At 52.2% G+C, this 113,642-nt stretch carries 107 protein-coding genes, 1 tRNA gene, 2 pseudogenes and 1 riboswitch (1 of these 111 only partly in view); of the genes and pseudogenes, 54 read left to right on the forward strand and 56 right to left on the reverse strand.

Annotated elements, in window-relative coordinates:
- Together ABD937_RS13950 and ABD937_RS13955 are read left to right on the forward strand one after the other, a co-directional pair.
- Window positions 1-123, forward strand: the final stretch of a protein-coding gene (locus ABD937_RS13950) for a hypothetical protein (protein ID WP_345256367.1). It extends 333 nt beyond the left edge of the window; only the last 123 of its 456 coding nucleotides appear in the window; its start codon lies off the left edge, out of view; it ends in the stop codon at window positions 121-123.
- Window position 124: 1 nt separating this feature from the next.
- Window positions 125-1,579 (forward strand): hybrid sensor histidine kinase/response regulator, encoded by a 1,455-nt coding sequence (locus ABD937_RS13955; RefSeq protein WP_345256368.1) that lies wholly within the window; start codon window positions 125-127, stop codon window positions 1,577-1,579.
- Window positions 1,580-1,718: 139 nt separating this feature from the next.
- On the opposite strand, the gene ABD937_RS13960 is transcribed toward ABD937_RS13955, so the two are convergent.
- The 7 genes from ABD937_RS13960 to ABD937_RS13990 form a co-directional block, all read right to left on the reverse strand.
- A complete protein-coding gene (locus tag ABD937_RS13960) occupies window positions 1,719-2,018 on the reverse strand; it encodes a hypothetical protein (protein ID WP_345256369.1) in 300 nt (99 codons plus the stop codon).
- Window positions 2,019-2,091: 73 nt separating this feature from the next.
- On the reverse strand, window positions 2,092-3,288 hold the full coding sequence (locus ABD937_RS13965; protein WP_345256370.1) for an NAD(P)/FAD-dependent oxidoreductase: 1,197 nt from the start codon (window positions 3,286-3,288) through the stop codon (window positions 2,092-2,094).
- Window positions 3,289-3,466: 178 nt separating this feature from the next.
- Window positions 3,467-4,375: a YihY/virulence factor BrkB family protein gene (locus tag ABD937_RS13970; RefSeq protein WP_345256371.1), complete on the reverse strand. Its 909-nt coding sequence runs from the start codon at window positions 4,373-4,375 to the stop codon at window positions 3,467-3,469.
- A 324-nt stretch (window positions 4,376-4,699) separates the two neighbouring features.
- On the reverse strand, window positions 4,700-5,044 hold the full coding sequence (locus ABD937_RS13975) for a four-helix bundle copper-binding protein (RefSeq protein WP_345256372.1): 345 nt from the start codon (window positions 5,042-5,044) through the stop codon (window positions 4,700-4,702).
- Window positions 5,045-5,047: 3 nt separating this feature from the next.
- Window positions 5,048-5,395, reverse strand: a complete 348-nt coding sequence (locus ABD937_RS13980; protein ID WP_345256373.1) for a hypothetical protein — start codon at window positions 5,393-5,395, stop codon at window positions 5,048-5,050.
- 143 nt (window positions 5,396-5,538) lie between these two features.
- Window positions 5,539-5,796: a hypothetical protein gene (locus ABD937_RS13985; RefSeq protein WP_345256374.1), complete on the reverse strand. Its 258-nt coding sequence runs from the start codon at window positions 5,794-5,796 to the stop codon at window positions 5,539-5,541.
- 67 nt (window positions 5,797-5,863) lie between these two features.
- On the reverse strand, window positions 5,864-6,331 hold the full coding sequence (locus tag ABD937_RS13990; RefSeq protein WP_345256375.1) for a ferritin-like domain-containing protein: 468 nt from the start codon (window positions 6,329-6,331) through the stop codon (window positions 5,864-5,866).
- A gap of 133 nt (window positions 6,332-6,464) precedes the next feature.
- Between ABD937_RS13990 and ABD937_RS13995 the strand changes: the two genes are divergently transcribed.
- Complete coding sequence (locus ABD937_RS13995; RefSeq protein ID WP_345256376.1) at window positions 6,465-7,151, forward strand: DUF6496 domain-containing protein; 687 nt, start codon at window positions 6,465-6,467, stop codon at window positions 7,149-7,151.
- A 141-nt stretch (window positions 7,152-7,292) separates the two neighbouring features.
- Here ABD937_RS13995 and ABD937_RS14000 read toward each other — a convergent pair whose 3' ends face one another.
- The 3 genes from ABD937_RS14000 to ABD937_RS14010 form a co-directional block, all read right to left on the reverse strand.
- Entirely contained in the window at window positions 7,293-8,375 is a 1,083-nt protein-coding gene (locus ABD937_RS14000) for a DNA topoisomerase IB (protein ID WP_345256377.1), read from the reverse strand.
- Entirely contained in the window at window positions 8,335-8,913 is a 579-nt protein-coding gene (locus ABD937_RS14005; protein WP_345256378.1) for a low affinity iron permease family protein, read from the reverse strand. Before ABD937_RS14005 ends, ABD937_RS14000 begins: the two co-directional genes overlap by 41 nt.
- A 280-nt stretch (window positions 8,914-9,193) precedes the next feature.
- Window positions 9,194-9,859 (reverse strand): YciE/YciF ferroxidase family protein, encoded by a 666-nt coding sequence (locus ABD937_RS14010; RefSeq protein WP_345256379.1) that lies wholly within the window; start codon window positions 9,857-9,859, stop codon window positions 9,194-9,196.
- 204 nt (window positions 9,860-10,063) lie between these two features.
- Here ABD937_RS14010 and ABD937_RS14015 point away from each other — a divergent pair, with 204 nt between their 5' ends.
- The 5 genes from ABD937_RS14015 (at window position 10,064) to ABD937_RS14035 (ending at window position 16,593) form a co-directional block, all read left to right on the forward strand.
- On the forward strand, window positions 10,064-10,564 hold the full coding sequence (locus ABD937_RS14015; RefSeq protein ID WP_345256380.1) for a pyridoxamine 5'-phosphate oxidase family protein: 501 nt from the start codon (window positions 10,064-10,066) through the stop codon (window positions 10,562-10,564).
- A 21-nt stretch (window positions 10,565-10,585) separates the two neighbouring features.
- Entirely contained in the window at window positions 10,586-11,371 is a 786-nt protein-coding gene (ku, locus tag ABD937_RS14020; protein WP_345256381.1) for a non-homologous end joining protein Ku, read from the forward strand.
- Window positions 11,372-12,125: 754 nt separating this feature from the next.
- Entirely contained in the window at window positions 12,126-14,888 is a 2,763-nt protein-coding gene (gene ligD / locus ABD937_RS14025; protein WP_345256382.1) for a DNA ligase D, read from the forward strand.
- Window positions 14,889-14,918: 30 nt separating this feature from the next.
- The gene (locus tag ABD937_RS14030) at window positions 14,919-15,698 is read left to right on the forward strand and encodes a hypothetical protein (protein ID WP_345256383.1); all 780 of its coding nucleotides are present in this window, start codon (window positions 14,919-14,921) and stop codon (window positions 15,696-15,698) included.
- A 19-nt stretch (window positions 15,699-15,717) separates the two neighbouring features.
- Window positions 15,718-16,593 carry an SMP-30/gluconolactonase/LRE family protein gene (locus ABD937_RS14035; protein WP_345256384.1) on the forward strand — a complete coding sequence of 292 codons (876 nt, stop codon included), beginning with the start codon at window positions 15,718-15,720 and terminating at the stop codon, window positions 16,591-16,593.
- 40 nt (window positions 16,594-16,633) lie between these two features.
- Window positions 16,634-16,733: riboswitch (TPP riboswitch) on the reverse strand.
- Between the two features lie 282 nt (window positions 16,734-17,015).
- On the opposite strand, the gene ABD937_RS14040 is transcribed toward ABD937_RS14035, so the two are convergent.
- Entirely contained in the window at window positions 17,016-17,882 is an 867-nt protein-coding gene (locus ABD937_RS14040; protein ID WP_345256385.1) for an SDR family oxidoreductase, read from the reverse strand.
- A gap of 112 nt (window positions 17,883-17,994) precedes the next feature.
- Between ABD937_RS14040 and ABD937_RS14045 the strand changes: the two genes are divergently transcribed.
- A tRNA-Ala gene (locus ABD937_RS14045) sits at window positions 17,995-18,068 on the forward strand.
- 613 nt (window positions 18,069-18,681) lie between these two features.
- Here the strand turns inward: ABD937_RS14045 and ABD937_RS23895 are convergent.
- Window positions 18,682-19,575: pseudogene (locus ABD937_RS23895) on the reverse strand (recombinase family protein); the annotation flags it as partial.
- A gap of 241 nt (window positions 19,576-19,816) precedes the next feature.
- Complete coding sequence (locus tag ABD937_RS14055; protein WP_345256387.1) at window positions 19,817-20,746, reverse strand: MerR family transcriptional regulator; 930 nt, start codon at window positions 20,744-20,746, stop codon at window positions 19,817-19,819.
- 137 nt (window positions 20,747-20,883) lie between these two features.
- Here ABD937_RS14055 and ABD937_RS14060 point away from each other — a divergent pair, with 137 nt between their 5' ends.
- Window positions 20,884-21,459 carry a hypothetical protein gene (locus tag ABD937_RS14060; protein WP_345256388.1) on the forward strand — a complete coding sequence of 192 codons (576 nt, stop codon included), beginning with the start codon at window positions 20,884-20,886 and terminating at the stop codon, window positions 21,457-21,459.
- 323 nt (window positions 21,460-21,782) lie between these two features.
- Here ABD937_RS14060 and ABD937_RS14065 read toward each other — a convergent pair whose 3' ends face one another.
- The gene (locus tag ABD937_RS14065) at window positions 21,783-22,481 is read right to left on the reverse strand and encodes a PKD domain-containing protein (RefSeq protein WP_345256389.1); all 699 of its coding nucleotides are present in this window, start codon (window positions 22,479-22,481) and stop codon (window positions 21,783-21,785) included.
- Between the two features lie 445 nt (window positions 22,482-22,926).
- Between ABD937_RS14065 and ABD937_RS14070 the strand changes: the two genes are divergently transcribed.
- From ABD937_RS14070 to ABD937_RS14095, 6 genes are all read left to right on the forward strand, one after another.
- The gene (locus ABD937_RS14070; protein WP_345256390.1) at window positions 22,927-24,102 is read left to right on the forward strand and encodes a tyrosine-type recombinase/integrase; all 1,176 of its coding nucleotides are present in this window, start codon (window positions 22,927-22,929) and stop codon (window positions 24,100-24,102) included.
- 2,350 nt (window positions 24,103-26,452) lie between these two features.
- A complete protein-coding gene (locus ABD937_RS14075; protein WP_345256391.1) occupies window positions 26,453-26,716 on the forward strand; it encodes a hypothetical protein in 264 nt (87 codons plus the stop codon).
- A gap of 485 nt (window positions 26,717-27,201) precedes the next feature.
- Window positions 27,202-27,732 (forward strand): hypothetical protein, encoded by a 531-nt coding sequence (locus ABD937_RS14080; protein WP_345256392.1) that lies wholly within the window; start codon window positions 27,202-27,204, stop codon window positions 27,730-27,732.
- Between the two features lie 644 nt (window positions 27,733-28,376).
- Complete coding sequence (locus ABD937_RS14085; RefSeq protein WP_345256393.1) at window positions 28,377-28,769, forward strand: hypothetical protein; 393 nt, start codon at window positions 28,377-28,379, stop codon at window positions 28,767-28,769.
- Between the two features lie 1,473 nt (window positions 28,770-30,242).
- Window positions 30,243-30,449, forward strand: coding sequence for a hypothetical protein (locus tag ABD937_RS14090; RefSeq protein ID WP_345256394.1), 207 nt, complete (start codon window positions 30,243-30,245; stop codon window positions 30,447-30,449).
- A gap of 465 nt (window positions 30,450-30,914) precedes the next feature.
- Window positions 30,915-31,310, forward strand: coding sequence for a response regulator (locus tag ABD937_RS14095; protein WP_345256395.1), 396 nt, complete (start codon window positions 30,915-30,917; stop codon window positions 31,308-31,310).
- A 152-nt stretch (window positions 31,311-31,462) separates the two neighbouring features.
- On the opposite strand, the gene ABD937_RS14100 is transcribed toward ABD937_RS14095, so the two are convergent.
- The 4 genes from ABD937_RS14100 to ABD937_RS14115 form a co-directional block, all read right to left on the reverse strand.
- The gene (locus ABD937_RS14100) at window positions 31,463-31,603 is read right to left on the reverse strand and encodes a hypothetical protein (RefSeq protein WP_345256396.1); all 141 of its coding nucleotides are present in this window, start codon (window positions 31,601-31,603) and stop codon (window positions 31,463-31,465) included.
- Between the two features lie 511 nt (window positions 31,604-32,114).
- The gene (locus ABD937_RS14105) at window positions 32,115-32,510 is read right to left on the reverse strand and encodes a response regulator (protein ID WP_345256397.1); all 396 of its coding nucleotides are present in this window, start codon (window positions 32,508-32,510) and stop codon (window positions 32,115-32,117) included.
- A 401-nt stretch (window positions 32,511-32,911) separates the two neighbouring features.
- Window positions 32,912-33,184 (reverse strand): hypothetical protein, encoded by a 273-nt coding sequence (locus tag ABD937_RS14110; protein WP_345256398.1) that lies wholly within the window; start codon window positions 33,182-33,184, stop codon window positions 32,912-32,914.
- 428 nt (window positions 33,185-33,612) lie between these two features.
- Window positions 33,613-34,548, reverse strand: coding sequence for an alpha/beta hydrolase (locus ABD937_RS14115; RefSeq protein ID WP_345256399.1), 936 nt, complete (start codon window positions 34,546-34,548; stop codon window positions 33,613-33,615).
- Between the two features lie 620 nt (window positions 34,549-35,168).
- Between ABD937_RS14115 and ABD937_RS14120 the strand changes: the two genes are divergently transcribed.
- Window positions 35,169-35,699: a GAF domain-containing protein gene (locus ABD937_RS14120; RefSeq protein WP_345256400.1), complete on the forward strand. Its 531-nt coding sequence runs from the start codon at window positions 35,169-35,171 to the stop codon at window positions 35,697-35,699.
- Window positions 35,700-35,916: 217 nt separating this feature from the next.
- Here ABD937_RS14120 and ABD937_RS14125 read toward each other — a convergent pair whose 3' ends face one another.
- The 3 genes from ABD937_RS14125 to ABD937_RS14135 all read right to left on the reverse strand — a co-directional run bounded on the left by ABD937_RS14125 (window position 35,917) and on the right by ABD937_RS14135 (window position 37,366).
- Window positions 35,917-36,237 carry a hypothetical protein gene (locus tag ABD937_RS14125; RefSeq protein WP_345256401.1) on the reverse strand — a complete coding sequence of 107 codons (321 nt, stop codon included), beginning with the start codon at window positions 36,235-36,237 and terminating at the stop codon, window positions 35,917-35,919.
- A 43-nt stretch (window positions 36,238-36,280) separates the two neighbouring features.
- The gene (locus tag ABD937_RS14130; protein ID WP_345256402.1) at window positions 36,281-36,730 is read right to left on the reverse strand and encodes a response regulator; all 450 of its coding nucleotides are present in this window, start codon (window positions 36,728-36,730) and stop codon (window positions 36,281-36,283) included.
- A gap of 351 nt (window positions 36,731-37,081) precedes the next feature.
- A complete protein-coding gene (locus ABD937_RS14135; protein WP_345256403.1) occupies window positions 37,082-37,366 on the reverse strand; it encodes a hypothetical protein in 285 nt (94 codons plus the stop codon).
- 220 nt (window positions 37,367-37,586) lie between these two features.
- Here ABD937_RS14135 and ABD937_RS14140 point away from each other — a divergent pair, with 220 nt between their 5' ends.
- Window positions 37,587-37,994, forward strand: coding sequence for a response regulator (locus ABD937_RS14140; RefSeq protein WP_345256404.1), 408 nt, complete (start codon window positions 37,587-37,589; stop codon window positions 37,992-37,994).
- A gap of 120 nt (window positions 37,995-38,114) precedes the next feature.
- The gene (locus ABD937_RS14145; protein WP_345256405.1) at window positions 38,115-38,510 is read left to right on the forward strand and encodes a response regulator; all 396 of its coding nucleotides are present in this window, start codon (window positions 38,115-38,117) and stop codon (window positions 38,508-38,510) included.
- A 14-nt stretch (window positions 38,511-38,524) separates the two neighbouring features.
- Here ABD937_RS14145 and ABD937_RS14150 read toward each other — a convergent pair whose 3' ends face one another.
- From ABD937_RS14150 to ABD937_RS14165, 4 genes are all read right to left on the reverse strand, one after another.
- Complete coding sequence (locus tag ABD937_RS14150) at window positions 38,525-38,692, reverse strand: hypothetical protein (RefSeq protein WP_345256406.1); 168 nt, start codon at window positions 38,690-38,692, stop codon at window positions 38,525-38,527.
- A gap of 546 nt (window positions 38,693-39,238) precedes the next feature.
- Window positions 39,239-39,649, reverse strand: coding sequence for a sensor histidine kinase (locus ABD937_RS14155; protein ID WP_345256407.1), 411 nt, complete (start codon window positions 39,647-39,649; stop codon window positions 39,239-39,241).
- A gap of 31 nt (window positions 39,650-39,680) precedes the next feature.
- Window positions 39,681-40,427, reverse strand: a complete 747-nt coding sequence (locus ABD937_RS14160; protein WP_345256408.1) for an IS5 family transposase — start codon at window positions 40,425-40,427, stop codon at window positions 39,681-39,683.
- A 69-nt stretch (window positions 40,428-40,496) separates the two neighbouring features.
- On the reverse strand, window positions 40,497-42,455 hold the full coding sequence (locus ABD937_RS14165; RefSeq protein ID WP_345256409.1) for a PAS domain S-box protein: 1,959 nt from the start codon (window positions 42,453-42,455) through the stop codon (window positions 40,497-40,499).
- 326 nt (window positions 42,456-42,781) lie between these two features.
- Between ABD937_RS14165 and ABD937_RS14170 the strand changes: the two genes are divergently transcribed.
- Both ABD937_RS14170 and ABD937_RS14175 read left to right on the forward strand, forming a co-directional pair.
- Complete coding sequence (locus tag ABD937_RS14170) at window positions 42,782-43,009, forward strand: hypothetical protein (RefSeq protein WP_345256410.1); 228 nt, start codon at window positions 42,782-42,784, stop codon at window positions 43,007-43,009.
- Window positions 43,010-43,373: 364 nt separating this feature from the next.
- Window positions 43,374-43,715, forward strand: a complete 342-nt coding sequence (locus tag ABD937_RS14175; RefSeq protein WP_345256411.1) for a hypothetical protein — start codon at window positions 43,374-43,376, stop codon at window positions 43,713-43,715.
- Window positions 43,716-43,731: 16 nt separating this feature from the next.
- Here ABD937_RS14175 and ABD937_RS14180 read toward each other — a convergent pair whose 3' ends face one another.
- A complete protein-coding gene (locus ABD937_RS14180; RefSeq protein ID WP_345256412.1) occupies window positions 43,732-43,986 on the reverse strand; it encodes a helix-turn-helix domain-containing protein in 255 nt (84 codons plus the stop codon).
- A 224-nt stretch (window positions 43,987-44,210) separates the two neighbouring features.
- On the opposite strand from ABD937_RS14180, the gene ABD937_RS14185 reads away from it, so the two are divergent.
- Window positions 44,211-44,402, forward strand: coding sequence for a hypothetical protein (locus ABD937_RS14185; protein ID WP_345256413.1), 192 nt, complete (start codon window positions 44,211-44,213; stop codon window positions 44,400-44,402).
- A gap of 21 nt (window positions 44,403-44,423) precedes the next feature.
- Entirely contained in the window at window positions 44,424-44,966 is a 543-nt protein-coding gene (locus ABD937_RS14190; RefSeq protein ID WP_345256649.1) for a potassium channel family protein, read from the forward strand.
- A gap of 85 nt (window positions 44,967-45,051) precedes the next feature.
- On the opposite strand, the gene ABD937_RS14195 is transcribed toward ABD937_RS14190, so the two are convergent.
- Complete coding sequence (locus tag ABD937_RS14195; RefSeq protein ID WP_345256414.1) at window positions 45,052-45,840, reverse strand: hypothetical protein; 789 nt, start codon at window positions 45,838-45,840, stop codon at window positions 45,052-45,054.
- 117 nt (window positions 45,841-45,957) lie between these two features.
- Here ABD937_RS14195 and ABD937_RS14200 point away from each other — a divergent pair, with 117 nt between their 5' ends.
- The 5 genes from ABD937_RS14200 to ABD937_RS14220 all read left to right on the forward strand — a co-directional run bounded on the left by ABD937_RS14200 (window position 45,958) and on the right by ABD937_RS14220 (window position 52,577).
- Window positions 45,958-46,341: a helix-turn-helix domain-containing protein gene (locus ABD937_RS14200; protein ID WP_345256650.1), complete on the forward strand. Its 384-nt coding sequence runs from the start codon at window positions 45,958-45,960 to the stop codon at window positions 46,339-46,341.
- A 268-nt stretch (window positions 46,342-46,609) separates the two neighbouring features.
- The gene (locus ABD937_RS14205; RefSeq protein ID WP_345256415.1) at window positions 46,610-47,254 is read left to right on the forward strand and encodes a type IV toxin-antitoxin system AbiEi family antitoxin domain-containing protein; all 645 of its coding nucleotides are present in this window, start codon (window positions 46,610-46,612) and stop codon (window positions 47,252-47,254) included.
- Complete coding sequence (locus tag ABD937_RS14210; protein ID WP_345256416.1) at window positions 47,251-48,102, forward strand: nucleotidyl transferase AbiEii/AbiGii toxin family protein; 852 nt, start codon at window positions 47,251-47,253, stop codon at window positions 48,100-48,102. Before ABD937_RS14205 ends, ABD937_RS14210 begins: the two co-directional genes overlap by 4 nt.
- 1,230 nt (window positions 48,103-49,332) lie before the next feature.
- Window positions 49,333-52,059, forward strand: coding sequence for an SNF2-related protein (locus ABD937_RS14215; RefSeq protein ID WP_345256417.1), 2,727 nt, complete (start codon window positions 49,333-49,335; stop codon window positions 52,057-52,059).
- A 29-nt stretch (window positions 52,060-52,088) separates the two neighbouring features.
- Complete coding sequence (locus ABD937_RS14220; protein ID WP_345256418.1) at window positions 52,089-52,577, forward strand: hypothetical protein; 489 nt, start codon at window positions 52,089-52,091, stop codon at window positions 52,575-52,577.
- Between the two features lie 98 nt (window positions 52,578-52,675).
- Here ABD937_RS14220 and ABD937_RS14225 read toward each other — a convergent pair whose 3' ends face one another.
- On the reverse strand, window positions 52,676-53,686 hold the full coding sequence (locus ABD937_RS14225; protein WP_345256419.1) for a hypothetical protein: 1,011 nt from the start codon (window positions 53,684-53,686) through the stop codon (window positions 52,676-52,678).
- 187 nt (window positions 53,687-53,873) lie between these two features.
- Between ABD937_RS14225 and ABD937_RS14230 the strand changes: the two genes are divergently transcribed.
- Window positions 53,874-54,554: a hypothetical protein gene (locus tag ABD937_RS14230; protein WP_345256420.1), complete on the forward strand. Its 681-nt coding sequence runs from the start codon at window positions 53,874-53,876 to the stop codon at window positions 54,552-54,554.
- A 992-nt stretch (window positions 54,555-55,546) separates the two neighbouring features.
- The gene (locus ABD937_RS14235) at window positions 55,547-59,725 is read left to right on the forward strand and encodes an NACHT domain-containing protein (RefSeq protein WP_345256421.1); all 4,179 of its coding nucleotides are present in this window, start codon (window positions 55,547-55,549) and stop codon (window positions 59,723-59,725) included.
- A 756-nt stretch (window positions 59,726-60,481) separates the two neighbouring features.
- Here ABD937_RS14235 and ABD937_RS23900 read toward each other — a convergent pair.
- Window positions 60,482-60,682: pseudogene (locus tag ABD937_RS23900) on the reverse strand (integrase core domain-containing protein); the annotation flags it as partial.
- 506 nt (window positions 60,683-61,188) lie between these two features.
- Between ABD937_RS23900 and ABD937_RS14240 the strand changes: the two are divergent.
- Window positions 61,189-61,524: a response regulator gene (locus ABD937_RS14240; RefSeq protein WP_345256651.1), complete on the forward strand. Its 336-nt coding sequence runs from the start codon at window positions 61,189-61,191 to the stop codon at window positions 61,522-61,524.
- A 384-nt stretch (window positions 61,525-61,908) separates the two neighbouring features.
- On the opposite strand, the gene ABD937_RS14245 is transcribed toward ABD937_RS14240, so the two are convergent.
- The 7 genes from ABD937_RS14245 to ABD937_RS14275 all read right to left on the reverse strand — a co-directional run bounded on the left by ABD937_RS14245 (window position 61,909) and on the right by ABD937_RS14275 (window position 69,960).
- Window positions 61,909-62,328, reverse strand: coding sequence for a response regulator (locus ABD937_RS14245; RefSeq protein WP_345256422.1), 420 nt, complete (start codon window positions 62,326-62,328; stop codon window positions 61,909-61,911).
- A 356-nt stretch (window positions 62,329-62,684) separates the two neighbouring features.
- The gene (locus ABD937_RS14250; RefSeq protein WP_345256423.1) at window positions 62,685-62,909 is read right to left on the reverse strand and encodes a hypothetical protein; all 225 of its coding nucleotides are present in this window, start codon (window positions 62,907-62,909) and stop codon (window positions 62,685-62,687) included.
- 100 nt (window positions 62,910-63,009) lie between these two features.
- Window positions 63,010-64,848, reverse strand: coding sequence for a PAS domain S-box protein (locus ABD937_RS14255; protein WP_345256424.1), 1,839 nt, complete (start codon window positions 64,846-64,848; stop codon window positions 63,010-63,012).
- A gap of 169 nt (window positions 64,849-65,017) precedes the next feature.
- Window positions 65,018-65,452 carry a hypothetical protein gene (locus ABD937_RS14260; RefSeq protein ID WP_345256425.1) on the reverse strand — a complete coding sequence of 145 codons (435 nt, stop codon included), beginning with the start codon at window positions 65,450-65,452 and terminating at the stop codon, window positions 65,018-65,020.
- A 52-nt stretch (window positions 65,453-65,504) separates the two neighbouring features.
- Entirely contained in the window at window positions 65,505-65,912 is a 408-nt protein-coding gene (locus tag ABD937_RS14265) for a hypothetical protein (protein ID WP_345256426.1), read from the reverse strand.
- Between the two features lie 403 nt (window positions 65,913-66,315).
- Window positions 66,316-69,330: a sensor histidine kinase gene (locus tag ABD937_RS14270; protein WP_345256427.1), complete on the reverse strand. Its 3,015-nt coding sequence runs from the start codon at window positions 69,328-69,330 to the stop codon at window positions 66,316-66,318.
- Window positions 69,331-69,333: 3 nt separating this feature from the next.
- A complete protein-coding gene (locus ABD937_RS14275; RefSeq protein ID WP_345256428.1) occupies window positions 69,334-69,960 on the reverse strand; it encodes a LuxR C-terminal-related transcriptional regulator in 627 nt (208 codons plus the stop codon).
- A 193-nt stretch (window positions 69,961-70,153) separates the two neighbouring features.
- Between ABD937_RS14275 and ABD937_RS14280 the strand changes: the two genes are divergently transcribed.
- Window positions 70,154-75,643: a beta strand repeat-containing protein gene (locus ABD937_RS14280; RefSeq protein WP_345256429.1), complete on the forward strand. Its 5,490-nt coding sequence runs from the start codon at window positions 70,154-70,156 to the stop codon at window positions 75,641-75,643.
- Between the two features lie 119 nt (window positions 75,644-75,762).
- Here ABD937_RS14280 and ABD937_RS14285 read toward each other — a convergent pair whose 3' ends face one another.
- The 5 genes from ABD937_RS14285 to ABD937_RS14305 form a co-directional block, all read right to left on the reverse strand.
- Complete coding sequence (locus ABD937_RS14285) at window positions 75,763-76,212, reverse strand: response regulator (protein ID WP_345256430.1); 450 nt, start codon at window positions 76,210-76,212, stop codon at window positions 75,763-75,765.
- Window positions 76,213-76,285: 73 nt separating this feature from the next.
- Window positions 76,286-76,588: a hypothetical protein gene (locus ABD937_RS14290; RefSeq protein ID WP_345256431.1), complete on the reverse strand. Its 303-nt coding sequence runs from the start codon at window positions 76,586-76,588 to the stop codon at window positions 76,286-76,288.
- 1,080 nt (window positions 76,589-77,668) lie between these two features.
- Window positions 77,669-79,252: a recombinase family protein gene (locus ABD937_RS14295; protein WP_345256432.1), complete on the reverse strand. Its 1,584-nt coding sequence runs from the start codon at window positions 79,250-79,252 to the stop codon at window positions 77,669-77,671.
- A gap of 241 nt (window positions 79,253-79,493) precedes the next feature.
- Complete coding sequence (locus ABD937_RS14300; RefSeq protein ID WP_345256433.1) at window positions 79,494-80,429, reverse strand: hypothetical protein; 936 nt, start codon at window positions 80,427-80,429, stop codon at window positions 79,494-79,496.
- Between the two features lie 255 nt (window positions 80,430-80,684).
- A complete protein-coding gene (locus tag ABD937_RS14305; protein WP_345256434.1) occupies window positions 80,685-80,966 on the reverse strand; it encodes a hypothetical protein in 282 nt (93 codons plus the stop codon).
- Between the two features lie 431 nt (window positions 80,967-81,397).
- Between ABD937_RS14305 and ABD937_RS14310 the strand changes: the two genes are divergently transcribed.
- Together ABD937_RS14310 and ABD937_RS14315 are read left to right on the forward strand one after the other, a co-directional pair.
- Complete coding sequence (locus ABD937_RS14310; protein WP_345256435.1) at window positions 81,398-82,135, forward strand: PKD domain-containing protein; 738 nt, start codon at window positions 81,398-81,400, stop codon at window positions 82,133-82,135.
- 786 nt (window positions 82,136-82,921) lie between these two features.
- Window positions 82,922-83,245, forward strand: a complete 324-nt coding sequence (locus ABD937_RS14315) for a hypothetical protein (RefSeq protein ID WP_345256436.1) — start codon at window positions 82,922-82,924, stop codon at window positions 83,243-83,245.
- A 363-nt stretch (window positions 83,246-83,608) separates the two neighbouring features.
- On the opposite strand, the gene ABD937_RS14320 is transcribed toward ABD937_RS14315, so the two are convergent.
- The gene (locus ABD937_RS14320; RefSeq protein WP_345256437.1) at window positions 83,609-84,073 is read right to left on the reverse strand and encodes an RrF2 family transcriptional regulator; all 465 of its coding nucleotides are present in this window, start codon (window positions 84,071-84,073) and stop codon (window positions 83,609-83,611) included.
- A 250-nt stretch (window positions 84,074-84,323) separates the two neighbouring features.
- Here ABD937_RS14320 and ABD937_RS14325 point away from each other — a divergent pair, with 250 nt between their 5' ends.
- The 13 genes from ABD937_RS14325 to ABD937_RS14385 all read left to right on the forward strand — a co-directional run bounded on the left by ABD937_RS14325 (window position 84,324) and on the right by ABD937_RS14385 (window position 96,799).
- A complete protein-coding gene (locus tag ABD937_RS14325; RefSeq protein ID WP_345256438.1) occupies window positions 84,324-84,800 on the forward strand; it encodes a c-type cytochrome in 477 nt (158 codons plus the stop codon).
- Window positions 84,801-84,829: 29 nt separating this feature from the next.
- Window positions 84,830-86,839 carry a Sec-dependent nitrous-oxide reductase gene (nosZ, locus tag ABD937_RS14330; protein WP_345256439.1) on the forward strand — a complete coding sequence of 670 codons (2,010 nt, stop codon included), beginning with the start codon at window positions 84,830-84,832 and terminating at the stop codon, window positions 86,837-86,839.
- Window positions 86,840-86,886: 47 nt separating this feature from the next.
- Window positions 86,887-87,456, forward strand: a complete 570-nt coding sequence (locus ABD937_RS14335; RefSeq protein WP_345256440.1) for a fasciclin domain-containing protein — start codon at window positions 86,887-86,889, stop codon at window positions 87,454-87,456.
- Window positions 87,457-87,593: 137 nt separating this feature from the next.
- Window positions 87,594-88,613, forward strand: coding sequence for a nitrous oxide reductase accessory protein NosL (locus ABD937_RS14340; protein ID WP_345256441.1), 1,020 nt, complete (start codon window positions 87,594-87,596; stop codon window positions 88,611-88,613).
- A 3-nt stretch (window positions 88,614-88,616) separates the two neighbouring features.
- Window positions 88,617-89,849: a nitrous oxide reductase family maturation protein NosD gene (gene nosD / locus ABD937_RS14345; protein ID WP_345256442.1), complete on the forward strand. Its 1,233-nt coding sequence runs from the start codon at window positions 88,617-88,619 to the stop codon at window positions 89,847-89,849.
- Window positions 89,846-90,589 (forward strand): ABC transporter ATP-binding protein, encoded by a 744-nt coding sequence (locus tag ABD937_RS14350; protein WP_345256443.1) that lies wholly within the window; start codon window positions 89,846-89,848, stop codon window positions 90,587-90,589. Before nosD ends, ABD937_RS14350 begins: the two co-directional genes overlap by 4 nt.
- Window positions 90,590-90,591: 2 nt before the next feature.
- Window positions 90,592-91,359 (forward strand): ABC transporter permease subunit, encoded by a 768-nt coding sequence (locus ABD937_RS14355; RefSeq protein ID WP_345256444.1) that lies wholly within the window; start codon window positions 90,592-90,594, stop codon window positions 91,357-91,359.
- Between the two features lie 26 nt (window positions 91,360-91,385).
- On the forward strand, window positions 91,386-91,757 hold the full coding sequence (locus tag ABD937_RS14360; protein ID WP_345256445.1) for a c-type cytochrome: 372 nt from the start codon (window positions 91,386-91,388) through the stop codon (window positions 91,755-91,757).
- Complete coding sequence (locus tag ABD937_RS14365) at window positions 91,744-93,192, forward strand: cbb3-type cytochrome c oxidase subunit I (protein ID WP_345256446.1); 1,449 nt, start codon at window positions 91,744-91,746, stop codon at window positions 93,190-93,192. The genes ABD937_RS14360 and ABD937_RS14365 overlap by 14 nt, the downstream gene beginning before the upstream one ends.
- Window positions 93,193-94,427: 1,235 nt before the next feature.
- A complete protein-coding gene (locus ABD937_RS14370; RefSeq protein WP_345256447.1) occupies window positions 94,428-94,772 on the forward strand; it encodes a hypothetical protein in 345 nt (114 codons plus the stop codon).
- Between the two features lie 33 nt (window positions 94,773-94,805).
- Window positions 94,806-95,696, forward strand: a complete 891-nt coding sequence (locus ABD937_RS14375) for a hypothetical protein (protein WP_345256448.1) — start codon at window positions 94,806-94,808, stop codon at window positions 95,694-95,696.
- Between the two features lie 69 nt (window positions 95,697-95,765).
- Complete coding sequence (locus tag ABD937_RS14380; RefSeq protein WP_345256449.1) at window positions 95,766-96,179, forward strand: hypothetical protein; 414 nt, start codon at window positions 95,766-95,768, stop codon at window positions 96,177-96,179.
- A 116-nt stretch (window positions 96,180-96,295) separates the two neighbouring features.
- Window positions 96,296-96,799: a c-type cytochrome gene (locus ABD937_RS14385; RefSeq protein WP_345256450.1), complete on the forward strand. Its 504-nt coding sequence runs from the start codon at window positions 96,296-96,298 to the stop codon at window positions 96,797-96,799.
- Between the two features lie 47 nt (window positions 96,800-96,846).
- On the opposite strand, the gene ABD937_RS14390 is transcribed toward ABD937_RS14385, so the two are convergent.
- Entirely contained in the window at window positions 96,847-98,055 is a 1,209-nt protein-coding gene (locus tag ABD937_RS14390) for a hypothetical protein (RefSeq protein ID WP_345256451.1), read from the reverse strand.
- 63 nt (window positions 98,056-98,118) lie between these two features.
- On the opposite strand from ABD937_RS14390, the gene ABD937_RS14395 reads away from it, so the two are divergent.
- Both ABD937_RS14395 and ABD937_RS14400 read left to right on the forward strand, forming a co-directional pair.
- Window positions 98,119-98,346, forward strand: a complete 228-nt coding sequence (locus ABD937_RS14395; protein ID WP_345256452.1) for a hypothetical protein — start codon at window positions 98,119-98,121, stop codon at window positions 98,344-98,346.
- 83 nt (window positions 98,347-98,429) lie between these two features.
- Entirely contained in the window at window positions 98,430-98,726 is a 297-nt protein-coding gene (locus ABD937_RS14400) for a metal-sulfur cluster assembly factor (RefSeq protein WP_345256453.1), read from the forward strand.
- Here the strand turns inward: ABD937_RS14400 and ABD937_RS14405 are convergent.
- From ABD937_RS14405 to ric, 3 genes are read right to left on the reverse strand one after another with little or no spacing between them, the layout of a single operon-like run.
- The gene (locus ABD937_RS14405) at window positions 98,712-99,761 is read right to left on the reverse strand and encodes a hypothetical protein (RefSeq protein ID WP_345256454.1); all 1,050 of its coding nucleotides are present in this window, start codon (window positions 99,759-99,761) and stop codon (window positions 98,712-98,714) included. The genes ABD937_RS14400 and ABD937_RS14405 overlap by 15 nt on opposite strands.
- Window positions 99,758-100,195, reverse strand: coding sequence for an RrF2 family transcriptional regulator (locus tag ABD937_RS14410; protein WP_345256455.1), 438 nt, complete (start codon window positions 100,193-100,195; stop codon window positions 99,758-99,760). Before ABD937_RS14410 ends, ABD937_RS14405 begins: the two co-directional genes overlap by 4 nt.
- Window positions 100,196-100,226: 31 nt before the next feature.
- Window positions 100,227-101,204 carry an iron-sulfur cluster repair di-iron protein gene (ric, locus tag ABD937_RS14415; RefSeq protein WP_345256456.1) on the reverse strand — a complete coding sequence of 326 codons (978 nt, stop codon included), beginning with the start codon at window positions 101,202-101,204 and terminating at the stop codon, window positions 100,227-100,229.
- A gap of 199 nt (window positions 101,205-101,403) precedes the next feature.
- Here ric and ABD937_RS14420 point away from each other — a divergent pair, with 199 nt between their 5' ends.
- Window positions 101,404-102,237: a universal stress protein gene (locus tag ABD937_RS14420; protein ID WP_345256457.1), complete on the forward strand. Its 834-nt coding sequence runs from the start codon at window positions 101,404-101,406 to the stop codon at window positions 102,235-102,237.
- Window positions 102,238-102,599: 362 nt separating this feature from the next.
- Here the strand turns inward: ABD937_RS14420 and ABD937_RS14425 are convergent, their stop codons facing one another.
- Genes ABD937_RS14425 through ABD937_RS14440 form a run of 4 tightly spaced genes read right to left on the reverse strand, consistent with a single transcriptional unit; the run spans window position 102,600 to window position 106,708 of the window.
- Window positions 102,600-102,824, reverse strand: coding sequence for a Rossmann-fold NAD(P)-binding domain-containing protein (locus ABD937_RS14425; protein ID WP_345256458.1), 225 nt, complete (start codon window positions 102,822-102,824; stop codon window positions 102,600-102,602).
- Window positions 102,825-102,845: 21 nt separating this feature from the next.
- Window positions 102,846-103,619, reverse strand: coding sequence for an NAD(P)-dependent oxidoreductase (locus tag ABD937_RS14430; RefSeq protein ID WP_345256459.1), 774 nt, complete (start codon window positions 103,617-103,619; stop codon window positions 102,846-102,848).
- Window positions 103,606-104,016 carry a hypothetical protein gene (locus ABD937_RS14435; RefSeq protein ID WP_345256460.1) on the reverse strand — a complete coding sequence of 137 codons (411 nt, stop codon included), beginning with the start codon at window positions 104,014-104,016 and terminating at the stop codon, window positions 103,606-103,608. The genes ABD937_RS14430 and ABD937_RS14435 overlap by 14 nt, the downstream gene beginning before the upstream one ends.
- Window positions 104,017-104,068: 52 nt before the next feature.
- A complete protein-coding gene (locus ABD937_RS14440) occupies window positions 104,069-106,708 on the reverse strand; it encodes a cation-translocating P-type ATPase (RefSeq protein ID WP_345256461.1) in 2,640 nt (879 codons plus the stop codon).
- A gap of 195 nt (window positions 106,709-106,903) precedes the next feature.
- Here ABD937_RS14440 and ABD937_RS14445 point away from each other — a divergent pair, with 195 nt between their 5' ends.
- Window positions 106,904-107,287 (forward strand): hypothetical protein, encoded by a 384-nt coding sequence (locus ABD937_RS14445; RefSeq protein ID WP_345256462.1) that lies wholly within the window; start codon window positions 106,904-106,906, stop codon window positions 107,285-107,287.
- Window positions 107,284-107,742 carry a hypothetical protein gene (locus tag ABD937_RS14450; protein ID WP_345256463.1) on the forward strand — a complete coding sequence of 153 codons (459 nt, stop codon included), beginning with the start codon at window positions 107,284-107,286 and terminating at the stop codon, window positions 107,740-107,742. Before ABD937_RS14445 ends, ABD937_RS14450 begins: the two co-directional genes overlap by 4 nt.
- A gap of 60 nt (window positions 107,743-107,802) precedes the next feature.
- Here the strand turns inward: ABD937_RS14450 and ABD937_RS14455 are convergent, their stop codons facing one another.
- Genes ABD937_RS14455 through ABD937_RS14465 form a run of 3 tightly spaced genes read right to left on the reverse strand, consistent with a single transcriptional unit; the run spans window position 107,803 to window position 109,849 of the window.
- On the reverse strand, window positions 107,803-108,639 hold the full coding sequence (locus tag ABD937_RS14455) for a CPBP family intramembrane glutamic endopeptidase (protein WP_345256464.1): 837 nt from the start codon (window positions 108,637-108,639) through the stop codon (window positions 107,803-107,805).
- Between the two features lie 2 nt (window positions 108,640-108,641).
- Window positions 108,642-109,556: a hypothetical protein gene (locus tag ABD937_RS14460; protein ID WP_345256465.1), complete on the reverse strand. Its 915-nt coding sequence runs from the start codon at window positions 109,554-109,556 to the stop codon at window positions 108,642-108,644.
- Complete coding sequence (locus tag ABD937_RS14465) at window positions 109,547-109,849, reverse strand: hypothetical protein (protein ID WP_345256466.1); 303 nt, start codon at window positions 109,847-109,849, stop codon at window positions 109,547-109,549. Before ABD937_RS14465 ends, ABD937_RS14460 begins: the two co-directional genes overlap by 10 nt.
- 304 nt (window positions 109,850-110,153) lie before the next feature.
- Between ABD937_RS14465 and ABD937_RS14470 the strand changes: the two genes are divergently transcribed.
- Window positions 110,154-110,990 (forward strand): universal stress protein, encoded by an 837-nt coding sequence (locus tag ABD937_RS14470; RefSeq protein WP_345256467.1) that lies wholly within the window; start codon window positions 110,154-110,156, stop codon window positions 110,988-110,990.
- 656 nt (window positions 110,991-111,646) lie between these two features.
- Here the strand turns inward: ABD937_RS14470 and ABD937_RS23905 are convergent.
- From ABD937_RS23905 to ABD937_RS23945, 3 genes are all read right to left on the reverse strand, one after another.
- Window positions 111,647-112,057, reverse strand: coding sequence for an ATP-binding protein (locus ABD937_RS23905; protein ID WP_425185810.1), 411 nt, complete (start codon window positions 112,055-112,057; stop codon window positions 111,647-111,649).
- Between the two features lie 21 nt (window positions 112,058-112,078).
- Entirely contained in the window at window positions 112,079-112,336 is a 258-nt protein-coding gene (locus ABD937_RS14475; RefSeq protein ID WP_345256468.1) for a hypothetical protein, read from the reverse strand.
- 255 nt (window positions 112,337-112,591) lie between these two features.
- The gene (locus ABD937_RS23945) at window positions 112,592-112,849 is read right to left on the reverse strand and encodes a hypothetical protein (protein WP_484489538.1); all 258 of its coding nucleotides are present in this window, start codon (window positions 112,847-112,849) and stop codon (window positions 112,592-112,594) included.
- Between ABD937_RS23945 and ABD937_RS14480 the strand changes: the two genes are divergently transcribed.
- On the forward strand, window positions 112,829-113,095 hold the full coding sequence (locus ABD937_RS14480) for a hypothetical protein (RefSeq protein ID WP_345256469.1): 267 nt from the start codon (window positions 112,829-112,831) through the stop codon (window positions 113,093-113,095). The genes ABD937_RS23945 and ABD937_RS14480 overlap by 21 nt on opposite strands.
- Window positions 113,096-113,642 lie beyond the last annotated feature (547 nt).

The following is a 113,642-nucleotide window of genomic DNA, read 5'->3' on the forward strand; positions in this document are numbered from 1 at the left end:
GCCGATGCGCTGCTGAACGACCTTGCACACCATTGCGGGGGGCTCAGCGCCCGCCTCAGCGTTCAGGCCCATTCACCCACTCATTCCTTGTTCCAGATCCATTTCGCTGGAAAGAATCATTAAGATGCCCCATTTCGAAAAGCCAACGATCCGCATCCTCATCATCGACGACGATGAGGACGATTATTTCATCACCTCCGAGTACCTCCGCCAGATCGAGGAGTACCAGCTGGTCATCAACTGGGCCTACAAGTTTACCGATGCCATCGAGCACGTGAAGCAGCGGAAGTTCGATCTCTACTTTGTAGACTACCGCCTCGGCGCCAAGACCGGCCTCGATTTCCTGAAGGAGGCCATCCGCCTCGGCTGCGAGGAGCCCATCGTGCTGCTCACGGGCAAGGGCAACAAGGAGATCGACATCGAAGCGATGCAGGTAGGCGCCACCGACTACCTCGTGAAAACCGACCTCAATGCCGACAAGCTGGAGCGCTGCATCCGCTATGCCCTGGAGCGCACGTCCTACCTCAAGGCCCTGCGCGCCAACGAGCGCAAGTACCGCAGCATCTTCGAGCTGTCGAAGGACGCGGTGTTCATTGCCGACGATGCGCTCTATTTCAAAGACGTGAACGCCGCCACCTCCGAGCTGCTTGGCTTTGGTCCGGAGGAGCTGCAGCAACGCAGTGTGTACGACCTTATCGCCGATGAAGAAGACAAGATGCGCCTGCGGCGCGTGCTGGACGAAGAGGGCGAGGTGAACGACCTCGAGCTCGAGATGACCACGCATTCGGGCGAGCGCCGCATCTTCATCTTCACCCTCACGGCTCCCGTTGATCCGGCGGAGGCCAGCGGCTATTACCAGGGCCTCATGCACGACATCACCAACCTGCGGCGCGCGGAGAAGGCCAACCTGATGGTGGAAAAGCTCGGTGCCACCGGCCGCCTGGTGCGCACGCTCGCTCACGAGGTACGCAACCCGCTCAACAACATCAACATGTCGGTGGAGCAGCTCGTGGGCGACCAGCTCAGCGACGAGGCTTCGCTCTTCCTCGATATCATCCAGCGCAACTCCAAGCGTATCGGCGACCTCATTACCGAGTTGCTGGATACGAGCCGTCCCACGGACCTCGTTTTCGAGCGCTCGACGCTGCAGTCGGTGATGGATGAAAGCATCCAGGAGGCCCTCGACCGCATCACCCTGCAGCATATCTCGCTGAAGGTCCGCTATGCCGAAGAGGCCTGCTACTTCAACGCCAACAAGGAAAAGCTCAAGATCGCCTTCCTAAATATCATCATCAACGCGGTGGAGGCGATGCCGAACGATGGCAGCGGTGCGCTCGAGATCGTGGTGGCATCGGACGACGACGGGCGTCATGTGGCGACGATCCGCGACAATGGCTGCGGCATTTCCGAAGAGAATATCTCACGGCTGTTTGAGCCTTACTATACGTCGAAGCGCAACGGCATGGGCCTTGGCCTCGCCGCCACGCTCAACATCCTGCAGGCGCACAAGGCCCAGATCGACGTCACGTCGGTGGTGGGCACGGGCACTACCTTCGTCATCTCTTTCCCGGCAGCTTAAGCAATGTGCTGATGTGCTAATGAGTTAATGTGCTAAACAATTCCGGTTACGGGTAATAAGAAAAGAAGAGCGCAGGTAAGACCTGCGCTCTTCTTTTTTGTCCATATCGACTATACGTTCCGTGCATCGCATTAGCACATTACATACGCACCGTTTTACTGTTCATATAGTACAACATGCTCCCTACGGCCGGGATGGCCACGACGAGGATCTGCCAGAACACCCGGCTTTGGGAGGCGAGGTTTTGCTGGCGGAACACATCGGTGATGCCCCAGATCCAGTGTATGGCGCCGAGGCCGACGGCAATATACCAGATGATGTTGCCGCTCTCGGATCCGTTCCGGTAAAGCCCGATACCGATGAAGAGGAGCAGGATGCTGACCAAGCCCAGGATAAAGTTCGGGTGGGTCATTTGTTTTGCTTGTGAGGTCTCTTTCATAATCGTCTGTTTTAAAGCCGGCCCTGAGAGCGGCACCTTACTCCGGTTACCGGCCGAAATTCTGTGCCATTTATCATCTCGAGAACGAAAAAAGTGCACCGTCGGGGTGCTTCCCGCGGGCAATAAGCCCGGCGATGATGCGGGCCCCGAGTACACTGAAGAGGATGCCGTTGCCACCGAAACCCAGGGAGTAATAGGTGTTCGGTTGCTCCGGAACCGACCCGATATACGGCAGCCCGTCGGCAGTACCGGCGAAGAGGCCTGCCCAGCTTTGCTCTGCCGTCACGGGCACACCGGGCGCAATTTTGCCAAAGGCGGCCAGGATGGCCCGGGTCTTGGCCGGCAGCCCGCTCGCATAACGCCGCCCGTCGTAGCGGACGTCTTTACCCCCGATGAGCAGGCGCCCGCCCGCCGCGCTCCGGCTGTATAAATACGGACGGGCGGTTTCCCACAGCAGGTGGTCCTGCCAGGGAGGAGGCTCCGGCAGCGGGTGGGTAACGAGGGCATAGGTGACGAACAGTTCCTCCACGGCCTTCGGCAGATAGCGCTGCGACTCGTAGCCGCAGGCGATCACGAGCTTGCGGGCGCGCACGCGGTGGCCTCCGGAGGTCCGTACTTCGATGCCGGACCGGTGATGTTCGATCGATACTGCTTCCGTATCCTCGTGTACCGCGCTGCCCCGCTCGGTAACGCAGTGCAGCAGCCGGTGTGCGAGCGCGTACGCATCGATCTGCCCGGCGCGCCGGCTCCACAGGGCGGCGGGCTTTTCGAGGCCGAAGCGGTGGGCCAGTTCGTCACCGTCGAGCCACTCCACGTCGAAGCCGAGGGCGCGCCGAAGACGAAATTCTTCGCGGAGCGGCTGCACGTGCGTCTGGTAGCTCGCCAGCTGCAGGCTGTGTTTCGGTTCGAAGAGCTTCGCGGCGCCGGCATCGGCGCAGACGGTGCGCAGGAGGTCGATCGCTTCGTAGCAAAGGCGGTAGCTGCGTTCGGCATCGGCTGTTCCCACCCGATGTGCGAGTTCGTGGAGCGGTGTGTCGATCTCGTATTGCAACAGCGACGTGGAGGCCGCGGTGCTGCCCGTGGCGGCCCGGCGCTTGTCGAGCAACAGGCAGGGAATGCCCGCGCCGGTGAGCTCCCAGGCCGTGAGCGCGGCGGAGATACCTGTGCCGAGGATCAGTACTTCTACGGAGCGATCGCCGTCCAGCGCCGGGTAGGCCGCCGGCCGGCCATATTGCGCGAGCGAGAAGGTATAGGGGCTGTGGAGTTGCAAGGGGGTCGTTAAGGGTTAAGGGCGGGCATCCGGCTGCGGACGTCCCATGGGTGTTTCCGGAGTGTAACGAACGATCCGCTCAAAGGTTGCCCGCAACCCTCGTGAGCCCTCCTTAACCTTCGTATTACCCCATCACCCCATTATCCCATTCCCCCATTATCCCATTCCCCCATTCAACTCAGGTATCCAGGTGCGACTGCGGGACCTCGCGGGATTCTTTCTTGATGATGAACACGGCGGTGTCTTTGGGGCGGATGCCGGAGCCGGCCTGTAGTGCGTACATCTTGGTGAACTCGGCGCCGAAGTAGAGGATCAGCGCGCTGTAGTAGACCCAGGTAAGCAGGATGATGATGGAGGCCGCGGCGCCGTAGGTAATGTCGAAGTTGGAGCGCGCGAGGTAGTAGCCGATGCCGAACTTCCCGAGCAGGAAGAGCAGCGCGGTGATGAGCGCGCCGATCAGCGCATCCTTCCAAGAGATGATCGCATCGGGCAGCACCTTGAAGATGACGGCAAAGAGCCCGGTGATGACCACGAGGATAATGCCCTGGTTGATCCAGGCGATGACGTGTACGCTGAATTCGGGCATGAAGCGCGGCAGGCGGTCGGAGAGCAGGTTGAGCAGCGCATTCACGATCAGCGACACGAGCAGCAGGAAGCCGAGGCCCACCACGAGCGAGAAAGAAAGGAGCCGGTTGGTGAGGAACTTGAGCCAGCTCTTTTTGGGCTTTGCCCGCACCGACCAGATATAGTTGATCGAATCCTGCATCTCGGTAAAGACGCCGGTGGCGCCCACGATGAGGATGACGCCGCCGATGATGGCGCCCGTGGTGGAAGCCTGCGTTTGCTGGATGTTCTTGATGATCTCCTGGATCTGCAGGGCGGCCTCGTTGCCCACGAGCCCGTTGATCTGGCCGTAAATGCGGCCCTGGGCGGCCTCGCGCCCAAAGAAGATGCCGGCAAGCGAGATAACGATGATGAGCAGCGGACCAAGGGCAAAAATGGTGTAATAGCTCAGCGACGCACTCAGCTTGAAAGCATTGTCGTTCACGAAGCCAAGCCCTGCCCGTTGGAACAGGATCAGGAACAATCGGATCTTTTTTATCACGGCACTCCAGATACGCATATGGGCTTCTTCTACAACTGCTGCCCGGCGGATACCGGTGCTTGGGGAAAATCGTACCCATACTGATGGGCTGTCGGCCTTAAAAATAGGAAAATCCGCTTCGGGCAGGCATCACCGGGGGTGGCAAAAATTTTTTATCAGTAGCGGAGTGACGGGGGCGTTTCTTTTCTGCACCTTGTTGCTTCAATCCGATCCAAGATTCTCACATATACACGGTCCATTCTATCAGCAAGGCTGCAGTCTCCACTGTGGCCATTTTTTTTGCGTGCTGGTGCCGGGCGGAGGTGATCATCCGGGAAGCTGCGCGGCGCCTTCGGCCGCGAGGTCGCTGAGGGCGGCTGCACAGCGCGTGCAGGCATCGGCGCAGGCGGCAAAGGCGGCTTCGCCGTAGCGGGCGCAGCATTCGGCGCATTCAGCGCAAACACCCACGCAAAGGAGGGCCAGCGCCGGCACCTGGGCAAAGCCGCATTGTAAGGCCTGCAGCGTACCAAGGCAGAGCGTCGCGCACTCGTCGAGTACCTGCAGCGTGCGCGTAGAGTAGGTCACCGGCGCGCCGTCGAGGAGGCGGCGGAGTTGCATGCATTCGCTCCAGGCGGAGACGCAGGGGCCGAGGTAGGTGCTGAAGTGGAGCATGGCTTAGGAATGACTGCCTTTTTTCGGGAGGGTACCGAACTGCTGGATGAAGTCCGACACATAGGGATCCGCGTTGGGGCCGTAGGCATCGGTCAGTGTTCCTTTGACGCCGTCGGAGGTTTCGAGCACGTAGATCACGGCTTCGTCTTCCGGCGAGGAGGGACCTTCGAAGCGGTAGAAGTTGACCACCTTCACGTCGGCGGGCGCCCAGGATTTCTCGTCGTTGCCGGGAGCCTGCAGGCCCTGCGCGGTCACGCGGAAGTCCTCGGTATAGCCATCGTGCTGCAGCTTGTTGAGCAGGCTCGAAAGGCTTTGCATGTAGGGCTGGCTGTTCTCTTCGTTCACGTTCATAGATGGGTGGGCTTTAGTGGATCCCTGAAAAAGTTTTGCCACCGGCAGTGCAGCAAGGTCATCCGCGTTGCTGAGGCGGCGCTTCCCCAAAAGCGGCAGCCGGCCAGGGGCCGGCTGCCGGGGTCTTCGTTTCGAAAATCAGCTTACTGGCCCTTCGGCTTCAGGGGCAGCGGACCCTCTCCCGTTTGCGGACCGCGGTTGTCGGTCTTGTTGCCCGTGTCCGTCGTCACGTCGTAGGAGCCGGGAGCGTTGCGGCGGGAATCCGTCGTGATCGCCGTGTCAAGCTTGTCTGTTTTTGCGCTGTCGTTGCGCGCGTTGTCGCTCGCGCTGTTGCCATCGTTGTTGCAGGCGGTCATCGAGAGCGATGCGGCTAGTAGGGTTGCCAAAAAGATGCGCTTCATCCGTTCTGTTTTTGGTGAACGAAAGCCACCTGGCGGGGAGGCGCAGGTGCTGCTTCCGGGTGATTGCTTACTGAGCGGCGCGGGCCGTGTCGCGGAGGCGCTTTACCTCGTCGTGGGCCACACGCAGCTGTGTCTTCTGACGCACCACGAGGTCGCGGAGCGAAGGCTCGAGCTGCTCGTCGGTGTTGAGGGCCAGGTCGTATGCCTTTTGCGCGGCGTCTTCGCCGAACTCGCAGTTCTCCAGCACCGCCTTGCGGTCGTGGCCGGTAACGGCGGCCTTGAGGTCCATCCATACCCGGTAGATCTTGCCCGAGTTGGTGGTGCCGTCGGTGGCCTCGCCGCCGAGGCGGTTCACTTCGGTGGTGAGTTCCTGGGCGTACTGGCGGCTTTCCTGGGCATAGCGCACGAAGAGCGGGCGCAGGTCCTCGGTCTCGTCCTTCAACTCGTCGATGGCCTTTTCATAGCCGACGATCCGGTCATGATTGATCCGGATCAGGTCGTTGAGGATGCCGGTGATTTTTTCGTTATTAGGCATATGGTTCATTTTACGGAACCGGTTAAAAAATCGTACCTGACGAACGCACGCGCAGGGCTCATCTGCCGAAAAGCACGACGATGGTATGAAAATTTTGTCGGGCAGAAGATACACTAACCCTAAACCAGATTACATGGCTAAGTATTCCAAAGGTGCCGGCGCAAAGGTCAAGGAGGCCATGCACGAGCGCAAGGAGGGCACCCTCAAGAGCGGCCGCAGCGGCAAGAAGGTGACCTCCCGCAAGCAGGCGATCGCCATCGGTCTTTCCGAGGCCCGCGAAAGCGGCGCAAAGGTGCCTGCCAAGAAAAGCAGCGGCGGCGGTCGTACCGCGTCGAAGGGCGCTTCCAAAGGTGCATCGAAGAGTGCTTCGAAGAGCGGCTCTGGAACAGCCTCCAAGGGAGCTTCCGGGACCGCTTCGAAGGCGGCTCCCAGGAAGGCGGCGGCAAAGTCAGCATCGGGCTCACGCGGCGCTTCAAAAGGGCGCACGAAAGAGGAGCCGCGCAAGCAAAGCCGCAGCGGCGCCAAGGGTGCATCCAAGGGAGCTTCCAAGGGTGCATCAAAGAGTAGCGGCGGTGCTTCCAAGTCCGCCCCCAGAAAGGCCGCTTCGAAGGGTGCTTCGAAATCCTCCGGCGGCTCCACCTCCCGCTCCTCCGGCGGCGCTTCCAAAGGCGCCGCGCGCAAGTCTGCTGCCGGCGGTACTTCCGTGAGCCGTGCCCGTGGCTCCAACGCCAAAGGCGCCTCCAAGCGCGGACTCGCCTCCGCCTCCGAGCGCACCCGCACTGAGGTGGCCCGCAAGGGTGGAAAAGCCAGTAAGAAGTAATGTGCTAATGAGTTAATGTGCTGATGTGCTGATCGCTGGCACAACGCGCGTTTTTTCCAGGATACAATCAGACAATAAAGCCGCAGGTATTCACCAGCGGCTTTATTTATTAGCAAATTACCTCATTAGCACATTAGCACATTAAACGAGCTCTTTCAGGATCTTCATGAGCACGCGCTCCTCACTGGTGAGGCCGGTGAGCTGGTCGGGCGTTTCGATGTCCTCGAGCTGCTTCAGGTAGCGGTCGAGGCTTTGCTCCTCGTAGAGGCGGATGATGCCGGGATGCACGTAGTATTTCTTGCACACGGCGCGGGTGTTGCCCAGCTTGTGGCTCACATCGTCGAGCGCCGACAGCACGTTCTTCTTCAGGTCGGCCTCGGTAGCCGCGGCCTCCATGGCTTTGAACGCGCGCAGCACGTTGAGGGTGCCGGCCCAGGTGCGGAAGTCCTTTGCCGTGAAATCGCCGCCGGTGGCGTCTTTGATGTATTGATTGACGGCGCCCGAGTCGATGCTCCTGCGCGAGCCGTCGGCGCAATAGTATTGAAACAGCTCCTTGCCCGGGATGTCGCGGCAGGCCTTCACGGCCCGTGCGAGGCGCCGGCTCCGGAGCGAGATGTCGTGGTCGATGCCTTTCTTCCCGGTAAAGGAAAAGCGCAGCTTGTCGCCTTCGATGGTGACGTGCTTGTCTTTGAGCGTCGTGAGTCCGTAGGAGCCGTTCTGCTTTTCGTAGTCGGCATTGCCCACGCGGATATAGGTGCGCTCCATCAGCGAGATCACCGTGGCGAGCACCTTCGCCTCACAGAGCTCCTTGCGCGCCAGGTCTTCCTCGAGCTGCAGGCGGAGCGAGGGGAGGAGCTTGCCGAATTCGTAGAGGCGGTGAAACTTCGTTTCGTTGCGGAGCTCCTGCCAGTGCGTGTGGTAGCGGTACTGCTTGCGCCCGCGCAGGTCGTAGCCCGTAGCCTGGATGTGGCCGTTGGGCTTCGCGCAGATCCAGACCTCGGTCCAGGCGGGCGGGATGGCGAGCTTGCGGATCCGCTCGAGGTGCCTGGCGTCGGTCACCGCTTTGCCGTCGAGCTCGTAGGCGAACCCCTTTCCTTTCTTCACGCGGCGCATGCCTTTCATCGTGTCGTTCACATACACGAGGTCGGCGGCGCGCGCCGCCCCCTCCGGGTCGCGGTCGAGTTCAAGAAAATCTTTGTGTGTTAGCGGGCTTACCAGTTCCATAGGATGCTTTTTCGTTTCGTTTGATCCGCTCTTCTCTCCGTTTGCGGTAATAGTCCGACTTGGCATCGTGCACGTCGTCGGCATCGTCCACCGAATGCGAGGTATGCAGGTCATCGCTGCTCTTGGCGAGCCGGGCGAGCTTTACGTAGAATTTCTTCAGTACGTCGAGCTCCTGCTGGCTGAGGTCCTCCACATCGATGAGGCGGTTGGAGGCACGCTCCTCGCAGGCAATGAGCTCGTTGAGCTTCAGCTGCAGCGCCAGCGAGTCCTTGTTCTGCGACTGCTGGATCAGGAACACCATCAGGAAGGTAACGATGGTGGTGCCCGTGTTGATCACGAGCTGCCAGGTATCGGAGAATCCGAACAGCGGACCGGTAACGGCCCAGGCGAAGATGGTGGCGAGCGCAAGGAGAAAGGCCATAGGAGTGCCGCTGGCGCGCGTCACGCCGGAGGCGAAGTGCTCGAAGCGCCGTCGCACGCCGCGCTTGTTGTTCCGGAGGATGTCCACCTCCTTCTGCAATTCTGAATTCGTGGGCATAGATGACTCTTTTCACTTTACTAACGAAAAGGCAGGCCAGAAATGTGGATAACTCATTCCGGGGCGTTAAAGCGGGTAATTACGATCCCGAACGGGCCTGGGTAACGGCGCGTCAGGATGCGCCTCCGGTTAAGCAACGAACAGGGAATAAGGAACAGGGAACAGGGAACAAGGAAATAGAGCGGACTCCTGCAAAAGCAAAGTCCCGGCATTGCCGGGACCTTGTTGGTAGGTACAGGTTCTGTCTTGCCTGTTCCTTATTCCTTGTTCACTTGTTCGCTCAGTCTTCCGACTCCTGGCTGGCGCTGATGTTGATGCCGGAAACAGCCAGCTCGGTGAGGAGCTCGTCGGTCTGTTTTTCCTCTTCGAGGGTTTCGGCGAGCAGCGTGGCCACTTCGTTCTCACCGAGGGTCTTGGCAAGCTGCACGAGCGAGCCGTAGGCGGCGATCTCGTAGTGCTCCACCTTCTGGGCGCAGATGATGAGGGCGGCGTCGCGCACGTTGGAGCCTTTGGGCGTATCCTCGATGCCTTGCTGCGCTTCCTGCACGAGGCCTTCCATGGCTTCGCACTTCTTGGCGCGGGCGGCCTCGCCCATCATTTCAAATACTTCTTCTACACGGCCGATCTGCTCCTCGGTTTGGGCGAGGTGCGTCTCGAAGGCGTTGGCGAGCTCGGGGTTCGTAGCTGCTTTGCGCAGCTTGGGGAGCGCCTTGGTGAGGTGCTTCTCGGCCCAGTAGATGTCGCGCAGCTCCTCGATGAACAGCTCACGGAGCAGGGATGCCTCGTCGAAGGAGGCCGCTCCGCCGCGGTTGGCGGAACGCGAGTTGGAGGCGGCTGCCGCCTTCTTGGGAGCAGCTTTGGCCGGCGCCGCTTTCTTGGCGGCAGCTTTTGCCGGAGCGGATTTCTTGGTGGCCGTCTTGGAGGCGGACCTTGTATTCTTTGCCATAATCAAAAGGGGATTTTGCCGGCAAGGGCTCAAAAAATCAGGCCACCGGGAGGGCAGGCGGCGGGCGGTTGGCGAAGCGCTGCTGTGGCCGATTTTCCCCAATGGATGAGGTGCCCTGCGGCCGCGTCAGGCGAAATTTTTATGGTATCCTATTTGGAGCGCTATCCGGGAGTCGGTACCGATTCTGAAAACAAAACACTGTGTATGCCACTAAATCAACACAATCCTCAACAGCTTCAATTCCTCCAGGAAAAGATCCGGACCATCGGTAGCGCGATCTTCTTTAACCAGAGCGACGCGGTGCTGAAGCTGCCTACCTCGGTGGTGACCAACTTCAAGGTCGATGATTACGGGTATGTATGGTTCTTCATGAAGAAGCCGAACCAGGACATCCGCCAGTTCGAGCAGGATTTCCCTGTGCGCCTCGACTACTTCCGCAAGGGCGTCGACTGCTTCCTGCAGGTTCAGGGCAAGGGCTGGGTCGTAACGGATCCCGAAGAAATGTATGCCTTCCTCGAGATGAACGAGGACATCAACCCGCAGGTCTTCCAGGATATGGTGCTGGTGAAGGTAAAGATGCAGAAGGCCGAGTTCTACGAGACCGCTGCCCGCACGCAAAGCTGGTGGCAGCATGCCTGGAACACGATGACGACGCTGTTCCGCCCCAACAACGTGGGCTCCAACACGTTCTTCCCGGCCTCCTAACCTCATTCAAATCCATTGCCTATGGCTGCAGCGGCCGCACGACCTATCTGGTCGGGTACCATCTCTTTCGGGCTGGTCAACATCCCTGTTAAGTTACTCTCCGCCGTACAGTCGGAGGAGTTGCCCCTGCACATGCTCTCCCGCAAAGACATGGCGCCCATCAAGTACGCGCGCATCGACAGTAAAACGGGCGAGGAGGTGGACTGGAAAGACATCGTCAAGGCATACGAATACGCCAAGGGCAAATACGTGCCGGTGGAAGAGGAGGACTTCGAGAAGGCCTCGCCGCAAAAGTCGAAGTCCATCGACATCGTGCAATTCGTGAAGGCCGAGGAGATCGACCCTATTTATTTTGAAAAACCCTATTATATCCTGCCGGCAAAGGGCGGTGAGAAAACGTACCGCCTGCTGGTGAAAGCCCTCGAGGAAGCCGGCACCGTCGGCATCGCCGAGTTCATGCTCCGCAACCGCGAGCACGTATGCGCGATCAAGCCGTATAAAGGCGTGCTGATGCTCGACCAGATGCGCTACCAGGACGAGATCCGCGAGGTGCCCGCCGTAGACGCCGGACGCGTGGCGGAGAAGGAATTGCAGCTCGCACTGAAGCTCATTGAGCACCTCACCGAGACCTTCGACCCCGCGGCATTCAAAGACGATTACATCGCGTCGCTCAAGAAAGTGATCAAGGCCAAAGCGGCCGGTAAGCACATACGCATCGCCGAGCCCGAGGAGCGCAGCGCCACCGTGAAGGACCTCATGGAAGTGCTCAGGCAAAGCCTCGAAGGCAAAAAGAAGAAGCGCGCGTAGGGAGGTTTATTGGTCTATTGGTTTATTTGTAATGGGTCGCCTGAAGGCGGCCTTTTTTATTTCTGTGTAGTGACGTTTCACTTCGTCTACTATTAGCTCGTGGGTTAAACGCATGATTCGGGTTTCAGCCGTCGAATTGGAGCTGGGTTAGTGACCGGCATCATAAGTAACGCAAAGGCGCGGAGGCATTTTCGGAACGCAAAGGGGGCAAAGGCCGCTACGTAGCGCGTCTCCGTGCGGTCACTTCCTTTTCTATCCATGCTCCTGCTTTCCGTAGGCAAAGCGTCCCGCTGATGCGGGACATGCGCGGAGGCAGTCTCAACCGTTTTTATATTTCTTTGATGCGGAGTTGTATGCAAACTCTGATGTGGAGGAATGGTCACTACATGGTCGGAGTGCCTCCGCGCATGTTCCGGCCTGCCGGGACGCTCCGCCTACGACCGGCAGGCGCGCCGGAGGAGCACGGAGGGAATGCACTTTATTAGGCTACGTGGCGGCCTTTGCACCCTTCACGTTCCCATACCTCTTGGCGCCTTCGCGTTTCGACCTGATCCAAAGGCTGCCGAATTCAATCCCCCGTACCCCCGGTGCCCAATCATTGCTGCGTCCCTTCTTTCTTGATTGATCCACTTTCCCAGGCTGACCGGCTAACCAGCCATCGCTCGAAACAGCTTTTCGGTGCAGGCGGAATGGCGAAGGTCAAGTTCCCTCTTCGGGGAGAGGGGGCCGGCACGACTCTTTTGTTGAAGTAGGCATGGGTCTGAAAGAGTATAACAACAAGCGACACTTCAACGAAACGCCGGAGCCGGCGGGAAAGTCCAAGGCCTCGAAGGGCGCGCTGCGCTTCGTGGTGCAGAAGCACGACGCGTCGAGCCTGCACTACGATTTCCGCCTTGAGCTGGACGGCGTGCTGCTTAGCTGGGCCGTCCCGAAAGGGCCCTCGCTCAACCCCGCCGACCGGCGCCTCGCCATGCACGTGGAAGATCATCCGTTTGACTACCGCAACTTCGAGGGCGTGATCCCGGAAGGCAATTATGGTGCGGGCACGGTGATCGTGTGGGACGAAGGCACCTATGCCCCCGCTGGCGGTACCGATGCAAGCCGCAAGGAGCAGGATGCGGAACTGCGCCGCCAGTACGAGGCCGGTAGCATGAAGTTCATACTGCAGGGGGAGAAGCTCAAAGGCACCTACTCGCTGCGGCGCATGAAAGATGAGCGCGCCTGGCTGCTGCTGAAGGGCAAGGACGCCGATGCATCCACCGACGACGTTACGCTGCAGGACCGCTCGGTGAAGACGGGCCGTAGTATTACGGAAGTGGCGCTTGCCCACGGGGCGAAGCCTAATCACCCGGAAGCAACCGGAAAGAAGTCTGCAAGGAAGCCGGCGCCTGCGAAAGCGGCGGCGCCAGCAAAAGCGCCCGCAAAGAAAGCGGCGCCGAAGGCAGCCCGCAGGCAGGCCGCCATTCCGTTTAAAAAGATCGTGGGCGATGCCTGGACGCTGGCCCGCGAAACGGCCATGCCGCAGCTGGTGACACCGATGCTGGCCACGCTCGTGGACGCACCCTTCAGCGACCCCGGCTGGATCTACGAGATCAAGTGGGACGGCTACCGCGCCGTAGGCTACGTGCAGGGAGGCGAAGCGGAGCTCATTTCGCGCAACCTGAAGCCATTCACCGAAAAGTATACACCGGTGGCGAAAGCACTCGGGCAACTTCCGTTCGACGCGGTGTTCGACGGCGAGATCGTGGCCGTGGACGAGCGGGGGCTGGGCAATTTTCAATTGCTGCAGAACTGGCAGAATTCGCCCGTATCGCTCCGCTACTACATCTTCGACCTGCTCTGGATCAACGGCCATGATGTGACGGCGCTCCCGCTCCTCCAGCGCAAGGCGCTCCTGAAGGCCCTGCTGCCGGCAAACGACGACGTGCTTTTCTACAGCGATCATGTGGAAGGCAAGGGCGACGCCTTCTTCAAAGCGGCGCTGAAGCAGGGCCTCGAGGGCATCATGGGCAAGAAGGGTGACAGCATTTATACGGTAGGGCAGCGCACGCCCGACTGGCTCAAGATCAAGGTGAACCAGCGGCAGGAAGTAGTGATTGCGGGCTTCACCCAGCCGCGTAACAGCCGTAAGTTCTTCGGCGCCATCCTGCTCGGGGCCCACGTCGACGGCAAGCTCGTGTACGTGGGGCATTCGGGATCCGGCTTCAACCGGAAAAGCCTCGAGGACCTCCATAGCAAGATGCTGCCGCTGGCTACGGACGACTGTCCCTTCGAGAAATGCCCGAAAGCGAACATGCCCGTAACCTGGGTGCAGCCGAAGCTTGTATGCGAGATCAAGTTCACCGAGTGGACCCGTGAGGGCATCGCCCGGCATCCCATCTTCATGGGCCTGCGTACCGACAAGAAAGCGAAAGACGTCATCATCGAAAAAAGCAAAACCGTACAGAGCATGATTAAGAAAGCCGCGCCCGGGAAGGCTGCCTCGAAAGCGGCGAAGAAGGCCGCGCCGAAAAAGGCCGCTGCCCCGAAAGCATCCTCCGGCACTAAAAAAACAGCTGCCGCTAAGGAGCCCAAAAGCACTGGAAAGCAACTCTCTGAAAGTGATGGAGGGGGGCCTTCGCTCACGCTCAACAAGCACCTCATCACCTTCACGAACCTGGACAAACCCTACTGGAAGGCCGAGGGCCTGGTGAAGCGCGACCTGGTGAATTATTACCTCCGCATGGCACCCTATATCCTGCCCTACCTCAAGGGCCGCCCGCAATCGCTGCACCGGCACCCCAACGGCGTGGGCGGCGCGCACTTCTTCCAGAAAGACATGGAGGGCAAGATCCCGGACTGGATCCCGCTGCACACCGACTTCAGCGAGTCCACGGCAAAGGAAGTGCACTACATGATCTGCAACGACGAAGCAACGCTGACCTATATGGCGAACCTCGGGTGCATCGAGCTGCATCCTTGGCACTCGCGCGCCGAAAGCTGGCAGCAGCCCGACTGGTGCCTCATCGACCTCGATCCCGAGGGCATCTCCTTCGAGCAGGTGATCGACTGCGCGCAGGTGGTGCGGCAGGTGGTGGAAAGCATCGGCGCCACCTGCTGCGTGAAGACTTCGGGCTCCACGGGGATCCATATTTACATCCCGCTCGGCGGCAAGTATTCCTTCGAGCAGAGCCGGCAGCTGGCCGAGCTGATCGTGGCGATGGTGCACGCCGAGCTGCCCGGTACCACGAGCCTCGAGCGGAGCCCTTCGAAGCGCAAGAACCGCATCTACCTCGACTTCCTGCAAAACAGCGAAACACAGACGGCCGCCGCGCCCTATTCACTGCGCCCGAAGCCCGGCGCGCCGGTGAGTACGCCGCTGCATTGGGACGAGGTAAAGAGGGGGCTTACCCCACAGACCTGGCACATGAACAATATCCTGGAGCGGGTGCAGTCGGAGGGCGATCTCTTCAAGCCGGTGCTCGGCAAGGGCATCGACCTGGCGAAGGTGCTGAAGAAGCTGGATGCCATACGCTAGCACGCAAAGGGCACTGCGTATCTTCGTACCATGACGTTTCGCCGCTGCGGCTGGCTCCTTGTGGGTTGCCTCGCCTGCATCCTTGCTTCCTGTAATTCCGGCCGGCCCGGAGAGAAAAAGAAGGGCCTTGCTTCCTACCTCTATTCGATTTCCGACAACGAGGACAAGGGGATCAAGGAGATCATCAGCGTGTACGGCGGCGAGTGCGAATACGGCTTTGCAAAGTCATCTTCCGGCGCCCCTGCGGAGCGCAATACGTTCTGGATCGAGGTGCGTAAGAGCGCGGCCATCGAAAGCTCACGGGCCGGAGCAGACCTCATCTCCTCGAACATCGCCTTTCTTTTTTACCGCAACCTGAAGGAGGAGCGCGACAAGTACACCGGCATCAAGGTAAAGATCGTTGGCACGGGTGATAAGGTCCTGGAAGCGGTCTATCCCGTGCCGGACCTGAAGCTGGCCCTTGCGCGTTTCGGCGTGGTGAACGAGGTCGTGGCGCTGCTCGATAAGCAGGACTACAAAGCGTTCGGGGAGCGGGTGGATCTGGATACCAGCTTTTTCAATGTTCCGGCCGGTGAGGGCAAGGCCACGTTCCTGGAGAAGGTCACCGGGCAGGAGCGCCAACTGGGTGCGGTGAAGGAGTTGCTTCCTTATGGTTTCCGTCTCTTCGAATCTCCCGGTCCGGGTGGCGGCAGCGTGCTGTATTTCGCGGCGCTGGTGTTCCGCGAGAACGGGAAGAAGCACCCGTTGAGCACCGTCGTCAGTACCGATCCTTCCGATAACAGGATCCATTTTTTCAACTACAATTTTTAACCCGCGGAACCCCACGACCATGGCCCTTACCCTCCTTCATCCCAGTGCAGCCTCCATCGTCAACCCGGATTTCCGGATCGAAACCTGGGCCGACGATTGCCAGTTCACCGAAGGGCCGGTGTGGAACCCGAAAGGCTACTACCTGTTCAGCGATATCCCGGCAAACGTGATCTACCGCATTGAGACGGCGGGTGCGAAGTCCGTATTTATGCGGGAGAGCGGCTGTACGCTTGCCGACCGCAGCGCGCTTTCCGCGCAACCCGGGTCCAACGGGCTTGCGTACGGTCCGGACGGACGGCTCTACATCTGCCAGCACGGCAACGGGGCCGTTGCCACCTGGGACGGGCGGGTGCTGGAACCGTTTATCAGCACTCCCAACGACAAGCCCTTCAACAGTCCGAACGACATCGTGGTGGACCGCGGCGGCACCGTCTTCTTCAGCGATCCGCCCTATGGGTTGAAGGACCAGCAGCTCCGTCCCGACCTGCGGCAGGCGGAGGCGGCATTCTACTGCTGGCGCGACGGGCTGCTCAATGCCTTTTGCCTCGAGTTCCGCTATCCCAACGGCCTTTGTCTTTCCCCGGACCAAAAGACGCTGTATTGCGGCTCCAGTAAATCTACGGAGCGCCGGTTGCTGGAGTACGATGCATCTACCTTGCAGCTGCGCCGGGTGCTGGCCGAAGAGAACTGCGACGGCCTCAAGTGCGATCCTTCCGGGAACCTGTGGCTCTGTACGAAGCAGGGAATTCTTTTGCTGAGCGCGGAAGGGGAGCGGCTGGCGCAGATCGCGCTGGATACGGTGCCCGCCAATTGCTGCTGGGGCGGCCCGGAGGGGCGCGACCTGTTTATCACGGCGGAGACGAAGGTGTATCATATCAAGGGGCTGCTGCTCTGAGCTCGCGCCGGCTATAAAAAAGACGTCCCGGCCGTAAGCCAGGACGCCTGTGCACTTCGTTTCCTGCGCCGGCATTACCCGGGTCAGGTTCAATGGGTATGTTCTCAGGTTGATTGAAGCAACCACCCCAAAGTGCATCATGAATAGAGCATAGAAAATGCCAGAATGAAGGCATTCAAAAGGACTAAGTATTTTTACCGCTAAGGAAAGAAGGGGCTAAGGTATTCGCTAAGAATATTGAAAGCATCGCTTGCGGTAATGTGCGATCGTTTAGGATCGTGGCTAACAAAGCGTATGCTTTAGCTAGGCAGATCACCGTCATAATATAAAAAGGCCGCGCGTCAGCGCGGCCTTACACTTGGCGAATACCTTAGCCGCTTATTTTCTTAGCGGTAGGCATCTCTTCTTTCCTTCCAACTGCCTTATCCGTTTACAATCTCGCCGCCGTTGGGATGCAACACCTGCCCGGTGAAGTAGGCGCCGTCTTCCGATGCGAGGAAGAGGTAGGCAGGGGCAACGTCGGCGGGCTCACCGGCGCGGCCCAGGGGCACGTCGGAGCCGAACTCGGCTACTTTCTTGCCTTTGAAGGAGCCGGCGATGAGCGGCGTCCAGATGGGGCCGGGTGCCACCGCGTTGACGCGGATGCCCTTGGAGGCGAGGTTCTGCGACAGGGCCCGGGTGAAGCTCAGGATGGCGCCCTTCGTGCTCGAATAGTCGATGAGCGAGCCGGAGCCGCGGTAGGCCGTTACCGAGGTGGTGTTGATGATGCTGGCGCCCTTTTTCATCACGCCAAGGGCCGCCTTGCTGATCCAGAACATGGAGAAAATATTGGTCTCGAAGGTCTCCTTCAACTGCGCGGTGGTGATGTCGGTGAGCGATTTCTGCTCGGTTTGCGTGGCCGCATTGTTGACGAGGATGTCGAGGCGCCCGAGCTTTTTGACGGTGTCGGTCACGATCTTTTCGCAGTAGCGCTCCTTGCGGATATCGCCGGGGAGCAGCAGGCACCGGCGGCCGAATTCTTCTTCAACGGCGCGGCGCACCACTTCGGCATCGGGTTGCTCCTCGGGCAGGTAGGAGATGGCGATATCGGCACCGTGGTGGGCGAAGAGCAGGGCCACGGCGCGGCCGATACCGGAGTCGCCGCCGGTGATGAGGGCCACCTTGCCCATCAGCTTTTGTACGGGCTGTGCCTTGATGTCCTTCGGGTGCGGCTTCATTTTCTCTTCGAGTCCGGGCATGGGCTGTGTCTGGCGCGGGCGGACCTTTTTGGCGTCTCCTCCTTTTTGCATAGAAAAAAATTTCCGGGAGCGACAAAATTTTTGTGCCGTGAAATATTTGGTTCCCTATATTTGCACCCCGGCCGGGGCTAACACCCTGACCGACAGTTCTTAAAACAATCCTGGGGGACTAGCTCAGCTGGCTAGAGCGCTTGCATGGCATGCAAGAGGTCATCGGTTCGACTCCGTTGTCCTCCACATTACCGGACAGACTCAAGTTTTTGAAGATCTGTCCGGTTTTTTTATGTCCAGAACCCGCGTCCATGGCGAGTATCAGCCGAAGGACCTCGTTCACGCGTGCGGTTCGACATTCATTTTTGTCAAAATGAAGCTTTTCCGGAAAAATCGAACCGAGGATGTCCTTTTTCTGTCCCATATCCGCCTTCCTGTATAGCGCCGGCAGGTTCTCTACAAGGGTCAATCCCTTTTTTAAGAGTTCTTGATACGGACTCCGCTCGGAGGCTTGGGCCGATAGTTCCGCTTGAAGCTTTTCCCGGTCGGCCTTGAAGCGCAACTGCATCCGGTTAAACGTTTCGGCATTTACTTTTCGATCCACATAGTCGTCTTCGAGGTTCCGGAACCGCTCATCGTTTTTCCGGAGGTCCTCCTCGATCTTTTCTTTCGGACGCACCTTCTCGGAGCCCTTTGTTTTGAGCAGTTGTGCGAGCATCATCTTAAAGAGTGTAGCTGCATTTTTGTTGAGCTTGATTTCTCCTAAAATGGTTTCTACCTGCTCATGCACGCTGGATGTTCTAAGGCGCACCGCGTGGCAATGATTGCAGTGGTAGTAGGCATGATGGCCATTTCTACCCTTCGAAGCGCTGCCGGTAAGCGGGTTGCCGCAGTTGCCGCACAGAATCGCACCGCGGAGCGGAAACTCGGGCCGGGCGGACTTGGCCTTTACAAACCCCCTTTCCTGCAGCCGTCCCTCAAGAGAGGCCTGCACCTTGGAAAAAAGCTCTGTGCTGATCAGACCCTCATGGAGTCCGTTGATCCAATAGCTGGAATGGTCCTCTGCTTTGACGCGCACCTCGCCTATGTAAACACGGTTGCGGAGCAGGTCGGAGAACGTAGACCGGGAGAAGTATTTGCCCTTCTTTTTGATCAGCTCACGAACTTCCGCCTGTGTCTTTCCCCGTGCGATCAAGCCAAAAGCTTCCCGTACAAGTTCCGCAGATGGCCCGGGCTCGATCCGCGGCTTCCCCTTCTCGTCCCAACACCGTTGGTAGCCGAAAGGCGGTACGCCCAGCCAGCGTCCTTCTTTTTTGGCGGCGCGTACCCCCGTGGTAATCTTGATGGAGCGTCTGCGATTATCAATATCCGGCAGCGACAAATACACCGCAAGGATCATTTGGTTTTCCGGAATCGAGAGGTCCAAGGGTTGCTCAATGGCCTGCACTTCGACGCCATAGCCCCTCAACTTTTCGATCATGGCAAAGGACTCTGTCAGGTTCCGGGAGAACCGGCACCAGGTGGTGACCAGCAGCAGGTCGACCTTGCCTTTGTTTGTCTTTATGAAGTGCAGCAGCTTTTTGAACTCAGGACGGTTGAAGTTCTTGGCAGAGTGATCTTCCCGGTAGGTCTGTACAATGACGTGCCCTTCTTTGTCGCAAAAAGCCCGAAGCGCCTCCTCCTGATTTTGAAGGCTATAGCCTTTGGCCTGTTCATCGGAGCTTACCCGGGTTGCCAGAATCACTCGTTTCATGTTTTTGTTCGTTTTTCTCGTTCAAGAAAATATCACAATTGATTTCGGCCAGTTGCCACAGTATGGTGGCAATCCGCGCTACCTCGCCCTCGCTAAAAGGAAGTTCTGCGCTTTTGTTCAAGACACGCATGCAGGTTGTTAGGTCCAACATCGGTATCGGTGTTGCGGCCCTGCGTCCTGTAGCTCAGGTACGTGGGCGGTGTGACCATGGACCCTGGGATGTCCGGTATCCTTATTCTGTTCATAGCTTATGTTTTTGCGTCTTTTTAGCCGAGACAGGCTTGCCGTTCTCTGTTACAATCTCAATGTTCTCATAGCCGCCGGCGAGGATGAATTCTTTTAATCGGGCTTCGCCGTTTATTTTAAGTTCCTGGGTGATGTCCATTCTATCCATCTTGCCGTTGCTTTTGAAGTAAACAGTTACCGATCTCGGTGTTCCCTTTCGAAGCAACCCGATAAGCTTCCGTTCCTCTTTAGAGTATACTGTGTCGGTGAGTTTCTCCTGGATGTAACTTTTTGAAAGAAATTTCCCCACTATAGTGTTGACACAGAGCGAAATATGCGCAGATCGCTTTACCTCCTTGATTAAGAGGTTGCCAGGGATGGTTAGGTCCGTATCCTCTTCGCAGGGAACGTGATTGCCATCTTTGTTTATGAGCACATGAAGGGGGCGTCTGCGAATCAGAACGAACATGATGTATTGCAGGAGGTAGCTTGTCTTAAACTGAGCTAGCTCGTCCTTCTTTTCTTCAATAAGGTCCAACATGGTTTTTGCCTGCAAGGCAGTAATGCCCAATTGGGACTGGAGGGCATATAGGATTTGATCCGGATTTCGGTCTATCTGCTCATGTAGCATATCCAGACCGGAGGTGTCAAAGAGGGCTTGCTTTAAGTTGCTTATAGCTTTTTTTCCCATACCTAAGTCTCGGAGTTCCTTCACCATACCAAGCCATACAAGATCTATGAACGAAAATTTGCGCCGTCCCTTTTCATCGTCTTGATCAGGGAGCAAACTGTGTTCACCTTCTTTCCAGTAATTCAAGATCCTCGCATGGTTGTCGATAAAATTCAATGCCTCCGAAGAATAATCCTTTTGATAGAGCAGTGAACAGAATGTCAAGTGGTCCTCTTCGGCCACATCAAAAATTGGATCTTTCTTTCCTTGTTGCATAAATAAAAAGTCCGTTTCTAAATTACGTCTTTGTAAAAATAGCACTTAAATTTACAAATACGTAAAATAATACTTTATAGCCGTATCTACCCGTATATACGGGTAGATACGGCTATAAAGTACAAAACTAGCCTACCATGAAAACCGCAAAGAACTATAAGAAGACTTGTCTTTTTTGTGACCGCTCTTTCGAATCAAATAGAAGAACAGCAAGATATTGCTGCGACCGGCATGGCTCTCTTTACCGACAATCGCGCCGGGAGCAAAATATGATCTCTGTAACACAGGACCGAAAAGTTGTATTTGAAAGCAACTCGATAGATAAGCTCAGATTACAACTTGATCTTTGGGATAAGTGGATCATGAGTTTTCAGGAAAAAGTAGTTCTGGAAGTACGCGAACGTTTTGAGAGGCACAATACGGCGCTTACGACAGCTTTTGATTCAGCCGATTGGCGAGGCGGCTTTAGAAGGAGGTGTATGGTTGATGCATCGACGCTGAACTTACAATTTGGATACAATGGCGAGTTTCCAATTGCGAACGGGTTGCTTTTTGTGGGTGAATTTGTGTTGGAGTGTGCGCCCATTGAGGGCTTTTACTGGATTACGCCGCTTTATTACTTTATAATGAACGAGGCGACCTTAAAATCCATTCGATTTGTCCCGCGGCAAAATTTAGTTCATTCGATCCAAATTCCGGATAAGCCTGTTTAGCTCCAGATGATTGGCTCTTGTCTGGTATAGAATTTCAAGGGTCGATTTTAGAATTGAGGTGATCTCTCGCTGTTCCGGTCGCGTGGCGGTTAGTCCGCGGAGCACTTTTTCAATTTTTTGGTCTAGTTCTTCAATGAATTTCTCAGGGTACATCAAATTTGCATTTTGTAGTAAATATTCCTTGAGCTTGAAGTGGGGCCATTTTTCTACTTCTGGCACCTTGCCAGCGAAGTCTCGAACATGGCCTTACTTCTAATTTGATGCCGCATAGTTTGGAAAAGAAGAGGCGATTCATATTTGAATCGCCTCTGTTGCTCAATTTTTTATTGCCATTGTACAGTGAATCTAAGTCCGTTCGACCCACTGAAAGTCGTGGGGTAGGAGTCGGATTCTTCGGTGCCATTATTATACAGGGACGGAATAAAGGAGGTGAAGTATAGTTTGCTGTCTGAAAACGTTCCCGTCTTCCAAAGTTCTATATTATAGGTAGCAGACAAATTGTTTAGTGCCGGACCAGCAATATTGTAAGACAGTGGCACTGAAGCCGGGTTGATTGAGGTGTTTGCCGACTGCCAAAGTGTTGTGCCTGCCGCGCTGGTGATCTTGAAATACCCGGTAAAGGTGCTGGTCTGACTTTGAACGGAAGTCACCTTTAACCCGATGATCTTGACTGCAGTATGGGCCGGCAGTATCGTAATGCTTTGGATGGCGCTATGAGATTTTGAACCGGATCCGGCAGCGAGCCGTACCGTATAGGTTCCTGCAGCGGCATAACGGTGCTGCGGCTCCCGCGTTCCAGAGGTGCCACCGTCTCCGAATGTCCAGTAATAGTCGTTGGCGTTAGTACTCGAATTTGAGAACTTGAGTGTCGCAGGGGCATGCAGGTTACTTGCGATAGCGGAATAAGTAAAAGAAGCGATAGGATCAGGGGAGTTGTCACTGCCTTTTTTCGAGCAAGCGAAGAGGAAAAGGAGTGCGGCAAAAGAGGCGGGGGCTGCCAGATGGCTTTTTTGAAAGAACATAGTTTGGTCGTTTGGGATTCTTCCTGCCCCCGGGGAAGAGTGTTTAAATGAACAGCGTGGAGACATACACTTACCCGCTCCCAGGCCGACCAAGGCCTATACACAGAATAAGGACGCTCCACGCCTTTCGGGTGGCCAACGCTGCCGGTATTCTGTGTAGTTCTGCCTTTGATTTGGTCGTTCGGGAGCAGATAGCGTAACGCGGCTAATATGTTACTAAGCCAAAAGTAAATGTTTCTTTCAATGAAAAGGATCAGTTGATAGTGTATTTCCAGGCATTGGTATGTTTAATTCGCGAACTCAGTTTTGCAATATGATGTGCGGAGAGAACCCGTTTTTTTGGAAAGTTTGATGGGAATCCCACAGTGCTTTGGCAGAAAAAAGCAGTTAAGCAGGTGGTGCAACACCATGGCCATGGCCAAGTGGAGGTGGAACTTTGAGGTGTATGGAAAAGATACACATCACCCTGACCGCCTTTTTTCACCGGGGCAAGGAGCGGATCGGCGTGCCGGTGCCGCGGGAGCGCAGAGACCTGGAGGCGCTAATCCGGGGGCTGAGGGATGCCGCCTGGAGCCGGACACGGGGTTGCTGGTACCTGCCCCTGAGTCAACTGCACTACGATATCATCAGGCGGGCGCTGGCGCCCTATGTGCACCTCGATATCACCGTGCTGCGCAGCTACCTTGAGGAGCGTAAAGCGGTTCTAGCGGTATCCGGCGTAGTAGAGCGCCCTAAACGGCAGGCCGGGGAGTTGCAGTCCCGGCCGCTTTCCGAGGAAAACCTCGAAGCGTTCAACCGCTTCCGGAACCTGCTTCAGCTCCGGGGCTACAGTCCGAGCACGCAGCGTACGTATTGCAGCGAGTTCCACTACCTGCTCCGTATTCTGGGGGCAACACCCGTAGCGGGCATGACCCGGGAGCTGGTACATAGCTACCTGTTGCTGCTCTTGCAGGAAAAGCAGTATTCCGAGGCGCACCTGCACACGGCGATCAACACGCTTAAGTTCTTTTTTGAGCAGGTGGAGGGCCGGGAGCGGGAATTTTATGACCTGCCACGGCCAAAAAAGCCGATGACGCTGCCCGCCGTGCTGGCCAAGTCGGAGGTGCAGTCTATTATCCAGGGAGTGAAGAACCTGAACCACCGCACGCTGCTCATGACTGCCTATAGTGCCGGGTTGCGGGTCAGCGAGCTCGTAAACCTGAAGATCGTAGATATCGATTCCAAGCGGATGATGATTCATATCCATCATGGCAAGGGAAAGAAGGACCGGATGGTGGCGCTGAGCGATAAGCTCCTGGAAGTCCTGCGGCAGTATTTCCGTGAGTACCGCCCGAAGGTCTATCTTTTTGAGGGCGAGAACGGCGGTCCTTATAGCGCAAGGAGTGCGCAGGAAGTGCTGAAGGCGGCGAAGCAAGCGGCGGGCATCACTAAAAAAGGGAGCATTCACCTCTTCCGGCACAGCTTTGCGACGCACTTACTCGAGAGCGGCACCGACATCCGCTATATCCAGGACCTGCTGGGGCACTATGACCTAAAGACAACCGTGCGGTATACCCATGTGGCCAAAAAAGGCCCGAACATGGTCCGAAGCCCGCTCGACGACTTGGATCTGAATCTATAATAACGTGGCAACAAAAGAAACGCAATGCCTTGCATCCGCGTTTCTCAAATAGTCGGAATCGGTTTTATTATGCGCAATCATGTTGCCCTATAAGAAAAACGCAAAGGGTTTTTGTTGAAACCGAGGTAGTTAGGAAAGTAGTGCTGATTTTGCCAGACGGGCGGAATTGCGGATATTTAAGTGTTACACGCCAGCCTACAGTCCGAAAGTAAAGTGCGATGGGGCTTCTTCCTACTTTGATACGAATAGGTTACATATTACTTCTTACGTTGTCGCTGATTGGCTGCGGTCAATCCGACTCATCCGACGGCAGCAAGCACGTTGTTTCCGATACCGTCACAAGGAGTAATAAAGAGCGCCGTATCTACAGCGACTCTTTGCTTTCATTCGACGACGCCTCTTTTTTTGGCATTCCGATAAAGGGTGCTATCAGCGAAAATGATTTTCAAAGGTATAAGGCAAACTATCGCTCTAAATGTGCTTTCAATAGTGCTCAGATGGACGTCGGATCTAACTTGTACATTATCAGTAACTGCAATGAAATTTGCGAAACATATCTAGCCGAGCCTGCGACAAATAAAAAATTGTTCTTGCCCTCAAATTTCGATCAAGGTATTATAAATCTTTTACCTTCTCCGGATTGTAAAAGACTGATAGTATTTTCCTCGTATGACATGCCCAGTTATGGAGATTTCTATGACCATAGGTCAGAACTATATTCGTTCACGATAAAGATTGAGCAAGGACTCGACGGAGTAAAGCCAGCTTCAAAAGTTTTCTCTAGAAAGTGGTCAATGGCAGATGTGACATGGGTTGACGACAGTACGGTTGCCGTAAAAGTTTACTCAAACACACAGCCCGCCGATAAAGATTACAAATACTATCTAGTCGAACTTTGAAACAGTCTTCGATGGAGACTCGCTCTTTAAGTGACCGGCCGGCGTGTAACATGGGCTGTTGCGCTATGGCCTCCGATCAGTCCAAAAGGTTGTAAATTCATTCTCGGCCACAGCGCAAAGCCCTGGTCGTTGGGCGCAAGCCTGCAGTCCTCAGGCCGGATATTTTGCGTTCGCTTCGCGCTTTTTGTGTTTTTCATCTTTCCCTACAGTTCAACGATCGTAGCGGCGACTCCAATTGAGCTCGTTACTTTAAAGGCCGGCCGCCTTTGGTGTCCTAAAGAGCTGGTCTCTGCTGCTTCAAGTTTTGGGTCAGCGAGAAAGTGCTACGGCTTAAGGCGGCCTTGCGTACCTGTTCTATTAGCTGGGTTTCAGCATCATTTCCTAAAGCGGGACGTCGGGGATAGTCTGCGTCCGATAAACGGCCAGCGCCCAACAGGGGCTGTGCCGCTATGGCCTGCGAGCTTGCGTTATAGTTCGTAGATTCGTTTTGGCCACAGCGTCAAGCCCTGTCCGTTATAGCGCTATTGCCGGCCGGTCTGTGGCTGTCCTATAGTTCCGCCGCATCAGGAGTTCGGCTGGGAGACCGTTTTCCCCGCTTGCTGCTACCCTCCGAAAGCGGGTAGATCCACCAGGAACCATCGAATCGTAAAAGGAGCTAACCGCGGGCGGCGGCGAGCGTCGAAGCTTTGCTTCAGTAGCGGAGCCGCGCCCGCGGTAGCGAAGTTCGGGACTCTTCGTCACATGGGCCGGGGTGGGGGACTGGGATTATTCCCGGAAATCCTGCTTTTTTCACCGCAGCTGCACGGTGCAAACTACAGTCCTGAAAGATCAACGGGTCCGCTTCCCAGCCGACCGCGAAGAGCCACTGCGTAAAGCCTTGTCTTGACGCAATGGCTCTTCGCTACTCCTGATGCTGGTGGCTGCTTCCGGCCGGACAACAGCGCATAACACGGGCTATTGCGCTAGCCTCGGTCGTTTATAATAAATATCTTCACGAAAGCAGACCGGCCAGCGCAAAGCCCTGGTATGTTGGGCGCAAGCCTGCAGTCCTCTAGTCTGGATATTTTTCGTTCGCTTCGCGCTTTTGTGTTTTTCATCTTTTCCTACAGTTCGACGATCGTAGCGACGACTCCAATTGAGCTCGTTACTTTAAGGGCCGGCCGCTTTTGGTGTCCTAAAGAACCAAGTCTACTCCGCTTTAGGATTTCGGTCAGCCTGTAGGTGCACGGGCCTAAGGTGGCCTGGCGTACACCATCGATCGAGTTCTGGCTCAGCGATATTTCCTAAAGCACGAAGTCGGGGACAGGCTGCGTCCGATAAACGGCCGTGCGCCCAACAGGGGCTGTGCCGCTATGGCCTGCGATCATTCGTTATAGTTCGTAGATTCGTTCTTGGCCACAGCGTCAAGCCCTGGTCGTTGGGCGCAAGCTGCATTCATCTAATTCGAAGCTATGGGTAGCCATTTGTTTTTACGTGACAGGAACGGGCGTGCGGTGAAGGACGTTGCAAAAGAATTGGCGCAGACTAATGGGCCCTTGGAAGTCATCTATTTGCTTCGTCAGCACTTTCCAGAGCTTTCCTTAATTGAAGCGAAGGAACTAATGATCATCGCAACAACGGAATTTGGATCGCTCGAAGAGTATCAAGCTAATCTATTCGGGTCGCTAGATGATGAAGCTTCCAACGATGGGCCCACTATGGAAGGGGACAAATAAGTTCACATATGCTTAATCCCACAAATAGCTTCGCCTGCGCATAACATTTGCTTTTCCATACCACCATATCTTATGTCAAGAAGTATACATATTGCCAAACGAAATTTCCAAGGGCTCTCTAAGAAAGAGCTCGACGAACAAGCGACAGACCCATATTCAGAGTTGTCTCAGTGGGCAAGAAAGTCGGAGACTAAGAAAACTGCCCGCGCATTTCGGCGAATCCAGAGATCTGATTTCGCAACTGGTAACAATAGCGATTGAATGGTAGGAGCTAATTTTGTTCTCAACCATGAAATTCACGGAAGGCACTTTTGTTTCTAGGAGGACGCGACTCTTCCAACTAGCCCGCCTGCGCCCAACATGGGCTGTTGCGCTATGGCCTCTCGACATTCGTTATAGTTCGTAATTTTATTCCCGGCCACAGCGCAAAGCCCTGGTCGTTAGCGGCTATTTGTTTTGTTCCAGACGTCGTTTAAAGTGTAAAAATGGGAGGTTTGTTTCTTCTTTTAATATTATTCCCGCTGGCTGCAGTCGTAGTAATATCATTAGGAGTTTCAAGAGGCCGGCCATATAGGAAGGTGGTGGTTGGCTTTTGGCTCAGTGTTTTAGCGGTTTTATTTATTAGTATTATTTTTCGGATAGTTTCAGCAAAAAAGGAGCTTGAGAAGGAAGATTTTTACGGAGAATACGTCATAGATCGCAATTATTTTCCAGGCAAACAAGCAGACTGGCAGTATGAAAAGTTTAAGCTAGAAATCAAGGAGAATGATTCTCTTTACTTCTATGTGTTGGAAGGAGGGAGCGTAGTAAAAACCTTTCGTGGTACCATTACGACAGTAAGACCTTATAACTCGGATCGATTGAAAATACAGATGGAAGCGCCAACGCATCATGTTTTGGCAAGGAACCCGACAATCTATCGTACTGCTTGGAGCTTCTATTTGGTGTTTTACTCTCCTAGATTTCAAAATGTTTATTTTAGAAAAGGGCGTTGGAAACCGCTCGGTGGGACTTGACAAAGTTGGCGGTTTGGATATAATATAATACATACATGCATCAGGGCCAGACTCCGGGGACAAAACAAACAGCCGCTAACATGGGCTATTGCGCTATGGCCGGTCGTTCGAACTAAAATCATTTCCTAACTTTAGGCCACAGCGCAAAGCCCTGGTCGTTGGCCGCAACCTCCAGTCTGAAGTGGCCGAGAGTTCATGCTCCGCGATCATAACGCTGCTTTTCGCACCATTCCTAAAGTTCTACTTTTCGGCCGCCAGCTTCGTAGACAAGTTCGACGAACCGAGACGCCACCACCCGACTTCTTCGATTGTTTCTGCGAAAGACTTTGCTGCCAACTTCTACGACGGCTGCGCGGCCTTGTTCGCATTTAGTTCGCGGCACCAATGCGGGGACGGCTTCCGGATTTGCTTCGCGACGCCGGCGCAGCTGCGGGTCAGGAAATGGCGGCTTGGCTAAATCTTCGTAGCTCGGAGCGTGAAAGCACGAGCCACTCTGATCGATCTGGTGGTTTCTGTGTCTTAAAGGCCGGCTGCGGCCAACATGGGCTATTGCGCTAGGCTCGGTCGTTTATAGTTAATATCTTTCCTAAAGCACTTCGCCCAGCGCAAAGCCCTGGTCGTTAGCGGCAAGCCTGCAGTCCTCTATGGAAGAACTTGAGAGAATAGAACTAATGTTCGACAGCTTGCTCTTTCAGATTTCGAAAGGGCTAACCCACGAGAAATTGGAACAGGGTTATCGTTGGGATTCCTTCCAGCAGGTAGGCCAATGGAAACTTCGGTTCGGGTTCAAGTTTAACGTTTATTCAAATGACCATCTCATTGACGGTAAGCCTCATTTCCATTTCGATCATCCAGGTGACGGTATTTTTTGCAAGGTCGACTTTGATGGGAATGTGCTCGAGTCAAAGGGTGGGAAGAGCGTCCCAGATAAAGTGCTAAAAGAACTCGACTACTTTCTTTACAAGCAGGGAGGCAAAGTGCTACTAAATGACCTGTGGGTACGACTCAATCCTACACTTGGGCCGGCCTGCCGCTAACATGGGCTGTTGCGCTAGCCCCGGTCGCTTCAGTTCAAATCTTTTCCTAAATTCATGGGGCCAGCGCAAAGCCCTGGTCGTTATGCGCCACCTGCCTTCCTTGAGAGGAAGTTTGGCCAGCCTCACTAAAGTAGCTTCGGTTTTTCGGATCATTTCCTCAGTTCGACTATCGCGCCGACTGCTTCGTAGGCAGCTTCGACGTAAGTTTGGCGCCGCCCGCTTTCCGCTTCGCATTGAGCGTTTAGCTGAATACTTTGTCGATAGCTTCCATAACGGCTTCGCGCGGCCTCATCGCAAGAGTAGTTTGTCGTGACCGGGACGCGATAGCTTGCGAAAGGGCTTCGTCGCAGCCGGACGAGGCCGCGCTAACAGAGCGGGCGGCTGGGGCACAGCTCCATAGCGGCAGTCGTGACGGGACCATTCCTTTTGACCGATTAGCTGGTTCTTCCATCCTAAAGTCCGGCGGCGCATAACATGGGCTATTGCGCTACTCGCCGCTGCACCGCTTCCTAAAGTGCTATAAATGTCCGAAAGCACTAACTTCATTACTGCGGCGGCAGCGCAAAGCCCTGTCCGTTATGCGCTATTACAGTCGTTTAAATTTAGGGAGTTATATACAAGACTACAGTAAATCCTAAAAGTGATCAGAACCGTGTCTTAAGTTTACAGTGTAGCCAGAGTTTGCAAATCAACAATCTCTCGCCAACTGCGATAAGTTGTAGAATAGTCGCATCCGTCGACAAGCAGTTTCAATAAATTGTCTTGGCCGACGTACATTGCACTTGTACCATCGACGCAGGTCGATTGGTTCATACGAATAATACGCCCTGCCATTACTGGTGGGGCTTTTTTGACAGTCCTTTTCCGATTTGCACTTTTGTATCGGTTCTCCTAAATTAGAGCCACAACTTATGGCTCTGAAGAATGAGATCGTCATAGTACGGGGGGTTCAGTGGATTGATAGACCCGCAAGGACTAAGGGACGTTGTAGACCTGAGCTTGCCCATTGAAAAAGCAAAAGTCTTTCTTTTAAGTTTGACAAAAAAGGAAGAGGCCAATGGATGGCGGTTATGCCTAAATATTCGGGTGGATGGTCACGAGATGATGCTGACCTGCCTGCACCCTGACAGGTATATGGGCGCGTTGTGGGATAGCGCCGACGCCAACAAGCATTTTGAGGGAGTAGCCGATGCGGTATCCTATATATTAGTGCATTGTGCGGAGTCGATTGTTTCACACCCGGGCTTTCGCGCACACTTAAAACATTAGCAACCTGGATTCTTTTGTAACGGTAGAACATAACCGTGCTCTATTTTTCATACTTTTAGAGGCCTTAGAAAAACATACCGTATTCCCAAGCTTACCCCTATATGAAAGCCGAATCCGGGCAACCGGGCGGCTTTCTTTGCTTTTTGACCGGGGTGCGTTGGGAGATGAACCGAATGACTCGTTTTAAATGCAATCAAATAGAGTATGAAGTTGATGCCGGAGTGGATTGAGATGAATGCGGAACTCGCGGACCTTTCGCGCCAGTTTGCTGACGGGGTGCGCAGCAAGCGTTCATTGTCTCAACTGAAAGAACTTAACTCAAGGATAGTCGCACTATTGCAAAAAATGAAGAAATACCGGGAGCAGTTTGGTGAGATTCTTGGCACGCAGGACCCAGGCTCCAAACTATAGCTTAAATGGCAACCGACGCCCGCAGATCCACGATCTCTTGCCACAGGTCGCTCAGTAGCCGCACGTTTGCGTTATCAGTAAGCAGTTCGGCGTATGCCGTCTCTAAAGTGCTCAATCGCGCTATCAACTCCACTTTCTCCACAAGTTTTTTGTTTAGATCCTAAATTTAATACTTCTACAAATTATTGTGTCCTAAATACACCATCTTTGCGCTATGCCTAAGGATAAGTACCGACGGTCGCCTAACCAGCCAGTGTACGTGTTTGCACTTATTTTAATTGTTCTAACATTATTGGTGTGCTTTTATTTTCTTTTCGCACACCGGTTCGGGCTATAGGGCTACTAAGTTCTATTTGATTATACGGGCTGAGATTAAATGCGGCTAACTCACAGACGGACTTTGAGACTTGCGGCTGCAATTGGTTTCATCGAAATGCAACAGAAGACCTACATTGTAGCGGAAAGATGACCCCGCCAAAACTGATACTATGTGCCGATCACAGTGCAGAAGCAAGATACTTGCTGGCGGTTATTTTCGAATCCATCAATGACTATGAGCTGATCACTTTTCGAAGCGGTCAGGAACTTCTCTTCTACCTCGGCCATAACATGCCAGGACAAATTTGCGGTGTGATACTGGACAAGGATATGCCGATGATGGACGGAGTGGAGACCCTGCTTGAGATCCGCAAGAGACCTTCGTATAAAATCACTCCCGCCATTATCTATTCAACAAATGAGAATTTAGGAGGCCGGCGCATGCCATTGAATCTGCACGGGTGGTTTTTTCAAAAGCCAAATAATCACACAGAAGCACGATTGTTCATAGAGAAAATCACCGAACTGTTCAGTTGCCCTTAAAGAAGCGAGATAAAAAGCTTTTGAGTAAAAAGGCCTTGGCGGCGGGATCTTAACCAGAATTGAATCAAACTTGATGGAAAAACTGGACAGAGGTGCAATAGATGAAAAAGAGTTTGCTTCACCGAATCGACTCTAAAAATGTGCCTTAGCGCTCATTGCTCTACAAAAGCGCGAAGGCGGGCGATTTCATTCCACAGGTCATTGAGCTCCCGCATTGAGGCTTCGTTGATTAGTAAATCGGCATACTGGTTTTCCAGAATACTTAATTGCTCCCAAGCCTCAGCAACACTCATAGAGCTGATTTAGACTACCAAGATAGTATTTTCAAAATGGGGCTTTTAGAAAAACAAGACATTTAGCTCAATTGACGGCACTATCTCCATGATAATGTTGATGAAAGTTTCTAAGCAGCTATACCAATTTTGATGTAGCTCAATCGCTTATGTGTAGTTTCTAAACATTAAGGAACTAAAATTAAACAGTCAAAGAAGGAAATATTCTTGCTTCTATTTTCCTATTTTATGGAATGTTTGCACTAAGAACGAGACAGAGTGCCGTTCCTTGTTTTATTTGTAGCGTGGAAACGAATACTTTTTGATGAGGGATACTTACCCGATCCTATTACAGCGCGCCTTTAGAAAGAGGCATGATCAAACCTAAATACTGTAAAAGAAAGAACGCCGGCTGCAGTTTGCCAATTGCTGGTCATGTAACTCAAGTTTCTACAAAATATAGTAGCGGGGGCTCTCATCGCGCTACGTCTCTTGCAGTCTTTTCAACGCCAAGCATATTCATAAACCCGAGTTATGAGCCACAAAGCTTAATGATCCTATCAGCAACAGCATTTATTTCTGCCATTGAATTGGGCTTTTGCACTAAATGGACTTTGAGGGTGGATTGTGCCTGCGTAAAGTTCCCGGCTTGGACGTTTGTGGAGTAAAGGACAACGGGAGTATGCTCGAACGCTTTCATCTGACGAATCCGCTCCAGAGACTCGATGCCCGTGAACTGAGGCATGTTTTGGTCCAAAATAATGAAACAGACGTCTGGCGATGGGTTCGTCCCCAAGAAAGTAATAAGTTCCACTCCCGATTCGAACAGCCTGAGCTCGTAGCCGGTATGCGAGAGCCAGGCTTCTTGAAGGCAGAAACGGTCGTCCTCATCGTCATCTGCGTAAAGAACAAGTTTAGCTTGCGACATAATTGAATTAGAAAGGTAAAGCTTGTTCTATTTGGATGCAACTATTTTGGGTCAGAAAAGCCGGGTGCGCACCTTTTTTCTGGTAGGCGTGTCTGAAATGGGTTACTTCTCCAGAGAGTATTCAGAAAAAGAGGAGGCAAAGATATGTGCTTCAAACTCTATGGTAGTAACCTCACGTCCTGCTTGCCGAGTTTTACTGTTAAGGTATGTGTACGCGAATCTACCTCGATATGCTGAAGTATAATCAAATCCGCGATAATCTGAGTGCTTGGAAAGTGTAGGGTCTGCCTCTCCCAGTCTAACCCGCAAAGGCCGTAAAAGGCCTGTATGCGCCTCAGACATACTTTTTCCAAGTATTTAGCACATCAGGAACAGACGTGAAATTGATTGGATTGTGGAAATCACCAAGCGGCCTGTCCGGCCTGACCTTCGTGGTGTGCGATGGCGATAGTCAATTGGGCTTCCACGTCGTGAATCCAGAGCGGTACGACAGGCGCATCGACAATCTTCCAGGCTCCTCCCGATGAGCTCCGCTCCATGTGGAAAAGATATGTTTGCTCTTTTTGATCGTTCACAGAAACATAATAGCGTTGCATTCTTCCTGCGAGGAATGGACGAAACTGGAAGTTAAGCGGAATACCAGCTACAGGTATTTTCGCGGAGAAAGGGGTCATGGTCAAGCGTTTAAGGGTACTATAGTTCGGGAAGGTATGGAAGACAGGCGACTTTCGCGTTCCAGATTGGAAGACGTCTGCGTGAGAGTGCAAAAACCTGCCCATTGATTCCGATCCAACAGCATAACCCCTGTTAAAACAGGGGTTGTAGCATTTAGTCAACTGTATTTGGCAAGGAATAAGTACGGCAGCAATACTCAAAAGTAGGGATATAGTTCGATCAACAGGTATTCCCGTTGACTCTTGATTTGGCAAAGTATTCTTTCTGAGAGCTGGGGTTATTCGGATAAATACATCATATACAACTACCGATATACTGCAAATTCGACAAGCAATGGTTACTAAGCGGACCTGTCGCCTCGCCCCTTGCACAAAAAAGCCCCCGTCGAAACGGAGGCCTCTTAACCAAAAGTGAAGACCCACCATCACTATTTTAAACGCTTATTAAGAAACTCTGCTGCTTCGCGCTGTGCCTCAGCCGCCTGCGGCAGCAATGTAGCCATACCAAAGAACTCATGGGTGACTCCTTTGAAGTCCTCATAGTCGGTTGTTACACCAGCTTGCTTAAGGCGCTCCATCAACATTTTTCCCTCATCGTGCAGCGGGTCGATCTGTGCCGTAATAACGATTGTTGGCGGAAGACCTTTCAGGTTGGCATTTACAAGCGATATGCGCGGGTCAGCCGCTTCCTGCATGTTATTTAAGTAATGCTTGGCAAACCACTCCATCATGGGTTTGTTGAGTGGCTTTGCATTGGAATAGCGCGTATAGGAGCCATTATTCATGTCGTTGTTAGCGACTGGGTACACAAGCAATTGTGCTACCGGCAACTTGATTCCATTGTCGCGGGCCATGATACTGACATTACAAGCAAGGTTGCCCCCTGCGCTTTCGCCGGCAACCGCAATCCGGTCAGGATTGCCTTTCAAAGATGCTGCGTTCTGATGCACCCACTGGTACGCGGCAAAAGCATCGTTATGTGCTGTCGGGAACTTATGCTCAGGTCCTTGCCGGTACTGCACGGAAACGACCACTGAACCGGTCTTCTCCGCCAGGGCCTGTGCTGACGGATCATATGTGTCCAGATTGGCAATCACCCAGCCACCACCGTGATAATAGACGATCATGGGGTTAGCGGCATTGCCGTTGCGGGGAGTGTATAAACGGATCGGCAGATCAGCGCCGTTGACGCTTATAGTACGGTCAGATTTATCTACCATCGGCGCTGGCATCATGATTCCGTTCTCTTTCATAACATCCATCACCGCGTTGGTAGGCGTGGGTTGCTTGCGTGCATCCTGAGGGGTGAGCGTCTCGATCGGTGGCGCACCGTAGCTCTGAAGCTTTTCAACCACTACCTGCATATTACTTGTAATATCCGGTGCCCAGGAAGGCTTTGGGCCTGCTGGGCTAAGCCGTGCTTCATTTGCCGATTATTATATTAGGAATCGAAAGTCTTCCTGGTCCCGGCGCCGATGCAAAATCTGCGCTTCTGTTCTTACAGAAAGGTGAGCATTACGACTTAATGTTACTATACACTTGCTACCGCTTCAAGCAGAAGGGAATCAGGAACTACTACTTGGGTACGAATGTTTCTCCGAAATCGTTGCACAACGCAGTGAGGCAGAAAATGCCCGACCTAATTATTACCTACCTGTGTCCGAATCAAAAATTGAACAGAGAATACTTTTTCCGTGAGAATATTGGGTCAGTCGGTGGTGATGCGGTAATCGTCTGCGCCAAAGGTTCGCAAAACAATCCTGACATTCACGTGATTCATTACTCGGAATTGACAACAGCTGAATTCGTCTAAGTTGTCAATTGCAACGTTGTCGAAACTCATTTGATGGGAAGGGCTCTTTTTGGCGAGGGTGTTGCGTGACGCCCTTGCACCCAATATCGGAATGGATTTCGCTCCCTTCTTGACAAAGCAGTGCAGGAATTGTATCGGGCGTAAAGTATTTTCGCAGGTCAACTATTGCGCATGGATAACAGCTTTGGCAAAAATATCATTCCCGAAAATGAGAGAGCACGTATTGATGTTCTTAGCAACCACAACCTTTTGGAAAAAGTACCGCAAGGTTATTTCAATAATCTGGCTCAGATTGTAGCTAAGACCTTTGATATGCCTATTGCCTTGGTGTCACTTGTCAAATCCGAAGAGGTAGAATTTATAGGCAATAAGGGGATGGAGGGTACCAAATCGGCGCCGCGTGGCGTCAGCCTATGTTCCCTCGCCGTTTTAGGTGATCAGCCGATTGTGTTCCCCGATGCTCTTGAGGGGCCTTGCTTGCTCGCGAACCCGCTCGTTCGGGGGGAGTTCGGACTAAGGTTTTATGCAGGGGCGCCTATTATATCACCCACCGGCGAGTCGATTGGAACCGTTTGCGTAGTCGACAAAGGAACCCGGGACTTTTCGGAGGAAGACATAAGGATGCTGCAATATTTTGCAAACGTGGCCATGAACGAGATCATCGCCCGAGTGCAAACGTTGAAGGGAACCCCAGGTGGCTAATACCTTAGGCCCCTTATCGTACTTTGGAATTACGACCTATGTTCACGCCTTCAAATCGCTCTTTTATGGTGGCAGGTAGTGACAATTAGCAATAGGTGTCTCAATTCATTCCTACAGCCACATTCACAACGCAGTCGTTCTATTCAGAAGAAACGCTGTTATCAATCAATAAGTTAGCTATATTCAAATGGGGTAATTTGGTATATAAATCCCTAATTTAATACAGTTGTTTTTCTTCGCGTTGCGCGGCTTCCAAGCAATATGCGATGAGCAAACAAAGACCGTTTTTCTTCACGCCAAATTTGCGCTCGGCATCCACGGCATTCGCCATGCTTTCAAAGTAGCGTTCTGCCCTGTCTAATTCGTCAGGAGAAAAGAGACTGAGATCGAGTTCGCCTGGAAACTTTTCATGCAACCACGGAATGACCCTTCGATTATCGATGAACAATGTGGTTTCACCATAATCTAAATGCTCGCCTTGGTCAACAAGCGCATTCAAATGAAATCCCATAAACGTGTATAAGAGAGGATGTCGCATATCGAGATTTATACTTTTTAAGCGAGTTGCGGAAATAGGTGGGTTAACCCCGTTTCCGGTTCTGATCGAGGCGGTTTTTTAATTCGTCCGCGCAGTGCTCCAGCATTTTTTCGATTAGGGGATCGATTTGGCCCGTGTGAATCGGCTTAGTCTGAAAGGTTGCATGATAGCGTCTGGCGTATTCCGCGTCTTTAGGCATGGTGGAGGTCGAAAACAGCACGACTGGCAGATCTTCATAGTCGGCCATGTTGCGTATTGCCCGTAGCGTTTGCTTGCCGTCAAGTTTGGGCATATTGATGTCGATGATCACCAGACAGGGTTTTCTTTCCCTGTCAAGATCTTGAAGGAAGTCGAGTAGCTGCTGTCCGTCCCGAAAGGAGACCAATTCTATCACATGCTCGTAACGGCTGAAAGCGTCCCGGATCAATTCATGATCGTCCAGGTCGTCATCCGCATATAGAACGAGGCTTTTGGTTGGAAGAGGCTTGGTCATAAGCTGTTGAGTGTACGCAATAAAAATATGCACAAGTCCCGTTCAAACACTGTCTTATCCTTGAATAAGTTAAGACGACAACAAAAACCATAAAATGATGATTGCCACTACAACCAGCGAAATAGCCCCGTAGAGAATTGTACGCCTGTCATCGCGCCGGTATTTGTCTTTAGCCATCGGCAGGGACTAAGAAGAAAGGCGATCAAGGCAATGATTAAGAACGTCCGCACAACCTGGCCATCAGTGACCGTCATTTTCTTCTTCGGCATTTAATGCAATGTTTGGAAACCGTGTATTGATACGTCACAAACATAAGTAAAAACGCTTAATGCTTCGCAGGGGTAACAAAGGTTATTCCCCTTCCTCCGCTTTATCATGATCGAGACCTCGTACGAAGATTTGACCAATATATGGCTGCAGAAAATCCGCGCTGTCGGACGCTGTCAGTGACGCAATCTCTCTGCGATAGGATTGATAAACGACTTCGACGTAGAAGCCGTAGAGTTGAAAGAGAATAGCATTTTGCCCTGAAACAATCCGTTTGCCCACGAAAACAGCGTCTTGATGAAGCAGCTGGAGTTTCTCTTGTTCGGAGAGTTCTAAATATTGAGCGAGGGTCGTCACCTTTTTCGTCATTCGAGCGCAATTGTTGTAAATATCAGTACGATACCCCGGACTTCCATCGTTGGGCTAGAAAGATCACCTCTTGGTCCAAGCCCTTCTATAACGTTATAACCATAAAGCGTAGACGTGAAATCAAAATAAATATTTTTTTAATCTGTACAACCGAAATAAATTGCTCCTTGTCTTAAGACTTAAAGCTTATACTCAATTAAGGCTTCACCTCAACCAAACTATGACTGAGCAACGTTATATCCTGTATGCGGATGATGATTTTGACGACCGAGAGCTTTTGCAGGATATGTTTCGGGCATACCCGGCTTTTACATTCGTTTCTTTTGCCGATGGGATGGAACTCCTTGAATTTCTTCAGAAGCGGATCGATGCTCATATCTGCCTGGTCATCCTTGACATCAATATGCCCCGGATGAGTGGCTTACAGGCGTTGGGTGCAATCCGGGAACACGACAATCTGAAAGAATTACCCGTTGTTGTGTTCACGACATCGAGCAGCCCACACGACGAAGCGGCGGTTCGTGAAAGGGGAGCGGTCATGTTCACTAAGCCACCGAATTTAGAGCGTTTGCAACAGGTCACGCAAAAAATGCTCGCCCATTCTCCTTGTGAGAAAGCGGATACGTAGAACGGTAGCGTCCTTTTTGTTGTAATAATAAACCTGTTAGACTGAAGAAGTCTCTACAGATATTTTTGCCGACAATTTCCATACACCACTAACTTATATTCGCCGACGCAGCGTGCGGCTATGCCTAACCGAACCCATATCGTTTATCTTGACGACGATCGCGATGATCTGGAGGTGATGTCTATGACATTCGCGGAGTATGCTGAGTATGAGTTAACGACCTTTACCCTTCCTTCGCTTTTCTGGAGTTTCATCAAGGCGAATGTCGATCAGATTTGCCTTGTCATTCTCGATTTCAATATGCCATTGAAGACCGGCCTTGAAGTTTTCCAGGATATGCAGGCCGATCTCGCGCTTTCGGCTATCCCGGTCGTTGTCTATACGACAACGGTCTCGCCAGTTCATGCCGATGCCATCAGCTCACTTGGAGGCGTCGCCATGCAAAAGCCGACAAGCCTTGACGAAGTCCGGCGAGCGTCGAGAGTTATTATCCGTTTCTGCCGGGGCAATGATTGACATCCCTCATTCCATCATGCAGCCATTGAGGCGCCTACCGGGTCCTTTGCCAGTTCAAGGCGCATGTCTTTTATGAGCTGCCATAACCGATTTAAAATTTGTGCATCAGGATCTTCGATGAGATGGGCGGCGTATTGCGTTTCTAATTCGCTAAGCGCGTCTGTGAGCAGCAATTGGTCCATAAGCAGGGTTGTCAGACCAATATACAGTATTCGAACGTGTATAAAGGAAACATAAAGGGCTATGGTCCCTTTTCATCGGCGAAAGCATGACTCCACGCGATCGCTGCCATAGAAAGCAGCTCGAAAGGATGGTCTCGTTACATTTCAAGAGTAAGAGACGTTAGTTTCAAGCGTTCTTGTACAATGGGAAAAAACGTTGCGGTGCCATCCCGTTACCAAACTTACTTCGCCATAGAAGGGGAATATGCTGTAGTAGGCCAGGCCAGATATCGAGCAAATCATCGCGAATTGGCATTCATCGCGACAATGAATTGAGAGCAGTACGCTTGTTTTTGCAGTAGAAAGAAGCCCCCTGACAACAGGGGGCGTCACTTGAACAATCTGCATATTTAGCAGTGTATGACTGTGCAGATTGTGAAATTAGGGAAAAGTTCCAATAGGTTTTTTCTTGATTTGAAGCATAAGCCACAACGATCAGCGAATTGTTGCACGGCAAATAACTTACTAATGCAATTTCTTGCTATCGATGGGTTACAAAATTGTCCATTAACTCGGGAGCAATACAGTAAACGTCGATCCCTGACCCGGTGCACTTTCTACCTTGATCAGACCCTTATGATTTTCTACGACCTTTTTCACGATGGTAAGCCCGACGCCCGTTCCGGCATAGCCTTCATCGCGGTGCAGCCGGGTGAACATTTTGAATATATTCTCGGACTGACTCGGTTCAAACCCAATACCGTTATCATGAACCGATAGCGCCCAGTAGCTTTGTCCATTCTCTGACACTGGGCTTGCTGTAATGTCTATTTCGGGGCAAATCCCGGGCTTGTTGTACTTGATCGCATTACCGATCAGGTTTTGAAGGAGCTGCTGAAGCTGGCGTTTGTAGCCTTGCACCGTTGGAAGTGCCGCAACTTTGATCACCGCGTTTTTTTCTGCAATACTGATCTCCAAGTCTTCTAAGAAGCTGTTTAGAAACGGTTAATCAGAATTGTTTAAGCATGGTTTTGATCATGGAGAGATGGATGATTGTTTCTGAGGACTGTGTGAGGCGCTCATAGTCTTTTGAGTTTCTTCTGTCGTTAGAGATCCAGGCGAAGGTTCTTTCCACGATCCAGCGCTTGGGCTGGTTGAAGGCGCCTTTGATCTTGGAGACGATGATGAGCAGCCATCCGTAAGTGGCCTGAGCAAAACCGATCAGCACGCCCATATAGCCTTCGTCTGCAAAGATGACCTTCAGGAGCCGGTCGCGCGCCCGCTCCAACACAAGCGGTGCGGCCAGGCGGTCCTGCAGGCCTGCAGAGTGCACCACCACACAGATCAAGAGCCCTAAGGTGTCGGTGAGGATATGCCGCTTCCGGCCTTTGACCCGCTTGCCGGCGTCAAAGCCACGGGCCTCTCCGGCGACCGATGTGGTCTTTACGCTCTGCGCGTCGATGATGGCTGCGCTGGGCTCCGCCCGCTTGCCTTTTTTTATGCGCACCCATTCTGCGAGCTTGTCATGCAAGAGGAGCAGCGTCTCATCGCGCTTCCACTTGCGGAAGTAATAGTAAACCAACTGCCAGGGAGGAAAACAGGGCGGTAGCATCCGCCACTGGCAGCCCGTCTTCACCAGGAAAAACAGGGCCTCTAAAACAAGCCGAAGGCTATACTTGCGCCGGCGTTCATCTGGCACAATTTTGCGGACCATCTCCCACTGGGAATCGGTCAGCTGACACACGCTGTTGAGCATAACTGGACATTATTTCAACAACTAAAACAGCAAACCCGATTCCCTAATTTTACTGCACAACTGCCATTTCTAAACAGCTTCTAAGACATTTCGGACTTTTTGATTCAGGTCCACGCTGTCGAAATCAGGTGGTCGTTCGGTGACGTGGGAGTAGAGCAGCAAATCGTCAATCAAATTGCGCATGCGCAAGGTTGCGTTTTCGATTCTCGCAAAGGACTGCACCTCGCGATCCTGCAATTGATCTTTCAGTTGATCTTTCAACAGGTTCGTATAAAAGATGATCTTTCGCACCGGTTCCTTCAGATCATGGGAGGCGGCATGAGCGAATTCCTCCAGGCTTTGATTGGATCGTTGGAGTTCCTTATTGGTGCTTTGCAACTTCTGATAGGCTTCAGCCAGCTCCTGTGTACGGGCCTCGACGAGACGCTCGATCTCCTGAATAGCCATCATTTTTTCGGTGATATCAAGCACGGAGCCGATAAAGCGCACCGCCTCACCCTGCTCATTGAAATACACTTTCCCCTTCGCCCGAACCCAGCGTTGAATGCCATCCTCAGCACCAATTGTCCGGTACTCTACATCATAATCGCCTCCAGGTGTCGTCCCACTGAGCAAATCGTTAATCACCGTCGTTATCCGCTCCCGATCATCCGGATGGAGGCCGTTCACAAAATCGGTCTCATACTGTACGGGGTTATTGTGACTGATCCCAAATAAGATACGACAACGCTCATCCCATATCAAACCGCCCACCTTAAGATCCATATCAAACGTTCCAAGAGCAGCCGCCTCTTTAGAAAGCCGAACCTGCTCCAGCGCTGTCGTCAATTGCTGCTGAAAAAGCTTTTGGTCGGTAATATCTGTGCCGGCACTGATATGCCCGCGAAACGCACCTTGCTCGTCGAAACGCGGCGTGCCGTAGGCCAGCAGCCATCGATATCCGCCCTCCTTGCACTGCATGCGAAATTCCTCTCTGAATGGGCCTTTTTCCGCCAGGGATTTTAGGTACCCATTTACGAAACGGCTGCGGTCCTCTGAATGAATCAGGTCAGCCCAGCCCCGTTGCAGGAAATCCTGCATCGCGCGGCCCGTCAGTTCAGTCCAGGCTTTGTTGAAATAGGTTGCGTTCCCCGTCTCGTCCGCTACGGCAATAAGCACCGGGGTGCCCTCCGCCATCGTGCGGAACATGGATTCGCTATCCGAGATCGCCTTTCGTGCCTGTGCCTGCGTGCTGTTGTCCACAACCCATACAGCGACCTTTGTGACCTTTCCGACGGCATTTTTGAGCGGCTCATAGACAAAAGTCACCGGTACCATTTCCAAAACCCCGTTACGCCGCAGCGGCACCTCCACCTCCGTAGCCCGAAAGGTGACGCCGTTTTCAATGACCCGATTCAATGCCTCTTCATAAAAAGGCCGGGCGTCAGAAAAAGTGTCCCAGTACCAATTTCCGACGATCTCATCCAAGCTCCGGCCGGCAATCTCCAAAAAGCTGTCATTGGCGATCAACCCGATTTGCGTGGCCGCATCCAGCACACAAATTCCAATCGGCGCACGGGCCACCATGTCGCGAATATCCTGCTCGCTTTCACTGAGCTGGGTCGTGATATCTTCTGCTGTATGAATGATGTAAGCCACCTGGCCCTCCACGGACAGGACAGGACGATTACTCGCACGCCAAATCTTTTTAGTGAAACTTCCATCCGACTGCATCAGGTCATATCGCTGCAAGGGCATAATGTCCACTTCGTTGGTTTCAACAACTTGCATAAACGATTGAAAAAGGTGCAGGTCTCCTTTGTGTTTGGGATCGGAGCTATTGGCCGGAAAAGCCTCAAAAACACCCATGCCGACTAAGGGCCTGCCGGCATATCCCGAATTTTTTAGATAGTCGGGGGTAGCAGCAATAATTGTAAATAGGGGCGGATCATTGCGCACGAGAATGCTATTGCCTGGCATCGCTTGAAACAAGGCTGTGTAGACATCCGCAAGATTTACAGCAGAGCTTGATAGATCGTTGGTCAACATGGGGTATGAAGATAGCAATTGACCTAGAACTAGCGGCGAAACGGACCAGTAATAGAGCCAAAATCTTATCATTGGTTTCTAAACAAAACGAACCAATGCTTGTGGCTGTTAGGTCACGACTTTACCAGACGGCAGTAGCTTCAAACGACTCGGCTTCACTTTCTCGCTAAACCTACCAAAGACATCATTCAGGGATGGGAATCGAATCTTTGCTTCAAAACAACTTTCGGCGGTTGGATCGCTGAAGATTGTCAAGGACTGAATTTTAAGCCATTCGTAGGATGGTTTTCAATCTTGCCCTACTTTCATGCGGCCCACCTACCAATATGAAGAACAACCGCAGCCTTTCTCAAGAGCGACCTGAGCATTATCGTTTTCAGCACAAGCAGAACGGAAATTTTACAGGCTATTTGCTTAACGAAAGCCAAGACTTTTATACGATCCAATTAACCTGTGCAGTCGCCGGCCTCAATGCGATCTGGCGGGATGGTGAGGTCGTCAGGTGGTCGCGCGAATGGACATCGATTATCAAGAAGGTGAACAGGCCAAAGTAGTCTAATCGTATAGGAAAATGTTTATTCGGTACCAATCGACCTAATATTCATTGTGCAAATTCCGTGAGACATCCTTTGTGCACAACTTCTTAAATAAGTTCAAAGAGGACTTTAAGACCTTTGCCTTAAGAAAATTAGCGATGGCAGAAAACTATCCTCCCGAGATCGATACGTCGCTCAATGTCTTTGACTTTAAAGGCTTTGGCCAGGCGCTTTATATTCACGCTCGACAAAGAAAATAACGCGTAGAGAATATTCGAGCCGTTTTCATCTTTCAGAAGAAGATCTTGCAAACTTCGAATATGGGGTTAAAGTCATCCCGATCACACTAGCTGAGCAGATAGCCCATAATATTGAACCATTTATGAGCCTCTTCGAATTCATCGGGACATATGGCAGTCTCGGATATCAGAGGCTTCCTTTCTACGAAGATGAACTGACCGACATCAAAATGAGCGACTTTGACTTTACGAGAAAGATTGTCACCCTCGAAGGACAATTGAAAGAAGCGGTCACCAAATGCCGCCAATTGCAAGGATTGCTCAATAACGCCAATGAGCTCATGCAGCGCGTTACCCACGAACTCCTGGAACGCGATGACCGTATTAAAGTCCTGGAAGAAGAACGCGCAAGTAGAGGTCCCCGTATGTTTATCCAAACCGGTAGTACTGCTGCTTGTAAAGCGCCCACAGCACCTGCCGGGTAGCACCTTTTTTCTTCAGTTATTTGTCGATTACGGGAAAAAGGGCGAGTAGCTGGTCGAGCTTCTGGTTGGTGGGTTTTTGCTGCGGGGCTACGATGAGGGCTTCGAGCTCGTGATCGCTGAGTCCCTCCAGGGCCTGGGGCGAGAGGCCGGTGGCGGCATAGGTAGCGAGGTGCTTCTTCAGCGTGTTGCGTGCCACACCGCACTGCTGGGCGATGCGTTGCTTGCCCCATCCCTGTTGGTAGAGGCGTAAAATCTGCCGGATCTTCGACATGGGTATTGCGTGGTTGGCCATCAGTGCTGCCCTTTTTTTGACTAAAGGTGACAGCTGCCGGTGGTTGCCGCAGATGCCCGGCTCAGAGATTAGTCACGCCCAGTAAAGGGTGGTCAGTTTGCTCCGGCGAAGGTGGTCAATTTGGTCCGGCGCGAAGTGGTCAGCTTGCTCCGGCCAAGGGTGGTCAACTTCGACCGGCGCGAGGTGGTCAATATTACTGGCGTTTGCAATTTGCTCTGCTGGATCCCGGCAAAACCGAGCATCCGGCCGAAAAGTGGGTTGATGGGGCTGTTATTGCTTTGATTCTTGCCAATACGGTGGCGGTCATACTGGAGACCGTTGAGCCGCTTTATCAAAGGAATCGGGCCTTATTTGATGGCTTTGAGCGGTTCTCGGTCGCGTTTTTCACATTGTAGTACCTGCTCCGGTTATGGACCATTACGGCAAATCCCAACTATCGGCACCCTCTATTCGGACGGTTGAAGTGGATGGCAAGTTCCGGGGCGATCGTAGACGTATTGGCGATTTTGCCCTTTTACCTGCCTTATTTGATTGGCTATGACCTTCGGTTCATCCGGTTGCTCCGGCTTACCCGGCTGCTCCGGTTTTTTAAGTTGGGACGCTATGTAGGGGCGTTCCGGATGATCCGGCAAGTATTCCGGGCGAAGAAAGAGGAGTTGATTCTGAGTCTTTCCATCACGTTGCTCCTGATTGTTGTGGCCTCCTGCATCATGTATTTTGTGGAGCATGACGCCCAGCCAACTAAATTCTCAAGTATCCCGGAAACTATGTGGTGGAGCGTGGCCACATTAACGACTGCGGGTTATGGCGATGTATACCCGGTTACCATGCTTGGAAAAACGCTGACAGCGATTATTTCGATTCTCGGAGTAGGTATGTTTGCCCTTCATGCGGGTATATTGGCTTCTGGCTTTTCGGAAAGCTGGAAGGTCAACGGGGACTTGCCCACATTGCGGTAAAGAGGTTTAGTTAATGTCGTTCCGACTGCGGGTATAGCAAATCGCTCTTCATAGGACAGATTTTTTAATCCTGCCGGAATTAAGATTACTCAGGAACCGATGCCATTAGCCAAAGGCGTTGAAAACCTCTCTTTGATACTCCGAGAGCAGCCTCGGCTGCGACTTTGGTAAGTTTCGGATTCTCAGTCCTCATCCTTCTGAGTTCTGTGATTTTTTCAATTTCCTCAATTGCTTGTATCTCTTTTTTGTGATACCTGTTTGCCTTTATGGCTATTTTAAAAGCTAAAGTTCGAGTGTCCTGAGTGACATTTGGAAAGAGGTCTAACGCAAGCTTATGACGTTCCGCATTGGTTTTTGTTCCTTTAAACTCCGGCAACGAAATGAGTTTGGTGAAGTATTCTTCAACTTCTTGCTCGTCATCTTTTTGAGTCTCTTGACTTGCCGCCTCCTCATCGTCGTCCTCGTGCTCGTCGTATGGTTGCTTGAGGAGCCGCGCCCAATCGGTTTCAAGGTAGTACACATATTGTACATTGTTCAGGATAAACGAGATTTCAAGAGACGCTGGCTCTCCATGCCGGGATTTAGCCTCTTCGATGAGTTCTAAAGTAAGATCTTCGTCTTCACAGCTTTCGGCCATTTCGTCGATCTCTTCATCGTCAAACTCCCAAATAGATTTGCTGAGATGTAGTACTTGAACATTGAAGGCATTTGCAAAGTCGATAAACTGCCGCCATTCACCGGGAGTTTCCCAATCCCATTGGGAGTAGGAAAAGTCAGAAGAAAGCAGTTCTCCATTAAAAACGTGCATGTTCTTTTCTCTGCAGTAAGCCTGAATTGCTTCCAATTCGGGCTTAAGAGCTACGATTGCAGCCATATAATAGAAATTTAGCCAGTGCTAAAGTTCCTTTTGTTCCGCTGCTCACGCGTCACTTCCGGCTTGTATAATACTCGCGATATGTTGTAATTTACACTCCGAAAAGGCATGGACACAATGGAGACCTCGAGAACACTTAATCATATTGGACGAAAAATCGTTCGTATCAGGGAACTGAGAGGAATGAAGCAGGATGCTCTCGCTAGGCTTCTAGGAGTGTCCCAACAAGCTGTTTCTCGTTTGGAGCAGAGCGAGATGGTTGATGAGGAGCGGTTGAAAGCTATCGCAGATGCATTGGGTGTCACACCTGAGGCGATCCGGCAGTTCAATGAAGAGGCACTTTTCAACAACATCCAGAACAATTCTGATACTTCCTCAAACAACTCAATTGTAAACTACCAATTTAATCCGATCGATAAGATCGTTGAACTTTACGAACGCCTTTTGCAAAGTGAGCGAGAGAAAGTAGAGATGTTACAGCAAATTATCGATAAGAAGTAATACAGTTCAAAGTGCTTCCAATATTGTGGCATTGTTGGTAATTAGCGCATATTTGGTGGCAGGTGCCCGCTGATCACATATTGGAGTTTTCCCCATTTCCAGCGATAGGTTAGGACAGTTTTTCCCGTTGATGTACTCCAGCGCTTTATGTTACATAATCCTTAGATAATCGGATTAATTACGATTATCTATTCAAATTCTGGCAGAATGTTGCTAAATTTATGTATCGAAATCGGACATTTTCCGTTTTCATGCATAGAATATGGCAATGGATTTCCAGTTTATAGAATCAATGCGACACTATGCAGAGGAGCCACTGACGCGACAAGTCGTGCTGCAACTGCTAAAAGATTACCGGCGCCCAAACGACAAAATCCACGAATTGCTAAGAGGAGGAGAATTGCTCCAAGTAAAGCGTGGCATTTATGTGCCTGGGCCCCAAGTGCCCCTCCCGCAGCCAAGGGGTGTTCTATTAGCTAACCACCTGTGGGGACCTTCCTACGTCTCACAGGAAACGGCGCTTTCACATTTGGGCTTGATTCCGGAGCGCGTTTACGAAATCAGCTCCGTGACGCTGAAAGGCGCCAAAAGCTATAAGACGCCTGTAGGCCGGTTTAGCTATGCGCATGCAGCGCTTCCGTACTACGCTTTCGGAATCCGGCGCGTTCAGCTGACACCCCGGCAAGCTGTACTCATGGCATCTCCGGAGAAAGCCGTCTGCGACAAAATCATCCTGACCAGTGGCGTCAATCTGCGTAGTGTCCGGCAAACCCTTGACTTTCTAATCGAAGACCTCCGGATCGATGTAGACCAATTGCGCGCATTGCAGCACTCCGAGATCCGGTCCTGGATCCCGGACGCGCCCAAGAGTTCAAGTCTGACGATGCTTCTTAAAACCCTCGAGCAATTATGATCAATGAATGGATTAACGAATATAACCCGAAAGGGAAGGACGAGGCTGAAGCTGCGCTCCGCGAGATCATGCAGGAAGTGGCCTTGGCCGGTTTGCAGCGCAGTGGCTTTTTCGAGGTGGCCGCCTTCTACGGCGGAACGGCCCTCCGGATCTTCCATGGGTTGGATCGTTTTTCGGAGGACCTGGATTTTTCCTTGTTGCAGCGGAATGAAGCGTTTTCACTCGAGCCCTACCTATCAGGTATCGTAACCGAGTTCGAAGGCTTGGGCATGCAGGTGAGCGTCCGGGAGAAAAAGAAGAAGGTGGCCACTGGTGTCGACTCGGCTTTTCTGAAGTCGGAAACGGTGTGGAAAGAGCTCACCTTGGATGGGGCGATTCCACAATTGGGACTGACCCTGCCGCCTGCTTTGAAGATAAAACTGGAAGTTGACCGGGAGCCGCCACTTGGCTTTTCCACCGAAGAACTTCTCCTGATCCGGCCTTTTTCTTTTTACGTGAAGTGCTTCACCCTCCCCGACTTATTCGCCGGGAAGATGCATGCGCTGCTCTTTCGCAAATGGGGTACGCGAGTCAAAGGCCGCGACTGGTACGATTTGGAATGGTATGTCAAAAAGGGCATCCCGTTGCACTTGGAGCATTTTCGACTGCGGGCCGTAGATAGCAAAGACTGGACCGAAGACATAATTTCCGAGGAACAGTTCCGGGAACTATTGACAAAGCGCATTGAATCGGTCTCATTTGCGTCCATCCGCGAGGACGTCGTTAGGTTTATTCCGGATGCAACAAAATTGGAGATATGGTCGCCGCAGTATTTCAAGGACCTTGCTAAGCGACTGAAAATTCAATAATCAAGGGTAGACTAAGCAAGAAATAGCTGTCAGAAAGTCCCTTGCGATTGTATTGGCGTGATCGGGAAGATTAACCGGACGGCTGTTTTTTGCCCGATCAGATCAGTCTAATCTACCGGGAAAAGCTCCATTTGCAATTTTATGCTCGGCCCGGTCCCCCAATGCCGGACTCCCGGTCCCCATCGGGAAAGACGCTGCGGCAATTTTTTAAATTATTGATGTTGTTTGTTTTGCAGGCGTAGGCTGCAGGACACCGGGATTCATGCCCAGAAAGACCGAAATACTGTCGGATATACGGTCGCAGCGATCGAAGTCAATGCCCGTAGCATGTCGTCGAAATGAGCTTCATTCTTATTGGAACCGTGTACCAGTACTGGACAGTCGATCATTCGGCAGGACCGGCATCATTGGATAATGAACCAACCACCAAATGAGTTCACGCACAACGCCTGGAAAAGCCGATCATTTCCCGGAATTGTTAAAGACGCTTGACACATCCCCGATCGGGTTCATTTCACCAACCGAAATCACCGGGAAGCTAATGGTCAGATATCGGGATTGTCGGATCAAACACCCACTAATTGCGGAATGAAACACCGAATCAAACGGATTCAGTCGGGAGGGTGAGTGATCTGACGTCCGATGTCAGACACTCATTTCCCGATGCTATGTGATTTCCACCGGGCGTTTATTTGCAAGGCAATAGGTGGATTCAACATCGTCCAAATGCCTACTGCCCCCATCCGGGCAAACGTGCGAAGAAGTTATTGTTAGATGTCTTGGTCGTTCGGGATTGCCCTTCGTTTTTCCCGAAAGAAATTGATGTCTTCCCGATAACTGTTTAGGATTTCCCGAAAATTGGCGGTGACTCAAAATGCAAATTGGTACAGTTGAGAATGTGCAAATTTCCAATTGTTATTGAAAGTTCAGTCCAAAGTTGACGATTTTATTAAGGCTTGGTGGAAAAAAACGTTTTTGACGTGTAAACTCTAAATTTTCATTTTTGACATCACCCGTCGCGTTGCATTTGGAGTAAACTTTTAAAGCGAGGCACTACCTAATCATCCCCCTCACGAATTATGAGTTTGTCGGAACGTCCTTGTGCATTGGGCGGGCCTTGCAAGTGCGATCATCAAGCGTAACCGGTAATTTTTGATTAACTTTTGAGTTCGGGAGCGTCGAACCGGGCGGACCTGCCTTGGCCGACCTCTCGTACCAAAACCAGCTGCCATGGCCAGAAGTTCGGCAAAGACATTGATCAACCAAGGCGAGTTTGACTTCAACTCTGCCGAGAATCAGCTTCCTCGCCAGGAACAATTCCCCTTAAATATCAAGCGGCTGGATCGCTCAGTTTCAACGGTCATTCTTCAGGATATCCAATTTTCAACCGGGTGCCTGATTGTAACCGGTTTCACCTCTCTATCCCAGATCATTGATGTTTTCGGTGGCGAATTGGGCCGCGGGAAGCACATTCGCATCATTCTGGGCTTTGAACCCCTGGTCGTAGCTCGCAAGCGTTGGAAAGCGGTACCACTCGAACAGGAAATGAAGGATTATTGGCTTGAGCAAGGATTTTCTCCCACAAAATGTGGGGCGGTAATCGAAACGATTAACCGGATTCGAGATGGTCAAATCTTGTTTAAGACAAAAGACCGGCTTCATGCAAAGCTCTACGTGACCGATACGCACGCGACCCTCGGTTCGTCGAATTTTTCAAAAAGCGGACTACAAGTTCAGAGTGAAGCAAATGTCCGTTTCGCGAAAATTGCTAAAGGGGATGTTTCCAAGGAATACCAATCAATAAATGCCATCGCCGAATATTACTTCCGCATTGGCATCGATTATTCAGAAAAAATCGTCGCTCTATTGGGTGAACTTCTTCGCGTGGTGGATTGGAAAGAGGCGCTCGCTCGCGCTGTATCGGAACTGCTCGAAAGCGATTATGTACGTGAGTACCTTAAAGTTTTCGAGAGCCCGGGCCAGCAGCGGCTTTGGCCTTCTCAAAAGCATGGAATCCACCAAGGCTTGCAGATCTTGCAGGAGCAAGGCAGCTTATTGGTGGCCGATCCGACCGGAGCCGGGAAAACACGCATGCTCAGCACATTGCAACTGGCGGTTGTAAACTGGCTCTGGACAATTGGGCGTGGAAATCGGTCTAATTCATTGGTTGTAGCGCCTCCACTGGTTTTGAACTCCAGGCGCTCAGAACAGCTACAGCTCCAAAAGCTACTCAGCGATCCGATTTCACAGGGCGTGCTCAGCATGCCCAATTCCTATCATTATAAGATTGCCAATGAAAAATTGCGCATTGCAAATGTCCTCGTGATTGACGAGGCGCACAATTATCTGAATACGTTTTCGATTCGCAGCAACGCAATCGCCCAACACGTCGCCGATTTTGTCATTCTTTCTACGGCCACCCCGATCAACAAGCGAGCTGAAGACCTGTTACGCCTGGTGGAGTTATTGGATCCGGACAACTTGGGCGATGACGAGCTGGCCGATTTTAAGCAGCTTTACACCAGTCCGAAAAAAGCACTTGAAGACGATCCGGATGTGCTCAGGAAATTGCGCTCATATATCTGGAAGTTTACCTTGCGCAGGACAAAGTCAGATTTGAACGAACTCGTGGACAGTGATCGGGCAGCCTATACAAATGTGCTTGGAGAATGTTGCCGTTACCCGGACCAGAAACATGAGGTCTATCAAACCGGCGAAACAGATGAGGACAAGCGTCTTGCGGATGAGGTTGACCGACTTGCACAAAAGCTTCAGGGTGTAATCTACCTAAGAACACTTCGCCTGCCCTTTGGCGTTTCCTGGGATGTAGATCAAAAACGCAAGTATGTTCAGCAACGTCTACGCATTGCTCAGGCGCTATCGGTCCATAGAGTTCGGGCTACGTTGCGATCTTCCAGAGCCGCTTTGATTGAGCTGATTTATGGGACGAAGCATGCTGTTTCCGAATTTCGGTTGGACATGATACCCAAGCAAACGGGCGATGTATTAAGCACAATTGATTCCCTTGAACGCACGACACCGGAGTTCCCGGAGCTCAAGGATTTTATGCCGGAGTGGTTAAAAGATCCGGAGCAATACAAGGTTGCCTGTGAAACTGAAAGGGAGATATATCGGCGTATTGCATCGTTGGCAGTTAAGATCAGTGATTCCCGGGAGCAGGGGAAAGCCGGGGTGCTGACTGGGTATATGAAGCGACACTCCTTGGTGGTTGCGTTCGACCACACCATCATCACACTTTATGTGATTGAGAAGATGCTTCAGGAACAAAAGGTGGATTGCCAGATTGCCTCAGGAGGTGGCTCGGGGCATCGCCAATCAGTGATCGACCAGCTGAAGCTGGGCTCGACGGTTCGAAACAAGATTTTCTTATGCTCGGATTCGATGTCAGAAGGGGTTAATCTGCAGGCATCAAGGGCCATGGTTATATTAGATATGCCCAGTCTGCTCCGGTTGGCAGAGCAACGAATCGGTCGCATCGATCAGATGGATAGCGATCATTCCAGGATCTTTATTTACTGGCCTAATGACAGCGAATCGTTTGCGTTAAAGGCAGACGCTCAATTAATCCGGACAACAGAGCTGACTCAAAAACTATTGGGTGCGAATATCCGGTTGCCCGATGCGTTGTATGAGCGTTTGGACCAGGTACGGTCCTTTACTGCAGCGGAAGTGATCGATGAGTTGAAAAAACTTCAAGCAGAAACAGACCAAGAATGGGACGGGGTCAACGATGCCTTTTCCGATGTGCGGCGACTGGTAAGTGGTCCAAATTCCTTAATCGACGGCGGGCAATACGATGAATTGAAAAACTCGCAGGCTTCTGTCCGGTGCAAGGTCAGCTTCGTCGGAGCACGAAGCTCCTGGTGCTTTATTGCTCTCAGGGGCCGGAAAGAACGGGTCAACCGTTGGCTTTTATCAACGACAATGAAGTGGTAATAACCTCCTTCCCGAGAATCTGCGCACTCTTGCGCAGCGAACTACGAGATGCTCAGGAGGGAAGGTTTTCACAAGAGGAACTCAACAGGTTTATTAAAGTTGTCCGGAAAAAGGAACGGGAAACGCTACCTATCCGGAGGCGCCGGGCCCTAGAAGTATCTGAATATATACTGAACTTCCAATTGAAAGAGGAGCAGTCTCCAAAAGAATCGGAAATGGAGACGGCGGTCAAGGAAACCTTCAAGTTCTTTCGGCCACTAGGAGATGAGGTTTCTGTTGATCACGAGTCCTTTTCTCGTTATTGGCTTGACCTGCTCATGCCCTATGTGCGGAAATTGCGGGAGCGCAACGGCCGAAAAAAGAAGAGGTATTTATCGCTCAACGATTTGAAGGCAAAGAAATATCAACCTCGGTTTCACCTGTCGGATTTGGAGTTTATTAAAACGCATCTGCCGCTCATTGATCCGATTGATACGCAGATTGCGGCTTGTATTGTCAGTGTTCCAAGAAATAAATAACTTAAGAGTACGCAAATGCTTGCGAATAGCGAGTTCCTATCATCCTTTTAGTGGTTAGCTGGTTCAACCCGTTGTTAATCATTTTTGTAAAGACTAATTCAAGCATTTTTATCTAATATGTATCGATAGGTCAGTTGTTTGCTATTCTTTGATGTTTTTAAACTGTCCCACACAAACAAGCGCCACAAAACATAGTCATCAGTGGAATAGCGATATGGTGATATGTTGCCTTCACCGTCGTCGAACAATGCATAAATGCGTGCTTTACTGTTTTGATCCGGATCGATCGCGATTATTGGGATAGTAAAAATTGGAGCATCAACTATGAATATCACAATATATTTCTCATCATTTAGCTTCAGTAAGAGGTTGTCAACAACTTCGTTCTTGACTTCATCACCATCGGCATCGCCAGTTAGCCTGCTCACTAGATCTTGAGAAAGGCCAAACCTTTTGATAAGTACATTATGAAACTGCTCTGTTTGTGAGTGCCTTTCTACATAAAAACGAACAAACCGCCTTAAGCCATTCCAAAAAATCTCCCCAAAGCGTTGCATTGGGAAATTGAAACGGTACGATTTTAGCCTAGAAGATTTCGCTGAAAAAGTAGCTACAATATCCTCCAGCAAAAATGGTTGAAATGAAAATGATGATGATTTATTTTGATACTCTCGGGTAATTTCTAGTGGCCTCGAGGTGATCACTGAAATATACTTTGCGCTGTCAATGTCAGTTTCGATCTGCTGCCTATTGTGATCATTAAGTTCCTGTTTAGAGAGATTGGAATTACGCTTTTGAAGTTCATCGAAGACCTCTTTAATAATGGGCTTGGGGTCACTGCCAACTAAGGTGATTTTCTCACTGATTAAGAATGAAAGGCTTTTTCGGAACTCCTCTGTAATTGTTCGATTAACCGTATGAGATAAAAGTTGTGACACATATGCTTTCAAGTTGGTTTGTCGTTTAGTGAACGCATCGGGATCATCATCCGGTTTGAATAATTCCGACTGGGGATGTTTAAGCAATTGGGAAACCAGATCGACCTGGTTTTTGAACAGTGGTCCGGATCCAAACCGTTTTTCAAATAGTAAAGCAAGAATATCAGTCACGAGTGGGCTTTTTGTAAAAAGAAATAATTTTATTAAAATTTCACTTTTTCTATAAAAAATAGTAATTTTACGATAGTAATTGTCCGTTTCACGCTGTAAAAGTAATCGAAGGAGGCCGGAGTGGCGAAATCGTTTAGAATCCTTGGAAATATTGTAAGTGTTTCAGATAGCATTAAACTATAAGCTGATGAGAAAGTTGGCCGCGCGGGATTTAATTGAGTTTCGCCGTAAAGCAAGTGACCGGAGTCGAAAAGCCTTTGTCGATAAACTCAAATCACCTGTGATCAAGCCTCCGGATGAAGGTGGGGGTGACTATTGGATCTCAGGATTAAGCGCTATTCGTAAATCTTATGCGTCTGATGAGATTGCATTCGCGGACGAAAAAATAGATGATCTGCGCGATAAAATTGCTGGAACAAGGCATTCGACAACCCGCAGTATGTATAACCAGAATATTAGTATTCTGGAGAGCTTTAAAGGAATTGCGAAGGAGCTCCCAAGGCCGGCGCTTAACTTAACTTTCCTAAAAAAAGCATCTAGTAAATCACTCTTGTCATTGAGCGGGTTCCAATTGGAGTCCAAACCTTGCCATGTCTTTACATTCGGCAAGAAGGGTGAGGAGGCTATTGGTGCAGTGTGTTTTGTTGCCAAGATGCGGGGATACACGCAGGCTGAAATAGTACTTATTTGTGAGCTTACACACCGATTCTTGACGCACAACTACTCGTCACGATATCCGATCGACCCCAAATACTGCTTCGTTGTTGATACAATCAACAAAACCTCGGTTCATTACGGGATGATCGGAGCTTCTGGCTGCCGTAGGGAGTTGCAGCAAACGCTACGCGAACTTAAGCGGTTCCTATGATCTACAGCGTTTGAGTTCTAGCAATTTTATTCGAGTTGTCTTCGAATGTTTTAGGGGCAATGGACATCGAGGTTTACGGCATGCAACGCTCGGGAGTTGTGGACATACCAAAAGTATTTGGATCGGCTTTCCCCTTTCTCCACTCAGCAGGGGATCGAAGGCACTAAATTCAAGCGTGTGCAAGTTATGCTCGATGATGAAGAGGGGAAAGCTTACCGCCATTTTTCCTACAATAGGTATCTCGGTTTGAATCAACCTGGCAAAGCTGCGTAGGATGCGCATGGGTGCCGATAATACAAAGGCGCGGAGCCGACGTCTGTTCTACGTTTTGTTGTTCAAGGGCTAAGAAAGATCTAGCGGCTGTCCTTTTTGCGTCGGATTTCATAGCTGCAAGGAAAGCAATTTCAGCGTAGAACATTTTTGCTTCCCAAGATATCCATAGTGTTTGCGGCATTATTTCACGATATAGCTTTATTTAACCACAGTATCGAGATTCAGTTATTGACCTTCTAAGAATTTCGTCCTTATACGATGTACCTCAACTCTTCCTACAAATTCCCTGTACTAGATTTTGTTGTAGTAGACAATTATTAGTGGAAAACTAAAAAGATAAGCTTTCAGTGGCTAAAATAATTAGTAATTTGCGCATATTGAATTGATTTAAAATTTTGTCTATTAGTCGGAGATTATTCTAACAGAACAATTTGATGGTTGGAGAAGAGAGCGTTAATAGACTAACCCGATGGCTGATTTTATCTGACAAGGCGGTAGAGTATTCATACAGTCATCCATAATAGGATCATTTGAATGGCGCTAACGCTTTTTTGTGTTCTATGCTAAAACTATTGCTAAAGAGACGCACCTTTCTGCGATAATTTGACCCAAATCAGAACGCTGGCCAAATCGATAGGTGCTTTTCCCGTCTTCGGTTAATATATTGGTTTGGCATGGACCAATTGCAGAAGACCGTGAAGTGAAACAATATCAAAGGCATGAATACTAACGATAATTTCAAAGAGTTTGCAGAGGAAAACCTCAAATCAATTCCACACCCTACTCGTAATTCAGGATTTGATCTGCCGCAGGTTTCGAGCTTATGCGACCTTCTTTATTGTTTCTTGAATTTCGAATGCGATGAGCCTTCCCTGCTAAGGTTGAAGCAAAATTTTGAAAGCAACTTCTGCAAAGTTTACCTTTTGGATCGTTTGGAGCTTCCAAGTGCAATCGAGGGTCTAGCTACTACATTTGAGTCTTTCTTAAGAAAGTTAGCTTACATAAAGTATCCTTTTGAGCTTTGGCAAGGAAACGAAGATTATAAAGGAATTGCAAAATGCACTCTATACGATCTTATTGTCGGAAAGCTTCCGCCGAAAGATCCCAAAAGCAATCTGCCAGATTTAGATTTCCCTGCCCCATTGGTTAGCGGATCAGGAGTATCAAAAGCTATTCTAGATTTTGTTAGAGGTGAGTTGCGAAATGCTGTCCATAGTGCACGCAATTATAATCGAACACAACTCATTCAGTATTCTAATCTTGTACTTGGAGCTTACCTTATAGCTGTTTACGACAACAAGAAGTTCCTGCAACTAAAGTTTTTTCCTGAATTCAATTATTTAGAAGGTATTGTACGGAGTAAAGAATATAATAAGGTTCACAAAAACTACATTGACTTACTTGGAAAGGAAGAGATACTAGATTATGATGCGATAGCTATCGAGCAAATGGATGGGCAAAGGCTCTTAGCAAGTTTAGAATTCACGATTGATCATAATGAAGAAGACGAGTTATTTCAGCACAGACAAAGATCAGAAATTGCGAGGGTTGATTCAGTAGTCAACATCGCAAAGGATACCGATAGATTCTTTGTAATTGGCGAGCCTGGTTCTGGGAAGACTACAACTCTACAAAAGATCCTTTTTGATAGCGCTAGAAATTTTTTGGCATCACAGCCAAACTCACATCTTCCAATCTATATAAAAGCAAGTTCATATTCTGAAAACAAATCATTCAAGCAGCTAATTGAAGATGAAGTTCAATTCGCATTATTTGATGAATTGGAAAAAAAATATCCGTTATTAATCTTAATAGATGGACTAAACGAAATAGAGGACGCCTATAAGCGACGTGCGTTCACAGAGTTAAAATGGATGTTAGAAAAGCATTCAAAAGCTCATTTCATACTTTCTTCAAGAACTTTTGGATTCAATAATGATTGGGGCTTACAAATATTTGAATTAAAGCGCTTTAACGAGAGCCAGATAAAGCAACTTATTATCAAAGTGAGCGGAGATGAAAAAGGGGATGAATTATGGCTTCAAGTGGAAGGGAACCGCCAAATATTGGAACTTGCGCATAACCCTCTTATGCTGATGATGATAATTGCCGTTTCATCAAAAAGTGGTAACAAGATTCCTCCAAATAAAGGCATACTCTATCAACTATTCAACGACACCATATTAGCACGAGAGAAGCGTTTTTACAAAACGGATGTAAATACAAAGAAGGATGTGCTCTCATATCTAGCTTTCTGGATGCGAAGCAATGGGATATTCAAAAGTGTTCATAAAGCCAAAGCAAAAATCCTTATCCAGGAGAAGCTCTTGGCGATTAACCACTCGGTTGGCGCCAATGAACTCCTTTATGAGCTGTCTGATAACAATTTTTTTATTGATAAAGGGGATGATCTTGAGTTCTACCATGAAACGCATCAGGAGTACTTCGTAGCCTTGGAAATAAAAAACCAATTCTTTTCTACAAACAACTTTCACTTTGATTACAGTGATCCTCGGTGGTTCGAGCCTCTTTTAATTTGCAGTGATCTGTTCAGCCAAGAATCTGACCTATTACGATTTTTCGAGATTATCTATGTCGGTGACAAAAACGCTTCATGCAAACCATTCGCAGCGTTAACAGCCGATGATGTCAATCCGCGGTTTTATGTCGCCTGTAAGGTTGCTTATAATTTGAAAGAGCTACATCCTTCAATTTACAAGACCGCTGAAAGATACCTTTTAAACTATTTTGCATTCTGGTCTTTGAAAGGTGGGAAAAACAAAGAAGTGATTCCCTTCAACGATTTACTAAAAGCCACAGCTGCTTTATCAAGCGCGATGGTTTTCGATAAGCTCTTCTTGAAGCTAGAGTATCTCTTTTCGTGGCTTCAAAACTCCAAGATTGATAGTCGTGAGGTTGAAAGTCTTCCCGAGGCGGATAAATCTCTACTTCATTCACAATGTCAGGTTTTTGTCAACCACCTCAATGACTTTCCACTTTTGTATGGAGTGTTAACACGACATGAAGCATATTTTATGGAAATGCATGCTTTGTCTCGTTCGGTTTATTATAACATACAATTATTCACACGATATCTTATCAAGAATGTTCCAATAAATCAATTAGTTCAGACTTTTCGGGAAACCTATAATAGAGAAATTTTATTTCAAATTGGAAAAAGCGATTTAGATTTTTTTCTTGAGAACTACGTATTTGTAAGTGAATTTGAAAAGGAAGAGGTTTTTGAATTCATCATTCAATATCATTTAAGCAATAAAGTAGGGCTAGAATACCTCTTCTCATACCTTGTTGATAGCGCTGGTTCACTAAGCACTCGAGCTTATGTTCTAAAAAATTTACTTCAAGAAATGATGGATCAAGATGTTCTTTTCCAAACGTTGAAAAAGCTTTATCAAAAGAGTGACCCAGTGCTTTCAGAAAAAGAGATTTTAGCTCTATTAAACCGATATCCAACATCTTTTCTTGAGCGCTTCAATTTAGAATCTTTGTTCAAAGCCCCAGCAATCCAGGTTCAAGGCATAAAAGCATTCGTACGGCATAAAGACGAGCAAAATCTATTTTTGGAAGTGCCAGGTAAGAGCTCAAATGATTTTAGCTCTCACCTAGGCAATATTTCATTCGATGGCCGTGCAATAAAGTTTGGTATAGCTTTGGAAGGAAAATTTTTTTTTGCGGAGAAAAAGGTAATGGTCCTTCAAGGTCCTGCGTTCCAGATTAAAGCCTGCTATAACCGATTCGGCAGAAACGGAAAAGTAAACTTATTAAGTTGGAGAAATTCGAATCAAATTAAACGGTTCAATTATCAGTATCAACAATTATTCCTTTCGAAAAATGGTGATAAGCTTCTGGTGCACTTGGATGAGGATCGAATCAAAGCAATCATTAGTATCCTCGATCGTTTCCCTGAAACACAAATTAAAATTGGATGTTACGATTTTCGCGTCAAAGGCTTTGGTACACACCACACAAGTACATTGATCAAATGTAGTCTCGACGAACTACCAGATGAGTCCGAGTTCGTTCTTCAATTCAATAAGGTCTATTTCGACTTAGAAAATCCTTTTCTATATCATAGAGATCTACTGAAAGATAGCCAGATTCTTATGCAAGCTTTAAATAGCTTGTTGAAATCGAAAACTGAAAAAACAATCGATTTTATTACACAATTGGGGATGTCTTACCTATTCCCTGAGTTGGATAATAAGCACTTTGGTGTTGTCATAAACAGCGGTTTAGAGTCGACTAAGGCTTTTAAAATTTACGATATAAATGAGAGGAAGATCCTTGATTTGCCTTTTATAGAGGAAGATCCATCTGAGAATCTTCTTAACAACGATTTAGTCGTAATAGAAAAAAACTATATTATACATCGCGTTAAAAAGGAAGACGTACCTCCAAGTCTATTTATTGAAAGCGAGATAGTTGACTTGAGTGAAGATGGGGCAGTAGGTTTCATAAGAGCAGGCGATGGATGCAAAGACTACTATTTTAGTACAGGTTTTTGTGACTTCACACCAAAGTTGGGTGACCTTGTAAAATTTATTCCTGGCATCAATTCTTCAAAAAAATATTCCGACAAACCGGCAGCTTATTGTATATCGTTTGTCTCCTTCGTAGGACGACATGCCGCAGCTATCCGATTTCACCGAAAATTTAATTATTTTGATGTTTGGCTTAAAGATTTGCAAACGGATTTGCGTTTATTTTCTAGGGTGTACGATTCGCAAGTAGTGGAGGGCTTTGATGGGCATTTACAAGAAGGAATGATCTTTTCGTATTCTATACCTGAAAAGTTTGCTAGCGTTGGTGGTACTCCGCGTGTGTATTTGCGGTCACTAGAGACTAGAAACCTTGTTTTGAATTCTGTTAAGCCATAGAAGATTCTTTAAGAACTTAACAGCTGTATTGGTCTCGTTTTGTCTTTGTCTTTTTAGATAGACCTCAAAGTCCACCAAAAGCCATTTGTTAGGTCATGTAAGTGAAGATCATCTCTTAATACTTATAGGGATGGAAGCTGCAAATTTATGCCCCAGGCTGCTTTCCCCTTAAAATGTTGTTTAAGAATGGACTATCCGGACCCGGCGCTCAAAGTAGGTATTGTGATCTTGTGACAGTTCCAAAAGCGTTGTCATTCAAGCAAAGGGCACTTGAGAGAGACTACTTGTCGCCTTTTCAAATATCGAAGGAGTTTTACAAGACTATGATCCAAGTACTCAGAAGCGCTGTAGGAGAACTCGCAAAAATATAAGGGCTGCAACTTAATTTGTTCGTCGATTGATGAATTGGCTGTACAAGCACGAAGTGAAAACTACAGAAACTCACATGATATGACTTTGTGACAACAAACACCAGCGATCCATTCAAAGCTCGATTCGGGGTGATGGTTCGCCGTCACCCGGAGTTTCAATCTTGTTGCTGATCGAATCATTCACCAAGTTCGAATAATCTGTTTTGTAGTATCAAAAAATAGAAAAGATCATCTCCAAGGTGGAGGCCGGCGAAAAGCTGTCACGAGAAAAGAGTCGGATTCATGCTTTACAAGTTTTTAGGATGCGCGATTGTAAGCTCCCCTTTTTTAGTACGTTTTATAAGTAGAATATTCTCTATGTTGTAAAGAATTGTTTGGTTGTTGATCAGCGGGCGCAGAGGAGCGGAGGCGTAACCGAAGCGGAACTGCGCCCGCTGACGGCCTCTCGGTAGCTACGCGGCGGCAGTCCTCCTAAAGAATCATGCGGCTGTTTTTCACTGTAGTCCTCGACCCAAGCATCAGGTAACTTACGTACTTCCTCCAGGCTGTCGAAGAGGTGTGCGTCCACCACGCCTTTGCGGTAGGTGCGGTTGAAGCGCTAGTTCCGGACGGGGCGGTGCGAGAGGATGGACGTGGTCGTCCCTGGAAGGACATGTGTGCTGTTAATGGTTGTTAAGTGAGTAAGTCGTTGATTAACAATAAGTCTTCTTCTAAAAGATTCGAGTTTTGTTCCCTGTTCTCCAGCTTTCGAGAAACCCTTGATTTTCAGGAGCTTGGGCTGTCATAGAGTACCGACATTTTTGTGGTTTTCGCACCAGCAGCCACATCTTCAGGAGTAGCTTATGCGCCGGAACACCAATCGGACTGTTAGTTTCATTATGAACCTTTAAAAAATAGGCCATCAAAGATTGCCTTTCGTGTGTAGTAGGTAATGTTCTCCTTTCCAACAATATTGTTATTTACGCTCACTTGAACGATACACTTAGCTGGACTAAAGCTTGAATAAAGTCTATTCCTAACCGTTACATACTCTAGCGCAATATGATAATTATTTATATTCGTTTTCATTTCCATAACCAAACTAAAACTTTGATGATTGATAAGTGCCGCATCCTGTATGATGATGATGATCCGGATGACCGGGAAATGATGCAAAGTGTTTTTCAGCCCCACCCCGCCTTCCGATTGGCGACGTTTGAGAATGGCCAGGAGCTTTTGGACTATCTGGCGAAAGTTGACGTTGCGGAAATTTGTCTGATTCAATTGGATGTCAATATGCCTAAACTTGGAGGCGTTGAGACATTAAAAGCGATCCGTCGCGATGAACGTCTTAAGAGCCTCGATGTCCTGATGCTCTCTACTTCGACCAGTCCGATAGATAAGGAGCGCGCCGCTTCCTTGCAGGCAGAACTACTTATAAACCGTTAACCTACGCTCAATTTGAAAACGTGGGCTCCCAGATCATCACCCGGTGCGAGCCTTGTCTCAAGCACTGAAAAACATACGCCCCAAATATTATCGCATTGTAGCTACGTGGTATGGTAAAGCTCAAACGACTAAAGCTAGGGCGAGTTCACGAGTAACTTTTTGGTCGTGATAGCTGCAGGAGTTGACGTTTCAACCATGGATCGAAACACTATGGCAAATCCCTAAAGAGCGCCTTGGCCGGTCACAGCTCAATCGGCTGACCAATAACGCAAAACAGTTCCACTCTCGTTATTTATTTCAATGAGTGCGCGCAGTATTCTCTTGATTCGAAGAGCTCAATCCGAAGTAACCGGGTTTAGAAATATGCACAATCCACAGCCGGAATCATGTGTTATTGATGTGACGGCAAAGATCCCAATAGGAAAATATGGCGCGAAACATAGTCGTTATTTCCGCCATCGTTTTCGGCTTTTCGAAGTATCCCTGAACACTTAATGCGTGTGCATGACGAACGGCGACTTTGCTCGCGTTCGTTGAGATGAACACAAAGGGTACCCCTTTTGAGGCGAGATAAGGATCTTCCATCACTTTACGACGCAGCTCAAAGCCACTCATGCCGGGCATATTGACGTCGGAGATAACCACATACGGCTGGTCTTCAGTTTCAGAAAGGTATTCAAGCGCTTCACTGCCATTATTGAAAAAGCGGATTTCGTTGCGCATGCCAACTACATGGATGGCATCCGTGTAAATCTCCTGATCGTCGCGATCATCTTCTATAATAACAATAGGACCTTTATTCATAGCTGTGTTTATCCACTGAAAAAATGGGGCCATTTTTATTTAATTAAATAGTAGCGACATGCTACCCCAATGCCGCCTAAATAATAACCCGCAGCCATCGCTTTGTATCTTAAAATTGATGCGTGACGCGCATATTGCCTTTGTGTGCCTTAAAGCCCTGGCCTGATAGTCGTTCGATGTCAGAATTTGGCCCCCATTGCCAGTAGTGCCGCATGACAGTTCTACCATCACTTTTTTGAGGACATTCAGCCCAAAATGATTATTCGCCGGATTTATATTCTGCTCCGCAAGTGATAACCCTATCAAAAAGCTTAAAGGACGTTTTCGCAACAGAATGCCAGGCTTGTTATAGAGCGTTATTCTTCTTTGCCTTCCTCCTTCGTTATTTTCCCTTTCCAGCCTTGCATAAGCAAATTCTCCTCTTCTCGGAGCACTCTCATGTGCTCAAGCGTTTCGCGGATGCGGCTATTTAAGTGTTGCAATTGCCTAGCAGGAACCTTCTGCCGGACGCCTTCTGCAAACTGGCGGGTCAGGTCCACCAGTTCTGCGTTCAATTCAAACCATTGCGCAATTCGGGTCATTTTATTCTGGCTTGTAATAAAATACTTTATGCTGTGTCGCTGTTCAATAATATTTCCGAGGTGCCTTTTTCGCTGCACTGGGGACGCTGCATGCCGCAGTCTAAATTTTCTCGCCTTTTTCCGGATGCGGTATCACTACCTGCAGCACCGTTCCTCCATCGTTTCCAGGGCTTAGCTCCATCCTTCCCAGATAATAGTCTACCCGGTTTTGAATATTCTTGAGCCCCAGCCCTTTCTTTACCTTCCTCTTATCGAAGCCTTTTCCATTGTCTGATAGCCGTATCTGTATGCGTGTTTTCGTCAGCTCAAGGAAGATCTCCGCTTTTGTTCCTTTCGAGTGCTTTAGAATGTTATTCATTCCTTCCTGGATGATCCGGTAGATAGCGATCTGGTCTTCCTTGAGCAGTTTGTCTGCTCTTTCAATTCCAAGCACTGAAACCGACACCTGAAGACGGTGCGTGGCATTCAGTTCATCCGCCATTTCCTGGATGCCGGCCAGCAGGCCGAGATCGGCTACTTCCGAGGGGTTAAGGGCATGGCTAATGGACCGGAGTTCTTTGATAATCTGCCCCACGGCTTTGTAACTCTTTTGAACAAGTTCCATTGAATTGGTACCTCCATCACAAGCTACCTCCAGCATCAGCTTGCACGAGGCAAGCATCTGGTTTACATTATCGTGAAGCTCTAGGGAGAGCTCTCGCCGCTCCTTCTCCTGTGTTTCGATGACCGACCGGACTAATTCGCGTTTCTGTGACTTTTCCACTTCCAGTAGCCGCTGCTGAAGGCGAACCCGTTCACTCATATCCTGAATTGCACCCAAAACTCGCGTGACACCGGTACCCTCCCTTCTGATGACCGCGCGGTCCAGGACATACTTGTAGGTGCCATCAGAGCATATATATCGGAATTCAAGTTCCCAGCCGTTTGCCTCTTCGTCGCGCAAGGCTTCGAAGTAGCTTGAGCGAATGCGATTGCGATCCGCGGGGTGAATCATCTTCAAGCGCTGCCGGATGGTTGTGGCCGGCTGCATATGGCCAAAAAGCGTTTGAAACCCTTGGCCGTTATAAATTCTTCCCTCTTTCAGGTTCCAATCGTAGACGGCGTCGGAAGTAGCCTCTTTAATAGCTCGGTATCGTTCTACCCATTCCTTAAGCTCCAGTTGAAGCGATACTTCAGAGGTAATGTCGACGCCCCAGCCGGCAATCATTCGTTGTCCATTGAGTAGAATCGGGAATTTGAACGTTTTTAAGTATTGATGACTGCCGTCTCTCAAAATGGCTTCTTCTGTTGCTGCAATCGTCTTATTCTCTTTCAATACACGCAGGTTATTGAACAGGTAATCGATTGCCATTTGATCAGGGAACAGCTCATGAATCGATCTGCCAATAGCTTCTTTCCCTAATCCATAGCTTTCCATGTATTTCGGATTCATGTAACGCATGATGCCTTCGGGATCCGTTATCCATCCCACAAGCGGTGATTGTTCCATGAATTGCTCAAAGAGGTGCTGTCGCTCTGCCGATAGCCCCTCCAATTCCTGTTGGGTTACTTTGGCGGCAGCCAGCGCTTTGGCAGCGCTGATGTCCTTGAGCAAAACCGCAATCCCAACGGTTGCGCCTTCCCTATCCTGAAGGGGAATATCCCGGCAGTGCAGCCATATGGTTGATCTATTTTGGGTGGCTACTTCGACTTCGTATTCCACTAGTTCGCCCTGTAATACTTTAGCCATAATCCGGTGCAGGGCATCGTGGCGATGATCCGGGAGGCTGTTTATCATATGATCGCCGGGCTTATAGGAGATTCCATATGCATTGTAGGCAAGGCGATGCCCGTACTCATTGAGATAACGAACCCTTAGCTCGGTATCCAACAAAAAGAAGCCGTCTCCAAGAGCTTCAAATACATTCTGGTATATCGAGATGTGGTCTAGTGAATACATAGTTAATCGATCTCCCGAACTATTCGCCTAGCATTTTATCCTTCCTTTAACTGTTCAAACACATTCGTGCTGATCTTGCTTTTCTGGCCTCAACAAGCCCGTGGGGCGTAGGGATCTGGGCGCTTTGTTGCAGGCAATTAGGTCACCTAGAATGAAAACCTATTTCTTCTCAACACTTAGAATGTCGGGTTTCCTTCAGCGCCGTGTCCCTTATCTGGAGCGCTAGGCGCCGTCCGTCTTCCAAATCCACCGGGCGCTTTAAAAGGGTGATCCCGGTACTTTGAATCCACAGCTCATCACCTTCCCGCAGCCCCGAGTCATAAATGCCGAACTTCGTTTGGCGACAATGGGGATGCTCCAAAAGACGAAACAGGAATTCTTTCCCTGTCATCATCTGGATATCATTGTTGAAAATTATCAATGCAGGGCCGAATGCCGGACCCGATAGTCCGTCAAGGTGTTGTAAAAGATCCAATGACCAACTGAAAATGCGGACCTGCGACACCCATTCGATTGCCTCGAAGTCAAGGTGCGTTAAATGTCGATTGTCAGGATCTTCGTCCAGAATGAATACTGCTATTGGCTTTTCCACCTTGTTCAACATATATCTGGCTGTATGATTTGCTCTATAGGAATGTCTCTAGCCGGTTTCCAGATCAAAACATCGAGAACAGGAAATCTTCGGTTGATGTTGGATTGTTCCTGCTCCTTTGATTGGCATTTGGATCTGGTATCCAGTGATTTATTTGTTGCATTTCTGCGATCGGTGCTTCTTCTAAGCCGTATCCTTTCTGTGAACGTGATGATATCGCATACGGCTGTCCCTTTCTGCCGAGTTTGAATGTGAGTGTCACCTTATCGTTTTCTGCAGGAATCCGACCCTCAATATCGGCATGCACTATGGCATTTAGGACAACCGAAAAGGTTGCCACACGATATTTTCCTTCGTTGCAGGCAGCATTTAGTTGCTGCTTTGTCCGGTGAGTGCTATCATCTCCCCACAACACCAGAGGGGTTGAGCAAGCGAATGCGAGCTCAAGAAGAATCAGGATCCTGCGATGCATTTTTGTGGGATTTTGCCGGTGCAAATTAGTAGGGTTACTCAGTTTATTATTTGTATTTCGACGAATTTAACGGATGAGACGCCGGCCAGGTAAGTCGTTGAAAATAAATATTTTTTTGTAGTAATAGTGCTACATGGTTATACCAGGCAAGAGCGGAATTTTGGACCTTCTTTTTTTACAAAATCTGCGCAAACCCGCGGGTCCGGGTGGAAGCGGCGCATGTATATATCATAATTTTTCTGATTCAACTTCTTGGTTTTTGGGTATAGGCTTCCGGCAACGGAAGCTTTTTTCTGCCTGCAAGTAGAAGTACCAAGGGCGTAAGTACGGCTAAAGTAGAAGGCCCCTGTCTCCAGGGGCCTCGCTTCATAGGGATAAAATGCACTGACTGGAGATAACCATGTTAGACTTTTGATAACTCCTCCAGGTTTGGAAATTTTACGGAGATTGCGGTGCTTCCTGGCTCGCTTCTTATCGAGATTTCACCTTGGATGAGGCGCAACAGGTCCCGGATGATCATGTAGCCAAAACCTTTGCCCCGGTTGTCGGTTTCTTTAGGAAGGATAGGACGGCTAAGCGATTCCGTGAGCTTACGTTGCAGGCCCTCAGGGATACCCTTTCCATTATCCCGGACCTCTAAAAGCAGCCAGTCGTCTTCCCGCGTGCACAGGAGCTCAATCCGCGTACCGCCAGAATGTAAGGAGGCATTCAATACGAGATTATAGATAATCACCTGCAATGCGTCTTTATACTGAAACACGATATCCGAGTACATCATCTCCGCATCAATTGTTTGTCCGCGGGAGCCGGCTATCGGCTCCAGCAGCGCGAGAACATGTTGTGCCACTACGGAAAGTGTAAATGCTTCAGGAGCGACCTGTATCTGCTGGTGTTGCAATTTGATCCAGTTAAGCAGGTTTACAGAGAGCAGTTCCAGTTCGAGCGATGTGTCATTAATTGAGTCGACGGCCTTTTCCCGAAGGTCAGGGTCCATAATACGTGCATTTTCCCGCATCATGGATGTCGCCTGGTGTATATAACGCAGTGGCGTAATGATATTATGCCCGATGACGGAAATCAGCCGCTCCTTTAAACTATTTGCCTCGGACAGGAGCTCCAGTTGCTCCTCCAGCTGTTTGTTTTTTTGCCCTACCTCATGCGTGCGCTGGCGAATCACATCCTCGAGTTCCTGGCTTTTGCGTTGTAATCTGTTTGTTCGCCAGCGGATGGTCATCCAGATCAGTCCCGCTACAGCAATGGCCCATAGAAATAGAAATGCCGGTTGCAGGTACCAGGGATGGTCAATTCGAAAGCTTACCTGTCGGGTGCTAAAGGCGCCGGCTTTGAAGCCAGAGAACGTACGCACCTCGAAACTGTAGCTTCCGGGCTTTAGTGAGGCAAAGCTGAAGTTGTTGAGCTGCGCAGGATCAAAAAGGTTCCAGGTTGTGTCGTTTGTACGCTCGTCAGGGTGCCTCAGGCGGTACCAGGCATACAAGTTTTCAGGCGTGCCCCAGAAAGGAAAGGTTACGGAAAAGCGCAGTGTGTTGTTTCCACTCGGCAGGTGCTCTGGAAGTTGTGCGACCACCTGGCCATTCACTTGCGTTCGTACAAGTATTATTCCCGCTGGCGCCGGCAATTGGAGCGAATCTGGGTGTAGTTGCGCCACCCCGTTCATGGTTGGAAACGAAAGAGTACCGTCCGGCAGGACAACATAGGCCGGTTGGCAGCCTCCGTTTAATTCCGTTTGCGTCAGGCCATCGTGTTCCCCCAAGTGGTGGTAATACACCGGTGACCCGGTGCGTGCGGCATCAAGAAGGGCACGCCACTCAGCGATGAAAAGCCCGTTGTTGGTACTGATATAACAGCGGCCGTTGTCATCCAGCGCCACCGCGTGAGTGAACCGAAGAAAGCCCTGCTTATCCTGCGGCAGCCGGAACACCTTGCCCCGTTCATACACGAACATACCCTCTCCATAAGTACACAGCAGCAGTGTCTCTTTCCACCTGAGAATAAATCGAATTGGTGCGCTTTCAGAAACCGGGACGGATGATAACGTTCTGCGGTCCAGATCTACGAATCGAAGCTGGTTTTCTGAGCCCAGTGCCAGAATGCCGGGTTTGTACTCGGTGGCCGCGGTGTTTTGCAGGAAATGACTTTTTGCGCCTCCCATACCAGGAAAGCGGAGTGCTTCATATAAGCTGCCGGCTGAATACCGATACACCCGGTACCCGGTTACAACATACAATGTTCCCCCAGTTTCGGCGAAAACGGTCCAGTTACTGCCGTCCAGCCGGATGGAGCTATCGACGCGCCCTGTATTCAGGTTGTAGCGGAACAGCGAATCAGAATGAGCGAAGAAAAGCTCGTTGCCGAATCGTACAAGGTGTGGTGATCCCGAGACCGGTAACGATCGGTGTTGAACAGCTTTCCCGCGTTCGTAGATAAGGCCGCTGTGACTTGCGACCTCCTGGGCGCTCAACACAGCCTGGCCATAGGTCACAAGCTTACCACTTTCTATTGATTCGGGCTGTTTGTTTAACTGGTGTACCGACTGCTTGCGCAGAAAGTAGAGCCCGTCGATGCGGTCGGCAAGAACGATCACCCCTTTATTTTTGGGCTGGCGAGCCAGGAACGGACGTGCAGTAGAAGGTAAACCATCGAAGAGCAGCGTGCCGAGAAGCAGCTGCCCCCTTTCCTGTAACGAATAGAGCTTGCCATCTTGAAAAACCATCGGTAAGTCGCCATCCGGGTTTGCCACAAACCAGCGTATGCCGCCATGGGGTAAGCCTGAAACCGGAACGGGAAGGAGCCTTTGATCACTCCAGCGCCAAAAGCCTTCCCGGCCGGCAATGAAGATTCCGCGGGCCGTTTTAAAAATTTGCCCCTCGGTTAGTTGCGGAATCAGAAGCCGTGGCCCACTCTTGCTTTTAGAATAGACACTTTTATAAACGATCGCGAGCCAGGAATCCTTACCCAGCGGCACGATGGCAGAGGGTAGAATCTGGTCGCTATTGCGGTCTATTTCCGAGAGGACGCCTCCTTCTCTGGTGAGTGCGAAGGAGCGCGTCAGCAGGGGACTCTCCGTCTTTCGGAGCCGCTTTATCTCCCCATCCCGGATGAGATAAATTAAGCCGTTATCGCAAAGTGTATAGATCCCGCCACCGCCTTCGGTTGTCTTGCCCATCTGGAAAACCCGGCCCTCGTTCAGGCCGGCGGGCTGAAGCTTTTGCCCATCCCAGCAGACAATCCCTCCTTCCGTCCCAACCCAGAGGAGTTGCGTTGAGGATTCCCATTCCAGCCCCTTAACGCCATTGGCAGGTAATCCTTGCTTGTTTGTGAAATGCTGAACTGAATAGCCGCCCTGTGCCAGCGTAAATACCGGCAGAACGAACAGTAAGATCGAAAAAATGCTTTTCAAGAATTAGGGATAAATGCTATTGATGGCGGCTTTCTCTACCAGTTCCACTACGTTGCTGACACCGACCTTTTCATATATTCGGTTTCGAAGCGTGCTCACCGTGCTCTTATGGAGATTCAGGGCAGTTGCAGCGGCGCCAATCCCCTCGCCCCGCAAAAGATAATGCAAGACTTCTAGTTCGCGGGGCGAAAGCTGCCGGAAAGGGTTTTCTTCTTTTTCTTTTTGCAGGTTAGCTGCCGGGGATTTCTCGAATAAAAAGTTCTTCAGCGTTTGTTCAATCAGGGCCTGGGGCGAGCCCTTGTGTAAGTAAAGGTTGATGCCAATTTTCTGCAAAACCGGCGCATATACATCAGCCGGGAGCATACTATAGACCATTATTTTCAAGTCGGGAAAAAGGCTTACAACATTGGGGAGCACCTCGAGGGAGTTGCCGTCTTTGAAAATCATATCCACAATGAGGTGTGTCGGAGTATACTTGCGAACGTGGGCGAGCAGTTCTTCGCAGGAAGCCGCCTCGTAGAATTTGGAGATACCGTATTTAAAGTGAAGCAGCATCTGTAGCCCGGTGCGAACAATGGTGTGATCGTCCGCCGAGAGTACCGAAAGCGCTGTTGTCTCAATCTTGCTCATCCGTTACAAAGGTGGTCTTTTCCTAGAGGCCGGTTTGTAGTACATGTGCTACAGGGGTTATTACTTAGTCGAACTAAGTTTGCATTCTACACCCCTCCTACGTCTCCGCACATAGTAAACTTCTTAGTCTTTTCCTGCCACCCTTAAATGGGTTGAACGTATCATTTTGACAAAATGGTGCGTAACGGGAATCGTGTATCTGGTACACAAAGATGGTCGATGGGCGGTATGTCAGGTGCGGTGGCTTTCAATAACCTGTAAGCAAATAAACGGTTTTATTTATATGATCCAACAAGTTCTGACGATTCTAAGCGCTTCGCGCCTGAAAACGCTCGCGACGTTCCTCCTTCTGATCGTCACCATTCAATCGACTGCCCAAACCTATATTCCGGGCAAAGTTGTACGCCCTGCGACACTGGCCGCTTCCCGCTCTGTTCTGGATCCGAATAGTGATGGCTTCGTGTCGTCAACCACCAATGGCTACTACGGCCAGGACGATGTGAGCGCATCGAACAATGAGCTGCAGTATAAGCCGATCTATCCCTTTTTCGCCGAGCCAAACTCTGACCTTCGCCGTGGCCCCGACAAGCGCTTTACCGACTATGTTCCCAGTACCATCGATAAGGCGTCCTACTATATGTATTACACCGGTTCCAACGTGCTGTTCCGGGTACGTATGGGATCGATCATTCCGGGTGCGAAGGGATATAGCTTCCTTATCGATATTGATGGGAAATTTGGGGCCAGCGGACCGCTTGCTGACCCGAACTATCTCGCTCAGACAACTGGCGTTGGCGGTAACCCTGGTTTCGAGATCGAAGTCGATCTTTTTTCCCAGGCATCGCAGACGGGTATTGCCGTTTATAATATTGATGGCAAGGACAGGCGCAACGATTTCCTCCCGGCCGTGTGGAGTGTACAGAACTGGCTGGAATACTCTCAGGTGTCCATGGCCGCTACATCCGACAACGGCGATCCCGACTATTACGTCGATTTCTATGTGCCATTCAGCGTGCTCAGCGGTATCAATTTCGCCGCGCCTACCTTACCGACAAATATTACCACCAGCACCCCCTTACGCATTATTCCCACCACGGTGATGGCCCCGCTGCCTGCGGTGGGCGGTCCGAAGTCAGACATTTATGGTCTGCCGGACAACCTTTATCCCAGCGCTAATGACGAATACATCGCAATGCTTGGCTCCATGCCCCCAATTTCCATCGGTAACTTTGCTTCAGGCGGATCGGGACAAAGCAACACGGCCTGTACGGCCCCGCCGACTATTAACAAAGTAAGCAGTGCCAGCGCTACTACGACGATATCTGGGACCTGGACGCCGAATAATACGTCGGGAGCGATTCGGACCAATGTCGTGATTACCGTGTATCGCAGCACCAACGGAGGGACTTCCTATACGGCAGTAGGAACCACAACGGTTACCGCTGCAACCCAAACTAGCACCGTTAACTGGTCGCTTTCCGGCGTTCCGGTCGCCAGCGGAAACTTGTATTATGCCACCGCACAGGCGCCTGGCGAAAGCACCTGTTATCAGAGTGCCACAACTACGGCTGCCAATTGCGCCACTCCCATTCCAGCACCAATCTTCGATGCCACCTGTAATACAGACGTTACCGCGAACGATTTCTCTAAAGGCTTTTCCTTTACCAACAAGCCCAGCACCTATTCTTCCAGTTTCGCTCATATATCGAACATCACCCGCGGCACTACTGCTGATCAAACAGCCGGCTCGGGTGTAGCGGGTACCGGAAATATCGGCAACCAGAATAACCAGACGATTTCCAATCCGTTTGCAGAGACGGGCGGTACTGCCCCGAACGTATCCTGGACCTTTTCGGCTGGATGCTCGGGAGGAGCCCCGCTCAGTTCCGGTTCCTACAGGATCTGGTACACCGACCCTAATGGATGTGCCTCCAACGTTACCACCGCATGCGTGGTCGGCTCAGGCCAAAATAAGCTTCTTGGAACCGGCAGCAGCCTGACCGTGCCGGCACTAACATCGCCCGCCAACGGCGTACTAACCAGTGCGACGACTTCCATGACGGTGAGCGCCACTCAAGGTTCTACGGTTACCTTCTTTCTCAACGGCGTGTTACAAGGGACTGCGGTGGCGGCAAATGGCGGCGTTTCGACACTGGCTATTGGTACTTTAGGCTTCGTAACCTTTACGGTTCCCGCAGGCACCCTGAGCCAAAGCGACCGTGTCCGGTTTATTTCCGAATACAATACCGGCACGCTGGCTACTTCCTATTGCGGGCGTAACTCCGACCCGATTGTCGTCAGCTGCACAACCGAAGCTCCGAACTTCACTACCAATAGCACCACCAACCTGATGCAGCCCAGCAGCCCCGGCGGTTTTATCCAGGGCACCTCTTCTTCGTTCGGCGGCACCGTGCGCATCTATAACAGCACGGCCCAGTCGACGGTACTGGGAACGGCCACCGTCGGCAGCACCGGTTCCTGGACCAGTACGGTTACTCCGGTAAGCGGACAGAGCTATGTTGCAACTGTAACGGCCACCAATGGCTGTGCCTCCGGCTATTCGCCTGCGCTGCTTTACAACAACAGCACGACACCTTCTTCGCGCTGTACCGGAGCGGGCATCAGCAGCTATACGACCAGCTACCTCAATGGCACTTCCTATACGGGAGCCGGCACTTCAGTTACCAATGGTCCCCCGGCCTCATCAACCTTTGCCATGAACGCCTTTGCGACTTCTGTTTCGGTTTCCTGGACGGGTGCGCTTCCGGGCGCCGGATTGGTAAGTCTTTATGAAGACGGCAACTTCGTGGCCTCTACCCGCGTAGCCGCCGGCGCAACGACAGCGGTATTCAGCAATGGAACAGCAACTGGTGACAACCTTGGCTTCTATACCGGTACCTCGGGCTCTACCTCACCCGGTAATGTATACTTTACCATTTCCGATACGAGCACGACTCTTCAAACCTACCTGCCGGAAACGACCTGCCCCAACGTGGGGGTAGTTACCTGCCCTGTCACGACCACCACTCCGACCCTGACAGTGGCCAACTGCCCGACTTGTACGGCTACCGGATCTTCGAGCGCGACCGTGCCCTCGGGTGGCACCGTGACGTTCAAGCTCACGAACGTAACGCCCAACACGATCTATGCCCTGCGCAGCAGCGCCGGCACATCCTACTCCAACACCTACACGGTGCCAGCCAACTTCACCGGTACTGAGATCTACCTGACCTCTTTTCCTATTACGGGCACAAGCGGTTCGACGGTAACAATCGAGGCGGTAGGCACCACGGTGATTGTTAGCAATAACGTAACGGTCTCCTGCGCGGCAACGAGCACCTCGGCTACCGTTACGCTGGGCAATGCCTCATCATTAAGCATCAATGGTTCCGTTTTCAATGATGTGGATGCTTACCCCAATATCAGCGGTACGCCTGTAAGCGCAGTGACAAATGCTGCCTTTGGCAACGCAAGCCGCCCGCTTTATGTGTACCTGGTCAACAGCTCGAACGTCATCCAGGCCGTCAGCACGGTGAGCAGCGGGGTGAACAATACGGGAAGCTATGTCTTTACCGGCCTTACGAGCGGAGCTACCTACCGGGTCATATTGGATACAGTAAGCAACCGCACCATTGGCGGAGCGCTCACAACTGCATCGGTACCGTTTGGCTGGGCGCATACCGCCGAAGGAACCAGTGGCTCTGCAGGTGATGGAACTGCGGACGGTATCATGACAATATCGAACCTGACGACTTCGCAAGTGGTTGACTTTGGCCTCAATGGCATTCCAGTTGCAAATACAGCCACCGCCACCGCCCAGGTGAACCCGGGCGGCACAACTTCAGTCACCGTCCCTGCTACCACGTTCTCGGGGTCTGATCCGCGCGATGTAAACAACACAGGCCTTGTGGAGTATATCCGCATCACTTCGTTCCCCACCAATGCTACGTCAATTACGATCACCGGAAGCGAGAAGCGGGGCGACCCATCCGGTACGGTGACTTACTATCCCAACAGCGGGGCTATCCCCTCTGGCTGTGTCTCCTGCTCCGTTTTCCCGGCCGGCGGTGTTTATGTGCCTGCGGCAAGCAGCGGCACCCCCACCAACAGCGGCGCGGTACAGGTGGATCCAACCACGGGGGCGGTCACAGTTGGCATCTCCTATGTTACCGTCGATAACGCAAACAAGGAGAGCGCTACCGCAACAGCCAGCCAGCCCTTCACAACGCTTGCGATTTCGGGTACGGTCTACAATGATTTCGATGGGCTTACCGATGGCCAGATCGACGGCGTGGTGACCAATGCTGCTGGAAAACTGCGAGTTAATGCCATCAGCGGCGGAAGCGTCGTTGGAAGCGCTATTGTAGCCGGCAACGGTACCTATAGCATTGCTGGCCTCGACGTGGGAACTTATACGTTGGTATTGGACACTACGGGAACTAACCTGAGCGCCCTGGTGCCGGCTGGGTATGCATTTAGCGGAGAGGGCGCCGGCGCGGTATCCGACGGCACTGTCAATGGCACGCAATCCGTATCGCTCACGGCCAGCAATGTCACGGCCCGAAATTTTGGGGTCAACCAGCTTCCGACAGCAGATGCCAAGTTGTATATGTTCAATCCGAATAGCAGTCTTCCTTATGTAAGCTCGGTGTCTGTTGCCAGCACCGCCAATGGAGCCAATACCTATGCGGCTCGCATCACGCTCTCGGGCTACGCGTCAAGTGGAGCAGTACCCGGGGCGCTCACCGGGCTCGACCCGGACGGCAATGAAGGCAGTGCACTAACCCTTCAGGACGCTACTACAAACACCACGGTCATCATTGATCCGGCTACTTATGCAGGCACAAGGGCAGGTAGTGCTTATAGCAACGCCATCATGCCCGAGTATGCAGGTATCCAACTGCAGCCTGGTGGTTGCCAGGGCTCCGATATCGGTAATCCGGCCTGCGCCCTTTACAATAGTACCACCGCCAAGTGGGAAATCCCGGCCTATGACCTAGGCCAACTCACGCTGCTGGTGCGTAACGGAGCTTCGGGGATAAACTTCAGCTATTCGTGGAAAGACAAGGCAGGCGGTACCGGCACCATGGCGCAGTATGCGGTTCAATTCTCTTCGCCACTCCCCGTGCACCTGCTTTCCTTCACGGGTGTTAGCCGCAACAGCGATGCCGTTCTCAACTGGGCCGCTGAAAATGAAGTTGACTTCCGGGGCTACAGTGTAGAACGCAGCTTTGACGGACGCGTATTTACCGAGGCAGGTTTCGTCAACGGCCGTAACCAGTCGTCCGTACAGCAATACCGGTTTGAGGACAATCTTATTGGGCAGCAGCATGCACGTGTCTACTACCGACTCAAGCAGGTTGACATCAATGGAGTTTTCCGATACAGCAATGTGGTTAGTCTTTCTTTCGGCGGTGTAGAATTAGTGAATGGCGTGAAGGTTAGATCCAACCCGGTACGCGGACATCTTCAACTCCTCGTTTTCAGGACGCATGCTGCACAAGGCCGGTTTATTGTTACGGATGCAGCTGGAAGGGTTGTTTTAACGGGAAATGAAACACTTTCGGCTGGCTTAACGCTGGTGACACTCTCTATTCCGGGTCTCGTTGCAAACGGATCCTATCAGGTAGTCACATTGGTGGGAGCGGAACGTTTTACCAGCCAGATCATTCTGGCTCGATAAGAAGAATATTGGTTGGTTTAGAATAAAAGAGCCCCTCTATGCAGAGGGGCTTTTCGTTATCGTGCCGAGTTGGACCTTTCGGTTGCAAAGCCTTTGAAATGGATTTGAAAGCTACCACCTCAGTAGCCGAGATTGCCTTTAATACGTTGTTTTAGTTCATCGCCACAATGAGCGAGAATTTCCTCGGCAATCATCGAGACATGTTGTGTGGAGATGGGCTTTGTGATAAAGCCTGCCTGGTGCGCCTTGGCGAACTCCGCCTCATGGGGCATGGTTGACGTGGTAAATAAAACCACCGGAATATCTTTTGTTATTTCCGAAGCTCGAATTTTCCGAAGCGTCTGTTTCCCATCCATGAGGGGCATATTGACGTCCAGGATGATCAGGCAAGGCTTGCTGTGGTTATCGTCCCAGGTGGATACATAGCTCCAGAGGGCAAAGCCGTTAGTGAACGAGACCAGTTCGATGAAGTTGTTATAGGGCCTTAAAATGTCCCTCATCATTTCCAGATCATCTAGATCGTCATCGGCATAGAGCACGAGACTTTTTGGAGGGAGCGATTTCGTCATAGCAGAGGTGTGTCTTGAGCGCCAGCTAAGGTAGCAATAAAATTGGAATGATTCCGACCCTCCGTTAACAGAGTCACACGGCTGATTGTTCATCTTTGCCATCCTGTTTACCTTCCGGAGGAAGGTCTCGGACATGAATCTGGCCTAAATAAGGAACAAGTAAATCGGTTTCGTTCGAACATCGTAATTCAACAATATCCTTTCGGTAGATTTTGTAAATGACCTCTACGTAAAATCCATAGAGTTGAAGTAGAACAGCTGTATGGCTCCCGACCGATCTTTTTCCCACATAGGCGCCATCCCGGTGAAGCAGGTCGTATTGCTGTACAACCGGGAGTTCCATAAATTCTTTAAGGCTGGTCACTTTCTTGGTCATAGTCGTAAAGCGGACAAATGTCCGGGAGTTTCTTATTCATTCCATAGATGGGCTGTAAATCACTTTATTCATATTTAGAGTGGTCCAATGTTTATTCAATTCATCCCAAAGCAGATTTGGTGTAGTCACTTTCCAGAAAGTAAAACCCTGAGTTTCTCGCCGGCGATCATTTCGTCTTAGACTGGGCGTATCCTTTTTTTTGATCGTCCAAACGGATCTCATCTTAGGTTTATTATAAACGGGAAGGAACTTTGCCCACGCGTTTGGTTGAAGGCTGCCGGCTACAGCTAAGCGCGCGGTGGATGCTTCAGCTACCACAAACAATAGCTGCAACTTTTCTTGAATCCTATCCAATTGCCTCCCGTGCTCTAGTGCAAGGGCATTTCGCCGAAAACCTGTATCAACTGCGAACAGACCACTGCCTAGTCGAATTTTTTCCCTGGAGAATGGCCTTATAGCACCCGTGCTGGCCTCGGACAAATAATCGCAGCTGAATTTCAACCACTTCGAGCTGTACATGAACGATCATACGGGCTTTACTAAGTCTCGATAGGAGTGCGCTGCCTTTGGGGAGCATTGTAACAGAGATACGTTGCTTGGTTGCCACGCCTTGCACTCTGCGCTGAATTTCTTCAACCATACCATTGCGTAATTCAATAATACAGAAGGAGCCAAGTGCGAAGCCTTGTTTATATTGTTTATGAACACTTTTGCAACTGAATTACAGTCTTGTCCAGTGGATTTTGGCTGTGACGGCTTAGAAATAGACGGAGCGAACTTCAAGAGCTGCTTTTGAATGGTAGCACCATGGGGAAATATTTCGACTTGGATCAGAGGCGATTTTGTTTAGGACTAAATATAGGTTCTAGCCTTCCTGGGCGCAGGACTGGAGTCGAACCTCACTGCCCTCATCGTCATTGCATCCTGAGATCCGCCGACGTTTGTATTCGGTTCTGATCTCAACAGGCAATTGTCAGATTGACAAGTCATTGATTAACAATAGGTCACATTTGAAACAGTTCGACATTTGTTCGCCACTCTCCACGCTTTAAAAGAGCCTCGCGGAAACGCGGGGTTTTTTTATGTCCCTACCTGAAGCTGGCTGGAGCGTACCGCTGGAAGCGGGAAGGTCATCGGTTCGACTCCGTTGTCCTCCACAACACCGGACAGACTCAAATTTTTGAAGATCTGTCCGGTTTTTTTATGTCTGGAACCCGCGTCCATGGCGAGTATCAGCCGAAGCGCTTCGTTTATACGAGCGGTTCGACATTCGTTTTTCGAAAAATGGAGCTTTTCCGGAAAAATCGAACCGAGGATATCCTTTTTCTGATGGATGTCGGCCCGGTTGTAAAGCGCAGGCAAATGCTCCAACACGGATAAACCCTTTTTCAATAGGTCTTGCATTGGGTATTGCTCCGCCGTCTGGCTTGAAAGCTCCGCCTGCAGCTTTTCCCGCTCGGTCTTCAGGCGCAGCTGCATCCGGTTAAAGGTTTCGGCGTCTACCTTACGATCAAAGTAGTCTTCCTCGATATTGCGAACGCGCTCTTCGTTTTTACGGATATCTTCTTCGATTTTCTCCTTTGGCCGCACCTTTACCGTAGACTCTTTTTTGAGCAACTGCGACAGCATCATTTTATAGAGCGTAGCCGCATTTTTAGAAAGACGGATCTCCTCTAGAATAGCCTCGACCTGCTCATGCACCGTAGAAGCTCGTAGGCGTACTTCATGACAATGATTGCAATGGTAATAGGCATGATAACCATTCCGCCCTTTTGAGGCGCTGCCGGTCAGCGGCTTTTGGCAGTTTCCGCATAAGATCGCCCCTCGTAACGGAAAATCAGGCCTTTCCGACTTTGCTTTTACAAACCCTCTGCTGATTAGCCTGCCATCTAAAGCAACTTGTGCGCGTGTAAATAGATCCGCCGACACCAACGGGACGTGAATTCCCTTTACAAAGTAGGTGCTTTTGTCCTCGTTCTTCACGCGGACCTCTCCCACATAGACCCTGTTGCGGATCAATTGCGAGAAGGTGGAGCGAGAGAAATACTTTCCGTCTTTTTTGAGCCTTTCCCGTACTTCGGCCTGCGTTTTTCCTTGCGCAACGAGGGTAAAGGCCTTCTTCACTAATTCGGCCATGGGCCCGGGTTCGATTCGGGAAGTCCCTTTTTCATCCCACACTGTTTTGTAGCCGAAAGGCGGTACGCCCAGCCAACGCCCCTCTTTCTTCGCCGAACGGACACCCGCGGTGATCTTCATTGAGCGCCGGCGGTTGTCGATATCCGGGATGGCCAGGTAAACCGAAAGCATCATCAGGTTCTCCGGTATACTTAAGTCCATTGGCTGTTCGATCGCCTGCACTTCCACGCCGAGGCGCTTCAAGCGGTCAATCATGGAAAAGGACTCCGTCAAGTTCCGTGAGAACCGACACCAGGTAGTTACAAGGAGCAGATCGATCTTGCCCTTGTTTGCTTTCAGAAACTGCAGCAGCTTTTTAAACTCGGGGCGATTGAAGTTTTTTGCAGAATGGTCCTCGCGGAATATGGCAGCAACTTCATGTCCTTCCTTTGTGCAATAGGCGTTTAATGCTTCCTCCTGATTTTGGAGGCTATAGCCTTTGGCCTGTTCATCAGAGCTCACCCGGGTTGCCAGAATCACTCGCTTCATGTGGGGTCGTTTTTTGATCGTCTAAAAAAATGGCACAGTTGATTTGCGCTAAATTCCATAGGAAGGCTGCGATTTGCTCAACTTCCTGCTCTGTATAGGGGTCCTGAGCACCTTTGTTCAGAACGCGCACGCAGGTTTTGGGGTCCAACATCGGTATCGGTGTTGCAGCCCGGCGTCCTGTGTTTCAGGTACGAGGGCGGTGCGACCATGGAACCTGGGGCTTCCAGTATCCTTATCTTGTTCATAATTTGTGCTTTTGGATCTTTTTGCAGGCGACGGGTTTCCCGTTTTCGGTAATGATTTCAATTTTCTCATAGCCGCCAGCAAGTATGATTTCAGACAGACGCGCAGCGGCATTTACTTTTAGATCGTGGGTGATCTCCACTTGCTTCATCTTTCCGTCACTCTTGAAATGGACGGTGATTGATCTTGGCATTTCACTGCGAATCAATTCCAAGATTTTGCGCTCCTCCTTCGTGTACACCTCGCTTAATATTTTTTCCTGTATGAACTCCTTTGCCAGGAAGAACCCAACGATCTTATTGATACATAAGGAGATGTGCGCGCTTCGCTTCGCATTCTTAATCAACTGGTTGCCCGGATGATCTAAATCCGTGCTTTCTTCAAATGGAACGTGACTTCCATCTTTACCAACAAGCAAATAGAGTGGACTTTTGCGGGTCAGCACATATTTGACATATATTAATAGATAAGTGCTCTGCCGGCGCAGTACTTCATCTTTGTGACTAAGCATCACCTCCAGCATTGCATTTACCTGAATGGAATTCAAGCCTAATTGCTTTTGCAATGCGTCTTTTATCTCAGCCGGATTTTGGTTGATTTGGTTATATAAAATGGAAGTACTTGAGGTGTCTAGCAAGTCGTTTTTGAGTTTGGCAATGGCTTCCTTCTCCATTCCGAAGTCGCGTAATTCTTTCACGATTCCGAGCCAGATCAGGTCCAGAAAGGAATATCTACGGCGGGCTGAATTGGTGGCATCATCAGGCAACAGATTGTAAGCCCCTACCTTCCAGTAGTGTAGAATACGCGCATGATTGTCAATAAAGCTTAAAGCTTCAGTAGCGTAGTCCTTCTGATAAAGCATTTCAGCAAGCTCTGTATACTCTTGCTCTCCCACATTCAATATGTGGTCGATTGGGCTGGCGTTCTCGCTCATTGACCAAAGTTAGCAATTTAGGCCGTTAAATTACGATATCGTAAAAATTATGCGCTTGATTCGATATTTGTAATTAAGTCGAACGGTCTTGATACAGCCGGTGGTCAAAGGGAGGTCTTTGCAAACTACTTTGTAAAAGGCCGGTGGTATCATTTCAGGAAAGGGGTTATCTTTCTCAAGCCATCATGAACGTGAAGTTCCCTAGATAATATGGGAGGCTCTGCCTTATATACTGGTTCTTGATGGGTCTGAAAGCTAGTTGAGTCGATTTGTGTTTCTGATCAACCGGTAAAGCTCTTTATGGTTTGCCCGCGTCTGTTCTAAATTCTCGAGGGTTGTCGTAAAAACCTGAATGAGGAAGCTGTCCTCAGGAGAGGTATACCGCAAGGCTCGTTTTACCTTCTCGATCTTGCTTTCCAACTCTTTTATGTAATCTTCCGGGTACATCCCTTCAATCGTTGAGATAACAAAGCTAAAACGAACAGCAACGCTCGAAGCAGAAGAGGCAGGAAAAGTCAAGGCATTGAGAAAATTCAAAATCAGAAATTCTGATGCTCTTAATCCAAAGCGGGAAGCCCCGGTGAATACACGGGGTTATTACCTATCCAACTGCAATATGGCCAAAGGCCGACAGGGCAGTAAAAGCCCGAATCGGCAAAGAATCATGACAAAAGCGACTGATGCCTTGATTTGCCGTATTTCCTACATTGTTTCCTTTGAATTAAACGACTACTTTTGAACCGAAATTATTGCTGCGTTACTATCTGGCCCTTCGAACCGACCAAATTTGATTTTCAGATAGCAGCTACAAATACGCATAAATAGCAACGGCAGCCACGTTAAGGCGTGGGGCCGCTTATTATGCGTATGCGCTCTTGGTCGGGCGCGAAGGGCTGGTAAGTTAGGTCTCACGCCGTATTTTATACCATTCCCTGCAGGGACCAGGGGAGCCTTTCAAACCGACCAAAATGTTCTTTAAACGTCTTCCGGCCCTGATTATGGGTTGTGTAGTTCTTGCCGCATCCTCATTTTCCTGTTCTAAGAAAGGGAGTACAAATGATACTCCTGTGGTTGCCGACTTCACTTTTTCCGGTGCCGGCTTTCCGCCCTCGATCGTCTCCTTTTCAAATCGATCATCCGGCGCTGTAGATTATCGCTGGGATTTCGGTGACAATTCCACGTCCACTTCCTCAAATCCGAGCCACACGTACACTACTGCTGGTACCTACACGGTTCGCTTAACTGCTACTGGAACCGGCGGAGCAAGTAGTACAACCTCAAAGTCGCTCGCAATTGCGGCGCCCACGAGCGTGAAAATTATCGGGATTAAAGTGCAGTCGATCCCCTTCACTACCACCAACGGTAATTCCTGGGATATTCTACCGAGTAGCGGCCCGGATCTGTACCCTGTCCTTGGAGATTTTAGCAATAATGTACTTTACTCACATGGCACTTATACGCCTGATGTTACTGCATCGATGCTGCCGCTTTCGTACGCCTTCGCTCCGGCTTTCCAGATTAACAATTTTGGAACTACCTACAAAGTGTGGCTATATGATCGTGATCAAACCGCGCCGAACGATGAATATGTTGGTGGTTACTCATTCAATATGAACGCTGCTGCAGCAGCCGGATATCCTTCATCGTTCACCTTGTTTACCACGGGCTCTTCCACTAGGGTTGACTTGATCTTACAGTGGCAATAATTCTCATACAAAGGCTGGTCGTAACAGGTAGCTGCTGTTCCTCCACGTTCTCTGGAACTTATTTCTCAGTGGGTAGTTAAGGACCAGTACATCCGCGTAAAGCGGCATTGTTATAGCGAAACTGTTTTGTCCGGTTTTTAACGTACAAAAGAATCCTTCAAACTAACGTTTGTTTGGTCTTATCTTCGCATTGCTTTAAAAGGCCTCGCAGAAATGTGGGGTCTTTTCATTTTTGTAAGTGCCGGCAGTGTGCCCGACCGGAAGCTGTGGCAAAGACTATACTCCCGAGTGAAAACGATACATTAGCGTTTTCTGCTCTCCCCGACATCGGGGAAACATGCAGTCGGTTTTGGCGGCGACTCCGGCGATAGCCGTAGTTTCTTTTGGGAATTGTTCGAAACAGTGAAAACAAATATCGAAACCAGATGGCGGCTATATAGGCGTTTGGCTTTCGTGCAGGTACGCTCGATACGAGTTGCGGGCTATGAACAGCTGCTCGTTGGTCAGCAAACCTGCGAGACAAGCGCTCCTCGTATCTGCCGCCGCATTCGAAACGTTTTGCTTCTGAATAAAGTCCGAAAGCAAGGCAACTGTTGGAAAGTATAAGATCGAGTATTTCACAAAACAAAGCTACTATGCTGGAAAAGGGATCAGCACGTCCGGCTTTCCACACGGCCTAATAGTTGTGGTTAAAACATCCGGGGCATTCGGGCGTGAGCAGTCTGGGTTATTATGTAAGCAGAGCGAAAATCATATATTTGAATACACAATTGTTGAGTTAGGGTTATGGATCAGCAGATTCGCTTTGAATTTGATGGTAAGCAAAGAAATGCAACGGTGCATATCAGCCTGCAGGACGACGGGTGCTATGTGTTTACAATGGTCAGAGACCCCGACCTTATCGAATGTTTCGGACCGGATATCGATTTTGAAATTGACAGAAATGGTCACTTCGTGCGGTCGTCAATTAGCAGGTCCACTGACCTTCTGCGTTTGCAGAGCGCAATCCTTAAAGCCACGCAGAAACTCCCGGAATATGATCAGCAGAGAAGCCGTCTTGAACGTACGGAATCGGAGCGCCATAAATCTGATTCAGAGAATAATCGATAAGCCGTGCAAATAAATTCAGAGGACGTAAACGCAATATGGCTGGAACTCAATGCCCGCCTGACCGACCTGAGCCGGCAACTTGCCGATGGTATTCGAAGTAAGGATCGGCGCGAAAAGCTTTCCCAACTGAACAAGGACATAAGGGCTACTGTTGAAGAGATGCAGCGGTTTCGAAAGAAGTATTTTTAAGCCCAGACAGTCACGCGGTATTTTTGGTTGTGATTACTCCTCCGGTGTCATGCAGATTGATATTGGACGCAAGTGCTACAATGTCGGTTACGGGGCTGATACATCGCCGATTCATAAATTAATGGTACAAAGGCTTGGAAAAGAAGGGAAGCATCGAGCCGGAGCGGAGATACATTATCGGGCGAATTTTTCGAATTGCCCCTCTACCATCAGGCTTCTCAGTAGCGCCGCCCGACCCGGCGATAGCAAACCTCCGATTGTGTGACTCGAAAGCACAGTCCGGATGTCATCCTGGATACCTTTAAAATGTTCGTGCATCGGGCAGGGGTTACGATGGTCGCAAGCGCGGAGCCGCAGGATGCAGGTGTGGAAGAGGGCCACGCCGTCGGTGGCTTCCACGAGCTCGATGAGCGGTTTCTCTAAAACCCCTTCGGCCAGCAGGAAGCCGCCCCGCTGGCCTTTCGAAGACACAAGTATTCCTTTTTGTGCCAGCTGCTTCAACACCTTTCGCGTGAAGTGCATCGGAACCCCCAGCTCCCGTGCGATCGCTTCCGTCTGCACCGGAGCACCCGAATCACTTGAAGTGGCGATGTAGAGTATTCCGCGGATTGCATACCCGAAAGATTTGGAGAATAGCATGTTCCCGTAAAGTTATCGTCTGAAGCTCCGGCAGCAATTGACAAAAGTCATATCAAGGTAATACCCCCGGATGCGAAGGCCTGAAATAGGCGCCCCTGCTGCGTTTCCGGCGACGCGCACCCCTGAATCGGCGCCCGCCTGATTTCTATCACTCTTCAGTTTGACGGCACTCATCATCAGCGCTGGCGGCGGCCGATAGTTTTGAGTCTGAATCGAGATACTACTGTCTCATTAACTCAAAACTATTGCGATGAAAACGAGAAAAGTCCTGGCTGCTCTTCTGATTGTTTCGGGTATTTTGGTCGCCTGTGGCGGCGGCGGCGGCGGCAAGCAAGCCACCGGTGAAGCTCCGTCGTCCACCGAGCCAGCCCCGGCCACATCCCCGGCTGCACAAAGCGAGCTGCCCGCAGTCGACGTTAAACTGACCACACCACTCGACCAGAAGATGGTAGCCTCCGGTAAGGCAACCTATGAACTAAAGTGCCAAAGCTGTCACAAGCTAACGGATGAAAAACTGGTCGGGCCGGGCTGGAAGGGCGTCACCCAGAAGCGGAAGCCCGAATGGATCATCAACATGATTACCAACGTGGAGATCATGCTTGAGAAAGATCCGGAAGCCCAGAAGCTTCTTGAAGAGTGCCTCGTGCGTATGCCAAACCAGAACCTGTCCGGAACCGAAGCCCGCGAAGTGCTCGAATTCATGCGCAGCAACGACGGCGTGAAATAAACTACCAGCAAACGAATAAATCCCCCTATATGTCCACCAGAAGTATGATTACAGCAGGCTTTGCCGCAATTGCAGCCTTTTCGCTGCATAGCTGTAAGCCTAAAGGCGCGCAGACAGCCGTTACCGGCGATGCCGCCTCGAAAGTCTACGTTGCACCCGGTAAGTTCGACGAATTCTATAACATCGTATCCGGCGGTTTTAATGGCCAGATGTCGGTTTATGGCATTCCCTCCGGCCGGCTGTTCCGCATTATCCCGGTATTCTCGCAGTTCCCTGAAAACGGCTGGGGCTACAGCGAGGAAACAAAACCGATGCTTAATACCTCGCACGGTTTTGCTCCCTGGGACGACCTGCACCACATCGCGCTTTCGACCACCAAAGGCGAGCACGACGGCCGCTGGGCTTTCGGTAACGCCAACAACACGCCCCGCATTGCGCGGGTGAGCCTCTCCACCTTCCGCACCGAAGAGATCATCGAGATCCCGAACAGCGCGGGCAACCACTCTTCGCCGTTCATTACCGAAAACTCGGAGTATGTAGTTGCGGGTACCCGCTTTTCGGTGCCGATGGACAACCAGAACGGCGACGTTCCCATCAGCAGCTACAAGCAGAATTTCAAGGGCACCGTTTCCTTTATCAAGCTCGATACGTCGGGTCATATGAACCTGGCCTTCCAGCTGCGGCTCCCGGGCATCAACTTCGACCTGGCGCGCGCCGGCAAGGGCAAGTCAGCCGGGTGGTTCTTCTTCTCCTGCTACAATTCCGAGCAGGCCAACACCCTGCTCGAGGTGAACGCCTCGGCCAAGGATAAGGACTTTATCATGGCCGTAAACTGGAAGAAAGCCGAGGAGTATGCCCGCGCCGGCAAGGGCGTGACCGAGAACGTCCGCTATGCGCACAATGTGTACGACGAGAAGACCCACAGCGCCACTTCCACCATCAAAAACACTGTGCTGGTGCTCGATCCGAAGGACTGCCCCGATATGGTTTACTTTATTCCCTGTCCGAAGTCGCCCCACGGCTGCGACGTGAGTCCCGACGGTGAAAGCATCGTAGGATCGGGCAAGCTGGCCGCCGTGATCCCGGTATTCTCCTATGACAAGATCCAGCAGGCGATCGCCAGCAAGGCATTTGACGGTAATTACGACGGCATCCCCGTGATCAAGTACGAAGCAGCGCTCCGCGGCGAGGTGCAGAAGCCGGGCCTTGGTCCCCTGCACACCGAGTTCGACGCAAAAGGCAATGCTTATACCTCCTTCTTCGTTTCATCCGAGATCGTTAAGTGGAGCCTCAAGGACCTGAAGGTGCTCGACCGCGTCCCCACGTATTATTCGATCGGCCACCTGTCGGTACCCGGCGGCCCCACCGCCAAGCCGCACGGCAAGTATGTGATCGCCTACAACAAAATCACCAAGGACCGCTACCTGCCTACCGGCCCCGAGCTTACCCAGAGCGCGCAACTCTATTCGATCGAGGGTGATAAGATGAAGCTCCTGCTGGACTTCCCCACCACCGGCGAGCCGCACTACGCCGAGGCTATCCCCGCGGAGCTGATCATGAAGAAAAGCCGGAAGATCTACAAGATCGAAGAGAACCAGCACCCCTTCGTGGCGAAAGGAGAGGGGCAGGCAAAAGTGGAGCGGAAAGGCAACCAGGTACACGTATACATGACCTCGATCCGTTCGCACTTCACTCCCGACAACATCGAAGGCGTGCGGATGGGCGACGAAGTTTACTTCCACGTTACCAATCTCGAGCAGGACTGGGACGTTCCGCACGGCTTCGCGGTGAAAGGCGCGAACAACGCGGAGATCCTGATCATGCCCGGTGAGACCCAGACCTTGAAATGGACTCCGGATCGCGTGGGCATCTTCCCGATCTATTGCACCGACTTCTGCTCGGCGCTGCACCAGGAGATGCAAGGTTATGTACGCGTTTCGCCCGCAGGCTCCAATGTGCCGCTGACCTTCAGCACCGGAAAAACCGCACCCGCCGCACCGGAAGCCGGTGGTACCGCAGGTGTCAAAACCAAAAACTAAACTGCCGGGGGCGCCCCACGGGGCGCTCCCTTTTAAAAATGTTCGTTATGAAAAAGCTGTTATTGTTTTCGCTTGCAGGCAGCCTCCTCTTTTCGATGGTCGCCTGTTCCTCTGCCAACGAGGGTACGGAACCCCAGGTGGCCGCTGCCGGCACCGACGGGGCGGGCATTTCCGGGCAGTCGTCGGTTCAGGATGACGAGTCGCAGAAAGACGTGGTGAAGGTGGCCGCCGGTTCGAAGGACCACAGTACGTTGGTAGCCGCCGTGAAGGCGGCCGAGCTGGTCGATGCGCTCTCCAATGCCGGTCCCTTTACCGTCTTCGCACCCACCAATGCCGCCTTCGACAAGCTTCCCGCCGGAACGGTAGACGACCTGCTGAAGCCGGAGAACAAAGGCAAGCTGCAGGATATCCTTCAGTACCATGTGTACGTGGGCAGCCTGAAGACCGAGCTCATGCAGGACGGCCAGGTGCTGAACCAGGTGAATGGCGGCAATATCACCATCTCGAAAAAGGATGGGAAGGTCGTCATCAACGGAACGGCCACTGTGGTTGCCACCGTTCCTGCCTCGAACGGCGTCATCCATGTGATCGACGGCGTGCTCGTGCCCGGCAAGTAATACCGGAAAGGTGCGCTAAATCAGTCGGGTGGCCGACTCCGGTCAGCCGCCGCTTCCTTTCGTTTTTTCATTTTTGCATACGGTTCCGAAACGGCCCGCCCCGGCGGGCCGTTCTTTCAGAAGCAAAACAATCCGCCATGAATGCTAAAATGCGCCCGCTCTCCCGCCTGCTGATCGCCCTGGCCGCGTTGTCGCTCACCGCTACCTACTTTCTGCCCGTGTGGTTCATCTACCTCACGGCACCCCAATACCCGGAAGGGCTGACGATGCAGATCTGGCTGAATAAGATCACCGGCGAGGTAGACATCATCAACGGCCTCAACCATTACATCGGAATGAAGCATATCAGCGCCGAGATGTTTCCCGAGTTCCGCTTCCTCGTATATATCATGGGTGGGATCATCGGGCTGGGCCTGCTCGTGGCAGCCACCGGCCGCCGGAAGCACCTGTTCGCCTACCTGATGCTGCTCGCTGCTTCCGCCGTAGCCGCTCTCTATGATTTTTACCGCTGGGGCTACGATTACGGCCACAACCTCGATCCGAAGGCGGCCATCCAGGTGCCCGGACTGTACTACCAGCCCCCGGTAATCGGGCACAAGACACTGCTCAACTTCGATGCCTACTCTTACCCGGATGTGGGTGGCTGGGTGGTAGTGACGGCAGGACTGCTGTGCGGCGCGGTATGGGCCTGGGAACGGTTCTTCCGCCGCGACGGTGCCTCGAGACGCCAGACGGTGGCCCTGCCCAAGCCCCGCGTAGCCGCGCTTCTGGCTATGGCTGCCCTGCTGCTTACTTCCTGCTCCGTAAATCCGGAGCCCTTCCTGATCGGCCGCGACCAGTGCGCCGACTGCCGGATGACCATCGCCGACGCCCGCTTCGGGGCCGAGCTGATCACCCGCAAAGGGCACATCTACAAATTCGACGACATCCACTGCCTGCAGCAGTTCCAAAAAGCGAACGAACCCGCCGCTTCGGAAGGCCGTGTTTTCGTAGCCGATTTTAAAGAACCGGGAAAGCTCATGCCGGCCGCCGCCGCATTCGCCGTTACCGGGGCCGAATACAAGAGCCCGATGAACAGCAATATCGCCTGTTTTTCCAATGCAGCTGCTGCGGGACCTGCCGCGCGGCCGGCCTTCGAACTGATTGAAAAACGCTGACCCATGAAATGGCTTCTCACTTTCCTGCTCTTCCTTGCCGCGTCGCCGGTCTTCGCCCGCCGGATCGATGCCGGTGCCGGAAAACCAGTTGCGAGCTTGCGTGCCGCGCTGGAGCGCGCCGCCGCCGGCGACACCATCTACCTGCATCCCGGCACCTACCGCGAAGGCAATATTGTGATCCGCAAGCCCATTTCGGTTTTTGGCGTGGGCGGGCCCATCCTGGATGGTGAAGGAAAATACGAGCAGCTCACCCTTTCCGGAAACGCGATCCGGATCCGCGGTCTGCGCTTTCGCCGCACGGGATATTCGAGCATGAACGACAACGCGGCCATCGGGGTGATCGACGCGCGGAATGTATTGATCGAGGAGAACGTGATAGAAAACGGCTACTTCGCCATCCACTGCGCCAATACGCATATGGGCGTCATCCGGAAGAACGTCGTGCTGGGCAATGCCCGCACTGAACAAACCTCCGGCAATGGCATTCACCTGTGGAAGTGCAGCAATATGCTGGTGGAAAAGAACCAGGTGAGCGGCCACCGCGACGGCATCTACTTCGAGTTCGTTACCCATTCGGTGATCCGCGACAACAGCAGCCGGGGCAATATCCGTTACGGGTTGCATTTTATGTTCTCCAACAATGATACCTACCTGGACAACGACTTCGGGCTCAACGGCGCCGGCGTGGCGGTGATGTACTCCCACCATGTGTTGATGCAGGGCAACCGCTTTCAACAAAACTGGGGACCGAGCGCCTACGGGCTGCTTCTTAAGGAAATATCCGACGCCGAGATCCTGAAGAATCATTTTGCCGACAATACCGCCGCCATCCTCATGGAAAGCACCAACCGCATCCAGGTATGGGGTAATGTGTTTCGAAGCAACGGCTGGGCCCTGCGCATTTCGGCTTCCTGCAACGAGAACGCCGTGCACCACAACAATTTTTTCGCGAATACCTTCGACGTAGCCACAAACGGCAGCCTGATGCTGAACCGGTTTTACTGCAACTACTGGGACAAATACGATGGCTACGACCGCAACCGCGATGGCTATGGCGATGTGCCCTACCACCCGGTGAGCCTTTATTCGATGGTAATCGAGCAAAACCCGCAGGCCGTGATCCTGATGCGCAGCTTCATGGTGACCCTGCTGGACAAGGCGGAGAAAGCCGTGCCCAGCCTCACACCGGAGCAAATGGCGGATGATCGTCCCCTGCTAAAATCCCTACCGCTATGATTTCTGTACAACATGTGGGCAAACGCTTCCGGAAGCTGCAGGCCCTAAATGATATCGACGTTTCTTTCGAGGCCGGTCAGGTAGTGTCCCTCATCGGTCCGAACGGGTCGGGAAAGACCACGCTGATCAAGTCGATTCTCGGACTGGTGCGCCCCGACACGGGCACCATCCTGTTCAACGGTAGGCCGATCGCCACCGATGTCAACTACCGGCGCCACATTGGTTATATGCCGCAGATCGGCCGTTACCCCGACAATATGACCATCGGCCAGCTTTTCCGCATGATCCGCGATCTCCGCCGGGAGGAGACGGAACTCGATGAGGAGCTTTATTTCAGGTACAAGCTGGATACGCTGAGCGATAAATCGATGCGCTCACTTTCCGGCGGAACCCGTCAGAAGGTAAGCGCTGCGCTGGCTTTCCTGTTCAACCCGCCGGTGCTGATTCTCGACGAGCCCACGGCCGGCCTCGACCCGGTTGCCAGCGGCGTGCTGCAGGAGAAGATCATCCGAGAGAAGAACAAGGGCAAGCTGATCGTGATCACCTCGCACGTGCTCACCGATCTGGAAGAGGTGACCACCCATGTACTCTACCTGCAGGACGGCCGTGTGCAGCTGCATGAAACCTGGGAAGCGCTCCGCAAGCGCACCGGGGAGCACAAGCTCGGCCGGGCGATCGCGCGGCTGATGGAGGAGGGCACCGCGAAACACGAATTTCTTTACCTCAAAATAGCGAACTGAAGATGCTGAAGATATCCCGATACGTGCTTTATGATATTGCCCGCAACAAAGTGGTGCTGGCGTATACGCTGTTCCTGCTGCTGGTGTCGCTGGGCCTGTTCCAGGTGGAGGAAAACCCGTCGAAGGCGCTCCTCAGCCTGCTCAACATCATCCTCATCGTGGTGCCGCTGGTAAGCATGGTGTTCGCTACGATCCACTGGTATAATTCCTATGAATTCCTGGAACTGCTGCTGACACAGCCATTGGGCCGCAACAAAGTGCTGCTCAGCGAATGGGCAGGCATCGGCGGGTCGCTCACTTTTGCCTTCGTTGCCGGTGTGGGCGTACCGGTGCTCATTTACGGTGGAAGCGCCGCAGGCGTCTCCCTGCTGGTGGTCGGTGTGCTGCTCACGCTTGCCTTCACCTCGCTGGCGTTTCTGGCTTCTGTATGCAGCCGCGACAAAGCGCGGGGCATCGGTGCGGCCTTGTTGCTTTGGTTCTTTTTCGCGCTGATCTACGATGGTCTGGTGCTGCTCATCCTGTTCGCTTTTTCCGATTACCCACTCGAGGGCATCACCCTAGCCTTGTCCTGCTTCAACCCGGTTGATCTCGGACGGATCTACATCATGCTGCACCTCGATGTGAGCGCGCTGATGGGCTACACGGGTGCCGTTTATAAAGACTTTCTCGGTACCGCCGCAGGGATGGCCGTCACCCTCGGTATCCTGGCGCTCTGGGTAGTGCTGCCTCTGGCGATCGCCAACCGCATCTTCCGGCGCAAAGACCTTTGATCTCTTCACGTTAACGAAGGCGCTCTATGACCCGTTTCCGGATATTTCTCACGCTGATCGGAGCTTACCTCCTGTACAGTGGTTTTGTTTTTACAAAAGGTACCGAGACGGCCATGAAGCCGGCCCCGCACCCAACGGAGCTGGCCATGGCGGGCAAGCGGATTTTCCAGGACTATAATTGCGCCGCCTGCCACCAGGTGTACGGGCTAGGCGGCTACCTCGGACCCGATCTCACCACCGCCTGGTCGGACCCAAAGCGCGGACCCAGGTACGTCGAAGCGCTGATCCGGTCGGGCGGAAGCCGCATGCCCAACTTTCAATTCACCGACAGTCAGGTAAAAGAGCTGGTGGCCTACCTGGCTTTTATCGACGCCACTGCAGCCCATGAAACCCGCTGACACGCTGAAGCCCCCCGTACCGGTACGGCTCGTCCCGGCTTTCTTTGCCCTATCGCTTTCCTACCTGCTGCTTGGCCTGCTGTTTGGCACCGTGGGCAGCCTGCAATACGTGCTTCCCGATTTCCTGAAGGAAGCGCTTTCCTTTCAGAAAACGAGGCCGCTGCACGTTTACCTGGTCACCTCCTGGATCTTCACGGCGGCACAGGGCGCGGTCTACTATTTCCTGCCGCGCGCCGCGGGGCGGCCACTGCGCTGGCCGGCCGGCGCCTGGCTTCATTGGGCGCTGCAGCTGCTGACGTCGGCGATCATCGTCGGCTGCTTCTTCACCGGACGCTTCGGCGGGCGCGAGTACCTGGAGTTTCCTCCGGCGCTCGGCGGGCTCATCGCGCTCTCCTGGGTGCCCTTCGCCGTGAACTTTTTTGCGACGCTCCGGCCCCGGTACCGGAATGCTCCGGTGTATCATTACAGCTGGACCGTCGGGATCGTTTTCTTTTTCATCACGCTTTCGGAAAGCTACCTGTGGTTGGTCGATCATTTCTTCGATAACCCGGTGCGCGATATAACGGTGCAGTGGAAAGCCCTCGGTTCGATGGTCGGCAGCTGGAATATGCTGATCTACGGCTGCACGATGTTTGTCATGTCGCGGATCAAAGGCAATGAGGAGCTGGCCCGGTCGCGCGGTGCTTTCTTTTTCTTCTTCCTTGGATTTACCAACCTGCTGTTCAACTGGGGGCATCACACCTATGTGGTTCCCGCCGCGCCCTGGGTGCGGAACGTATCCTATATCATCAGCATGACGGAGCTCGTGCTGCTCGCGCAGTTGCTCTGGAATTTCCGGCGCTCGCTGTCCGAAGCGCAGCTTTCGTTCCGGAAGCTCACCTGCCGCCTCATTTCACTGGCCGACGGCTGGGTGCTGCTGAATCTTACGGTGGCGATCGCCATCTCGGTACCGGCGCTGAACCGGTACACGCACGGCACCCACATCACTGTAGCCCATGCCATGGGTGCGACGATCGGTATCAATACGATGCTGCTGCTCGCTTCGCTGACGTACGTGCTGCAACAGGAAAAGCCGCGCGCGCTGGCCCGCTATCTCGGTCCGTTGAAACGCGGTGTCACGCTGACGAATGGCGCGCTGCTCGTGTTCTGGATCGCTTTGGTGGGAGGCGGATTGGTAAAGATTGCCGGGCAACTGGAATCGCAATCCTTTGCCACCATCATGCAGCATTGTGCGCCGTTCTTTAAACTGTTTGCCGGCAGCGGCTTGCTGATCCTGGTGGGGCTGACTATGGTGATCTTTGGGCTGCTGGGCGTGCTTGCTGCCCGTGAAGGCCGGCCAGCAGCAACAGCACCGAAAGCGGGAGTAGGGCGCTCACGCCAGCCAGCCAACGCGCATGCCCCGCAAGCGGCCAGCCAAGCGCCGGCGCAAGTATGAGCAGCTCCGAAACGACAAAGGCGCCTGCAAATAAGGCAGCCCCGGCCTTCATCAGCCTGCCTCCCGTTATTTGCGACAACACGTATACACTCACAAACCCAAGCAATACGAGGTGTAGGTAGGCGATGACGACGCCGCGCTGCCCGGCGGCGAGCCGCGCAAGCGTCGGGTGCGCGCTGGCCAGCTGGACCAGGAGTTTAACCGCGAAAGCAACCAATGCCATTTTCTGCAGAAGCGGGTTCGGACCCGGGAGGCGGGTCGGTAGCCGGAATGCCCAGATGCATAACCCTGCCAATTGCAGTGCGGCTCCTGCAGCGCCTGCAACGTAGAATGTCGCAGACGGTTCGTGCCACAGTACCGATAGCGCAAAAGTGAGCGGCACCGCGGCGTTGATCAGCAGGAAAGTGCCACGCCGTATATGATAAAGAGGATCCATCGCTTCGGCTGCCCGCGACAGCAGCGCCAGGATCATCAGGCAGAAAGCCCCGTTGTATTGAAAATGAAGGAACCAGTAGATCGCATCGTGGTAGATCGGGCTCGTCTTGCCCGCCACCCTGCCGATCAGGGGCAGCGCAAAAGGGCCGGCGGCTGCCAGCACCAGCCAGGCGAACGACCACAAGAGAAAGCTCCGGGCGGTCGTCGGCGGGAGCCCGCGCAGCGCTTTGCAGAACAGCAGCGCCAGCCAGGCGCCCGCGCCAATCGAAGCGGTGGAGCAGAGAATGCTGGCTGCGCCGTAGCCTTGCCACGGAAAGGTGAACAGCATGCCGTATGCAGCGGCCAGCAGCAGTGCCAGCGCCCGCCGCAACGGAATCGCCGGAATAAGGTTGGTCACTTCCGGGAATGCACGGAGAACAAGCGCTGTCAGTGCCGGTTGTACCCATCCTGCAAACGCAAAATGCGAGTGTCCGTGCAGCAGGTTGCTATAGATGAATGGCGGGTTCTCCAGAAACGGGTAGGCGCGCAGCACGAGGCCCAGCGAGGCCACTACCAGCAAGTTGACCAGGGCCAACCGTAAGAGACGATCAGGATTCAGGCGGGTACCGGTGGTGCTGTTGGCTGCCGATGGAACGCGGTGCATCCTGCAAATTTCGGCCCCCGGGGACAGGTGCGCGCGCTGTTTCCGCAGGCTTCAAAGTGATTTGAATCAGTTGCGCCGGTGATGAAGGACAAATGCTTTGTGCGGAGTTAACGAGACATTTGTGTCTCAGATGAATCGTATCGTCATACCCCTGCTGATGCTCCTGCTCCTGCTGCAATCGTTCAGCAAGTGGATCATCGTTGCCGACTTCCGGCTTAATCAGGAGTACATAGCGCGGACGCTCTGCGAGAACCGCGCGCGCCCCCAGCTGAAGTGCGGAGGCAATTGCCAGCTTGCAAAGAAGATGGCGGAGGAGGGCAAAGAATCGCAACGCGGCGGGAAATTGCCCGTTGAAGATGCGCCCTATGTGACGATTGCTACGAACACGATGGATCCCTTTGTACCGGTTTCCCTGCTGGAACATCATACGCCGTATCAATCCGGTTGTCCGTCTCCCTCGTTGCGTCCTCCCTTTCACCCGCCGTCGGTGGAAATGCTTTGAGTTTTCCGTTTTTCTTCATTTAAAAGCATTTCCATGAACCGTTTTTTCCCGGCAGCGCTGCTTGGCGGCCTGCTGTGTGCCTTGCCTGCGCGCGCCTGCGATATCTGTGGCGGCGGGGTGAGCAACTACAATCCCTATCTATTTCCGCAACTTTCGAAAAGCTATATTGGCCTGGGCTATACCCATCGTTCGTTCCGTACGAAGGGTGAGAACGGCAGCTGGAGCCGCGAGCGGTACCAGACCCTGCTGCTCACCGGGCAGTACCGGTTGGGCCGCCGCCTGCAGCTGCTTGGCCTCCTTCCCTGGCAGCACAACGCCCTGGAGCAAGGCGAGGCGCGCCGCCAGGTAGCAGGGCTGGGCGATCTCTCGCTGCTGGCCCAGTACCGCCTGCTCGATCGCCCGAATGACAAAGGCATCCGCCATACCTTTCTGGCAGGCGGTGGCCTGAAGCTGGCCACCGGCCGCTTCGTGCCGGCAGGCAGCGGCAAAGCCGAAGATCAGAACCTGCAACTAGGATCCGGCAGCACCGACTTTCTACTCAACGCCTCTTACCGGCTATCGGTTCGCAAATGGCTTTTTGTGCTGACCGGATCGTATAAATACAACACGGTCAACAGCGATGGGTTCCGGTTCGGAGACATAGGAACCGGTGGTGTTATGGTCGCTTACCGCAAAGAGTGGAAGAAGTTTTCCGTTGCGCCTTATGTTCAGGCGGGCCACGAGTTCCAGTACCAGGATGCCGAACGGCAGGTGCTTCAGGCGCACTCCGGCGGCTCGTTCTGGTATACCGGCGGAGGATTCGATATCAATACCCGCGCCATCACCGTGGGGATCAACTGCCAGTGGGCCCCGTTGCAGGAGCTCGCCGGCGGCGCCATAAAGGTGCTCCCCCGCGCCGGCGTGCAGGCTTCGTTTTCATTCTGAGCAGCTTTCACCAATTCATTTTTGTATCCATCATTCAGCAACACTCAATTACACCAAACAATTTTTTTTATGAAACGTATATCCGCTTTTTTTGCCACCACCTTTACAGCCATTCTTGCGCTCAGCGCCTGTTCCAAACACGCAGGTGACCTCGAAGAGCCGCATCACCACGCCACCGATGCCGTCGTCGTTTTCGCCCGTCCCACGGCCAATGCCGTTTTCGCCAACGGCGACACGGTGCGCATCGAGGCGCAGGCGATCGCTCCCGCCACGATCCACGGCTACGAGCTTACAATTACAAAAGCCGGCGATACGACGACCATTTTCCAGGCCCGCGTACACGATCACAACGACACACTGCGGATAAACCAATTTTGGGTAAACGATCGCACCGAAGCCCAGCAGTTGGAGGCGAAAGTGAAGCTGCAGCTTGACCACGATGGGGGCAGGCTTACCCGCAGCACCGTTTTCCGCGTACTTTGACTCATCGATCTTTTTGAAAGCCATCGTCTCCCCGCGGTGGCTTTTATTTTGCCCGGCCCTTCGCACTTCATGGCATATTTTTTTAGCTTTCCGGAAGAACTATAAACCCCCGGATTATGAAGAAGATCTTTTTTGCGCTCATTGGCGGCAGTTGTTTGCTGATTGCCGCCTGCGGCTCGGGCAGCGATAATGGTGGCGATGCCAATAGCGCTGTGACGACAAACACGACGACAACAGCCGATGCCGGCAATTCCGGCGGAACGGCAGCCGCTTCTGATCCGAAAAAAGGGATCGGACCGGTATCGGAAGTGAAGCTTAACAGCCCACTCAATCAGAGCATGGTGGCGAACGGCAAACAGGTATACGACGTAAAATGCGCCTCCTGCCATAAGCTGACCGGCGAGAAGCTCGTCGGGCCCGGCTGGAAAGGCGTGACCGAGCGCCGCACTCCGGAGTGGATCATGAATTTTTCAATGAACACAGAGGAGATGCTCAACAAGGATGCGGAAGCGCAAAAGATGCTGGAAGAATGTCTGGTGCGCATGCCGAACCAGAGCCTGACCGAAACGGACGCCCGCGCCGTGCTCGAATTCATGTTTCAGAATGACGGTAAGAAATAGTGCTTTAGCGTTTGGAATAGAAAAGGCCGCTTCCGCAGCGGCCTTTCTTATTCCCTTTTGCCGGCGGGTCGTAATGCAGAAAGTGCCATAAGCAGGGATCCGGCAAGCAGCAGCGCGCTCGCCGCGAGTAGCGCCCAGTTGAAATAACCGCTGTTGGTGCCCAGAAGAATGCCCAGCCCCTGAAGTAGCAGCAGCGCTTCATTAGCCAGAACACCGGCACCGAAGACCATAATCGGAGCGCGGCGGAGGCGACTTCCGAAGGTGAAATAGCCGCGATCGACCAGCACGGCTAGGAGGTAGAAGCTAACAAAACCTAAAAATACGAGGTGCAAAAAACCGATGATCACAGGCCTGTCGCCATAAACGGCATTCCCGAGGCTTGGGATGATGGTGCCTGCCGACAGCAACACTTTTCCGGCAAACGAAAGCATGCTGAGACGCATCAGGCCACGGGCCAGCGGCGTCTCGGAAATCTTGATTCCGTGTGTCTGGCGGTACAAGCGCCATCCGGCTATGGCCGTGGCGATCAGCAGGAGCACCCCGATCGCGGCAACGCCGTAGAGCAGGCCGCTGTTCAGCCAGAGCAGCGATAGCGGGAGGGTAGGCAGTGTGGCGGCACAGAGCAGCAGCACGAAAGGGCGTGCCGCAGGGAGGGCGGCAAGTGCAGGGCGGCTTCCGAACAGGTGGGCAAACACCGCCAGCGTAAAGAAACCGTTGTATTGGAAATGCAGGAACGTGTATACCGATGTCCGGTGCAGGAGTGCGTTGGCAGAATGGTTCGCCATCATCGATCCGAGTACCACCGGGCCGATTGAAGAAGCAAGCAAAGACGATAGGGCCCAAAAATTCAACACCCGGGCACTTTTTTCTACAGTTGTTGCCCTGCCCGTGAAGAACATCGCCACGAAGACAAAATTTGAAAGGATATAGACGCTGGCGAAAAAGAGCGATGGCGCGCCGTTTCCAAACACCGGATAGGTCAGTACCATTCCGATTGCGGAGGTGTACACCGCCCAGAGAACGCGGCGCCAGCCAAGCGGTATTTTAGCCGGTGCGAAGCGTTGAATGGCCATGAGAGTGAGCAGCATAAAACCGATCCATCCTGCGAAGGCGAAATGCCCGTGCGCTCGGAGGAGATTACGGTAATCCAGGAAAGGGATCTCAAAAAGAATCTTGCAGCGCAGCGTGAATCCAATGAGGGCCACGATCGCCAGGTTCCATAAACCGAGCTGCAGCATAGGGTCTCTCCGGGTCATAGCGAGTGGGTTCTGATGTAAAGGCACATATATTGAAACATTGAGCCATCAAATGATACAAGTATGAAGTCGCATTTATCTCTGTTCGTGCTCCTTGCCGCCCTGGCCTGCAACTCCGAAAGCCGGAACGACCGGGCAGAGCCGGAGCTCAAAGATCCGCAGATCGTGCAGCCCGCAGCGGACGCCATCCCCGATTCCATGAAGATCGTCAATGACTCGACGATCGTGCCCGAAAGTACACCTGCCGGTGGGAAGGTGATTTCTCCGGAGCAGAAGCCGATCGAACAATAGCCCTGACCAGGATCAGTTGGTGTTTTCGCTGCGCTCAGCCGCTTTGGCCAGTGCCTGGGCGAACTTTGGGCCAAAGCGGCCACATGAACCAGCAAGCGGTGATTGAGAAGTTGAAGACGATCTACGATCCGGAAATCCCCGTCAATATTTATGACCTCGGTCTCATCTATGACATCCGGGTGATCGGGTCGGCGGTATACATCGTAATGACGCTGACGACCGCGGCTTGCCCGGCAGCAGCCTTTATGCCGGAGGAGGTGCGCGCCACCGTGGCAGGAGCGCCCGGTATTACTGCGGTGCACGTAGACATTGTCTACGAGCCGCGCTGGACCAATGCCCTGATGAGCGCTGCGGCGCGTGCTTCCCTAGGCTTTTCCTGAGCCGAGCTGCTGCCCCGTGCGTATGCCGACAGTAGCGATGAACCCGGTTATCACAATTCCGTTGACTACCGAAGCCCATTGCCGCGCGTGAGTAGAACCGGTGACGTCGGCTCCGATCCGGACCAGCAGGGACAGCTGCAGCACCAGGAACCACACATACAAAACCGGATGATAGATCTGCAGGCGCTTTTTCAGCACCGCCGGCAGGATCACCGGCGCATGCGAGAAAATCATCGCGAACACAAATCCGATAAAAAAGCTGTGTAGTGCCGCATCGTAACCGAAAGGCAGCCTTGCCTGGAGTACCAGAAACAGGGCGCTCAGCGGCAGCCAGCAGAAGCCGGTGAGCAGCAGCAGGGCCGAGTAGCGGTGCGCGCCCGGAAGGCGGACCGACCGGCGGGCCATGTCGAAGCGGAGGAGCCAAGCGCCGATCGCAACCAGCGCCCCCGAAAAAAGCGCAGTACCGGCGGGCGCAGGCAACAGGAGGGCGGCGGGAATGAAGCCAAGACAGATTAGCAACAGCCAGCGCTGCAGGTCGGTGCGCGGAAGGAACTTGCTCAGCTCGAGCCGCTCCGCCACGATCGTCAGCAGGAGGAAAGCGAACCACCAGCCCGCAGCAGCAGGGTAGGAGCCGGTTTGTAGTACAACAACATTCGCGGTCACGAGCGCCGTGGCGCCAACGAGGAAAACGAAGTAATGCAGTTCGCGGTGCCGTTGCAACAGCCAAGCGCAAAGCGCCGCAAAGCCGACACTGCCTGCGAGCAGCAGATATCCCGCTGCCCTGGGCAGGGCCGCAATAAAAAGAACAAGCGCCGCCGCATTCAGCAGCGGAAGAAGCCGCACCCACCATTGGCGGAAGATTACCGCGCGCTCCAGCATAATAAGCGAAGCCAGGAAGCAGTTCACCATCAGGTTGCCGTGTTGCCCTGCCGCAGCGCTCAAGGGCAATTCGAAGCCAGCGCGGCTCCAGCCCGACCAGACGGCAGCGAGCAGCGAAAAGAGAACCAGGGGTAATGCGGCAAGTACAAGCTTCATGACGACCGTTTGAGAAAGGCGATCCCGTTATCAAGATCCCGGGCAAGCTGTTGCACCGAGATGGAGGAGAACTCGCGGAGCAGCTGCTCGCGTGCGGCCTTGTAGGTGAAATGTATGGGGCAGGGTTTCGATTCCGAGCACTTCTTCAGTCCCAGCCCGCATTCGAAGAAGAGCCCGATACCGTCCACCACCCGTACGATATCGATCAGGTAGAGCGGTCCTGATTCTTCGTGCAGGTAGAAGCCGCCGGTGGGCCCTTTAGCCGAGGCGATCAGTCCCTCACGCGCCAGCAATTGCAGGATCTTGGCCGTCGTATGTTCGTTGGCTTCGATGCCTTTTGCGATTTCAAGAATGCCCGTGCGCTTTCCGTTGCGCGAGCGGGCGGCCAGGAAGACGGCCGCCCGCAGGGCGTATTTACAGGATATGGAGAGCATAGGCAATAATGGCGCAAAGATGCGGCAAATGTCAGCCCCGGAGTGACTGCTCCAGTTTGAGCGCTTTCGGGAAAAGAACGTTGTTTTCAAGGTGGATGTGCTGGTGCAAATCACCTTCCAGGTCTTCAAGTTTCCGGTAAAGCAGCGCAAAGCTGTTGCAGGTTCCCTCCGGAGGCGTGTAACCGTTGGTGAGGCTGCGAATGTTTTGCAGCAGTTCGCCCGCAGCTTCGTGATCGGCTTCCATCATCTGCACCGGCTCGCGTAGGGAGAATTGCTGGCGCAGCGGCGCCATGTCGCCGGTTGTTTGCGCCTGTACCAGTACGCGGATAAAGGGAAAGAGCACTTTTTCCTCCTTGGCGAAATGGCCGCCCAGCTCGTTGGCGAGCTCGTTCCAGGCTTCCTTCAGCTTCGTAAGCTGCGGAAAGACGCTACCATGATGTTCGTACACTTTGTTCAGGAGATTGGCAATCACCGGTGCTTCATCGTAATAGTAGCGGTGGTGTTTGTTGTAGATATAGTCGGCAAGGAAGGCAGGATCCCACCGGTCGAAATTCTCTGCCGGGGCGCCGCTACGGGCAACACCGTCAAGCTCCGCTTCCAGGGCAGCGAGGTCGAGGCCTTTTTCGGCGCAGGTCTGGCTTAGTGATTTCTTGCCGCCGCAACAAAAGTCAATGCCGTACTTGCGGAACACTTTCGCCTTCCGGAGATCTTTTGCGGCAATCTCGCCGATGGTTTCGCCCGGGGCAGCGTCGAGTTTCCGTATTTCTACCAGCCACCACTGCGGCCCATTTTCCAGGTAGGTCCAGCCGAAGACGTTGCCGCGCTCGGCGATCAGCTGGTAGTACAGGGGTTTCGGATCGTGATCGTTGCGGATGCGGAACGCGGTTCCGGGTGGCAGTTCGTCGAAGTAACGGAAGATGGTCGGATGCTTGAATCGGGGCTCAATTTCGGTTACCTCCAGGGTAAAGGTTCCTTCTGCCTGTTCTTTTAGTAATTCGGTTGTTTGCATGGTGTTTGATTTCAAAGTAAAAGTATAGGCGTACTTTTATATGAAATACTGAGTTTCATCATTCTTATACGTGACTCAGATTTATTAGGTGCCACCTTTTTTCGATTTTCTGGTTGCTGACAATTGTCATAAACTGGGCAATTGCTGATCATCATGTTCAAATGCGCGCTGGTCGATATTTGACCAATAATTGGCTGCTATGAAACGAATTCTTGTGCCCACCGACTTTTCTGCAAACGCGGACAAGGCCTTCAACTACGCCTTGGGAATTGCAAAGAGTGCATCTGCAGAGATACTTGTCCTGCATGTCTGTTCACTGCCGATCCCGGCTTATGCCGATGAGCCTGAAGACCTGAAGTTGTATAACCGGAAACAAGTGGCTCGGTTAAGAGAGCGGCTGGAAATTTATCGGAACATTGCGGCGCGGGACCAGATCGCTATCAGCACACTGCTGGTCGATGGTGAGGTTTTGGATTCAATCGTTTCCAAATCGCAGCAATATAATGTTGACCTGATTGTAATGGCGACAAGTGGGGCGGGCAGCCTGAAAACGTTCTTGTTCGGTACCCGTACAGCTGCGGTCATTGCTGCAAGCAAAATTCCGATCATCAGTGTACCAGCCACTTTCACCGGAGGTAGCCCTCGGAAGATCCTGATCGCAATGCAGGAGCGGGAATCTGTGCCACTGTTGGCTCCCGTCTTCCAATTGGGTAAATTATTTGATGCTACGGTAAAATCAGTGATTTTCTCCGATAACACCGATCCCGTGGCGGTGTATCTGGAGCATTCGAGAGAGATCGAGCGCGCGGCTGAACTCATGAGGACTTCTTACAAGATAGCCCACCTGGCTCCTGAGCACATTGTTGGTACCGGCTTTACAGATACCATAACTGATTATATTGAAGGCCATAATGTCGACCTGCTTGTGATGGTAACGCATGCCCAAGGGAATGTACCACATTTGCTTAGTTTCAGTAATACACGCGAGATGGCCCTTCGCTCAGGCATACCGTTACTTTCCATACATGCCTGATAGCGAAACTGCTGTTGTAGCGTTGGATAGCTTGAATCCGTTTTATTGAGCGCGTCGGTTGCGCGTCGAGAACTACATCTTAAGTCGGGATCGAACACTCCTGCAGGGTCGCGTTAAGAAGGCGCGACTCGCAATTGGTCCGTCAAGAACACACGGTGACAATCGATGAAGTTCGGATACTTTTCTATTTTGCCAACAAACTCCGGTATGGTGGCTCTAGTATTTTCGTTTTGAAAACTGGCCGTCCTTCACCGGCTAATAATTCTTTTTTGAAAAGCCGCCTTGCTTGATGATATGCAAATGAAAGCGCCTGTTTGTTGCATGAAAGAAGTCATTTGTTACCTCAAGCCCTTTACGTGTCCTCAGTGCGAGTAGTGGAGCTCGTGCGGGCCTGTTTTCCCCTCGTGCCAGGATTGCAGGCTGTGATAGGTCGTTTGCGCGATCTCGGTAAGCGCCTTTTCCGTGGCGAAGCCTTGGTGGGGTGTCAGGAGCACCTGGGGCATACCGAGCAGGCGGCTGAGGGTGGCATCTTCCAGGGCTGCACCGCTAAGGTCGTTGAAGAAGATCCCTTTTTCCCGCTCGTACACGTCGGCCCCGAAGGCCGCTACCTAGCCGCTGGAGAGGGCCTCGAGCAGGGCTTCGGTATCCACTAGTCCGCCGCGGGCGGTGTTGATCAGCACCACGCCGCGCTTCATGCGCGCCAGACTGGCGCTGTTGACCAGGTGCTGCGTATCCCGGTTCAGCGGAACATGGAGGGCGATCAGGTCGGCGTAGCGCAGCACCGTATTCAGATCGGCGTACTGGAGGCCGGTATCGGCTTCGAGCTTACGGTCGGGAGCCACATCAAAGGCCAGGACCGTGCATCCGAAACCGGTAAGCAGGCGGGCAAAGGTGCCGCCGATGGCGCCGGTGCCGATGACACCGACGGTAAGGCTGCCCAGCTCGCGGCCAACGAGGTGGTGGAGCGAGAAGTTTTGCAGGTGCACCTGCTGGTGTGCGAGCGGAAGCCGCCGCAGGAGCGCCAGGGCCAGCAGGAGCGCGTGTTCGGCAACCGCGGCAGGCGAATAGGCAGGCACGCGGCAGACCCGGATCCCGGCGCTTGCCGCCGCCGCGAGGTCCACGTGGTCGTAACCGGCAGAACGCAGGGCGATGTAGCGAACTCCCTCGGCGGCCAGTTTCTCCACGACACCGGCAGACGCGTCGTCTGACGTGAAAAGGCAAATGGCGTCATAGCCGCCTGCGAGGTGAGCGGTCGCTTCGGTAAGCCTGTCTTCGCAAAAAATGGCTTCGATCTCGATGGGGCAGCCGCGTTGCAAAACAGGCAGCTCATGCTTGCGGCTGCTGTAGAACAGCACGCGCATGCGTTTGTCAGAGGGCGTCATATTCGTCGATTTGTTCTTTGGTCCGGGGTAGTACCGACTTCTTGAAATGGCGTACGAGTTCCATCTGCTGCGCCAGCGTGTACTTGTCGGTCTGGGTCGTTTGAATGGAGCATCCCGGCTCTTTACGGAATACCTGCACGTTCAGCCCGTACTCGTCGTGAAAGCGTTGCTCGAGCTCGCGTACCGTCGTTGTGGAGAAGATATCCATTTCGCCTTCTTCAAGGCAGTCGCGGATCTCGCCTAGGCATAGCTGCTTGTTCAGCAGGTCCTCCTGCCGGCTGCCTTTTTTATTGCCGTGAGCCCTTTTGTAAAATTCGATGCGGAGGTCGGGGAAGGCTTCCCGGAAACGTTCTTGCAGGTCGGCGATCGTGAGGTTGTCGTGGATCGGCAGGCGCATATGCATTGGGTTTTGTTCCAGGTGCAAGATTAGGCCAGCCCGTGCCGCCGCTTTATGATCGCGATTGTATCGAAAGATGATCGTTGTCACAGGAACCGGGACGGCGGTCTGGGGCCACCGGCGCCGCATGGCTTCTTCGCCGCGCCCGAATCCACTTTTCCAGCTCCACGGCATGAAATGGGAGGGCCGCTATGGCGATGCAGGAGAGCAGCTCCCGGAGCGTCAGCGGCTGCGTGTGGAAGAGTGCGTTGGCGGCTGGCAGGTAAACGACGGCAAGCTGCAGGAGGAAGGTGCCGGCAAGTGTAAGGGTCAGCAGCGGGTTGGAAAAGAAGCCTTTCCGGTAAATGAATTCCTCATCGCTGCGGATGGCCCACACATGCCCGAGCTGCGACAGCGAGAGCACCGTGAAAACGAGGGTCTGCCAGTGCGGAAGTGCTTTCTGGAGGGCGACCGCCTGCGTGCCCAGGGTCAGGGCAGCCATCAGCAGTCCGACCCAAAGGATGTGCGCGCCGTTTCCCTGCGCGAACAGGCTTTCGCCAGCCGGGCGCGGGGGGCGCGTCATGATGTTCCTTTCGGCTTTTTCGGCCGACAGCGCGAGGCCCGGCAATCCGTCGGTAACGAGGTTGATCCAGAGCAGGTGCACGGGCAGCAACGGCATCGGCAGGCCCAGCAGCGGCGCCAGGAAGATTGTCCAGATCTCGGCCGTGTTGCAGGTCATGATGTATTTGACGAAGCGGCGGATATTGTCGTAGATCCGCCGGCCTTCGCGCACCGCCTTCACGATGGTGCTGAAGTTGTCGTCGAGCAGGATCATGTGAGCCGCTTCCTTGCTCACGTCGGTGCCGGTGATGCCCATGGCAATGCCGATGTTTGCTTTGCGCAGCGAAGGGGCGTCGTTGACGCCGTCGCCGGTCATCGCCACGTATTGCTTTCGACGCTGCAGCGCTTCCACGATGCGCAGTTTTTGGCTGGGCGAAACCCGGGCATACACCGCGATCTGCTCCACCACCGCCTCGAACTCCGGTCCGCTCCAGCCCTCGAGCTCCTTGCCGGTAACGACGCGGCCTTCGTCTTCGAGCAGGCCAATGTGGCGCGCAATGGCGGCCGCGGTCTGCGGGTGATCGCCGGTGATCATCACCGGCCGGATGCCGGCCGATTTGCAGGCGGCGATGGCTTTTGCAATACCGGGCCGCGGCGGATCGTAGAGGGCGGCGATACCGGCAAAGGCCAGTTCCGACTCCAGCATGTGTCCGCTGGCTTCCTCTGGCAGTTGCGCGATGGTTTTGAAGGCAAATGCCAGCACCCGCTTTCCTTCGGCGGCAAGACCGGCCACGCGCGCCGCGAGTTCTTCCCTGCGCGGCCCGGGCAACAGGCGCTCGCTAACCGACTCGGCCGCGCCTTTTACCAGCACCAGGTGCCCGCCGTCAAAACGGTGTACGGTCGTCATGATCTTTCGGTCCGAATCGAATGGCAGCTCCCGGACGATTGGGAATCGTTCCATCAGTAGTTCTACGGATCCTGCAGCGCCCTCTTCCCGTACGTAGCGGACGAGCGCCGTTTCAGTCGGGTCGCCCACCAGTTCGGTGCCCTGGAACTGCACCGAGTGGTTGAGGGCCATGGCCAGGTGCAGCAGCGGCATACCGGCTTCCTCGTCCAGCGGCGTCGGCACGGGCTCCGCGCCCGCCACGGTCATTTTGTTCTGGGTGAGCGTGCCGGTCTTGTCGGTGCAGATATAGGTTACGGAGCCCAGCGTTTCCACGGCGGTCAGCTTGCGCACGAGGGCCTTGCCGCGGGCAAGCTGCGCCGCGCCCCGCGAAAGCGCGATGGTGATCAGTGCCGGCAGGGCCTCGGGGATGGCGGCCACGGCAAGCGATATGGCCAGCAGCAGCATGGTCAGCGGAGCCTCCCCGCGCAGCAGGCCTACGATGAACAGTACGACGCAGATGGCCAGCACAAAGACGCTGAGATTTTTTCCGAAATCGCGCATGCGGCTTTGCAGCGGCGTTTCCGACTCGGGTGCCTGCAGGAGGCGGGCGATCTGCCCGATCTCGGTGTTCATGCCGGTAGCCACCACAAGGCCGCGACCCCGGCCGTTGGTGACCTGCGTTCCCTTGTAGGCCATGTTGAGCCGGTCGCCAAGGCTGTGCATGTCGCCGGAAAGTGCCTGCGCCGATTTCTGCACCGGTACCGACTCGCCGGTCAGGGCGGCTTCCATCACGGTCAGGGTTTGGGTCTCGAGGAGGCGGAGGTCGGCGGGAACGACGTTGCCGGCGTCCAGCAGGACAATGTCTCCGGGGACGACCGCGCGCACCGGGATCGTTTCGGGCCCTCCTTCGCGCCACACGCTGCAGGTGGGGTCGCCCATCCGGTTGAGCGCCTCCATGGCTTTCTCGGCACGGAACTGCTGCAGGAATCCGAGCAACGCGTTCAGCACGACGATCGCCAGGATGATGATGGTGTCGGTCCGGTCGCCGACGATGCCCGAGATGATGGCCGCGGCAATCAGTACGAGAGTCATGAAATCGCGCAACTGGTCGATGAAGATCGACAAGGCGCTTTTTTTCTCTTTCTGCGTCAGCTCGTTGGGGCCCGCCGTCAGCAGCCGGGCCTTCGCATCCGCGACGCGCAATCCGTCGCGCGAAGCTTTGGTGAGCTCCCGTATTTCATCAAGATTGAATAAATGCCAGTTCATGATGTTCCTGCAGTTAGGGTAAGAAGGCACGGGGAAACCGGTGTCCCGACAATAGTGTGGCCTGGAAGAATAGCGAAGGTCTGGAAACCGGCAGAGGGCAAACCTGACGCAGGTCTTGCGGCTGGCTGACAGGGGTCAGCGGTGACGGATTCCGGCGCTGGTAGCTTCGAAGCATCCCGCTTTAAATAACTATTAATGCTGACCTACCTGCTGCTCTGGTTCCCGATGCTGCTCATTGCAATCGTCAACGGAACCCTTCGCGATCTAGGATATAAGAAATGGCTGGGTGAGTTGCCCGCGCACCAGTTTTCGACGCTCACGCTGATCGTTTTCTTTGCCGTTTATATCCGTTACGTCGTGCATCACTTTCCACCGGCGTCCGAAACTCATGCCCTGATGCTGGGCCTTCTTTGGCTGGTGCTTACGCTTGCCTTCGAGTTCGGCTTCGGCCGCTACCGCGGGCATTCGTGGAATGACCTGCTCGCCGATTACAACCTGTTGCGCGGACGCCTGTGGGTGCTCATACCTGTCTGGGTCGCCATTGCGCCTTATCTCTTCTTCAAACTGATGCAACGATGAAGCAACACACGAATGCCCGGATCTCTGTTAAATTCCGTGTCCTCTTTTACATCCTTCAATCGCTGATCCTGCTCACCAGTCTCAATGCGCTTGCTGCCGGTTATTCCATGATTGTCGACCCTTCCGGTAAGAGCCTCGGTTTTCAGCCGGGGATGCTCGCGCACTCGCCCTTCGGCAATTACCTGGTTCCCGGCATTCTCCTGGCTTTTTTCGTGGGGGTCTTACCCATGGCCCTTTTCGTGCTGCTGGCTTTTCCGAGGCTGAGTGCATGCCCCCGCCTTCTCTGGTGGGGCACTCTTTGCTTCGGGGCCGGGCTTGGCCTATGGATCTTCGTTCAGGTGCTCCTGATCGGGTTTGTATTTTTCCTGCAGGCGGTGATCGCCGCAGTTGCGGTGTCGGTGATCCTCATTTGCCTCGTTCCGCCGTTTCAACACCGCTACCAGCCCGGCCGATAAGGGGCCGCAACTGGCTGGATCACACGGAGGCCGTGACTTGGAAGGTGCTTTCGAAAGCAGTCATTGAGGATTTTGTGAAAGAGTCGGGGAGGTGGTGTGCGAACCGGTTACCACTATATTTTTCGGCTTCCAGAGCAGCATTGTCAGGAATCCCCAAATGGTGATGAGGATGCCCATGTACATCGCGTTCCGGTTATCGGGTGTTTTTGCAGTAAAGGCAATATCGATGGTGGCATGAAAAACAGCACAGATCAGTACGCTTCCCTTCGATGCGTTGAACAACCAGGAAAGGAGCACGCTGCCGGTGAGCAGACTGAGGAGCCAGCCGACAGCCCCGGAAAGACCCATCTCCATATAACCCGGGCGATAGGTGAAGAGGGGCAGGTGCCAGGCGGCCCATAATATCGTCAGCACCAGGCTGGCGGACAAAGGCTTCAGGCGTGCCTGCAGACGCGGCAGCGCAAAGCCCCGCCAGCCCGCTTCCTCGCCCCACCCGAAGAACAAAAGGTTGTACAGGAAGACGGAGAGAAGACCGAAGTGCGGAAATTCCGTTGAACGGACAAGGCTCGAAAGGTCAATCGAGGTGGCGTATAGCGTGAAGGAGAGCAGTGAAGCAAGCAGGGCCAGAATGAAGGGGCTGAGCAGCGCAATGGCTAGGAGCAGGAGCGGAGTCGGGCGCCAGCAGGCATGCAGCAAGCGCAGCATGCCCCCTTTGCCCTCGAAAATGCCGATACAGAGAAAAGAGGCCAGCAAGGGTCCTAATCCGCCAAGCGCATGCTGGAGGGGGAGTGGAGTAGTTGTATTGATGCCGATCACAGGACCATAGAGCGGTAGCCAGATGATCCAGCTGAAAAGGTAGGCGGCAAGGAAGAAGACAAGGAGTTGTTTGAGGAGCATGATCACCGGGTTGTAGATTGGCTCTCTGTTGAATGAATAGCACCGGCGCTGTCGACATCGCCTGTAAGTCGCCAAAAAAAATACAAGGCAAATGCCGCCAGTATGCAAAAACTGGCCATCTTGGTGATGAGTACCGGAACGGGCAGCTCGATGCCGGCTTGCAGCTGGAAAAGGGTCTGCACGGGAAGCATGATGCCAATGACGATACAGAGCAACAGGAGCGCAGCCAACAGCACATGGGCCATCGGATTTCGCCTTCGGAGAAGCGAAAGGGCGATAAAGCAAAGCGGCACGATTATGCCCAGGTCCAGCACATAGGTGATCTCAGTGGTATAAGTTTCGATCAACGCCGGCGGCCGGCCGGATTTCAACGCCAGCAATATCTCCGGCAGCCAGGCCGCCAGAAGCGCTGCTCCGGTAATGACCAGGAAGATCGACAAGCCGCGAATGGGCAGCTTCCACTGGACCATTGACGCAAGTACGCCGGTCGGGATGCTTCGATACGTTCCAATGAGTCCGAAAAAACTGGCGGAAAAAAGCAGGATATAGACGAGGTGCAGGGAGTTGTAGGAGACACCGAAAGCGATCGATGCGCCATAATACAAGACCACAGTGAGCACTGCGATCAGGAGCATCCTGGCCTTGAGCGTCCCTTTTCTCAGGTCGCTCCCCAACGAGTATGCCAGCAGCGGGCAGCACAGGAGTAAAACAATTAAGTCGGTGCCGCGAAAGATCGGTGCCCGGAAATGGGAGTCATAAGCATAGAGTCCCTGGCCGTATAGCCTTACCATGTCGCCATATTGGTTGCGTACAATGAGCGGCCCAGGACCTCCGTCGGCAAATAATCCCACGGACGATGTCAGAAGGGCGGAAGCCAGCGCGATCAAACCGGCAAGGTGGAAGCTTTTCAGGCGCATATAAGAAATGGCGATTTTAAGGCTCTGAGATTAAATTTCAATAGCGTCTCTTGGATTTGCGGTTGCATCCGTACCGGCCTCCTCTTTGCAGGTGGCAAGGTGCGTTTTATCGCAGCCATTTTCGCCTCCACGACTTCGATTGCCTGCTGTAGCTCCGCGGCGAGGCGGGCACTCTTGCCTTTCCGTTGCTTTGCGATCTTGCGTCCTTTGTCAGTACCCATGATGAGGCCGGCAACTCCGATGGCTGCGACCAATACCGCCAGTGTGGCCAGCAGGTCTTTGTTTGATACCATAGCACTGATTTTGGAGGTGCAAGCTATCGGTGCACGGGCTGAAGGATAATGACTTGGAGTTGGAACTACTCTGACAGGCGTCAGTTTCCGTCTCCTCATACAGCGCGGTATGGCTGTATTCCGGGGATTCGCGTATGTAAAGTCACGCCGGCATCTCGGGCTACGAAGTAGGCCCGGCGGGTGCTTCTAGTAGCAGGATATACGGGCAGGTGCCTTCAATTTGTGACCAGGATCATTGCCAGTTGCGCTAATCGTCAGCATTCTTCGGCGCCGGATGCCGGAATTTTGCCTTCAAATCACGTTTATGAAAAAGATCCTCGTTCCCACCGATTTCTCCCCGAACGCAGATAAAGCCTTCGAGTATGCCCTGCAGATCGCCCGCAAGGTGGCCGGGGAGATCCTGCTCCTTCATGTGTGCACACTTCCGCTGCCCGAGTATGCCGAGCAGCCAGAAGGCATGAAAGACTACAACCGGCAGCGGGTGTCGGAGCTGTCGGCACGGCTGAATGGTTACAAGGATCTCGTGGACGGACGGGAGTGGGTGAGTATCCGGACGATGCTGGTAGATGGGGATACGGTAGATGTGATTGTTGAAAAGGCCATACAGCATGATGCGGATATGATCGTAATGGGCACGCGCGGGGCTGGCTTTTTGAAAGGAATTCTTTTCGGAACGAATACGGCCGCCGTCATGGCCGCCAGCAAGGTGCCGGTAATGGTGGTTCCGGACGCATATGAAGGGGCTGTGCCTTCCCGGATGCTTCTCGCCGTTGATCGCGACGAAAGCACCGTTCTCCTCAACCCGCTGTTTCGTCTCCGTGAGTTGTTCGGTGCGGAACTGAAGACACTGGTCTTTTCAGAGACGGGCGAACCGGCCGACGAGCTGATGGAACATGCGATGACAATCAACCGGGTAACGGAGCATTGGAGCCGCACGTTTGGCATCGCTGGCCTGCGGAGCGAGCACCTGCTGGGCGATGATTTCTGCGACACGGTCAATGCGCACCTGGAAGCAAATGACGTAAATATGCTGGCGATGGTAACGCACCGGAATCGTGGCCTGCAAAGCGCCTTCGGACGTAGCCTGACGCAGAAAATGTCCTTCTACACAAAGGTGCCGCTCCTGTCGCTGCACGCATGATGCGCCATTCCTGAATTTCTCTAATGAAAAGACCGGCATTGCCGGCTTTCCGATCTTGTCACCCTTCGTAGCGTCCAAACCAGGCATAATGCAGTTGGTTTAAGTGACGACTATGCATATTGCCGGTTTCTTTTCATAGGAGGGGAAGCTGACTCCATGAAGTTTCGAATATCCTGTTTGCGTTCGTAGGGATGAATTAAGTCCGATCGGCTCATTTTAGCGTTACTTTGTCTACATATCATGCGAAGAATCACGCTTGTTTTTCCCTCTCTGGCTGACCTTGCTGAGTGTATGTTTTATGTGGGGTAAGCCAGCCCCGCATAGCATACGAAAAGATCACCTTTACGGCCGAACTCACAGGCGATCAGATTAAGAAAGCCGCAAAATACCACGGCGTAATTGACGGTGCCACAGATTTCACCGAATAGAAAACGTTTTGCTTTAGGCCTTGGCTCTAAGGTCAGCGACAATCTGGTAGAGTCTAGTCAGTTCCTCGCTGATTTTCGCTAGCTCGGTTGCTTTTGCGCCATTCCGTAGCGCAACAGTAAACTCTTTTTGCTTTTTGATCAATAGATTTTGCATTCGCACTATCTCTCGAATGGTATCGTTTGAAGGCGTCATCACGGTATTCGTTGGTCGTGGAAAGGATGCGTAAGTTAATACGATCCAAGTGTAATGATGAGTTCGTTTTCCACCATTGGGATTTGCAGTTTTATCCTAAGTCTCAAAATCACACATCCAATAACTCTGAGATCCCGGCATCTTTTCCAAATATGCTGCTCCAGGCAGAAACAGCGTGGACAGTTTATACTACAACCAGTTCGTTGAACACTATACTCCTCGCTGATCGCCGGTTTGGAAAAACAGATGGATCGCTGCCCACCGCCCGGTGCATCTCCTACTTCGATCCTTCCACCGTGCAAATCCATTACCCGCCGAACAATGGAGAGTCCGATACCACTTCCGGAGAACCCTTCATCCGAAGCGCCCCGCTGGAAGGGGTTGAAGATGCGTTCCCGGTCTTCGGGAGCGATGCCGACGCCGTTATCCGAAACATTGATGCGCACTCTTCCGTCTGCCTGTTCCCCTTAGATCCGCACCCCAGACCGCCCTTTGACAAATTTGAGTGCGTTGCCGATCAGGTTGTGAAAGACATGCACCAACAAGGCACCGTCGGCCATGATCGAGGGTAAGGCTTGTTGGAGGACAACCGCATCTTTCTCCGCTATCTTAAGCTCCAATAGATCGAGTGCCTCACGTAATGGCGTGCCCGGATCAACCGGATGGAGCGGCAGCGGGTCTTGCAGGGAATAGAGCGGCAGCAGATAATTGATCAATGCCTGCATCCGTGCCGCCGATGCCTGCGATCGTGGTCGGACCGCGATCTTGGTCTCAGGTTTTCCCCTTCTGTGCGCAGCGCCCTTTCGGTAAACATGCACACTTTGCGCAGGGGCTCATTCAGGTTGTGCGAGGCTACCAAGACAATGCATGCAGGTTTTGATTGGCTGCCTCCAGGCGGCGCTCGGCCTCCCGGCGACGCGCGATCTCGCGTTCCAGCTCCACGTTTGTTCGCTGTTGAAAGAGTTCGGGCAGGGTCCGCATCAGATGGTATACAGTATAGCCAGGCTGATAAGGGCCGTAGCCATCCGTATGAAGACGTTAAACTGGTACATCGGCACCCAAAAAATCAGGGCATCCAGGAAGTGCGTAGTCCCGCACAACACGATAAAGGCTGCAAAGTACAGGTAGGCCCTGGTATACTTCAGCGTCGCTTCCTTGGTCGTCAGGTAATTCAGTATTAGAGCGATCTGCGCGGCTGGATCTATATCCTCAGCGAGTTGCTTATCTGGACCGCCTATTTACTGATCCCGCTGATCAAAGGCATGAACGGTTACGATTTTATCCGTTCGATGCGGAGTGAGCAACGCTTTTCGGAGCTGCCGATAGTGGTGTTCACCAGCTCGGCACAAACTTCCGATGAACTGTTCTGCGCGGACTATGGCGCCGATATGATCACAAAGCCAGGCTCCATCATGGAGAACGATTCCATGCTGGACTGGCTCCTGGCGGAAAAACTGGCCACTACTCGATATCATAAGGAATAGAGCAGTATTCCTGCGGAAGCCCTGTCACCATCAAAGCCCTTACGCTGCCCCCCGCCAGACAGTTTTAGGGCGAAAAAATCCTGACCGCATTTCGATATATTGCCTTTTTCCCTTTCGCAAAGGGCGGGTTCGCAGGAGCGGGTAACCGAATTTTTACCTCCCTAACCGGCGCATGAAGCGCAAAAAACCGTGAATCAGTTCAAGGAATTGATAAGGGGCCTGTTCAGCACCTCTGAGTGGACACGTGCAGGGCAATGGCCAGGAGCAGGAGTGGAGTCGGGCGCCCGCATGCACGCAGCAAGCGCAGCACGCCCCCTTTGCCCTCGAAAATGCCGGTACAGAGAAAGGAGGCCAGCAGGGGTCTAATCCGCCAAGCGCATGCTGTAAGGGTAATGGAGCTGTTGTATTAATACCAATAACGGGACCATAGAGCGGTAGCCAGATGATCCAGCTGAACAGGTACGCGAGGAAAAAATAGGCCAGGAGTTGCTTCGTAAACATACCTTCAGGATCGTTTTGACGTCTCAGATAACAATGGGCTTTGGAG

It is taken from the genome of Flaviaestuariibacter amylovorans (assembly GCF_039541815.1).
Lineage (GTDB): Bacteria > Bacteroidota > Bacteroidia > Chitinophagales > Chitinophagaceae > Flavisolibacter > Flavisolibacter amylovorans.

Excerpts from the sequence above, each read along its gene's own strand:
- ABD937_RS14285 (WP_345256430.1), bottom strand. The coding sequence starts at position 76,212 with ATGACGAAATCGCTCCCTCCAAAAAGTCTCGTGCTCTATGCCGATGAC.
- ABD937_RS14390 (WP_345256451.1), bottom strand. The coding sequence starts at position 98,055 with ATGACCCGGAGAGACCCTATGCTGCAGCTCGGTTTATGGAACCTGGCG.
- ABD937_RS14060 (WP_345256388.1), top strand. The coding sequence starts at position 20,884 with ATGAAAACCGCAAAGAACTATAAGAAGACTTGTCTTTTTTGTGACCGC.
- ABD937_RS14115 (WP_345256399.1), bottom strand. The coding sequence starts at position 34,548 with ATGCAGGTAGTGGTTGAAAAGCTTCAGAGCTACGGTGCGCCACCGATC.
- ABD937_RS14290 (WP_345256431.1), bottom strand. The coding sequence starts at position 76,588 with ATGACCAAGAAAGTGACCAGCCTTAAAGAATTTATGGAACTCCCGGTT.
- ABD937_RS14040 (WP_345256385.1), bottom strand. The coding sequence starts at position 17,882 with ATGCAAAAAGGAGGAGACGCCAAAAAGGTCCGCCCGCGCCAGACACAG.
- ABD937_RS14365 (WP_345256446.1), top strand. The coding sequence starts at position 91,744 with ATGAAACCCGCTGACACGCTGAAGCCCCCCGTACCGGTACGGCTCGTC.
- ABD937_RS14410 (WP_345256455.1), bottom strand. The coding sequence starts at position 100,195 with ATGCTCTCCATATCCTGTAAATACGCCCTGCGGGCGGCCGTCTTCCTG.
- ABD937_RS14430 (WP_345256459.1), bottom strand. The coding sequence starts at position 103,619 with ATGACGCCCTCTGACAAACGCATGCGCGTGCTGTTCTACAGCAGCCGC.
- ABD937_RS14265 (WP_345256426.1), bottom strand. The coding sequence starts at position 65,912 with ATGCATCGCAGGATCCTGATTCTTCTTGAGCTCGCATTCGCTTGCTCA.
- ABD937_RS14400 (WP_345256453.1), top strand. The coding sequence starts at position 98,430 with ATGAACCAGCAAGCGGTGATTGAGAAGTTGAAGACGATCTACGATCCG.
- ABD937_RS14030 (WP_345256383.1), top strand. The coding sequence starts at position 14,919 with ATGACGTTTCGCCGCTGCGGCTGGCTCCTTGTGGGTTGCCTCGCCTGC.
- ABD937_RS14255 (WP_345256424.1), bottom strand. The coding sequence starts at position 64,848 with ATGTATTCACTAGACCACATCTCGATATACCAGAATGTATTTGAAGCT.
- ABD937_RS14250 (WP_345256423.1), bottom strand. The coding sequence starts at position 62,909 with ATGACCCGAATTGCGCAATGGTTTGAATTGAACGCAGAACTGGTGGAC.
- ABD937_RS14205 (WP_345256415.1), top strand. The coding sequence starts at position 46,610 with ATGGATTTCCAGTTTATAGAATCAATGCGACACTATGCAGAGGAGCCA.
- ABD937_RS14215 (WP_345256417.1), top strand. The coding sequence starts at position 49,333 with ATGGCCAGAAGTTCGGCAAAGACATTGATCAACCAAGGCGAGTTTGAC.
- ABD937_RS14005 (WP_345256378.1), bottom strand. The coding sequence starts at position 8,913 with ATGCCCACGAATTCAGAATTGCAGAAGGAGGTGGACATCCTCCGGAAC.
- ABD937_RS14085 (WP_345256393.1), top strand. The coding sequence starts at position 28,377 with ATGGAAGAACTTGAGAGAATAGAACTAATGTTCGACAGCTTGCTCTTT.
- ABD937_RS13980 (WP_345256373.1), bottom strand. The coding sequence starts at position 5,395 with ATGAACGTGAACGAAGAGAACAGCCAGCCCTACATGCAAAGCCTTTCG.
- ABD937_RS14125 (WP_345256401.1), bottom strand. The coding sequence starts at position 36,237 with ATGCGACATCCTCTCTTATACACGTTTATGGGATTTCATTTGAATGCG.
- ABD937_RS14450 (WP_345256463.1), top strand. The coding sequence starts at position 107,284 with ATGAAGCAACACACGAATGCCCGGATCTCTGTTAAATTCCGTGTCCTC.
- ABD937_RS14435 (WP_345256460.1), bottom strand. The coding sequence starts at position 104,016 with ATGCGCCTGCCGATCCACGACAACCTCACGATCGCCGACCTGCAAGAA.
- ABD937_RS14315 (WP_345256436.1), top strand. The coding sequence starts at position 82,922 with ATGGATCAGCAGATTCGCTTTGAATTTGATGGTAAGCAAAGAAATGCA.
- ABD937_RS14100 (WP_345256396.1), bottom strand. The coding sequence starts at position 31,603 with ATGAGTGTTGCTGAGGCTTGGGAGCAATTAAGTATTCTGGAAAACCAG.
- ABD937_RS14170 (WP_345256410.1), top strand. The coding sequence starts at position 42,782 with ATGAAGAACAACCGCAGCCTTTCTCAAGAGCGACCTGAGCATTATCGT.
- ABD937_RS14070 (WP_345256390.1), top strand. The coding sequence starts at position 22,927 with ATGGAAAAGATACACATCACCCTGACCGCCTTTTTTCACCGGGGCAAG.
- ABD937_RS14380 (WP_345256449.1), top strand. The coding sequence starts at position 95,766 with ATGAAACGTATATCCGCTTTTTTTGCCACCACCTTTACAGCCATTCTT.
- ABD937_RS14175 (WP_345256411.1), top strand. The coding sequence starts at position 43,374 with ATGAGCCTCTTCGAATTCATCGGGACATATGGCAGTCTCGGATATCAG.
- ABD937_RS14375 (WP_345256448.1), top strand. The coding sequence starts at position 94,806 with ATGAACCGTTTTTTCCCGGCAGCGCTGCTTGGCGGCCTGCTGTGTGCC.
- ABD937_RS14300 (WP_345256433.1), bottom strand. The coding sequence starts at position 80,429 with ATGAGCGAGAACGCCAGCCCAATCGACCACATATTGAATGTGGGAGAG.
- ABD937_RS14035 (WP_345256384.1), top strand. The coding sequence starts at position 15,718 with ATGGCCCTTACCCTCCTTCATCCCAGTGCAGCCTCCATCGTCAACCCG.
- ABD937_RS14340 (WP_345256441.1), top strand. The coding sequence starts at position 87,594 with ATGAATGCTAAAATGCGCCCGCTCTCCCGCCTGCTGATCGCCCTGGCC.
- ligD (WP_345256382.1), top strand. The coding sequence starts at position 12,126 with ATGGGTCTGAAAGAGTATAACAACAAGCGACACTTCAACGAAACGCCG.
- ABD937_RS14360 (WP_345256445.1), top strand. The coding sequence starts at position 91,386 with ATGACCCGTTTCCGGATATTTCTCACGCTGATCGGAGCTTACCTCCTG.
- ABD937_RS14335 (WP_345256440.1), top strand. The coding sequence starts at position 86,887 with ATGAAAAAGCTGTTATTGTTTTCGCTTGCAGGCAGCCTCCTCTTTTCG.
- ABD937_RS14320 (WP_345256437.1), bottom strand. The coding sequence starts at position 84,073 with ATGCTATTCTCCAAATCTTTCGGGTATGCAATCCGCGGAATACTCTAC.
- ABD937_RS13995 (WP_345256376.1), top strand. The coding sequence starts at position 6,465 with ATGGCTAAGTATTCCAAAGGTGCCGGCGCAAAGGTCAAGGAGGCCATG.
- ABD937_RS14475 (WP_345256468.1), bottom strand. The coding sequence starts at position 112,336 with ATGCAGGCATTGATCAATTATCTGCTGCCGCTCTATTCCCTGCAAGAC.
- ABD937_RS14195 (WP_345256414.1), bottom strand. The coding sequence starts at position 45,840 with ATGGCTGCAATCGTAGCTCTTAAGCCCGAATTGGAAGCAATTCAGGCT.
- ABD937_RS14180 (WP_345256412.1), bottom strand. The coding sequence starts at position 43,986 with ATGTCGAAGATCCGGCAGATTTTACGCCTCTACCAACAGGGATGGGGC.
- ABD937_RS13955 (WP_345256368.1), top strand. The coding sequence starts at position 125 with ATGCCCCATTTCGAAAAGCCAACGATCCGCATCCTCATCATCGACGAC.
- ABD937_RS14065 (WP_345256389.1), bottom strand. The coding sequence starts at position 22,481 with ATGTTCTTTCAAAAAAGCCATCTGGCAGCCCCCGCCTCTTTTGCCGCA.
- ABD937_RS14080 (WP_345256392.1), top strand. The coding sequence starts at position 27,202 with ATGGGAGGTTTGTTTCTTCTTTTAATATTATTCCCGCTGGCTGCAGTC.
- ABD937_RS14110 (WP_345256398.1), bottom strand. The coding sequence starts at position 33,184 with ATGACCCCTTTCTCCGCGAAAATACCTGTAGCTGGTATTCCGCTTAAC.
- ABD937_RS14420 (WP_345256457.1), top strand. The coding sequence starts at position 101,404 with ATGAAACGAATTCTTGTGCCCACCGACTTTTCTGCAAACGCGGACAAG.
- ABD937_RS13985 (WP_345256374.1), bottom strand. The coding sequence starts at position 5,796 with ATGAAGCGCATCTTTTTGGCAACCCTACTAGCCGCATCGCTCTCGATG.
- ABD937_RS14145 (WP_345256405.1), top strand. The coding sequence starts at position 38,115 with ATGCCTAACCGAACCCATATCGTTTATCTTGACGACGATCGCGATGAT.
- ABD937_RS14310 (WP_345256435.1), top strand. The coding sequence starts at position 81,398 with ATGTTCTTTAAACGTCTTCCGGCCCTGATTATGGGTTGTGTAGTTCTT.
- ABD937_RS14395 (WP_345256452.1), top strand. The coding sequence starts at position 98,119 with ATGAAGTCGCATTTATCTCTGTTCGTGCTCCTTGCCGCCCTGGCCTGC.
- ABD937_RS13960 (WP_345256369.1), bottom strand. The coding sequence starts at position 2,018 with ATGAAAGAGACCTCACAAGCAAAACAAATGACCCACCCGAACTTTATC.
- ABD937_RS14200 (WP_345256650.1), top strand. The coding sequence starts at position 45,958 with ATGGAGACCTCGAGAACACTTAATCATATTGGACGAAAAATCGTTCGT.
- ABD937_RS14230 (WP_345256420.1), top strand. The coding sequence starts at position 53,874 with ATGAGAAAGTTGGCCGCGCGGGATTTAATTGAGTTTCGCCGTAAAGCA.
- ABD937_RS14445 (WP_345256462.1), top strand. The coding sequence starts at position 106,904 with ATGCTGACCTACCTGCTGCTCTGGTTCCCGATGCTGCTCATTGCAATC.
- ABD937_RS14105 (WP_345256397.1), bottom strand. The coding sequence starts at position 32,510 with ATGTCGCAAGCTAAACTTGTTCTTTACGCAGATGACGATGAGGACGAC.
- ABD937_RS14135 (WP_345256403.1), bottom strand. The coding sequence starts at position 37,366 with ATGACGAAAAAGGTGACGACCCTCGCTCAATATTTAGAACTCTCCGAA.
- nosD (WP_345256442.1), top strand. The coding sequence starts at position 88,617 with ATGAAATGGCTTCTCACTTTCCTGCTCTTCCTTGCCGCGTCGCCGGTC.
- ABD937_RS14010 (WP_345256379.1), bottom strand. The coding sequence starts at position 9,859 with ATGGCAAAGAATACAAGGTCCGCCTCCAAGACGGCCACCAAGAAATCC.
- ABD937_RS14370 (WP_345256447.1), top strand. The coding sequence starts at position 94,428 with ATGCTCCTGCTCCTGCTGCAATCGTTCAGCAAGTGGATCATCGTTGCC.
- ABD937_RS14405 (WP_345256454.1), bottom strand. The coding sequence starts at position 99,761 with ATGAAGCTTGTACTTGCCGCATTACCCCTGGTTCTCTTTTCGCTGCTC.
- ABD937_RS14140 (WP_345256404.1), top strand. The coding sequence starts at position 37,587 with ATGACTGAGCAACGTTATATCCTGTATGCGGATGATGATTTTGACGAC.
- ABD937_RS14000 (WP_345256377.1), bottom strand. The coding sequence starts at position 8,375 with ATGGAACTGGTAAGCCCGCTAACACACAAAGATTTTCTTGAACTCGAC.
- nosZ (WP_345256439.1), top strand. The coding sequence starts at position 84,830 with ATGTCCACCAGAAGTATGATTACAGCAGGCTTTGCCGCAATTGCAGCC.
- ABD937_RS14095 (WP_345256395.1), top strand. The coding sequence starts at position 30,915 with ATGACCCCGCCAAAACTGATACTATGTGCCGATCACAGTGCAGAAGCA.
- ku (WP_345256381.1), top strand. The coding sequence starts at position 10,586 with ATGGCTGCAGCGGCCGCACGACCTATCTGGTCGGGTACCATCTCTTTC.
- ABD937_RS14150 (WP_345256406.1), bottom strand. The coding sequence starts at position 38,692 with ATGGACCAATTGCTGCTCACAGACGCGCTTAGCGAATTAGAAACGCAA.
- ABD937_RS14350 (WP_345256443.1), top strand. The coding sequence starts at position 89,846 with ATGATTTCTGTACAACATGTGGGCAAACGCTTCCGGAAGCTGCAGGCC.
- ABD937_RS14275 (WP_345256428.1), bottom strand. The coding sequence starts at position 69,960 with ATGAGCAAGATTGAGACAACAGCGCTTTCGGTACTCTCGGCGGACGAT.
- ric (WP_345256456.1), bottom strand. The coding sequence starts at position 101,204 with ATGCAAACAACCGAATTACTAAAAGAACAGGCAGAAGGAACCTTTACC.
- ABD937_RS14455 (WP_345256464.1), bottom strand. The coding sequence starts at position 108,639 with ATGCTCCTCAAACAACTCCTTGTCTTCTTCCTTGCCGCCTACCTTTTC.
- ABD937_RS14055 (WP_345256387.1), bottom strand. The coding sequence starts at position 20,746 with ATGCAACAAGGAAAGAAAGATCCAATTTTTGATGTGGCCGAAGAGGAC.
- ABD937_RS13990 (WP_345256375.1), bottom strand. The coding sequence starts at position 6,331 with ATGCCTAATAACGAAAAAATCACCGGCATCCTCAACGACCTGATCCGG.
- ABD937_RS14160 (WP_345256408.1), bottom strand. The coding sequence starts at position 40,427 with ATGCTCAACAGCGTGTGTCAGCTGACCGATTCCCAGTGGGAGATGGTC.
- ABD937_RS14245 (WP_345256422.1), bottom strand. The coding sequence starts at position 62,328 with ATGAATAAAGGTCCTATTGTTATTATAGAAGATGATCGCGACGATCAG.
- ABD937_RS14325 (WP_345256438.1), top strand. The coding sequence starts at position 84,324 with ATGAAAACGAGAAAAGTCCTGGCTGCTCTTCTGATTGTTTCGGGTATT.
- ABD937_RS13975 (WP_345256372.1), bottom strand. The coding sequence starts at position 5,044 with ATGCTCCACTTCAGCACCTACCTCGGCCCCTGCGTCTCCGCCTGGAGC.
- ABD937_RS14260 (WP_345256425.1), bottom strand. The coding sequence starts at position 65,452 with ATGTTGAACAAGGTGGAAAAGCCAATAGCAGTATTCATTCTGGACGAA.
- ABD937_RS14090 (WP_345256394.1), top strand. The coding sequence starts at position 30,243 with ATGAAGTTGATGCCGGAGTGGATTGAGATGAATGCGGAACTCGCGGAC.
- ABD937_RS14120 (WP_345256400.1), top strand. The coding sequence starts at position 35,169 with ATGGATAACAGCTTTGGCAAAAATATCATTCCCGAAAATGAGAGAGCA.
- ABD937_RS14015 (WP_345256380.1), top strand. The coding sequence starts at position 10,064 with ATGCCACTAAATCAACACAATCCTCAACAGCTTCAATTCCTCCAGGAA.
- ABD937_RS14075 (WP_345256391.1), top strand. The coding sequence starts at position 26,453 with ATGGGTAGCCATTTGTTTTTACGTGACAGGAACGGGCGTGCGGTGAAG.
- ABD937_RS14235 (WP_345256421.1), top strand. The coding sequence starts at position 55,547 with ATGAATACTAACGATAATTTCAAAGAGTTTGCAGAGGAAAACCTCAAA.
- ABD937_RS14355 (WP_345256444.1), top strand. The coding sequence starts at position 90,592 with ATGCTGAAGATATCCCGATACGTGCTTTATGATATTGCCCGCAACAAA.
- ABD937_RS14240 (WP_345256651.1), top strand. The coding sequence starts at position 61,189 with ATGATTGATAAGTGCCGCATCCTGTATGATGATGATGATCCGGATGAC.
- ABD937_RS14465 (WP_345256466.1), bottom strand. The coding sequence starts at position 109,849 with ATGGTATCAAACAAAGACCTGCTGGCCACACTGGCGGTATTGGTCGCA.
- ABD937_RS14440 (WP_345256461.1), bottom strand. The coding sequence starts at position 106,708 with ATGAACTGGCATTTATTCAATCTTGATGAAATACGGGAGCTCACCAAA.
- ABD937_RS14470 (WP_345256467.1), top strand. The coding sequence starts at position 110,154 with ATGAAAAAGATCCTCGTTCCCACCGATTTCTCCCCGAACGCAGATAAA.
- ABD937_RS14210 (WP_345256416.1), top strand. The coding sequence starts at position 47,251 with ATGATCAATGAATGGATTAACGAATATAACCCGAAAGGGAAGGACGAG.
- ABD937_RS14165 (WP_345256409.1), bottom strand. The coding sequence starts at position 42,455 with ATGTTGACCAACGATCTATCAAGCTCTGCTGTAAATCTTGCGGATGTC.
- ABD937_RS14130 (WP_345256402.1), bottom strand. The coding sequence starts at position 36,730 with ATGACCAAGCCTCTTCCAACCAAAAGCCTCGTTCTATATGCGGATGAC.
- ABD937_RS14385 (WP_345256450.1), top strand. The coding sequence starts at position 96,296 with ATGAAGAAGATCTTTTTTGCGCTCATTGGCGGCAGTTGTTTGCTGATT.
- ABD937_RS14295 (WP_345256432.1), bottom strand. The coding sequence starts at position 79,252 with ATGAAGCGAGTGATTCTGGCAACCCGGGTGAGCTCTGATGAACAGGCC.
- ABD937_RS14460 (WP_345256465.1), bottom strand. The coding sequence starts at position 109,556 with ATGCGCCTGAAAAGCTTCCACCTTGCCGGTTTGATCGCGCTGGCTTCC.